The organism is Plantactinospora alkalitolerans (assembly GCF_015690345.1).
Taxonomy (GTDB): domain Bacteria; phylum Actinomycetota; class Actinomycetes; order Mycobacteriales; family Micromonosporaceae; genus Plantactinospora; species Plantactinospora alkalitolerans.
In genome coordinates this window covers 1-97,187 of record NZ_JADPUN010000144.1, presented here as the reverse complement: position 1 = coordinate 97,187, position 97,187 = coordinate 1, and the positions used below count along the sequence as shown (strand labels likewise).

Genomic DNA, 97,187 nt, shown 5'->3' with positions numbered 1-97,187 from the left:
CCCCCGGGACCGCGCCCCGGAGCCGCCCCGGCCCGGGGACCGGGCCGCGGCGCCCGGCCCGCCCGCCGTGTCGGCGGGCCGCAGAGTCGGCTCGGGGATCGGCGGGAGTTCCGGAGCCGACGCCCACGGAACCACTAGCCCCGCCACAGCCGGTGGCCGAGCACGTCGAGCCGCGGTCGTCGGCTCCAGCCGGCGCGGCGGCGATCCCTACGGACGGACGGCGTGCCGATGTCCAGACGATCGCGGAACGTGCTCCGACCGCCGACCCGCCGGCCGGCGTACCGCAAGCCCTGACCGAGGAAGCCGTGCCCGACGCGTACGTTTCACGTGAAACGCCGTCGCGTGACCAGGACGATCCCCCGTTGGCAATGGAGGCAATGCGCGCTGTGCAAATCCTGAACCCGAGCGGCGAGGTGACGATGCCGCGTCCGGACCGGCCACGGATCATGTGTGTTGCGAACCAGAAGGGAGGGGTCGGCAAGACCACCACGACGGTCAACCTGGCCGTGGCCCTGGCGCTGCACGGAAATCGTGTCCTCGTCGTGGACCTCGATCCGCAGGGGAACGCCTCCACCGGCCTGAACGTGCCCCATCATGCCGGTGTTCCGGACGTCTACGACTGCCTGATCGACAACGTCCCGCTGGCCGAGGTGGCGCAGGGCGTCGAGGGGATTCCTGACCTCTGGTGCGTACCCGCCACCATCGACCTGGCGGGCGCGGAGATCGAACTCGTGTCGGTGGTGGCGCGGGAGTCGCGGTTGGCCCGGGCCATCGCCGGCCATCCTGCCGAATTCGACTACGTGTTCATCGACTGCCCGCCGTCCCTCGGGCTGCTCACGGTCAACGCCCTCTGCGCCGCGCAGGAGGTACTGATCCCCATCCAGTGCGAGTACTACGCGCTGGAGGGTCTCAACCAGCTGATCAACAACATCAACCTGGTACGGCAGCACCTGAACCCCACGCTTGAGGTCTCGACCATCCTGCTCACTATGTACGACCGGCGCACCCGCCTGGCGGATGCGGTGGAGCAGGACGTCCGGAACCACTTCGGCGACAAGGTCCTGCAGTCCGTGATTCCGCGGAACGTGCGGGTATCGGAGGCTCCGAGCTACGGCCAGTCCGTCATGACCTACGATCCCGGATCGCGGGGCGCAACGAGTTACTTCGAGGCCGCCCAGGAGATCGCGATGCGAGGGGTCAAAGAGTCTGTTGGCCGCAATGTGTAGCTCGGTTGATTCGTCGGGAGGCGTGGCATGAAGAACCGTCCGCGGGGCGGGCTCGGTCGAGGTCTGGGCGCGCTGATCCCCACCACGGCGGAGCCAGTCTCTTCAGTGGTGACGGCCGAGCCGCCAACCGCCCGGCCGGAGCCTGCGGCGCCGCCGGCCGGTGAGAGCACCTGGGTGGCGCCGACGCCTGCGGCTCCGGCGCAGCCGTCGGGACCGGAACTCGCTCCCGTTCCGGGAGCTCGGTTCGCCGAGATCCCGCTGGACTCGATCGTGCCGAACCCCAAGCAGCCCCGGCAGATCTTCGACGAGGACGCCCTCGAGGAACTGAAGCTGTCGATCCAGGAGGTCGGATTCCTCCAACCGATCGTCGTACGACAGCTTCCGGACGACCAGTTCGAGCTTGTCATGGGCGAGCGGCGCTGGCGGGCGGCGCAGGCGGTCGGCCGGGAGTCGATTCCGGCCATCGTCCGGGACACCCGGGACGACGCGATGCTCCGGGACGCGCTGCTGGAGAACATCCACCGCGCCAACCTGAATCCACTGGAGGAGGCGGCGGCGTACCAGCAGCTCCTGGAGGAGTTCGGCGCGACGCACGACGAGCTGGCCCGACGGATCGGCCGGAGCCGCCCGCAGATCTCGAACACCATCCGGCTGCTGAATCTTCCGCCCGAGGTGCAGAAGCGGGTGGCCGCCGGGGTGCTCTCCGCCGGTCATGCCCGCGCCCTGTTGGGTTTGGAGGATTCGACGGCGCAGGAGGACCTGGCGCGCCGGATCGTGGCCGAAGGGCTCTCCGTACGGGCGACGGAGGAGGTCGTGAAGATGGCCGAGATCTCCCCCACCCGACCCAGTCCGGCGAAGCGGCGGGCCAAGGTGCACGCTCCGGGCCTGACCGATCTGGCGGATCGGCTGTCGGATCGGTTCGACACCAGAGTCAAGGTTGACATCGGTCGGAACAAAGGCAAGATCACGATCGAGTTCGCCACGGTCGACGACCTTGAGCGGATCGTCGGTGTCATCGGTATGGCGGAAGCCGACGCCCAGAACGACGACCTGGACTGATCACGGCGCCGTCGGTGCGACCGGGAGGGTCCTGACGGAACCCCTTCCCCGAGAGGGGGCCGGGTTCGCCAGGTTCCCGGAGCCGCCGGGCCGATGCCTTGGATGGCCACGATCTCCCACACACGGGATCGTGGCCATCCGTTTCTCCGGCCCGGCTGAGGTACACACCGTCCCGGGCCGAAGCCGCCGGCCCTCGTCCCCGCCGGCCCTCGTCCCTGCCGGGCGGGAGGCCCTGCCGGGCGGGCTGGCCCCGCCGGGCCCACGACGGGGCTGGGCGGTGTCCCGTTTCACGTGAAACCAGCGCGTCGAACCGGTGGGCCGGACGCTGCCGGTGTGCCGGACGGGTCCGGACGAGAACGTCGCCGGGAGCCGCTCGCGAGCATCGTGTCGATGGATCGTTCCGCCCTGCCGCGCGGCCCCGGTTTCCGATCCGCGGTAATCCACAGGCGTTGTCCACAGGCTGACCCCGTTTCACGTGAAACCGCGCGTGGAACGGGGTCCACGCCTGTGGACAACCGAGCCCAACTGACGCCGATCGTGCTGTTTCGGGACCGCGGACGCCCTCTCCGGCGCCGGTCGTGTCGCCAACTTCCGCCGTCCGACGAGGTCTCCGGAATCCCGATCGCCGGCAGCCGAAACAGGTAGGGACAGCGGTCTGAAACTCGGTTAGGGTCAGCCTCGTGTCCCACACCCCTCCTGCCGTACCGGACTTCACCAGGTGGCCCTCCTTTCCCTTCGAGGGCGACTTCCGGGTCAAGCAACTCGACGAGCCGGTCGCGGTCGAACCTCCGCGCAAAGGCGAAGGCTCCGGTGAGTGTCATTCCTGCAACGCTCCCGACGATGCCTACATCTGGGTCAGTGAGCGTTGGCGGGTGCGTGCCATGGACCGGCCCACCGGCCTGCCGATGGTGCTGATCCTCGAGTCCCGTTCTCATCTGGATCTGGGCGACCTGCCCAACCTTCTCGCCGCCGAACTCGGCGTGATGACGGTACGGCTGGAACGGGCGGTCCGCTCACTCGACGGGGTGGCCCGGGTGCACGTCAACCGTTGGGGTGACGGTGCCGAACACCTGCACCTGTGGTTTCTCGCCCGGCCGTACGGGCGGCTCCAGTTGCGGGGCACGTTCCTGTCCCTCTGGGACGACATCCTGCCGGCGATACCCGAGTCGCAGTGGCGGGAGAATCTGGCGATGGTCGCGGCCTGGCTCGCCGAGTTCGGTGGACGTCCACTGGCCGAGCCGCCCCGCATCCAGTGGCAGGCGCCGTCGAACCTGACCCAGCAGGCCGCCTCGGGGCGGGAGGCCGCGCTGTCAGGTGACGATCCCGCCGTGGCGCTCGCCGCGCAGTCGGCCGCGCCTCCGGCGGAGCCGCCGGAGGAACCGGCCCGGCCCGCCCCTGAACGCGAATCCTCCGGCGATCCGGCGACCCGGGCGTACTGAGAGGTACCCGGCGGGTCGTAGGAGCGTCAGCGGGTCCCTGAGCGGTAGGACGGCCCGGTGTGCCGCCAGGCCTTCGACGACGGGCCCCACCGAAGGTGTGTGGCAGCCGAGCGGACCGGGGGCAGCCACGGTCAGGACTGGCCGAGGCCCCGGCGCTGGGACGCGCGCGCCACCAGCGTGCGCAGCAGCTCGCCGAAGTCGAGTCCGGCGGCCGTGACGGCGAGCGGCAGCAGCGAGGTCTCCGTCATTCCGGGCGAGACGTTCACTTCCAGCACGTGGGGCCGTTCGGCCTCGTCGACGATCAGGTCTACCCGGGACAGGTCCCGGAGCCCGAGCGCGGAGTGGGCCGCGAGCGCGGTCTGGGCGACCCTGGCCGCCGCGACGTCCGACAGTCGCGCCGGGGCGTGCCAGGTGGTCAGGCCGGCGGTGTACCGGGCCGCGTAGTCGTACACCCCGTTCCGGGGAACGATCTCGACGGCCGGTAGCGCCTGTGGTCCGGTGCCCAGGTCCACCACCGAGACCGCCACGTCCATGCCGGGAACGTAGCGCTCGACGAGCGCCGTGCTGTCGTAGGCGAAGCAGCCCACCATTGCCGCCGGTAGCGCGGCCGGGTCCCGGACGACCGCGGCACCGAGGCCGGAGCCACCCTGGGTGGGCTTGATCATGAGGGGCAGTCCGAGCCGGTCGACGATCCGATCCAGTACGGCCACCGCCCCGAGTTCGGAGAACCGGTCGTGCGGCAGAGCCACCCAGTCGGGCGTCGGTATTCCCGCCTCCCGGAGCACCGCCTTCGCGGACGGCTTGTCCCAGGCCAGTCGGGACGAGCGGGCGTCGCAACCGACGTACGGCACGTCGCAGAGGTCGAGCACACCCCGGAGCGAGCCGTCCTCGCCGGTCGAGCCGTGCAGGGCGATCACGACCGCGTCCGGCGGGTCGTCTCGCAGGAGCGGAAGCAGGGCGACATCGGCGTCCCGCAGATCCGCCTCCACCCCCGCCGAACGGAGCGCGTCGAGTACCCGTCGACCGGACTTCAACGACACGTCCCGTTCGTACGACAGTCCTCCGGCGAGCACGAGGACACGCAGTTCGGCGGTTGCCTCCCGAGGTAGCGGAAGCGGCCAGTCTGCGGCGCGGGACGGATCGGCGGGGGAGTTCGTACCCATGCCGGAGATCATGCCAAGTCGGGACCCGGTACGTCCGCGCCGGCCTGCCCCCGACGGCTCCGGGTCGGCCCGACGACCGTGCCGAACACCTCGCGCATGGCGGTCTCCTGCTCCATCACCGTCGCCAACCGGCGGACACCCTCGCGGATCCGCTCCGGCGGAGGGAAGGAGAAGTTCAGCCGCATGTGCCCGGTGCCGGTGCCGTCGGCGTAGAAGCCGGTCCCGGGCACGTAGGCGACCCGGGCCGCGATGGCCCGCGGCACCATGGCCTTGGCGTCGAGGCCCTCCGGCAGCGTCGCCCAGACGAAGAGTCCGCCACCCGGCTCCGTCCAGCTGGTCCCGGCCGGCATGTAGTCGGCGAGCGCGGCGAGCAGCGCGTCGCGGCGCTCCCGGTACACCTCACGGTAGATCTTGAGTTGCTGGCGCCAGGGCATCGTGGACAGGTAGGTGGTGACAGCGGCCTGGGCGAAGGCACTCGGGCAGAGGATCTGCGCCTCGCTGGCGATGACCAGCTTGTCCCGTACGGCGTGCGGGGCCAGGATCCAGCCCACCCGCAGCCCCGGGGCGAAGGTCTTGGAGAAGGTGCTGAGGTAGAACACACCGTCCCGGCGGCGCGCCCGCAGCGGAGCCGGCGCCTCGTAGTCGAACCCGAGCTGGCCGTACGGGTCGTCCTCGACCACCAGCAGGCCGGCGCGTTCGCAGATGTCGAGTACCCGCTCCCGTCGCTCCTCGGTCAGCGTCACGCCGGCCGGGTTCTGGAAGGTCGGGATGGTGTAGAGGAACTTGGCCCGTCGACCCGACCGGGCGACCTCGGCGATGGCCAGTTCCAGCGCCTCGGGGATCAGGCCGTCGGCGTCCATCGGTACGTGCACCACCTGCGCCTGTGCGCTCTGGAAGACGCCGAGCGCGCCGACGTAGGTCGGCCCCTCGGCCAGGACGACGTCGCCGGGATCGAGGAACAGCCGGGCGATCAGGTCCAGCGCCTGCTGGCCGCCGACGGTGACCACCACGTCCTCGGGGGAGGCGCCGCAGCCGACGTCGATGCCGGAGAGCGCCATCACCTCGCAGATCCGTTCACGCAGTTCGAGCGTGCCCTGACCGATGCCGTACTGCAGGGTCGTGGTCCCCTGCTCGGCGGCGAGCTGGTTGAGCATCTCGCCGACCGCGTCGAGCGGCAGTGCGGCGATGTACGGTGCACCTCCGGCGAGCGAGACGACCTCCGGCCGGCTGGCCACGGCGAACAGCGCGCGAATCTCCGACGCTGTCATGCCGCGTACCCGCCGGGCATAGCGATCCGTGTAGTCGTCGAGCGTCGTGCCGGTCATGCCCTCTCCTCGCTGCGCTCGTCATTCTGACCTGCGACGCGGGGCCGGTCGATGCCTCCGGTCCGGTCGCCTCCATCGTGGTCATCTTGGCCGGGTCGGCTACCGGCCGCATCCCCGGCAGGGCGCGAACGGCACCTCGATCGCCGCATCCGCCACGTGTCCGCCCTCCGGAGCCCCGGTGTGCCGGGGACGGGTCGGGCGGCGGCCGGCAACTCCGCCGGTCGGCGCTCGTCGGTCGATCGTAATCCGATTGACCGTATCTGGCCCTCGCCCCAAGCGGTTGGTCCATATGTCGGACCGGTTGAGCTGCCCGTGGCGGCGTCTGACCGGGCGGTCCGGGCATCGCTGCCCCGATCCCCTCCCGAGTCGCAAGGTTCCGGCGTACGATCGCTCGTTGGGGGTAGGGACCGGAGATGGTGATGTTTGCGGCCTTTGGACCCCCGAGTAGGATTTTTTGGGGATGCGCCGATGTCGCGACGTCTGGTCAGTCTGACCCTGGACACACTTGAAGACCTGCCCCGGCCCTGCCGCCAGTGCGTGTACTGGGAGCTGGATCCGGTGGCGGCCGGGCGAGCCCGCGAGGCGGGTGATCCCGGCCTGGAGAAGGAGGCCTGGGTATCGCAGACCCTGCTCGAGTGGGGTTCCTGCGGAAAGCTGGCATACGTCGACGGTATGCCCGCCGGATTCGTGATGTATGCCCCGCCGGCCTACGTTCCTCGGTCGATGGCGTTTCCGACCTCACCGGTCTCCGCCGACGCCGCGCTGCTGACCACGGCCCACATCGTCACCGCCTTCGCGGGGGGCGGACTGGGCCGGATGCTCGTCCAGGGCGTCGCGCGGGACCTCACCAAGCGGGGGATCAAGGCGATCGAGGCCTTTGGCGACGCGAAGTTCGGTGACGCCGGTGAGGGGGCGGGCGGTTGTGTCGCCCCGGCCGACTACTTCCTTTCCGTCGGGTTCAAGACGGTACGTCCCCATCCGCGCTATCCCCGGCTGCGGCTGGAGCTGCGGACGGCGCTGTCCTGGAAGTCCGACGTCGAGTACGCGCTGGAGAAGCTGCTCGGCTCGATGAGCCCCGAGGGACTGCTCCGCCCCGTACGGCCGGCCACCCGTACGGCCGCCGGCTGACCCCGCCGGCCGGCATCGCGCTGGACGGAGGACGCCAGGTACCCGGTCAGTCGAGGGAGGCGCCGGCGGCGACCACCGCACGCAACTCGCTGACGTCGATCGAGCCGGTGGGCACGTCCTCCTCGACCGGGAAGTACATCCGCTGTACCGCCGCGACGACGGCGTCCACGACCCCGTCCCGGAACCGGGGGTCGGTCAGCCGGGCCAGATCGTCGGGCGAGGTGAGGTAGCCGACGTCGACCCGGACGGCCGGCATCCGGGTCAGCCGGAGCAGTTCCCAGGTCTTCGCGTGGATGTGGCAGTCGCGCAGGCCGGTCCGGGCCACGATCTCCCGCTGGACCAGGCCCGCGAGCCGTTCCCCGACGGTCGAGGTCACTCCGTTGGACGTGCCGTAGTGGTAGGTCGCGACGCCGTCCGCCTCCGGATTGGCGTGCCCGTCGATGTGCAGCGAGATCAGCAGGTCCCCGCCGAGTTCGTTCGCCAGGTCGGCCCGGGTCAGGTCGGTCAGCGGCGCGGCGGGGGCGGGGCCCCGGGTGAGGTGGACCCGCATTCCGGCGGCGGCGAGCCGGCCCTCGAGCCGGGCGGCGAGGTCGTAGGCGAGATCCGCCTCGGTCCAGCGCAGCGGACCGTCCTGGACGACGAATCCCGGGTCGAAGGGATCGTGTCCCGGGTCGATCACGATCACCTTGCCGACCAGGTTCGGGCCGGACTGCCGGAACGCGTCGGACTCGCGTAGCCACTGGGGGCGGCCACCAACCACCTTCCGCCCCAGGCGTCGCAGCGCGTTCATGGTCTGCGGCCCGCAGGCACCATCCGGCCCCAGGCCGACCTCGCGTTGGAACTGGGCGACCGCGCGGGACGTACGGGCGCCGTAGACGCCGTCCGCCCGCCCGACGTCGTATCCCATCTCCAGCAGGCGCTCCTGAAGCGTCCGGACGTCCTCGCCGATGAGCGGATCGGGAATCGCCTGGTAGAGCGTGCGGGCGCCGAGCCGCCAGCGGGCGGCGTCCAGGGCCCGCCAGGTCTCCGGGCCGACCTGCCCGTCGACACTGAGGCCACGGTCCTGTTGGAAGGTCCGGACCGCGCGTTCGGTCTCCGCCTCGAACTCGTCGGCCCCGGGCGGGCCACCGGCGGGAAGCAGGCTCAGACCGACCAGGACGGCGCGGATCTCGGTCACCGCGGGACCGCGGTCACCACGTCGGATCGGACGCACGGACGACCTCCCTCTGCGTGTCGGTGGCTGGTTGCCCGCCTAGGGGCAGGGCCGGGCCGATGCTGCCGACCGGTCCGGTAGACGGCTGGCGCTCCCCCGCCGGAATCGGCGGCCGGTCGACAAGGGGCTCGACCAATGCTGCCGATCACCCATCCGAGAAGGAACGCTTCCGGAGCGTACCGTGGCACCTTGTTCCCCGCCCGGCGTTGACCGTACGTGAGGCCGGCTACACCGTTGCCGAGCTGCGGAAATGCCCACCAGGGGAGCCGCCGGGAACGGAAGCGCCCGCATCCGAGGCTCGGATGCGGGCGCGGAACGTAGGCCGGTTCAGCGGCCTTACATCGCCGTTTCGATGAGCTTGATCAGGTCACCCTTGGGGCGGGCGCCGGCGACGGACTGGACCGGCTCGCCGCCCTTGAACATGGTGAGGGTCGGCACGGAGAGCACCCGGTAGGCCCGGGCGGTCTCGGGGTTCTCGTCGATGTTGAGCTTGACGATCCGGACCTTGTCCCCCAGCTCGCTGGCGATCTCCTCCAGCATCATGTCGACCTTGCGGCACGGTCCGCACCACTCGGCCCAGAAGTCCACCAGCACCGGCGTTTCGGACTGCAGCACGTCACTGGCGAAGTTGGCGTCGGTGACGGCGCTTGTTGCTCCCACTAGACCCTCCTCGGGTATTGCTCACTGCGGTGAGTTCAGTCTTCTTCCAACGTCGCGAGGAACCGCTCCGCGTCGAGCGCGGCGGCGCATCCGGTCCCCGCTGCGGTGATCGCCTGGCGGTAGGTGTGGTCGACGAGGTCACCGGCCGCGAAGACGCCCGGCACGTTCGTCCGGGTGGTCGGGGCCTCGACCTTCACATAGCCGTCCCCGTCCAGTTCCACCTGGCCCCGGAAGAGCTCGCTGCGCGGGTCGTGACCGATCGCCACGAACACCCCGGCGACGTCCAGCGTCTTGGCCTCGCCGGTGTGCGCGTTGCGCAGCCGAACCCCGGAGACCTTGCCGTCGTCGCCGAGCACCTCTTCGACAACGCTGTTCCACTCGACCTGGATCTTGTCGTTGGCCAGGGCGCGGTCGGCCATGATCTTGCTCGCCCGGAACTCGTCGCGGCGGTGGATGATCGTCACCTTGCTGGCGAACTTGGTGAGGAACGTCGCTTCCTCCATCGCCGAGTCGCCGCCGCCGACCACCACGATCTCCTGACCGCGGAAGAAGAACCCGTCACACGTCGCACAGGAGGACACACCGTGCCCGAGGTACTCCTGCTCGCCCGGCACGCCCAGCGGACGCCACGCGGAACCGGTGCTCAGGATGATCGCCTTCGCCCGGTACGCCGTCTCGCCGACGTACGCCGTGCTCACCGCGCCGGAGCCGGGAACGCCCGTGTCGGCCAGTTCGACCCGGGTGACGTCGTCGGTGAGGAACTCGGCCCCGAACCGCTCGGCCTGCTTGCGCATCGAGTCCATCAACTCCGGACCCATGATGCCGTCCGCGAAGCCGGGGAAGTTCTCCACCTCGGTGGTGGTCATCAGGGCACCGCCGGACTGCACGCCCTCGATGACCAGCGGTTTCAGGTTAGCGCGCGCGGCGTAGACCGCAGCCGTGTAGCCGGCCGGCCCAGAGCCGATGATGATCAGGTTGCGGACCTCGTCCACTGCCGTCTCCCGATGTATGTCTCTGCGCCACCGGCGCCTGGCGCCGACGGCGGTCCGAGCGCCGGCCATGAACCGCACCGGCACCTGCAAGCCTGAACGTCATCGTACGAACCGAGGATTCCCGAGCCGGTCATCCGGTGGGTCATGTCACTGCGTCGACGAAAGTGCCGATGAGGCGTTGTTTCAGCCTACCCGGGTCTGATATGCGACGTCGGCGCCAGAGGCCGACGTTCCGCAGTTCGGCCCGGTGGCCCAGGCCCAGCGGGCACCCGACCGGTCGGTGAAGACGACGACCAGAGCGGCCCGGCCCTGGAACGTGGCGTAGTCGACCAACTCGACCGCGATCGGTCCCTGCGCGTGTGTCGCCGCCACCGCGTCCAGACAGGCAGCCAGCACGGTCCGGTCGGCCAGTCGCTCCAGCCCCGAGACGTTCCGCGAGGTCGTGGGGGTCGCCGTCGCCCCGCCCATGAACGTTCCGGGCGATTCGGTGACCCGGTCGGGTACGTCGGCCCGTTGGCTCGAAGTGTTCTGCCTGGTCAGGGCGGAGGCGGTGTCCGGGAGCGAGGTGGGGGTGTAGTCGGTCCCCGTGGTCAGCACCCGCTCGGCGGACGGTTCGGTCACCGCCCGGGGCGGCCCGGAGCCGAGCGTCTGGACCTGCTCCGCGCCGCTGTCGGCCGAACTCGGCGCGGTACCCGCCGCGGAGTCCTCGGCGCTGCTGGTGACGAGACGACTGACCCCGAACCCGGCGAATCCGGCCACGACGGCGGCGATCAGGATCGGTCCCGCCATCCGTCGCACCCATTGCCTCCGCCGGCCGGGCCCTCGGGGCCCGTGGGACGGTGCGGTACCACCGGCCCGGCCCGGCCCGCCGGAGCGCCGGGGCCGGCGGACGAGGTGCCCGGTTGCGTCCACGTCCTCGGTTGCGTCCACGTCCTCGGTTGTGGCCGGGTCGTCGGTTGTGGCCGGGTCGTCGGTTGCGTCCGGATCGTCGGTGGAATCGGTCGAGGCGGCGGTCGCACCGGCCGGGGAATCGGGTACGGCGGCTGGTCCGGCGTCGTCGGACCGCGACGCCCGGGTGATCGCCGAGACGAGCCGTTCGGCCACCACGGGCGGCATCGAGACGGGCTCCGTGGCCCAGCCGGCCAGGTCGAGCCGTACCGCGTCGACGCCGACGGTCAGCGTCGCGTACGCGTCCGCCCACGCCTGGTCCTCGTCGATCAACCGGGCGAGTTCCGCCTCCTCCGGCGTGCCGTCCAGCGCGCCACCGACATAGTCGGCCAGCAGGTCGAGATCGACCTCGCCGAACGGGCCCCCGGTCACGATTCCTCCTGGTCCTGGTCGCGCAGGCCGTGGCTCTGGTCCTGCACCCGCCGCCTGTCCGCCCCGAGCCGGCTCGACCCTGATCGGACGCGGTTGCCGGGTCCGAGGTTCCCGCCGGTGACCGACGGCACCTCGGAGCCGGGCTGGGGACCGCCTCCCGACTCCGGGCTCCGGCCGGCTCCGTCCGAGCGCAGATGACCGAGGAGTACGGCGAGCCGGGCCCGGCCACGCGCGCAGCGACTCTTCACGGTGCCCTCGGCGACTCCGAGGATCTCCGCGACCTCGGCGACCGGATAGCCCTGCAGGTCTACCAGGACGAGGGCGGCCCGCTGTTCCATGGGCAGTTCCGCGAGCGCCTGCCGTACGACGAGAGTGGTGTCGTGATCGGTGGCCGGCGCGGCCGGTTCGACACCGCCGGTCCAGCGGCTGGTGCCGGTCGGCCGCGTGCTGTCCGGCAGTGGCACGGTGGGATGGGCCTGGCGCCGCCGGATCCGGTCCAGACAGGCGTTGACGACGATCCGGTGCAGCCAGGTGGTTACGGCGGCCTCGCCACGGAACCGCGCCGCCGCCCGGTGTGCGGAGAGCAGGGCGTCCTGGAGGGCGTCCGCGGCTTCCTCACGATCGGCGCTGGTGCGCAGTGCCACCGCCCAGAGCCGGTCCCGATGCCGGTGGAACAGGGTCGCGAACGCGTCCCGGTCACCGGCCACATGAGCCTGGAGCAGTTCGGCGTCACTGCGTTCCGCGTCGTCCGGCTGCGCGGCATCGGCGGGCTGCGCGGCATCGGACGGCTGCGCTGTGCCGGACGGCTGTGCCGCGCCGTCCGGATGTTTCGAACCGTCCGCCTGGATCGGCAGGTCGCGCGGCGGCGACGCCGGAAGGTCGTGCGGCGCGGGGATGCCGGGTCGGCCGGCCGGATCGGCGCCGTCGAGATTGTCGACGGCCTGACCTGCCGGCCGGACCGACTCGATCGACGGCCACGGATCGGCGGACGGCGAGCTGGTCGGGCCGGCGGCGTCGGAACCCAACGCACCGGTCATGGCCGCACGATAGCCGAACGGCGCACGCGCGGCCGGGGTGACCGCCCGGTCACCGACTCTGGACCGTGATCTCCTGCACGCCGACCCTGAACTGGCCGGGGTCGACCTCCGGCAGCTCGGTGATCCAGAGCAGCAGGTAGCGGTACGTCTGGTCCGGCTCGAACGAGCTGAACGTCATGGTGGACCCGGAACCGTCCGCCTCGATCGGGTTGCCGACCAGCTTGTACGCCGCGACGAGCTGCTTGTCGCCGGCGCTGGTCTTCGCAAAGTCCTGGGTTCCCGATCGCAGCTCGGCTGCGGCGCCACGGTCGGAGAGCTGGACCTGCACGCTGGTGACCGCCCGGGGCTCGCCGAGATCGATCAGGACCCCCATGCCGGCCTTGTTGTTACCGAACTTCGAGCTGCGCTTGTAGGACTCGGTCTCCCACGCCTCGTTGGGGTCGCCGTCGACCACCTTCTCCGCGCCGTCCAGCTCGCTGGGGGTGCCGTCCGGGTCGATGATCCGCACCTGGTCGGCCTTGATGGCGACCTTCTGCGGCTTCGTGGTCGGCGGATCCGGATCGCCTGCGGCGGCGGGCTGGGTGGTGGTGCCGGGGGTCGGGCTCGAGCCTGTCTGGTCGTCCGCCGGGTCTCCGCCGACCAGCGCGTTGATGCCGAGCAGCAGGCCGACCAGCGCGACCACCAGCAGCGCGGCCACGCCGATCAGCATCCTCCGGCCACCGGTCGCCGGCAGGTCGGGGCCGGCATCGTCGCCGGAGGTGAAGCGCAGCGGGCCGCTGTCGAGGTACTGCTCCCCGGCGGCGGCGTCCAGCCGGCTCAACTCGGCGGCCAGTACGTCGGAGGACGGCACCGGAAGCTGGGAGTCGAGCAGGTCCATGGTGAGGTCGTCGAGGTACGCGGGTACGCCGGCGCGGACCTGTCGGGGCGCCGCGATGGTGCCGCTGGCGTCGCGTACGGCGTCCGGCAGGGCGGTGCGGGCCCGTCGGCCGGATCCACTTGTCAGCGACGCCTCGGCGTGCGGCCAGTGGCCGGTGAGCGCGTAGTAGAGGACGCCGCCGACCGCGCGTACGTCGGTCTCGGGGGTGTCCGCGCCGTCGGTGCGGGCGTCGGCCAGTACCACCCGACCGTCGTCGCCGACCATCACGGTGCCGGGGTGCAGGTTGCCGTGCACCATCCCGGTGGCGTGGATGGCCGCGATCGCACCGGCGATGGCGTGGGCGATGCTGGTGGCCCGGGTCGGGTCGAGGACGCCGTCGGCGACCAGTTCGCGTAGCGAGTGTCCGTCCACCCACTCGCGGACGACGTACGCCCGGTCCTCCTCGTCGATCGCGTCGTAGACGCCGACGAGGTTGGGGTGGATCACCCGGCTGGCCGCCACGGCAGCCTGGAGCATCTCCTTCGCGGAGTCGCCGCCGGGATAGCGCAGTACGACGGCCACCGGCCGGCGCAGGATCACGTCCACGCCGCGCCACACCTGGCGGCCGGCGCTGTCGTCGTTGATGTGGTCCGCAAGTTCGTACCGCTCGGCCAGGATCTCACCGACGGCGGGCGCACCGAAGGTCATCACAGACGGAGCTACCTCGTCCGCCTCCTGACCTTCGCCGACCTGGGTCACCCGTCCTCCCTCGGTGATCGTGTCGATCGATGGACCCGTGCTGCTAGGCATCTGGCTTTCCCGCTCCGCCTTCGAAGGAATCGGACGGCCACCGGCTCTCCTAGCCTAGGCGCTAGCCGCACCCGTCAGGAGCGACCTTACCTGGGTCTGACTGATCCCCGACACGTCATCTTCCGGCCGTGGGCCGACCAGTTGCCGGAAGTGTCGGGAAGCGCGCCGGATCGCCCGCTGTGGTCCACCTGATGGCTCGTGCGTTTAGCAATCTATAGGTTGATTTCAACAGTTTGCTACCGGGTCGGTGTGCCGGCCCGCCGTCAGTTCCGGCACCCTTGTCGTCCGGAGTTCCGCCGTGCACCCGGCACCTTCCCCCGCGCGCCGGAAGTATGCCGGATCGAACGGACCGAGGGTATCCGGGCCTGTCGACAACAGGTTGACGCCGGGTGAGTCCATCCTGACCCCGCGTTATCCACAGGCGATTCACCTTGCTACGGCCCAGATAGGACGAGTTATCCACAACCGCTTCCCCAGGTACGCCCAACAGCCCGACCGACCCCTTTCAGCGGCCGAGTCGGCGCCGGACCATGGTGACCACGTCCGTTATCTCGCGGATCCGCAGCAGCAGCGCGAGCCCGAGGTACGTTCCCCCGATCACCACACCGCCGACCGCGATCTCCACGAACGCCAACCCCCGGTTCGACGCGGCCTCGCCCGGCAGCAACGCCACCACGAGCAGCCCGACCAGGGCCGCGCCGAGGGCGGCGATCACGACCCGGCCGAACGTCCGCAGGATCGAGGCGATTCCGATCTGGCCGATCCGGGGGCGCAGGAACCAGGCGGAGATCGCCGCCGCCGCGATGTACGAGACGGCGTTCCCGATCATCATCCCGGCGGCCAGGAACGAGGTGGAGAGGGCGGCGAAGACGATCACCTGGAGCAGCACCCGTACCGCCACCACCGGCACGTTGATCAGTGCCGGCATCCGGGTGTCGGGCATCGCCCAGAACGCGAAGGTGAAGAGTTGGCTGACCGCGAACGGGATCAGGGCCAGCGCGGCGACCAGCAGCACCGGCGCCGTTGAGCCGGACTCGCCCCGGGCGGCCCCGTAGTCGAACAGGGCCATCGCGATCGGGTCGGCGAGCACCGCGTAGCAGACCGCGATCGGTGCGAGCACCGCCGTCACGGTCCGGGTGCCCCGGCTGAGATCGGCTGCCATGTCCCCGTACCGGCCGTCGGCGGCGACGGCGCTCATTCTCGGCAGCAGCGCGGTGATGATCGAGACCGCGATGATGCCGTGCGCCATCATCAGCAGCAGGAAGACGTTGTTGTAGACCAGCGGCCCGGCGGACTTGCCCTTCACCTCGTTCAGCAGGTTGAAGAGCACGATCAGGCCGAACGAGTTGACCGCGACGTAGCAGAACATCCAGCCGCCGAGCCGGCCCAGTTCGCGCAGCCCGAGCGCCCGGAAGTCGAACCGCCAACGCCAGCGGAAGCCGACCTTGCGCAGGGCCGGCAGCAGCCCGGCGGTCTGGACCGCGATCCCGAGCAGGGTGCCCCCGCCGAGCACCAGGATCCGGCCGGCACTCATCTGTCCCGGCTGCACCAGGGTGGCGCCGTAGAGGGCGATGTAGAGGCCGCAGGTGGCGATCACCACCAGGTTGTTCAGGATCGGCGCCCACATCGGGGCGGCGAAGTGCCCCCGGGTGTTGAGGATCGCGGTGAGCAGGGCGCTGACCCCGGAGAAGAACAGGATCGGCAACAGCAGGTAGGACAGGCTGGTGACCAGGTCCTGGTAGTCGCTGTTCTGCCGGCCGGCGTAGATCACGGTCAGCCACGGTGCGGCGAGCAGCGCCAGCAGCACGGCGCCACCGAGGGTGAGCACCGCCAGGCTGAGCAGTCGTTGGGTGTACGCCTGACCACCGTCCGGATCGGCCTTGCGGCGGCGTACCAGCATCGGCACCAGCACGCTGGTCAGGATGCCGCCGAGCAGGAACTCGTAGACCATTCCGGGGATGATCTGCGCGGTGGTGTACGCGTTGCCGACCGCGAACGTACCCAGGGTCGCGGTGATCATCAGTTGCCGGAGGAAGCCCGTACCCCGGCTCACCAGGCTGCCGGCCGCCATGATCGCGCTGTTGCCCGCGGCGCTGCCGCCCGGCTCGGGCGGCGGGTTGGTGCCCTCGATGGCCGGGGTGGTCGAGATCAGCATCGCCCCGTCCGGGGGCGGCGGGACTCCCTCCGGCATGGCATTCGCGCTGCGGTACAGCCCGCCAGCCATGTCAGCCTCCCAAGGGGTACGGCGGGCAGGGCACCCGCCGGCACTGTTGGAACCTTAGTCAACCCGGTCACGGCGTCGCCGGGCCGCGTCGCTTCCGCCCGGTGTGCCCCCCGCCACCGGGCGGCGGCCGGCCCGCTACGCTGGCGATCCCATGTCCGAAACATCCGCCCCGAACGCTGACCGGTCCGCGCCGTCGCGCACCAGGTCGCCGGGTCCCGGCACGTCCGCTCCGACCGGTTCCCGGCACGGCGGACCGGAGTCGACCCCGCTGCCCGGTCCGGACGGCCCGGCGTCCACCGTTCCCGGGGTGGAGTCCCCAGGATCGGCGCCCCGAATGACCCGGTTGACCACCGCCCAGCGCAACGCCGTCGCCGAGCTGCTGCGGGTGTCCCCCGTCGCCGACGAGCTGGGCCGCAGGTTCGCCTCCGCCGGTCACGAACTGCATCTTGTCGGCGGTTCGGTCCGGGACGCGTTGCTCGGCCGGCTCGGCGAGGACCTTGACTTCGCTACCGACGCACATCCGGACGAGACGCTGCGGCTGCTGAAGGGTTGGGCCGAGGCGACCTGGGAGACCGGGCGCGAGTTCGGCACGATCGGCGCGCAGCGTGACGGACTGCGCCTGGAGGTCACGACCTACCGGGCCGAGTCGTACGACCAGGTGAGCCGGAACCCGGTCGTCGAGTACGGCACCAGCCTCGCCGACGACCTGCGGCGGCGGGACTTCACCATCAACGCGATGGCGGTCAGCCTGCCCGGTCACGAGTTCACCGACCCGCACGGCGGGCTCGACGACCTCGCCGACCGGGTGATCCGGACTCCGGGCACCCCCGAGCAGTCGTTCGGCGACGACCCGCTGCGGATGCTCCGGGCCGCCCGGTTCGCCGCGCAGCTCCGGTTCGCCGTGCATCCGCCGGTCCGGGCCGCGATGCGGGCCATGGCGACGGACCTGGACCGGATCACCGCCGAGCGGATCCGGGACGAGTTCACCAAGCTGCTCTGCGGCGCCGACCCGATCACCGGGTTGCGGTTGCTGGTCGACACCGGCCTGGCCGACCGGTTCCTGCCCGAGTTGTCCGGCCTGAAGCTGGAGATCGACGAGCACGCCCAGCACAAGGACGTCTACGAGCACACCCTGATCGTGGTGAGCAACGCCGTCGGGCTGGAGCAGGACGGCTGCGACTTCGTGCTGCGGATGGCGGCGCTCATGCACGACGTGGGCAAGCCGGCGACCAAGGCGGTCGGCCCGGACGGTCGGGTCAGCTTCCACCACCACGAGGTGGTCGGGGCCCGGCTCACCAAGCAGCGGATGAAGGCGCTGCGCTATCCCAAGGACGTGATCGGCCAGGTGGTCGGGCTGGTCGGGCTGCACCTGCGGTTCTACGGGTACGGCCGGGGCGAGTGGACCGACTCCGCGGTCCGGCGGTACGTGACCGACGCCGGTGACCTGCTGCCCCGGCTGCACAAGTTGACCCGGTCCGACTGCACCACCCGGAATCGCCGCAAGGCCGCCGCGCTGGCCGCCGACTACGGCGCTCTGGAGGACCGGATCACCCGGCTGGCGGCGGAGGAGGACCTGGCCCGGGTACGCCCCGACCTCGACGGCAACGCGATCATGGAACTGCTCGGCGTACCGCCGGGGCCGCTCGTCGGTCAGGCCTGGCGGCACCTGAAGGAGCAGCGCCTCGAACGTGGGCCGCTGACCCGGGACGAGGCCGAGGCCGAACTGTTGCGCTGGGCCCGCGACGAGGGCATCACCGGGTAACGATCACCCTGGATCTCCGCTACCGTTCCCGTTGGCGGGCAACGGCCGGGGAGGTGACCGTGACGGTCTCGGGTAGGCCGGGCAGCCGGTCCTTTCTGGTGCCGATGGTGGCGTTGGCGTCGACCCTGGTCGGGTTGGTCGTCGCGATCGTGGTCGTACTCGTGCTCCGCAACGGTGCGGACGGCGGCCCGGACGGCACCGGAGCGTCGCCGCCCACCGGATCGGGTCCCTCCACCGGCTCGTCCACCGCGACCGTGGCCGCCGGGCCGGGCGGTGCCGACTGTCTGGTCGGCACCTGGCGGGTGACCACCCACACCGAGCAGGTGGACGTACCCGGCGTCGGCCGGTTGAGCTTCACCGGCGGGGCCGGCTCCGGGCTCGCCCTCGGCGCCGGGGGGACCGGGATCGCCGACTACGGCACCGGCACGGTCTACCGGAGCGACTACGCGGGGCAGGACGTCGTCCTGGAACTGCGGGGTACGGTCAGCTACCGCTACGTACTCGCCGGGGACCGGATCGAGCTGCGGGACGTACGGTCCGATGCCGACGTCCGGCTCCGGGTCGGCGACGGTACCCCGGGACCGTGGCAGGATTTCACCGCCTCCACCGAACCGTCCAGCTACGCCTGTGCCGGTAACTCGTTGACGCAGAAGTCTCTGGTCTACACCACGTCGTACGTCCGGTCAGGCTGAGCAGAAGACCGCCCGTCAGGAGAACCGAACGACGTGCTGACCACCCCACCACCGCCGACGGATCTGCTGGCCCGCTTTCCCGGGCTGGAGAAGCTCGGCCGGACCACCACCCGGCTGCATCCCCGACCGGCGTCGGTCGACGCGTCGCAGAGCCACGTCGGCGGGCCACTGCGCTGGCCGGCGGACGAGCCCTGGCCGACCTGCGAGGTTCCTCCCCAGGCCCGGGAGGAGGTGCCGATTCCACTCGATCTGCTGGACCGGCTCCGGGCGGCCGAGACCCGGCGCACCCGGCAGAACGAACTGACCGAGGAGGAGGCGGAGCTGTACGACGAGATCGCGCGCCTGGTCGGGCCCGGGTACACCGGCTGGGGGTCGATGAACAACGGACCGGTGGTCGGCTACCGGTACCGCCCCCGGCCCCATCCCCGGCCCAACCCGATGGTCGCGCTGGCGCAGTTGCGGGCCGAGGACGTTCCGGACCTGCCCCGGCCCGGCGGCGCGGATCTGTTGCAGGTGCTGTGGTGTCCGTTCGACCACGCGCAGGACGGGCTGTGGGGCCCGACCGTGCGGCTGTACTGGCGCAGGGAGGCGGAGGTCAGCGAACTTCTCGCCGATCCGCCCCGGGGCGACGCCGGTCGGAAGGGCTACCTGCCGAAGCCGTGCCGGCTGCATCCGGAGCAGGTCGTCGAGTATCCGTACCCCGAGGAGTTGCCGGCCGACCTGGTCGAGCGGGTGGACGCCTGGGAGGGCGACGACGACGGCGACGACGGCGGCGGCGGCGACGGCGACGATGACGACGAAGGTCCCGACTATGTCGGCACATTCATGGTGCCCGGCTGGAAGGTCGGCGGATACGCCAACTGGAGCGTCACCGACCTCGCGCCGACCCCCTGCCCGCAGTGCGCCGGTCCCACCACCCTCGCCCTGGTCATCGACTCGACGGAGGGCGACGCCCACAACCGGGACCGGTGGCAGCCGGTCGAGGAGCGGCAGTCCGACGAGGCGTCGTCGCGGGCGCTCCGGCAGGAGTCGACCGGGGTGAGCGTCGGACGCTGGGGGGCGCTGCGCATCTTCGTCTGTGAACGCTGCCCCGACGTGCCGTTCCGGTTGAACCTCCAGTAACGAGGCGCTCCGGTTCGAGCTGAACGAGCGGCGGCCCGGCACCCGGACTACGAATCCGGTACCAGGCCGCCGCAGAGGTCGGAAGGGCGGTCAGTTCTTCGGTTCGACCGACTTGCCGCCGTTGGTCAGCGTGCCGTCGACGACCTGCTCGTCGCCGATCCGCGCCGCGCCGAGCCGGGCGAGCCGGCCGGTGAGGTCGACACCGGTCAGGTCGCTGCCGAGCTGCAGGCCCTGGGCGACGTTGGACGCGACCGACTTGGTCAGCGACGAGGCGCCGTCGGTGGAGATCACCGTGATCTTGTCGATCGCGCTCACCGGTGCGCTCGCCGCCTCGACCACCTTCGGCAGTACCTTGACCAGCAGGTCGAGCACGGCCGCCTCGCCGTACGTCGCGAACGCCTCGGCCTTGCGGGACATCGCCTCGGCCTCGGCCTGACCCTTGGCCAGGATCGCCGCGGCCTCGGCCTGACCCTCCCGCTCGACGGCGTCGGCGATGGCGGTACGACGCCGCTGCTCCGCCTCACCCTCCTTGGCACCCTCGATCGCGTTGGCCTCGGCCAGCGCCGCCCGGCGGGCCCGCTCGCCCTCACCGGTCAGCCGGGACTGCTCGGCGACGGCCTGGGCGGCGGCGATGGTCGACTGCCGCTGGGCGTCGGCGTGCAGCACCGCCGCGTTGCGGGCCGCCTCGGCCTCCTGCTCCACCTTGTACCGCGCGGCGTCCGCCGGCTTGCGGACCTCCGTGTCGAGCTGCCGCTGCTTGAGTTCGGCGTTGCGCTCGGCGACCTTCTGCTGCTCGGAGAGGATCGCCTGGTCCCGCTCGGCCTGCGCGAGCGGGCCGGCGGCGGCCGACTTGGCCTTCGCCGCGTCGATCTCGGCCTGGATGCCGGCCTGCTTCAACGCCAGGTTCCGGTTCGCCTCGGCGATGGCCTCCTCGGCCAGCAGCCGCTCCGTCTCGGCCCCCTGGCGGGCCCGCGCCTCGGCGATGGCCGCGTCCTTGAGGACCCGGGCCGCCTCCGGCCGACCCAGGTCCTGGAGGTAGGAGCCCTCGGCCAGGATGTCCTGTAGCTGGAAGGTGTCGAGCACCAGACCCTGGTTGGTCATGGAGTGCTCGGCCTCCTCGGCGACCGCGCTGGCGAACGCCGCCCGGTCCCGGATGATCTCCTCGACGGTCAGCCGGCCGACGATCGAGCGCAGCGCACCGGCCAGCACCTCGCGGGTGAAACTCTCGATCTCGTTCTGCTGGTGCAGGAACCGCTGCGCGGCGGCCCGGATCGCGTCCTCGGTCCCGCCGACCTTGACGATCGCGACGCCGTGCAGTTCGGCCCGGATGCCCTGCTTGCTGACGGCGCCCTTGATGCTGACGTCGATGCGCCGGCTGGACAGGTCGAGCGACTGCAACTTCTGCACCACCGGCAGCACGAAGACCGACGCCCCGAGCACGACCTTCTGCCCCGACATGTCGGTGGACCGGGTGCCGTCGGCCGTCTGCGTGGTACGCCCCTTGCGGCCGGTGACGATGAACGCCTCGTTCGGACCGGCGACCTTGATCCGGGACAGCACGAACATGATGAGGATGAGAACGAAGAGCACTGCTCCGCCGATGGCGACGAGAATCAGCATGACACCGTCCATTTCGGATCTGGGGTGGGCGTGGTGACGGAGGTGGAACGGCGGGGACCGGTAGGGGTCAGTAGGTCTCGACCAGGACGCTGGTCTCGCTCAACGCCTCGACGACGAAGATCTGGGCGCCGATCGCGATCGGGCGCTCCGCCTTGGCGTTGAGCTTCACCGGCTGGCCGCCGACGCGTACCCGCACCTCGCCGTAGCCGCCGTTCGGGATGGGGCTGACCACCACCCCCAGCGACCCGACCAGGTCGTTGCGGGTGGGGGTGGCGTCGGTGTGCATGTTGCGGGCGGCCCGGGACAGCCTCGTCGCGAGCCAGCCGGCGGGCACCGCCGCCAACGCGCCGATCCCACCGGCCGCGGCGAGCTGACCGAAGCTACGGGCGTCCAGCAGTTCACAGGCGATGGCCCCGCCGAAGCCGAGAACGGCGGCGAATCCGGCGATCGCCTCCAGGCTGACGGGACCGTCGATGTCCGGGTTGCCGATGTGGGCGAGTTCCGTGCCGAGCAGGGCGAGCAGGAGCAGCGCAACGCCGGAAGCGCCGATGATGAGGAAGATCAGAGTCCCCGTTGCCACGACCTGAAAGGTAGCTGACAGTGGCAACTCCACGAGGGAAGCTCGGACGCCGGCCGGTGGGTAGCGGATCGGGGCCTGGTCACCGCACACCCACCCCGGCCGGACGTCCGTGCGACAGTAACCGCTCGCGATACCGAATGGGTAGAAAACTTAAAGGTCCGACGGTGTACGTACCGGATCGTTACGTGCCAATCACCGTGGTGCGACCAGGATGTCGGTTCCCGCGAGTTCCCCCGGCAGGACGGCCCGATCGACCTCGGTGCCCTTGGGATCGACCAGCACCGCCACGACATCGCGCGAACTTCCGGGGTTGAGAACCCGGTCCAGATAGAGCAGCCGGTCGCTGCTGATCCAGGTGACGTCGGCCGACGGCATCTCGTCTACGACCGTCCCCTTGGCGACAACGACGAGCTGCGCCGACTTCTGCCCCTTGACCACCACCATACGACCGTCCGGGGACCAGGCCGACGGTCCGGAGACGTCGCCTCGGACGGGCACGAACCGGGTGGGCGTGCCGTCGAGGGCGGAGAAGAGTTGCAACCCTCGCCGTAGGTGCGGTGCGGACTCCGAGCGGGGAGCGGTCGGATCGGTCATCGGCAACACCACCTCCTTGCCGTTCGGCCCCCAGGTGAAGCGGCACAGGTCCGTGCACATGTACTTGTCGGACCGCACCGGATACCTGTGGAACGAGTCGTCGGCGACGGTCAGCACACCGAACGAGAAGGTCCCGGTGTCCTTCTCCATCAGGGTCATCAACAGCCTGGTGCCGTCCGTCGACCACTGTGGAGTGAGGATCTGGTCGCCGGTTCGGATCCACCGGACCCTGCCGGTGGGGATGTCGAGCAGTCCGGTCTCGTCGGGCCGGCTTTCCTGACGTACCGCCGCCAGCCTGCCCCGTGGCGCGGCCCAGACCGAGGAGAAGTCCTTGGCGGTGTCGACGTAGCGGCCACGGGCGCGGTCGTACGCCCAGTTGCTGACCGGGCTGCCGGTGGTGGTCGCACCGACCACGATCCATCCGCCGGGCAGCTCCAGCGGAGCCGCCTCCCAGTTCCGCCACTGCGTCGACTCAGGCACCGGGCTCGCGGTCGGGACCGGATCGGCGGTGACGGTAGCCGCCGGCTGGCCGCCGATCGGGTACGCCGGAGGTTCCGGGTCGGGCCGCAGCAGGACGTACGGCGCCGCGATCGCCGCGACGGCGACGAACGCGGCGGCGACCGCGCCCGCCTGACGGCGTCGGCGAATTCGCCGACCCCGGCTCACCGCGACCGTAACCAGGTCCGGCGGCTGGTGCGGGTCGCCCGCCAGATCGTGTACGGCCCCACGCAGCAGCCCCTCCGCGCTGTTCCTGTTCATCGGACCGCCTCCTCCCGGTCGGTCAGCTCGGCGAACTCCGGCACCAACTCGCGCAGCTTCGTCAACGCCCGCGACGCCTGGCTCGCCACCGTGCCCGGCCGGCAACCCAGCGCGGTTGCGGTCTGCTCCACCGTCTGGTCCTCCAGATATCGGAGCACCAGTACGGCCCGTTGCCGGGGCGGCAGCATCAGCAACGCGTCCCGGAGCATCATCCGGACCGCCGTCTCGTGGTCGTGCTGGGTGCCGGCGGCCGGTGGCTCCGGCACCTCGGCGTGTGGCACCTCCGGGCGCCGACCGCGTCGCCGCCAGGCCGAGACCTGGTCGTGGTAGAGGATCTGCCGGACGTACGGCTCGGCGTCGCCCCGGATCCGTGGCCACCGGGCGTACGCCTTGGCGAGGGCGCTCTGGAGCAGGTCTTCGGCGGCGTACCGGTCACCGGCGAGCGCCTGGGCGACGCGCAACAGCACATCGCCCCGTTCATGGACAAACGCGGTGAACTCCCGCTCGGACGTCCCACCCACACCACACCTCCCCACCAACAGACGCCACAGCCCGCGCAAAGTTTGCCTCAGGTGTAAGGAAGGGCCCCCGCTTATCGTTTGCTGTAGAGGAAGGGCCCCTTCTTAACACCTCGGGCTTAACACCTCGGGGTCGTGCGAGCGGAGGGAGCGGGATGCGTCGGGAGTTCGCCGACCAGGAGCGGTTGGCGGCCGTCGTACGGGCCGGATTCGGCTCCAGCCGGCGGATCGACACCGTGGCACGCCTGCGGGGCGGTACGAAGAAGGGCGTCTACCGGCTGACCCTCGACGACCGGTCAACGGTGGTCGCCTACGTCTGGAGCCCCGAGGAGAACTTCTGGCCGGCGGGGCGCCGCACCGACGTCGACCCGCTCGATGACCCGTTCTCGGACGCCTCGGGCATCGAGTTGTTCGAAGCCGCCAGGACCGCGCTCTCCGCCGCCGGGGTGCGTACCCCGGAAGTGGTGTTGCTCGACCGGAGCCGGACCTGGTACCCGGCGGACGTCGCGTTGGTCGAGGATCTTCCGGGGCCGAACCTGGAACAGCGGCTGGCGGCCGAGCCGATGACCGCCGCACGTACGGTCGCCCGGCTGGGCGAGGTCCTCGCCGCAATGCACCAGCAGCGGGAAACCCGGCTCGGCAAGGTCGGCGCCGTCGCACGGCTTTCCGATCCGGCGCCCGAACAGCGTTCACCGGTACGGCTGGTGCTGGACCGGGCGTTGTCCGATCTCGCCGAGGCGGCCGGCCGCGACGAGCGCATCGCACGCGACCGGGACCGACTGACCGGGATCGCTCAGCAGTTGGCGGGAACGATCGCTCCGCGCCCGACGTACGGGTTGATCCACGGTGAACTCGGACCCGATCACGTACTGGTGGACGGCGACGGGGAACCGGTGCTCATCGACATCGAGGGCACGATGTTCTTCGACGTCGAGTGGGAGCACGTGTTCCTGCGGATGCGCTTCGGCGAGCACTACGGCCTGCTCCACCCCGCCGACGAACTCGACGAGCGGCGGATGCGGTTCTACCAGCTCGCCCAGCACCTGTCGCTGATCGCCGGCCCGCTGCGCCTGCTCGACGGCGACTTTCCCGACAGCGCCTTCATGCTGGAGATCGCGGCGCACCACACCGAACGCGCGCTGAGGATGTAAGGAAGGGCCCCTTCTTATCGTTTTCTGTAGAAGAAGGGCCCCCTCCTAACACCTCACCCTCAGTGCGCGCCGCGGTCGAGCGCGGCGACGTCGCGTACGGCCTTGGCGATGGCCGGGAAGTCCTTCTTCAGGATCGCGTCGTGGTTGCTGCCGACCTTCGCGCTGATTCTGATGTTCGGGTTGCGGGCGGCCACCGCGTCGAGGCTGGCGCGGATGCGTTCCTGCTCGTCGCCCTTGCTTCCGAGGGACGTCCCCGACGCGACCACGTACCGCGCCGGGACGGTGATGTTGTCCAGCACGGGGCCCAACTCGCGCTCGCGGGCGAGCATGCCGAGCTCGATGTTGCTGTTCGCCATCTGTTCGGCATTCATCCGTGGGGTCAGGCCCGTCGGGCGCAGCAGCGGCATGAACCAGTTCATCCGCTTGAACGTCTTCCGGATCCGCTGCTCCATGGCCTCGTCGAGCCAGTCGTACGGCTGCGCGCCGTCGACCAGGACCGCGCCCACGGTACGGTCCGGATTCCGGCTGGCCCAGTGGGCCGCGACGAACGCTCCGTAGGACCAGCCCACCACCAGTGCCCGGTCCACCCCCCTGGCGGCGAGAACGGCATCGACATCCCGGACGGCGGCCTCGAAGGAATAGTCCGTCGAGCGCTTGGATTTGCCGCGAGCACGCTCGTCGTAGGTGATGTGCCGCCACCCCGTCCCCAGCTCAGCGATGACCCGCCGCCAGTACCCCTGGGTGGCGAACTGGCCGTTGAGGTAGACCACGGGGGTACCGGGACCGCCGGTGTCGGTGAGAGCCAGGGCCGTGTCGTCAACCGGCACCATGCCGGTCCACGTCGAATCGGTCGGGGACATGCTTTTCCTCGTCATGTGGTCCTCCTGGTCGGGGGGTGGCCGCCGCGAGCGGGCCGGCGACCACCAGCACGTGAGACGTTCTGTACGACTTCTCCAGGCGCCGCACGTGGAGCGCCGGCCCCTGGGCCTGACTCGCTGTCGTCCGGTTCTCTACAGGCTGCGGGCGGTGATGTCGCCGTAGTCGGTGGTCGCCTGGATGTTCAGGCCGGCCGCGGCGCCTTCGGTGTTCATCAGCGTGTTGTGGATCCGGCCGTGGCTGGTGCCGGCGTCCAGGGAGGCGGAGACTCCGTGGGCCGCGCCGACCGTCACGTCGCCCATCTGGGTACGCAGGACGACCGTGCCGGAGGCGGCCTCGGTGATGTTGATGTTGCCCTTCTGGGTACTGATCTCCGCGGGGCCGGTAAGGCGGCCGATCGCGACGTCACCGTAGGCGGTCATGCGTACGCTCGCGGCCTCGTCGATCTTGACCGCACCGTACGCGCCCTCGCAGGCGACGTCGCCGAGCCGTCCGACGCCCCGGAACTCGGCGGCGGCCGCCTTCACGTCGATTCCGGAACCGGTGGGCAGTTGGACGGTCACCTCGATGGATCCGGACGCGCCGAGGATCTGGCTCTTCCCGTCCGGTGTCTTGATCCGCAGGACGCCGTCGCTGAACTCGACCTTGGTCTGCTCGGCCGCCTTCACGTCGCGGCCCTTGCCAGCGTCGGCCGGCAGGACCTCGACGGTGGTGTCGGCCCGATCGGCGGCGATGACCTGGATGCGGCCGGCGGGGATCTCCAGGACGGCGGAGATCGTGGTGGGGGTGTCGAACTTCTGCATCATGTTCTCCTCGTGTGCTCATTGTTTCTGACATGAGAAACGCTACGTTGCGTTCGAGGATTCAGCAACGACATCGTTGCGCCCAACTGCTAGTTATGCAGGTCAAGCTAAGGTTTTCGTTGCAACGAGCATGGAGCTAACGCAATGACCAAGGGTTTGCCCGTTGCATTGGCTGTGGGTGAACGCTACGCTGGCGGCACCAGGAAAGCGCGAAGGGAGTTCTCGGTGCCGGGAGGCAGACTCATCCAGCAGGAACGTCAGCAGATCGCGCTGGGACTGGCCGACGGCCTTGCCTACGCGGAGATCGCCCGACGTCTCGACCGCCCCACCTCGACGATCACGCGTGAGGTGATGCGCAACGGGGGCCCCACCGCCTACCGCGCCGACCTGGCCCACCGCGCCACCGAACGCCGCGCCCACCGGCGCAGGCACAGCGCGCCCCGAGGGCAGGGGGCGCCGACCCACGGCCGGGGGCGCGACGACGAGGCCATGCGCGAGTACGAGGAGGCGTTCACCACCCTCCTGATGCAACAGGGCCTGCCCAAGATGATGGCTCGGGTGCTGACCTGCCTCTTCACCGCCGACGCGGGCAGCCTCACCGCGTCCGAACTCGTCCAGCACCTCCAGGTCAGCCCGGCGTCCGTCTCCAAGGCGATCGCGTTCCTCGAAGTTCAGGGCCTCATCCGCCGGGAACGCGACGAACGCCGTCGCGAGCGCTACTTCGTCGACGACGACGTCTGGTACCAGTCGACGATCGCCAGCGCCCGTGGCATCGCCCAGGTCGCCGAGATCGCGCGGCAGGGAGTGACCGTCCTCGGCCGCGACAGTCCGGCCGCCACCCGTCTGGAGAACATCGCCCGGTTCAGCGGCTTCATCAGCGACAGCATCCTCCGGGCCGCGGAACAGGCGCGCGAGGTCCTCTACACGAAGTCCGAAGCAAGCTCGGGTGGCACCGCCGCGCCAGGTGCGTAACCTCCGGCAACCCGCTCAGAACCGACCGTCGACGCCGGTGTCGCGTGGCGGTTTGGCCTCAGGGTCGGCAGGATCGGGGCATGACCTCCGAACCGTACCTGCGGGCGATCGGCTCACTGCGGGCCGTGACGCTGGACGCCCCGGACATCGACCTCCTGGCCACGTTCTACGAGCAGCTCGCCGGTTGGCGGCGCGAGCCCCACGGCGCCGACGACGACTGGATCGCGCTCAACTCCGGTGACGGCTGGCGGATCGGCCTGCAACAGGCCACCGACCACATAGCGCCGCACTGGCCGGACCAGGACCGTCCGCAGCAGGCCCACCTCGACTTCCGGGTACCGGACATCGATGCGGCGGCGGAACACGCCCAGCAGCTCGGCGCCACCCTGCTTCGCCGCAACGAACGGTGGCACACGCTGGCCGACCCGGCCGGCCACCCGTTCGACCTGTGCGTCAACCCGGACGATCCGCGAACCACCCTGATGGCCGTCATGCTCGACTGCCCCGACGCGAAGGCGTTGAGCCACTTCTACGCGGAGCTGCTCGGCAAGCCCGTGACGTACGAGGCGGACGGGATCGCCATGATCGGCGAGGACGGCGCGCAGCCGGTGATGTTCCAGCAGGTGGAGCAGTACACCGCGCCACGCTGGCCGGATCCGGCGTACCCGCAGCAGATCCACCTCGACGTGATCGTCCAGGACGTGGACGTGGACGCGGCGGAGCGGGCCGCTCTCGACATCGGTGCCACCCGACTGGACGGCGCCGGCCCGGACTGGCGCGTCTACGCCGATCCGGCCGGCAAGCCGTTCTGTCTGATCTGGACGGTCTGATCAGGGCTGCTCTGCCAGCTCCGATGCGTAGGTGTCCGTCGCATCGATATCGACTACCGCCTGCCGGGCAGCAGACTGGTCGCCTCGCTCGCGGAGCAGGCGCACGAGCATGTACAGGGCGTACCTGTCTCCGTGCCGGGCGCGGTGCCGCAGGTCGCCGTCGCGGTCCTGCTCGTAGAGGAACCGATCCAGCCGGCGTCGCGCGTGGACGTCCGTTGTACCCCGCGCGGCCAGCTCTTCGAGCCGACCCGCCCTCGCGAGCAGGTCCATGTGCCGCAGATGCGCGTCGTGCCGCAGATAGTCGTGGCTGTAGCACTCCGCGAACTCGCTGACCGCCGAGATTTCGGCATCCCACTCCCCGATCCCCTCCGCCGTGCGCGCGGCGTCCCCGCCAGCCACGCGGTCGGCGCCGCGATCGCCGGAGGGCCGGGTCGCGCTCAAGCGGTCGGCGTGAGGCCGTCGTGCTTGAGCGCGGTGAGGAAGCTGGTCCAGCCGGGGCCAGCATAGACGAGTACGGCGCCATCGCGGTCCTTGCTGTCCCGGACGGCGACCCGACCACTGCCGTCCAGCACCGGCCCGGCCTCCACACAGTTTCCGTCGCCGTTGCCGCTTCTGCTGCTGACGTTCCAGGCCACCTCGGACAGCGCGACGGCCCGCGCTGCGTCGTGTTGCGCCATGTTTGCTCACTCCAGACGCGCTTCCATATCGGCTAGGAACGCGAGTGTGGCCTTCTCCTGCAGTGCCACGCCGCGCAACCGATCGTACTTCTGGAGCAGCGCCTCGGCCTTGTCACCTTCCACCACGAGAGTTCCGGCGGGGGTGGAGATGCAGCCCGCGAACGGGTAAGGCGGACGCATCCGGAACACGTCGAAGGCACCATTCGGGCTGGCATGCGCGCCCGCGTCAGCGGGCAGAACCAGGATCTCGACGTGTCGATGGCGGGCGACTTCGCGTAGGTGGGCGAGCTGCGCCAGCATCACCTCAGGGCCGCCGACCAGCCGCCGCAGGGCGCCCTCTTCGATGATGGCGCATAGCCGGACCGGATCATCCCCGTCCAGCCGCTGCTGTCGGGTCATCCGCAGCTCGACGAAGCGGGCGATCTGCTCTTCACCCACGTCGACGTGCGCTGCGCGGATGAGCGCCTCCGCGTAGTCGCGGGTCTGCAAGAGGCCGGGCAGCACGCCGACCTGGAACGAGTAGATCTCGGCCGCCCGGCTCTCCAGCCAGATCCAGTCGATCAGCGAGGCGGCGACGTCGGAACTGAAGCCGTCCCACCAGCCCTTCTGCCACGCGTCCTCGGACATCGTCTTGAGGTCGTCGCGACGCTTCCGGTCGTCGACTCCGCAGATGTCGAGGTACGCCAGCACCTCGGGCACCCGAGCCGGGAGCATGCCGGACTCGATACGGCTGACCGTCGACGGGTTGCGCTTGACGAAGTCGCCGACCTCCTTGAGCGTCAGCTTCGCCGTCTCACGCATCTCACGGAGTTGCTGGCCAAGCCACTGCGCCCGCAGCGTGAAGGCCTGCTCGTTCGGCATGACGAACTCCCTCGATCCTGATTAGACCGACAATCAGCATGACGCAAGAAAAGCGTCGATGCAAGATTGCACAATGAGCAATTGCTGTGCATGCTGTCTGTGTGACTGTCGTCACCTGAGGTGATCGGCGGGAGTGGAAGATCCGGATCGGGGTGGTCGGTTTGGCAGCCAGTGCCCACCCCGATCCGGCAACGAGTCGAGAGGGAGCAATCGCGATGGACCACGTCCCGGGGAACGACTCCCCGTCTGTGTACCACGCGTCCGTCGACGACGGTGTTCACGCCACCCGGTGTGGCGTACCCCGTCCGGCCTGGCTCCCGATCGGCCCGGACCCGGTGCCGCGCTGACCCGAACGGCGCGGCATCGGCACCAGCCGGGTGGGCACCCGGTCGCCGACGGCACGGCCCGCTGAACCCGTACTTCCTTCCCCCGAGGGAGTGGCGGGCTGCTGCGGCCGGGTGCCCACCCTCGTCGCGGAGGGCAGCCGATGACCATCTACCAGTCCAGGACGACCTACCAGTCCAGGACGAGCGCCGACGCCGACGCCGAGGCGGCACACGCGACGCTCGCCGCGCACGTACCCGATCGGGACAGCGGAATCTGTCCGGCCTGCCGGACCAGCGGGCCGTGCCCGCCCGCGAACGCGGCGGCCAATCGGCTGGTCGACCTGGGTCTGCCGGTGTTGGCGCCGATCCCGGCGCGGCGGGTGCCGGCGATGCTGGTCCGGATCACGCCACTACTTACCTATGCCTGGCAGCGCCGACTCGGACTGTTGCCGACCACCGGAGGCGGCTGATGAGGTTGCCGTTCGACCCGGATGATCCACCCGCCGAGCCGCCGCCGGGCTGCCCGCTGCCGACGATCTGGCGATTGGCGTACGCCCTGCACGAGCGACACCGGCCGGCGGACGACGGAATCTGCGCCTGTGGCGTCCGCTACCCGTGCGCGAGCCGGCGGGCGAGCCTTCGGGCGTTCCTCGAAGCCTGTGGCGTGCCGGTCCGGGTGCCGCCCAGCGACCTGTTCGATCTCTGGCACGGAATCCTCCTGGTCGATCCGGCCACCCGTCCAGACGGACCGTCCGCGTCCCCGCACGGCGCCGGGCCGCAGAACCTGGATGGATAGCCTGCGGGTCAGGTTCGCTGTGGCCGCCGAGAGCCCTCTCCCCGCTCAGCCCGCCCGGAGCCGTCCGGCGCGTTTCAGGGTCAGTACGGCACCCACTGTCGCGTAGCCGCGCCATTCCAGCGTCGCGGCCGGCGAGCTGCTGGCGAAGTCGACCGTCCAGCCCCCGTCGTCCTGCTGCTGTGTGGCCAGCCTGTCCAGCTCGGCGTCGATCACGCCGTCACCCAGCAGCGCACTCGCCGGGCTACCGGGCACCGGCGCGAAACTGAGCGCCCGCATCGTCTCGCCTTCGCTGCCGCCCTGGACCGGAACGAGTCCGGTGTCCGGCACGAACTGGGCGAGTCGCGCCAGTAGCGGCGCCGCCGCCGGATACCGCTCGTACGCGGTGTCCAGGAAGCGGACCGCGAACGCCAACGCGATCGCGTGTGGCGCCGAGTCCAGCGCCCCGATGGCATCGAAGCAGTACTGGGTGGCGCGGGCCAGCCAGGGGTGCGCCGTGACGGCGGGGTCGTGTGCGGCGACCCGTAGTGCGGCCCCTGCCGCAAAGGCGGTGCTCTGCAGCGCCGAGACGGTGTGGTCGGCCTCGGCCCAGAAAGGCGCGCAGGCGCTGGCGTCGACTACCGGCAGTGCGAACGGCAGGCCGCCGTCGGGCAGCGTCACCGAGTCCAACCAGTCGCACAACTCGATCGCGCGCGACGTGGTCGCGGGTGCGATGTCCTCGAAGACCTCGAAGGCATGCAACGCGCCACCGGGCTGACTCTCCGGCGCGCGCAGGTCGGGTTCGAGTCCCCAGCCGTAACCGCCGTCACCATTTCGGTAGCCATCCAGCGCGGCGAGCACGGCGTCCGGCTTCGTTTCTCCCAGGAGCAACTCGAAGCGGCGTCGGTCGAGCAGCCGGCCATGGCCGGCGAGGAAGGATGCGGCACGCGACAGGTCAACGCTCATGGGTCTCAAGGATGGCAAGTCTCGCGGAGCGGGTCTTGAACAAATCGGACCTCCGCCGAACCGGACAACCCCCGCACCGTCCTGCGGTGCGAGGGTTGTCCGGCGTTCTGCGTTGAGGGAGCTTTTGGTGGCGATCTCGGCCAGACCTGGTCAGACCTGGTCAGACCCCGGCGGGTACCCGCTCGGTCGCCGCGTCCGGCTCGGTCGCCAGGTGCTGGCGCAGCCGCTCGCCCTCGATGTCCACGTTGGGCAGGATCTTCGACAACCAGCCGGGCAGCCACCACGCGCTCCGGCCCAGCAGTGAGATGACCGCCGGGACGATCGTCATCCGGACCACGAACGCGTCGATCGCCACTCCGACGGCGAGGGCGAAGCCCATTGACTTGATCACCGGATCGTCGAGCAGGATGAAGCCGGCGAAGACCGAGGTCATGATGAGCGCGGCGGCGGTCACCACCCGGCCACCATGGCCCATGCCGTTGATGGTGGCCTGGGTCGGGGTGTCGCCGTGTACGAAGTCCTCGCGCATCCGCGACACCAGGAAGACCTCGTAGTCCATCGCCAGCCCGAACAGGATGCCGATCAGCAGGATCGGCAGGAAGCTGACCAGCGGACCCGGGGTGTCCAGCCCGACCAGGCTGCTCAGATGGCCCTGCTGGAACACCAGCACGGTGAGCCCGAACGTGGCGCCGACGGTGAGCAGGAAGCCCAGCGCCGCCTTCAGCGGCACCAGCAGGGACCGGAAGACCAGCATCAGCAGCAGTACCGACAGGCCGACGACGAGCAGCAGGTACCACGGCATCGCGTCGGAGAGCTTCTCGGACACGTCGATGCCGACCGCCGTCTGACCGGTGAGGGCGACGTCGGCGCCGTCCGTACCGTCGACGGGTCCGACCTTCTTCCGGATCTCGTGCACCAGGGTCTCGGTCGCCGGATCGGTCGGGCCGGTCGTCGGGATGACCGCCAGCAGGGCGGTCAACCGGTCGCGGCTCAGGTTCGGCGGGCTGACCGCGAGCAGGTTCTCGGTGCCCTGCAGCGCCGCCGTGACCTCCTGGGCGGCGGACGCGGTCCGCGCCGCCGAGTCGCTCGACACCACCAGCGCGAGGCGGTTGTTGAACCCGGGCCCGAAGCCGGCGGTGATCAGGTCGGCCGCCTCACGTTCCGGGGAGCCCTTCGGGCTGCTGCCGGCGTCCGGCAGCGCCACCCGCATGTCGGCGGCCGGGATGGCGAGGGCGCCGAGGCCGAGCACGGCGACCAGGATCAGCGGTACGCGCAACCGGATGACGATCCGGGCCCACCGGAACCCGAAGCTCTCGGTCCGGCCCGGCCCGGCCACGGCTGCGGTCGCGGCGGCGTTCCCCTCGGTGCCGGATTCGGTGGCCGTCCCGGCGCCGGTTTCGGCACTGCGGAGCCGGCGCGGCAGGATGCGCCGGCCGGCGAAGCCGAGCAGCGCGGGAAGCAGCGTCAACGCGACGAGTACGGCGACCGCGACGGTTCCGGCGGCGGCCAGTCCCATGATGGTCAGGAACGGGATGTTGACCACGGCCAGTCCGGCCAGCGCGATGACGACGGTGACCCCGGCGAACAGTACTGCCGAACCGGCGGTGCCGATCGCCCGCCCGGCCGCCTCCTCGGGCGCCAGCCCCTCCAGCAGGTTCTGCCGGTACCGCGAGGTGATGAAGAGCGAGTAGTCGATTCCGACCGCCAGGCCGAGCATGAGCGCGAGTACCGGTGCGGTGCTGGTCAGCTCGATGGTGTTGCTCAGTGCGTACAGCCCGGCCATTCCGGCGCCGACCCCGATCAGCGCGTTGAGCATCGTCATTCCGGCCGCGACCAGTGATCCCAGCGTCACGACCAGCACGACCAGGGCGATCACCACGCCGATGCCCTCGGTGCCGCCGATCTCGGGGGGAACGCTGGACATCACCTCGCCGCCGTGCTCCACCCGTAGGCCCGCCGCCGTCGCGGCCGAGCCGCTCTCCCCGTACGCGTGCCGCTGCGCCTCGGTGATCTCGTCGGCCTGGTCGGCGAACTGCACCTGGATCAGCGCGTACCGGCGGTCCTGCGACACGGCCCCGGTGGTGAACGGGTCGAGCGCACCCACCGCGCCGGGCAGTGCCGACGCCTCGCGTACGAGGTCGGCCACTGCCGCCTGCCGTTCCGGCGCGGTGAGCTGCTGGCCCTCGGGCGCGGCCACAAGGATGGTGCCGGTGGCGCCGCTCGCCTCGGGGAACTCCCGCTTCAGTGCGTCGATCGCGTGCTGGGACTCGGTGCCGGGGATCGAGAAGTTGGTCGACGTCGGGCCCATGAAGGCCACGGCCGCCCCGCCGAGCGCGGCCAGCAGGACGAGCCAGAGGACCACCACGAGCCGGCGGCGCCGGAACGAGGCCCGGCCAAGTCGGTAGAGGAGGGTCGCCATTGTCGTTTCCTTCGGTCGAGGGGTGAGGCGTTCCAGGCTTTTCAGGGGTGGTGGAGCGGTGTCAGGAGGTCATGGATCGGAGGTCACGGGTGGAGGTGTCGGGAGCGGCGTCGGGCAGGAGTGCGCGTCGGGCCACCCGGACCAGGGCCGGGCGGAGTTCCGTGGCGTCGTCCTCGGTGTGGTCGATGGCGATCGCGGCGATCCCGCCGAGCATCACCTCGGCGGCGATCCGGGCCGCCGGATCCGTCGACCGCCCGGCGAAGTTGTCGATCAGCCGCGCGGTGACGGGTTGCAGGCTCGCGAAGGCGGGCTGTTCGAGCAGGTGTGGAAGATCGTCGTAGATGAGCGCGATCTCCCGCCGGTAGGCGAGCACCAGCTCGACGAAGCCCTCGATGGCGGCCTCCTGGGCGGCGGCGGCGTCGAGCCCGTCGATCCTGGTGTCGAGGTCGACCAGGTCCCCCGCGGCGGGCGCGACCAGGGCCAGCAGGATGGCTTCCTTGCTGTCGAAGTGGTACAGCAGCGTGGCCTTCGAGCAGCCCACCTCGACCGCGATGTCGTGCAGGGACGTGCCCTTGAAGCCGACCCGGGCGAACTGCCGGGCCGCGACAGCCAGGATCTCGGCACGGGTTCTGCTGCGGGCCATGTGCTCACCTCCGCAACCCAGCGTGCCTTGACCGATCGGTCAGCAACTAACCGATCGGTCAGAATGTGAGCTGGATTACTGAGTACCTGACGGCGTCGGGCCCGACCGCTGGTCCGAGGCGGAAGTCTCGTTTCGCGAGCTGACCAAGCAGTGATTCAGATCCAACTGTCAATATCTGTAGATATCTATTGATTGGCTGATTGGATGATCTGCTCTCGGAGGATCGGCCCTACGGTGATCTTGCCTGCCTCACGGTCGAGGCGCACCGATACCACGGCACGGGGGAGTCCGATGGGTAGAGGATTTGTCGGCCGCGTCAGCGTCTGCCTGGCATTGATCCTGGCCACACAACTGGTGCCGGGGCTGCCCGAACCCTTGGTGGGCGCGCGGCCCGCGGCGGCGAGCGCAGTGCCCCCGACGCCGCCACCGGCCGCCGTGGATCCGGCGCCGTACCTGTCGGTGGTGGACCGGCCCGGACCCACCGAGGTGGCCCGGTACGACATCTCGACGGACACGGTGTGGGGCCCACAGGGCTCGCCCTACATCATCCGGTCGATGGTGGAGATCGCCGAGGGGGCCAGTCTGACGCTGCTGCCCGGTACCGTGGTCAAGCTCGACAAGTCCGGTGTGCTGCAGGCGTACGGTCAGATCCTGTCCCTCGGCACTCCGCGCCAGCGAGTGATCTTCACATCGCTGCGGGACGACACGGTGCTCGGCGACACCAACGGCGACGGTGACGCCACCCGGCCCGCCTCCGAGGACTGGAACTACATCGCCGTCGTCGGCGGCGACATCTCGGTGGCGAACTACCGGCGACCGGTGAGCTTCTTCGACCACACCGACTTCAAATACGGTGGCCAGGAGGTCACCAGTTGTTCGGCCGCAGCGCTCGAACTCGGCTGGGCCGGCAGCCGGGCGGTGATCTCCAACTCGACCTTCGTGGCCACGACGGCCGGCGTTCGCTCGAGGGTGGGTGATCGGGGTTTCGCCGGCATCTACAACTCGTACTTCGAGTCCGGCAGTTGCGGGATCACGATGAGCCAGAGCAGTGCCGAGATCGTGGGCAACACCTTCGGCGCCGGGCTGACGACCGCCCTCACCGCTGATCAACCGAAGAAGTTGCGGTTCTGGTACAACACCGCCGAACAGAAAGTCGGGGTCTACAGCAGATACTCCGGCGCTCCGCCGCCGTCCCGGCCCGACGTGGACGTACGGTACAACGCCCTGCTGACCGGCTACACCACGTTCCCCTACGGATTCTTCAACCTGACCGACTGGTCCGGCAACTGGTTCGGTCGGGACGCCAACGCCGCGCTGCCCACCTGCATGGACCCGGCGCTGGCCGCAGCCGCGAATCCACCGGTGAAGACCACGCCGTCGACGAGTTGTCCCACGGGCCAGGCCGCCGTGGTGGGTTACCTGGATGGCGTACTACCGGCGCTGTCCGGCTCGCCCCAGGTGCTCCCGACCGCGATCCGGGAGGCTTCCGCACCCCGTCTCGGGCCGGTCAACCTGCACAGCGGAGCGCTGACCTATCAGACCGAGGACCTGGCCGTGCAGGACGCGGGCAAACAGCTCACCGCGACCCGTACCTACCGGTCGGACCGGCTTTCCGGCGGTGACGCGGGTAAGGGCTGGACGAGCGCGTACTCGGAGGCGTTGTCGACCGTCGGTGCGCAGACCACGCTGAACCTCCCCGACGGCACCGCGCTGGGCTTCGCTACCGATCCCGGGGCCGGATACACCCCCGCCCCCGGTGTGTCGGCCTCGTACGTGACCGGCGCGACGGGCAGCACGGTCACCACGCCGGAACAGACGAGCTACCGGTTCAACCCGGCCGGTGAACTCACCGGCCTGACCCTCGGTGACCCCGGCCACGAGGTGGACGTTCAGCGGTCCGGCGGTCAGGTCAGCCGGGTCACCGGGGTGTCGGGACGTCACCTGGCGTACACCCGAAGTGGCGGGCGGCTCGACGCGATCGCCGACCAGACCGGCCGTGGCGTGGCCCTGTCGTACACCGGGGAACGGCTGACCGGCGCCAGGGGGGTCGACGGGTACACCGAGACCTACGAGTACGACGGCAGCGGCCGACTGACCAAGGTGGTCACCCCGGAGGGCCGGGTGAAGCTCGCCGCCGGATACCGCGCGGACGGCCGGGTGGACTGGGTCGAGGATCAGGGAACCGGCCGGACGGCCATCGGCTACGACGACGCCAACGGGCGTCGCACCGTCACCCGGGCCGACGGGACCGTGCTCACCCAGACATACGACTGGGCCGGTCGCCTGGTCACAGAACGGGCCGGCAGCACCGGCGTGCACATGATCTACGACGGCGAGGGGCGCCTGGTATCCCGGATCACCGGCGTGCCGGCGGTGCCGATGAAGGGCTACGGACCGTCGGCACCGGCCACCCTCTACGACGGCAAGGGCGATCCGGTCATGTCGGTCGACGAGTACGGCGCCGATACCGCGACCACCTTCGACGCCAAGCACCGCCCGTTGCTGACCACCCTGTACGACCGGAGCACCATCAGCCGCAGCTATGACGCCGATGGGCGGCTGGACCAGATGACCGACCAGTTCGGAAAGGTGTGGGAGTACGACTTCAACGGCCGTGGGCAGCCCACCGTGCAGACCGATCCGTTGCGTCGGACCCGGAAACTCGGCTACGAGGCCGACGGCGATCTGGCCTCGGTGACCGACGAGTCCAATGCGACCACCGTGTTCGGCAACGACACGCTCGGCCGGCGGACGTCGGTCACCGATCCGCTCCAGAAGCGTACGACCCTGGCCTACACGACCTGGGACGAGCTGATCGAGACGGAGAAACCGCGGGGCGGCAGGACCACTGTCACCTTCGACCGGGACCGGCACCCGACGTCGGTGACCGATCCCGCCCAGGTCGCCACCTCTTTCCGATACGACACCAGCGGGCGGCTGGAGACCATCGTCGACGCGGCAGAGAACACGACGGTGCTGGGGTACGACGCGGCGGGTCGGATCAGCACGGTGACCGACCCCCGAGAGTTCGTGACGCAGCGGGGCTACACGCCCGAGGGCTGGGTGCGTGACATCACCGACTCCCGGCAGAAGGTCACGAGCTTCACCTACGATCCGATGGGTCGGCTGATGCGCAGCACCGACCCGCTGAACCAGGTGACGCAGCTCCAGTACGACCGGTCGAGCAGGGTCACCAAGGAGTGGACCGCGGACGGCGCGATCTGGGCGAGTGGCTACAACGCCATGGGTCGGCAAACCTCGGTGACCACGCCCCGGAAACACACGTGGGCGATGGAGTACGACCTCGCCGGCAAGCCGACCAAGGTCACCGACCCGTTGGCCGCCACCTCGCTGACCTCGTACGACGACGTCGGTCGGGTGAAGACCACCACCGACCAGGAGAACATCGCCACCACCTACACCTACGACGACGCCGCGCGCACCGTGACGGTGACCGACGTCCTCGGCACGGTGGGTGTGCACCGGTCCGACGCCGCCGGCCGGCCGAGGTCGTACACCGACGGCTCCGGGCTCACCACGAGCTGGGGGTACGACGACGACGGCAACCGCAGCTCGACGACCGACCCGGCGGGCACCAGCCGTACCGAGTACAACCTGGCGGGTCAGGTCACCGCCGAGGTCGACGCCACCCTCCGGCGCACGGGCAGCACCTACGACGCGGTCGGGCGACTGGACACCGTCACCCACCCCGGTGGGGCGGCCGAGTCGTTCGACTACGACCCGGTCGGCAACCTGACCACCCACACGGACCGGACGGGAGCGGTCTGGAGCTGGACCTACCAGGCGGCGAACCTGATGGACACGGCCACCGACCCGCTCCAGAAGGTCACCCGGTACACCTACGACGACCTCGGGCGGCAGTCGTCGATCACCGACCCCACCGGCGTGGTCACGAACACCGCGTACGACCCGGTGGGCCGGCCGGCGGTCCGCTGGGACGCCCGTGGCGCCTCCTGGGTGACCCGTTACGACCTCAACGGCGACATCAGCGAGGAGGTCGACCCGGCCGGCGTCGAGCGCAACTATGAGTACGACAAGCTCGGCCGGCGCGAGTGGATGGGGTTCGCGAACACGTCGTACTACTACGACTACGACAAGACGAGCCGGATGATCAGCGGTGACGTGCCGTACCGGCAGACCTGGGACCACGACGCCCGGGGCCGGGTCACCGAGGTCGGTGACGCGTACGGCAAGAAGACGACCTACGGCTACGACGGTGCCGGCCGGCAGACCACGGAACGGCTACCCGGTGGGCGTGAAACCACCCGGACCTACGACGCGGCCGGTCGCCTCGACACCGCGCTCGACGGGCTGCGGAACGCGACCGACTACGACTACGACGCCGCCGGCCGGCTCACCACGCTCACACTGCCCCGGGGCGGGCACTTCGACTACACCTACGACGCCGCGGGCCTGCTCGACACCGAGACCGATCCGGCCCGGCAGACCACCAGCTACGACTACGACCAGGCGGGCCGGTGGAAGGGCACCACGTACCCGTCGGGTCGCGTCGTCACCGCCGAGTACGACCCGGCAGGGCGGCAGAAGTTCGTCAAGGCGGGCGCGGAGACCCGCAGCTTCGGTTACGACGACGCCGGTCGGATCGCCTCGGCCGCCACCGCCGGCCACCAGACCACCCTGACCTACGACGACCGGGGCCTGCTCAAGAGCACCACCGACGCGTTCGGTACCACCGGCTACGACTACGACCTGGCACACCGGCTGGCCACCCGGACGCCACCCAGCGGTGCCGCCACGACGTTCGAGTACCACTCGCTCAGTGGACGCATGACGGCGCTGCGCGGACCGATCAGTGCCGACTACGCGTACGACAGGGGTGGCCAGATCGAGAGCATCAGCGGCCGGCTGCCCACCGCGACCACGTACGACCGGCGGAAGTACGACGACAACGGCCGGCTCTCCACCGTCGTGACGCCCTTCGACACCTACGGCGTCACCTATACGCCCGACGGTCAGGTCAAGTCGACGACGGGGCCGACCCCCGGCAGCGGTACGCCGACGACCACCACCTACAGCTACGACGATGCCGGCCGGCTCGACACCGCGGTCGCCGGTCAGGGCAGCACGGTGGTGTCCAGCACCGACTACGACTGGGACGCCGACGGCAACCGCACCTCCGTGGAGGTCTCCGGCCAGCCCACGGTCACCGCCTCCTACGACCTGGCGGACCGGATCACGTCGACCTCCACGGCGGGGGAACACACCTACGACCTGGACGGCCGGCTGAAATCGACCGCCGACGGACAGAGCTACTCGTACGACCCGTACGGGCAACTGACCGGCGCGACCACCTCGGACGGCACGGTCGCGTACAGCCGGGACGCGTTCGGTCGGGTCGCCGGGCGGACCGTCGGGGGCGTCGAGCAGTCGTTCTCGTACGAGGCGACCTCGGCCGCGGTCTCGGGCAGCAGGACCGGGTCCGGTCCATCGACCGAGGTGGTCCGGGATCCCTCGGGGGACCTGCTCGGTCAGCGGACGGTCGGCGGCACCAGCGTGCGGGCCCTGTTCAACCCGCACGGTGACGTGACCCGCTTCGTCGACACCACGAACGGGCGGGTCTCCTGGTCGGCGGAGTACGACCCGTTCGGAACGACCTTCGGCGTGTCCGGTACGGCACCACCGGTGCCGTTCGGGTTCCAGGCCATGTACAGCGATCCGCTCACCGGACTCGTCGACATGGCGGCGCGGCACTACGACTCCGGCACCGGACGGTTCACCCAGCCCGACACGGTCATCGGGGACCTGGGCAGTCCGATCAGCCTCAACCGTTACCTCTACGCCAATGCTGATCCGCTCAGCATGTTCGACCCGGACGGTCACTGGCCGCGCTGGCTCAACGGACTGGCGAACGCCATCCGGGGCGCCGTCGACCAGATCGGCGACTCGATCTCCCACACCTGGAAGCGGGTGGAGGGCAGCGCCTCGGTCTCGTCGATGAAACGCTCTCTGGAGCGCTCGGGTCGGAACCTGGCCGCCGAGATCGCCAGCGGCACCGCCCGATTCTGGGATGACCACCAGGACCGGATCGGCAAGGCCCTTGTCGGGGTCACGGTCGGCGCGGCGATCATCGGTGGGTGCACGGCACTCGGGGTGGCGACGGCCGGTATCGGCGGCGCGGTCTGCTTCGGGGCCGCCATCGGCGCCGTGGCCGGCGGTGCGTTCTGCGACTCCGACCGCAACGCCCTCGCCTGCGCGGGGACGGGCGCGGCGGCCGGTGGCGTGGCGGGCCTGACCGGTGGTCTGGTCGGGGGAGCCGGTGGCAGCGCGTTCGCCGTGGGGGCGGTGTCCGGCTTCACCGGTGACGCCACCGAGCAGGTGCTCAGCACCGGAACCATCGACGCGCGGCGGTTGGCCGGCGCCACCTTCGGCGGAGCGATCCTCGGCAGGATCAGCGGGCGGCTGCTGGCCGGCAGGACCGGTACGGCGACACGTCCCTGGGGTGCGGGTCCGCTGGCCCTGCCGCCTGGCCCGCTCGCCGGCCGGGGGCGGGTGGCACTACCGGGCGCGTCGAGCGTGGAACGTGCCGCCGGTGAGCGGGCGGTTCCGCTGTTGCGGGTGCGTGGCATGGGGGTCGGGCCGAGGTATCCGATGAACATGGGTTCGGTACGGCACATCGCGGCCAAGTACGGCGTCGACATCTCGGGCATCCGTTTCGACATCAACAAGAGTCTTGCGAACAGGTTCGGAATGACGCGGCCGAACTGCACGGTGCAACTCTGTCGGGATGCCTTCCGCAGTGAGGAGGACCTGGCTCGTACCCTGGCGCACGAGAAGGTCCACGTCGACGAGTTGCGAGGTGGGCGGCCCTATCCCAAGGATGACGCGGAGGCCGAGCTCTGGGAGGACCGGGCGTACAAATTCGAGGCCGACTGGTGGGCGCAGCATCCGGTACGGCCGGACGGGGTGGGCTGATGGAGGAACGGATCGATGGCTAGCTGGGACGAGTGGAGCGATCGGTACGAGGTGGCGTTCGTCGCGGTGCCGGGCGACCCGCACCAGCCGTGCCCGGAGTGTGGCCACGACGCCCTACGGCTGGTCTTCACGGGCGATCTCGAAACGGCGGTCGGTTATGCCTCCTTCTGGTGCGACCACTGTCTCAACGGCATCTCGATTTCGCGGGTCCCCATTCCCCCGGGCGCCGTCGTGCGTTCGATCCACGACGCGCCGGAGGACCGACGGCCTGTCATACCCAACTTCCGACTGGTCATCTGAACCGCCGTCGTGATCCGTTGCGCGGATCCCGGCCGCTGACACGGCCCTGCCCCGGCGTCGATCGGATCTCGACGGCCGGGTCCGGGGGACGATCGCCGTGGCGGGAAGCGGCCGGAACGGAGGAGGATGGCACCATGCGCTGGACCGTGCTCGAATCCCCGATCGACGAGCTCTCCGTCGGGGTCGACGACGTCGGAGTCTGTGGCGTGCGTTTCGGACCGGTGGAGGTGGCGGTTCCGGCCACGGCCCTGGTCGAGCCGTCCGGTCCCGACACCGCCGGGCTGGCGGCGGCGGTCGCGCAGCTTCGGGCGTTCTTCGCGGGGGAGCTGACCGAATTCACCGTTCCGCTGCACGTGCGGCGGGGCTCGGAGTTCGAGCGCGCGGTCTGGGCCGAGATGTCGAAGATCCCGTACGGCGAGACCCGCACCTACGGCGAGGTGGCGGCGGCGGTCGGCGACCCGGGGGCGGCCCGCGCGGTCGGGGTGGCCTGCAACCGGAACCCCATCCCGGTGATCGTGCCCTGCCACCGGATCGTCGGGGCCGGCGGCAAGCTGGTCGGCTTCGGCGGCGGCCTGTCGCGCAAGCGCCACCTGCTGGAGCTGGAGGCCGGCGTCGCCTTCCAGCGCGCCTGGACCTGATCCTCGACGGGGCCGGCGGGTCAGCCGGGCGGTGTCGGGGCCAGTCGGACCCGGCGGAGCAGTTGGGCGTTGAGCGCCACCACGATGGTGGAGCCGGACATCAGCACCGCGCCGAGGGCGGGGCTGAGCGCGACTCCGGCCCCGGCGAGCACTCCGGCGGCGAGCGGGATCGCGACGACGTTGTACCCGGCCGCCCAGGCGAGGTTCTGGATCATCTTCCGGTACGACGCTCGGGACAGCCGGATCACTCCGGTCACGCCGCGCGGGTCGGAGGAGGCGAGTACCACCCCGGCAGACTCGATCGCCACGTCGGTGCCGGCGCCGATCGCGATCCCGACGTTCGCCCGAGCCAGCGCGGGCGCGTCGTTCACCCCGTCGCCGACCATCGCCACGATCAGCCCTCGACGCTGGAGGTCGGTCACCTTGTCGTCCTTGTCCGCCGGCAGGACCTCGGCGAACACCTCGTCCACCCCGGCCCGGAAACCCAGCTTCGCGGCGACCGCCTCGGCGACCGGGCGGGCGTCACCGGTGATCATGGCGATCGTGCGTACGCCCTGTGCCCGCAGGTCGGCGATCGCCTCCCGGGCCTCCGGCCGTACCTCGTCCTCCAGGGCGAACGCGCCGAGCACCCGCGGACCGCCGCCGTCGAGGCGTACCAGGTAGAGCACCGCGGCTCCGCGCGCCGACCACTCCTCGCCGACCCGACGAAGGTCGTCGGAGGGTCGGGCGGCCAGTTCGCGCAGTAGGGCCGGCCCGCCGACGGCGTGGTCCCGGCCCTCGACGTGGGCCCGGACGCCCCGGCCGGACAGTGCCCGGAATCCGGTCGCCGTCGCCCTCGCCGTCCCGGTCCGCTTGTCGGCAGCGGCGACGATGGCTCGGGCGAGCGGATGTTCGCTGTCGGCCTCGACCCCGGCGGCCAGCCGCAGCACCTCGTCCTCCGCACCCGCGACCTCGGCGGCGACCGCGGTGACGGTGTGCGCGCCCCGGGTCAGCGTGCCGGTCTTGTCGAACAGCACCGCGTCGACCGTGCGCATCCGCTCCAACGCCAACCGGTCCTTGACCAGGATTCCGGCCCTGGCGGCCACGGCGGTGGAGAGCGCGATGACCAACGGGATCGCCAGGCCGAGGGCGTGCGGGCAGGCGATCACCAGAACCGTCACGGTACGCACCACGGCCTCGTCGACGCTGCCGAGCGCCGACCAGACGACGAAGGTGAGCACGGCGGTGGCGGTGGCGATGTAGAACAGCCAGGCGGCGAAGCGGTCGGCGAGCAGTTGCGCCCGACCGCTGGACTGCTGGGCCTGGGCCACCAGGCGTTGGATGCCGGCCAGCGCGGTGTCGTCGCCGAGGGCGTCGACCTGGACCCGGATCGCGGAATCGGTCGCCACGGTGCCGGCCACGACCCGGGCCCCGACACCACGGGAAACCGGCCGGGACTCACCGGTGATCATCGACTCGTCCAGTTCGGCGGTGCCGTCGACGATCCGGCCGTCGGCCGGTACCCGTGCGCCGGGGCGGACCAGCACCACGTCGTCGACCCGCAGGTCGGCCAGGGGAACCCGCTGTACGCCGCCGCCGGAGTCGATCCGCTCGGCGTCGTCGGGCAGCAGTGCCGCCAACGCCGCCAGGGCGCCCCGGGCCTGGCCGATCGCCTTCATCTCCTGCCAGTGCCCGAGCAGCATGATGGTGACCAGTGCGGCGAGTTCCCACCAGAAGTCCAGGTCGAACGCGCCGAAACTGGTGGCCAGCGAGGCGACGTAACCGACCGTGATCGCCATCGAGATCAGCAGCATCATGCCGGGGGTGCGGTCGCGCAGTTCTCCGAGGCCGCCGACCAGGAAGGGCCAGCCGCCGTAGAGGAAGACGATCGTGCCCAGCACCGGCCCGACCAGGGACATGCCCGGAAAATCGAACGCGTAGCCGAACCAGTCCATCACCATGTGGCTGGTGACCACGATCGGCACCGTGAGCGCCAGGCTCAGCCAGAACTTCCGGCGGAACGCCTCCGGATCGTGCCCGGCGTGCCGGTCGTGCCCCTGACGGTGCCCGTCGTCGTGTTCCTGGTGCTCGTCGTGTCCGTGCTGCCCGTCGCGCATCGTCGATCACCCCTCGAAGGCAAATATACCCCTGGGGGGTACCTTGGCAAGGGGTACGTCGGTAAGGGGTACGTCGACAAGGGGTTGTCGTAACTCCAGAGACAGGAGCGGGGCCGGACCGTCTTCGGTCCGGCCCCGTCTGCCCTACCTCACACTCAGCGCTCGATCGTGCCGGCGATGAAGTCCTCGACGGCCTGGTGGGCGTCGTGGTCCGCGTACTGGGTGGGTGGGGACTTCATGAAGTAGCTCGACGCCGAGAGGATCGGGCCGCCGATGCCCCGGTCGAGGGCGATCTTCGCGGCCCGGACCGCGTCGATGATGACGCCGGCCGAGTTCGGCGAGTCCCAGACCTCGAGCTTCAGCTCGGCGTTGAGCGGGACGTCGCCGAACGAGCGACCCTCCAGCCGGATGTACGCCCACTTGCGGTCGTCCAACCACGGCACGTGGTCCGACGGCCCGATGTGCACGTCGCCCTTGGTCATCTCGTGCGGGATCTGGGAGGTGACCGACTGGGTCTTGGAGATCTTCTTGGAGACCAGTCGGGTGCGCTCCAACATGTTCATGAAGTCCATGTTGCCGCCGAAGTTGAGCTGGTACGTGCGCAGCAGCTCGACGCCCCGGTCCTCGAAGAGCTTGGCCAGCGCACGGTGCACGATGGTCGCGCCCACCTGGCTCTTGATGTCGTCGCCGACGATCGGCAGCCCGGCGTCGGTGAACTTCTGCGCCCACTCCGGGTCCGACGCGATGAAGACCGGCAGCGCGTTCACGAAGGCGCAACCGGCCTCGATCGCCGCCGTCGCGTAGAACTTCGCCGCCTGCTCGGAGCCGACCGGCAGGTAGCAGACGACCACGTCGACGTCGGCCTCGCGCAGCGCCGCCACGACATCGGCCGGCTGGCGGTCGGACTCCTCGACGATCTCCCGGTAGTACTGGCCCAACCCGTCCAGGGTCGGCCCACGCTGCACGAGTACGCCGGTCGGCGCCACGTCGCACAGCTTGATGGTGTTGTTCTCGCTGGCGACGATCGCTTCTGCGAGGTCCATGCCCACCTTTTTGGCGTCGACATCGAACGCCGCGACGAACTCCACGTCCGAGACGTGGTAATCGCCGAAGGTGACGTGCATGAGACCCGGGACGCGGTCGTTGGGGTCGGCATTGCGGTAGTACTCGACGCCCTGGACCAGGGACGAGGCGCAGTTACCCACACCGACGATGGCGACGCGGACGGAGCCCATCGCGTTTGCCTCCTTTGTGTTCATCACGGCCGCTCCGGTCTCAATTCCTGGACCTGCCCAGGCGGAGGCGGGATGTGTTCTTCTGACTGTCCCTGGGCGGTGCCCGGGGTGTCCGGGACGGTGCCCGGGGTGGACCCCGACGGGGTCCGGCCGGAGCGCTCGTTGGCGATGAGCTCCTCCAACCAGCGGACTTCGCGCTCGCAGGCGTCCAGGCCATGGCGCTGCAGTTCGAGGGTGTAGGCGTCGAGGCGGACGGCTGCCCGGCTCAACACGTCGCGCAGACCCTCGCGACGCTCCTCGACCTTGCGCCGGCGGCCCTCGAGGATCCGGAGCCGGGTCGCCCGGTCGGTACGGGAGAAGAACGCGAAGTGCACACCGAACCCGGCGTCCTCGTAGGTCTCCGGACCGGTCTGGGCGATCAGCTCGGCGAACCGTTCCTTGCCCTCGGCGGTGATTTTGTAGACGACTCGGCCGCGACGGCTGGTCAGGGCCGGGATCTCCTCGGCGGTGGCCGGGGTCTCGGCCGCCTCGGTGATCCAGCCGGCCGCCTGTAGCCGACGCAGGGTCGGATAGAGCGAGCCGTAACTGATCGCCGCCCGGATCGCCCCGAGCTTGGCGGTGAGCTCCTTGCGGAGTTCGTAGCCGTGCATCGGGGACTCCTGCAGAAGGCCGAGGATGGCGAGCTCGAACATTGAGCACCCCTCTCCGCGTCTCCGTCAGGACCGGTGTGGCTTCCCTGTCAGGAGCCAGTCGCCGACCCGATGTATCGGGCCGATACATCGCACCGTAGACCCTCGCGCCCGGCGTGGCAAACCGTCGCAGGGCACGGATTCCACTACAGTCAGTGACGGTGGTCGCCTCGTCCGGCCGGACCGCGTACTCTTCTGCGCATGCGTTCGCAGCGCCAGGTCGTCGACTACTCGCTACAGAAGCGAGCGGTGCTGCGTGAGGTGCATTCGGGTCGGGTGGGCACCTACGAGGTGTGCGACGCCTCGCCCTACCTCAAGAACGCCGCCAAGTTCCACGGCGAGCCGACCGAGGCACTCTGCCCGGTCTGCCGGCGCGAAAATCTGACCCACGTCCACTACATTTACGGCGATGAACTCAAGCAGTCGGCCGGACAGGCACGCACCCGAGCGGAGCTGTCGGTGTTGGCGATGACCCTGCGTGAGTTCCAGGTCTACGTGGTGGAGGTGTGCCGCGGTTGCGACTGGAACCATCTCGTCGAGCAGTACCTGCTCGGCCGGGATGGCGTGTCCGGCGACGACGCCGCCAGCACCGCGTCGTCCGGCGGCGCGGCGGTGGCCGCGACGGCGACCGCGAACGGCACCGCGGTCAGACGAAGGCGCGAGGCGCGGCGGTGATCGTGACTCGTCTTCCCGATTCGGGGATCTTCCGACATTGGCGGGGCGAGTATCACTCAGCAAACCGGATAAGTCCGGTTATTTCCCATGTTGCGGCATCTGTAGCTCGGCGGGTCCGACTCTGGATGCGGCGTGTTCCAGCTCACGGCAACCCGGTGGTGGCGCGAACGCCCATCACCGCGACCGGCAGGGTGTGACGAATGAACTCGTACGGCGATCCTAGTTCCGCGCGTGGTCGGGCGCATTATCCCGGCACGAACGGCGACCACGGACCAGCGGACGATCCATACCGCCGCACGTCCCGTGACGACCGGGCCGATGCTGATCGGCGTTCGGCGGAGGGCGACCGGGGCGGCTGGCCCGCCAACGGCCGGGCCGACGGTGCGTCGGCCCGGGCCAGTGTGAGCGGGCGTGCCCCGTCCGGCCGGGCCACACCACCGGGTCAGCCCCCCGCCGGAGGCGGCTGGGCCGCACCGGTCTCACCGGCCTCCGGTTCCGCCTCCGTCGGATCGGCCTCGCCGGGTCGGGCCCGGGTCGGCCGGGCCGGAGTCGGCAGCGCGGCGGTTCCCGACGCACCCGGCTCGGGTGGCGGATACGGCGCGGCCCGACCGGCCGGTCGGGCCGCGCCGTATCCGCCACCCGAGCCGGGTGCGTCGGGAACCGCCGCGCTGCCGACTCCGGCCCGGCCGACCCGGGCCCGACCCGGCGAGGCCGATCCGACGGAGGCGGAACCGGAGGCCGGTGAGACCGGTGCGGCCCAGCCGCCTCCGGCGGGGGGCTGACCCGGTGGTGTGGCCCGGCCGGACGGGGCACGCCCGCTCACACTGGCCCGGGCCGACGCACCGTCGGCCCGGCCGTTGGCGGGCCAGCCGCCCCGGTCGCCCTCCGCCGAACGCCGATCAGCATCGGCCCGGTCGTCACGGGACGTGCGGCGGTATGGATCGTCCGCTGGTCCGTGGTCGCCGTTCGTGCCGGGATAATGCGCCCGACCACGCGCGGAACTAGGATCGCCGTACGAGTTCATTCGTCACACCCTGCCGGTCGCGGTGATGGGCGTTCGCGCCACCACCGGGTTGCCGTGAGCTGGAACACGCCGCATCCAGAGTCGGACCCGCCGAGCTACAGATGCCGCAACATGGGAAATAACCGGACTTATCCGGTTTGCTGAGTGATACTCGCCCCGCCAATGTCGGAAGATCCCCGAATCGGGAAGACGAGTCACGATCACCGCCGCGCCTCGCGCCTTCGTCTGACCGCGGTGCCGTTCGCGGTCGCCGTCGCGGCCACCGCCGCGCCGCCGGACGACGCGGTGCTGGCGGCGTCGTCGCCGGACACGCCATCCCGGCCGAGCAGGTACTGCTCGACGAGATGGTTCCAGTCGCAACCGCGGCACACCTCCACCACGTAGACCTGGAACTCACGCAGGGTCATCGCCAACACCGACAGCTCCGCTCGGGTGCGTGCCTGTCCGGCCGACTGCTTGAGTTCATCGCCGTAAATGTAGTGGACGTGGGTCAGATTTTCGCGCCGGCAGACCGGGCAGAGTGCCTCGGTCGGCTCGCCGTGGAACTTGGCGGCGTTCTTGAGGTAGGGCGAGGCGTCGCACACCTCGTAGGTGCCCACCCGACCCGAATGCACCTCACGCAGCACCGCTCGCTTCTGTAGCGAGTAGTCGACGACCTGGCGCTGCGAACGCATGCGCAGAAGAGTACGCGGTCCGGCCGGACGAGGCGACCACCGTCACTGACTGTAGTGGAATCCGTGCCCTGCGACGGTTTGCCACGCCGGGCGCGAGGGTCTACGGTGCGATGTATCGGCCCGATACATCGGGTCGGCGACTGGCTCCTGACAGGGAAGCCACACCGGTCCTGACGGAGACGCGGAGAGGGGTGCTCAATGTTCGAGCTCGCCATCCTCGGCCTTCTGCAGGAGTCCCCGATGCACGGCTACGAACTCCGCAAGGAGCTCACCGCCAAGCTCGGGGCGATCCGGGCGGCGATCAGTTACGGCTCGCTCTATCCGACCCTGCGTCGGCTACAGGCGGCCGGCTGGATCACCGAGGCGGCCGAGACCCCGGCCACCGCCGAGGAGATCCCGGCCCTGACCAGCCGTCGCGGCCGAGTCGTCTACAAAATCACCGCCGAGGGCAAGGAACGGTTCGCCGAGCTGATCGCCCAGACCGGTCCGGAGACCTACGAGGACGCCGGGTTCGGTGTGCACTTCGCGTTCTTCTCCCGTACCGACCGGGCGACCCGGCTCCGGATCCTCGAGGGCCGCCGGCGCAAGGTCGAGGAGCGTCGCGAGGGTCTGCGCGACGTGTTGAGCCGGGCAGCCGTCCGCCTCGACGCCTACACCCTCGAACTGCAGCGCCATGGCCTGGACGCCTGCGAGCGCGAAGTCCGCTGGTTGGAGGAGCTCATCGCCAACGAGCGCTCCGGCCGGACCCCGTCGGGGTCCACCCCGGGCACCGTCCCGGACACCCCGGGCACCGCCCAGGGACAGTCAGAAGAACACATCCCGCCTCCGCCTGGGCAGGTCCAGGAATTGAGACCGGAGCGGCCGTGATGAACACAAAGGAGGCAAACGCGATGGGCTCCGTCCGCGTCGCCATCGTCGGTGTGGGTAACTGCGCCTCGTCCCTGGTCCAGGGCGTCGAGTACTACCGCAATGCCGACCCCAACGACCGCGTCCCGGGTCTCATGCACGTCACCTTCGGCGATTACCACGTCTCGGACGTGGAGTTCGTCGCGGCGTTCGATGTCGACGCCAAAAAGGTGGGCATGGACCTCGCAGAAGCGATCGTCGCCAGCGAGAACAACACCATCAAGCTGTGCGACGTGGCGCCGACCGGCGTACTCGTGCAGCGTGGGCCGACCCTGGACGGGTTGGGCCAGTACTACCGGGAGATCGTCGAGGAGTCCGACCGCCAGCCGGCCGATGTCGTGGCGGCGCTGCGCGAGGCCGACGTCGACGTGGTCGTCTGCTACCTGCCGGTCGGCTCCGAGCAGGCGGCGAAGTTCTACGCGACGGCGGCGATCGAGGCCGGTTGCGCCTTCGTGAACGCGCTGCCGGTCTTCATCGCGTCGGACCCGGAGTGGGCGCAGAAGTTCACCGACGCCGGGCTGCCGATCGTCGGCGACGACATCAAGAGCCAGGTGGGCGCGACCATCGTGCACCGTGCGCTGGCCAAGCTCTTCGAGGACCGGGGCGTCGAGCTGCTGCGCACGTACCAGCTCAACTTCGGCGGCAACATGGACTTCATGAACATGTTGGAGCGCACCCGACTGGTCTCCAAGAAGATCTCCAAGACCCAGTCGGTCACCTCCCAGATCCCGCACGAGATGACCAAGGGCGACGTGCACATCGGGCCGTCGGACCACGTGCCGTGGTTGGACGACCGCAAGTGGGCGTACATCCGGCTGGAGGGTCGCTCGTTCGGCGACGTCCCGCTCAACGCCGAGCTGAAGCTCGAGGTCTGGGACTCGCCGAACTCGGCCGGCGTCATCATCGACGCGGTCCGGGCCGCGAAGATCGCCCTCGACCGGGGCATCGGCGGCCCGATCCTCTCGGCGTCGAGCTACTTCATGAAGTCCCCACCCACCCAGTACGCGGACCACGACGCCCACCAGGCCGTCGAGGACTTCATCGCCGGCACGATCGAGCGCTGAGTGTGAGGTAGGGCAGACGGGGCCGGACCGAAGACGGTCCGGCCCCGCTCCTGTCTCTGGAGTTACGACAACCCCTTGTCGACGTACCCCTTACCGACGTACCCCTTGCCAAGGTACCCCCCAGGGGTATATTTGCCTTCGAGGGGTGATCGACGATGCGCGACGGGCAGCACGGACACGACGAGCACCAGGAACACGACGACGGGCACCGTCAGGGGCACGACCGGCACGCCGGGCACGATCCGGAGGCGTTCCGCCGGAAGTTCTGGCTGAGCCTGGCGCTCACGGTGCCGATCGTGGTCACCAGCCACATGGTGATGGACTGGTTCGGCTACGCGTTCGATTTTCCGGGCATGTCCCTGGTCGGGCCGGTGCTGGGCACGATCGTCTTCCTCTACGGCGGCTGGCCCTTCCTGGTCGGCGGCCTCGGAGAACTGCGCGACCGCACCCCCGGCATGATGCTGCTGATCTCGATGGCGATCACGGTCGGTTACGTCGCCTCGCTGGCCACCAGTTTCGGCGCGTTCGACCTGGACTTCTGGTGGGAACTCGCCGCACTGGTCACCATCATGCTGCTCGGGCACTGGCAGGAGATGAAGGCGATCGGCCAGGCCCGGGGCGCCCTGGCGGCGTTGGCGGCACTGCTGCCCGACGACGCCGAGCGGATCGACTCCGGCGGCGGCGTACAGCGGGTTCCCCTGGCCGACCTGCGGGTCGACGACGTGGTGCTGGTCCGCCCCGGCGCACGGGTACCGGCCGACGGCCGGATCGTCGACGGCACCGCCGAACTGGACGAGTCGATGATCACCGGTGAGTCCCGGCCGGTTTCCCGTGGTGTCGGGGCCCGGGTCGTGGCCGGCACCGTGGCGACCGATTCCGCGATCCGGGTCCAGGTCGACGCCCTCGGCGACGACACCGCGCTGGCCGGCATCCAACGCCTGGTGGCCCAGGCCCAGCAGTCCAGCGGTCGGGCGCAACTGCTCGCCGACCGCTTCGCCGCCTGGCTGTTCTACATCGCCACCGCCACCGCCGTGCTCACCTTCGTCGTCTGGTCGGCGCTCGGCAGCGTCGACGAGGCCGTGGTGCGTACCGTGACGGTTCTGGTGATCGCCTGCCCGCACGCCCTCGGCCTGGCGATCCCGTTGGTCATCGCGCTCTCCACCGCCGTGGCCGCCAGGGCCGGAATCCTGGTCAAGGACCGGTTGGCGTTGGAGCGGATGCGCACGGTCGACGCGGTGCTGTTCGACAAGACCGGCACGCTGACCCGGGGCGCGCACACCGTCACCGCGGTCGCCGCCGAGGTCGCGGGTGCGGAGGACGAGGTGCTGCGGCTGGCCGCCGGGGTCGAGGCCGACAGCGAACATCCGCTCGCCCGAGCCATCGTCGCCGCTGCCGACAAGCGGACCGGGACGGCGAGGGCGACGGCGACCGGATTCCGGGCACTGTCCGGCCGGGGCGTCCGGGCCCACGTCGAGGGCCGGGACCACGCCGTCGGCGGGCCGGCCCTACTGCGCGAACTGGCCGCCCGACCCTCCGACGACCTTCGTCGGGTCGGCGAGGAGTGGTCGGCGCGCGGAGCCGCGGTGCTCTACCTGGTACGCCTCGACGGCGGCGGTCCGCGGGTGCTCGGCGCGTTCGCCCTGGAGGACGAGGTACGGCCGGAGGCCCGGGAGGCGATCGCCGACCTGCGGGCACAGGGCGTACGCACGATCGCCATGATCACCGGTGACGCCCGCCCGGTCGCCGAGGCGGTCGCCGCGAAGCTGGGTTTCCGGGCCGGGGTGGACGAGGTGTTCGCCGAGGTCCTGCCGGCGGACAAGGACGACAAGGTGACCGACCTCCAGCGTCGAGGGCTGATCGTGGCGATGGTCGGCGACGGGGTGAACGACGCGCCCGCGCTGGCTCGGGCGAACGTCGGGATCGCGATCGGCGCCGGCACCGACGTGGCGATCGAGTCTGCCGGGGTGGTACTCGCCTCCTCCGACCCGCGCGGCGTGACCGGAGTGATCCGGCTGTCCCGAGCGTCGTACCGGAAGATGATCCAGAACCTCGCCTGGGCGGCCGGGTACAACGTCGTCGCGATCCCGCTCGCCGCCGGAGTGCTCGCCGGGGCCGGAGTCGCGCTCAGCCCCGCCCTCGGCGCGGTGCTGATGTCCGGCTCCACCATCGTGGTGGCGCTCAACGCCCAACTGCTCCGCCGGGTCCGACTGGCCCCGACACCGCCCGGCTGACCCGCCGGCCCCGTCGAGGATCAGGTCCAGGCGCGCTGGAAGGCGACGCCGGCCTCCAGCTCCAGCAGGTGGCGCTTGCGCGACAGGCCGCCGCCGAAGCCGACCAGCTTGCCGCCGGCCCCGACGATCCGGTGGCAGGGCACGATCACCGGGATGGGGTTCCGGTTGCAGGCCACCCCGACCGCGCGGGCCGCCCCCGGGTCGCCGACCGCCGCCGCCACCTCGCCGTAGGTGCGGGTCTCGCCGTACGGGATCTTCGACATCTCGGCCCAGACCGCGCGCTCGAACTCCGAGCCCCGCCGCACGTGCAGCGGAACGGTGAATTCGGTCAGCTCCCCCGCGAAGAACGCCCGAAGCTGCGCGACCGCCGCCGCCAGCCCGGCGGTGTCGGGACCGGACGGCTCGACCAGGGCCGTGGCCGGAACCGCCACCTCCACCGGTCCGAAACGCACGCCACAGACTCCGACGTCGTCGACCCCGACGGAGAGCTCGTCGATCGGGGATTCGAGCACGGTCCAGCGCATGGTGCCATCCTCCTCCGTTCCGGCCGCTTCCCGCCACGGCGATCGTCCCCCGGACCCGGCCGTCGAGATCCGATCGACGCCGGGGCAGGGCCGTGTCAGCGGCCGGGATCCGCGCAACGGATCACGACGGCGGTTCAGATGACCAGTCGGAAGTTGGGTATGACAGGCCGTCGGTCCTCCGGCGCGTCGTGGATCGAACGCACGACGGCGCCCGGGGGAATGGGGACCCGCGAAATCGAGATGCCGTTGAGACAGTGGTCGCACCAGAAGGAGGCATAACCGACCGCCGTTTCGAGATCGCCCGTGAAGACCAGCCGTAGGGCGTCGTGGCCACACTCCGGGCACGGCTGGTGCGGGTCGCCCGGCACCGCGACGAACGCCACCTCGTACCGATCGCTCCACTCGTCCCAGCTAGCCATCGATCCGTTCCTCCATCAGCCCACCCCGTCCGGCCGTACCGGATGCTGCGCCCACCAGTCGGCCTCGAATTTGTACGCCCGGTCCTCCCAGAGCTCGGCCTCCGCGTCATCCTTGGGATAGGGCCGCCCACCTCGCAACTCGTCGACGTGGACCTTCTCGTGCGCCAGGGTACGAGCCAGGTCCTCCTCACTGCGGAAGGCATCCCGACAGAGTTGCACCGTGCAGTTCGGCCGCGTCATTCCGAACCTGTTCGCAAGACTCTTGTTGATGTCGAAACGGATGCCCGAGATGTCGACGCCGTACTTGGCCGCGATGTGCCGTACCGAACCCATGTTCATCGGATACCTCGGCCCGACCCCCATGCCACGCACCCGCAACAGCGGAACCGCCCGCTCACCGGCGGCACGTTCCACGCTCGACGCGCCCGGTAGTGCCACCCGCCCCCGGCCGGCGAGCGGGCCAGGCGGCAGGGCCAGCGGACCCGCACCCCAGGGACGTGTCGCCGTACCGGTCCTGCCGGCCAGCAGCCGCCCGCTGATCCTGCCGAGGATCGCTCCGCCGAAGGTGGCGCCGGCCAACCGCCGCGCGTCGATGGTTCCGGTGCTGAGCACCTGCTCGGTGGCGTCACCGGTGAAGCCGGACACCGCCCCCACGGCGAACGCGCTGCCACCGGCTCCCCCGACCAGACCACCGGTCAGGCCCGCCACGCCACCGGCCGCCGCGCCCGTCCCCGCGCAGGCGAGGGCGTTGCGGTCGGAGTCGCAGAACGCACCGCCGGCCACGGCGCCGATGGCGGCCCCGAAGCAGACCGCGCCGCCGATACCGGCCGTCGCCACCCCGAGTGCCGTGCACCCACCGATGATCGCCGCGCCGACCGTGACCCCGACAAGGGCCTTGCCGATCCGGTCCTGGTGGTCATCCCAGAATCGGGCGGTGCCGCTGGCGATCTCGGCGGCCAGGTTCCGACCCGAGCGCTCCAGAGAGCGTTTCATCGACGAGACCGAGGCGCTGCCCTCCACCCGCTTCCAGGTGTGGGAGATCGAGTCGCCGATCTGGTCGACGGCGCCCCGGATGGCGTTCGCCAGTCCGTTGAGCCAGCGCGGCCAGTGACCGTCCGGGTCGAACATGCTGAGCGGATCAGCATTGGCGTAGAGGTAACGGTTGAGGCTGATCGGACTGCCCAGGTCCCCGATGACCGTGTCGGGCTGGGTGAACCGTCCGGTGCCGGAGTCGTAGTGCCGCGCCGCCATGTCGACGAGTCCGGTGAGCGGATCGCTGTACATGGCCTGGAACCCGAACGGCACCGGTGGTGCCGTACCGGACACGCCGAAGGTCGTTCCGAACGGGTCGTACTCCGCCGACCAGGAGACCCGCCCGTTCGTGGTGTCGACGAAGCGGGTCACGTCACCGTGCGGGTTGAACAGGGCCCGCACGCTGGTGCCGCCGACCGTCCGCTGACCGAGCAGGTCCCCCGAGGGATCCCGGACCACCTCGGTCGATGGACCGGACCCGGTCCTGCTGCCCGAGACCGCGGCCGAGGTCGCCTCGTACGAGAACGACTGCTCGACGCCCCCGACGGTCCGCCCGGCGACCCGACCGAACGCGTCCCGGCTGTACGCGACCGTGCCGTCCGAGGTGGTCGCGCCGGTCAGTTGCCCGTACGGGTCGTACGAGTAGCTCTGTCCGTCGGCGGTCGATTTCAGCCGGCCGTCCAGGTCGTAGGTGTGTTCCCCCGCCGTGGAGGTCGACGTGATCCGGTCCGCCAGGTCGTAGGAGGCGGTGACCGTGGGCTGGCCGGAGACCTCCACGGAGGTGCGGTTGCCGTCGGCGTCCCAGTCGTAGTCGGTGCTGGACACCACCGTGCTGCCCTGACCGGCGACCGCGGTGTCGAGCCGGCCGGCATCGTCGTAGCTGTAGGTGGTGGTCGTCGGCGTACCGCTGCCGGGGGTCGGCCCCGTCGTCGACTTGACCTGACCGTCGGGCGTATAGGTGACGCCGTAGGTGTCGAAGGGCGTCACGACGGTGGAGAGCCGGCCGTTGTCGTCGTACTTCCGCCGGTCGTACGTGGTCGCGGTGGGCAGCCGGCCGCTGATGCTCTCGATCTGGCCACCCCTGTCGTACGCGTAGTCGGCACTGATCGGTCCGCGCAGCGCCGTCATGCGTCCACTGAGCGAGTGGTACTCGAACGTCGTGGCGGCACCGCTGGGTGGCGTCCGGGTGGCCAGCCGGTGTGCCAGGTCGTAGTCGTAGCCGGTGGTACCGAACGCGTCGGTGGTGCTCTTGAGCAGGCCCCGGTCGTCGTAGGTCAGGGTGGTCTGGTGGCCGGCGGTGGCGGCCGAGGCGATCCGACCGGCGTCGTCGTAACCGAAGCTGCGGGTCTCCGCGCCCGCCTTGACGAACTTCTGCCGCCCTGCCGGGTCGTACTCGGCGGTGACGACGCGACCCGACGGGTACGTGGTGCCCTTCCACCGGCCCGCCTGGTCGTAGTCGTAGCTGGTGGTCTGCCGGGCCGGATCGGTCTCGGTGTCGAGCAGGCCCGCGGCGTCGTAGGTGTAGTCGAAGTGCCCGCCCCGGGGCAGTGTGAGCGTGGTGAGCCGGCCGGCGGCGTCGTAGTCGTAGTCGGTCGCGTTCCGCAGCCCGTCGAGCGCGGTGTCGAGGCGACCGGCCGCGTCGTAGGTCCGGGTGGTTTCACGCCCACCGGGTAGCCGTTCCGTGGTCTGCCGGCCGGCACCGTCGTAGCCGTAGGTCGTCTTCTTGCCGTACGCGTCACCGACCTCGGTGACCCGGCCCCGGGCGTCGTGGTCCCAGGTCTGCCGGTACGGCACGTCACCGCTGATCATCCGGCTCGTCTTGTCGTAGTCGTAGTAGTACGACGTGTTCGCGAACCCCATCCACTCGCGCCGGCCGAGCTTGTCGTACTCATAGTTGCGCTCGACGCCGGCCGGGTCGACCTCCTCGCTGATGTCGCCGTTGAGGTCGTAACGGGTCACCCAGGAGGCGCCACGGGCGTCCCAGCGGACCGCCGGCCGGCCCACCGGGTCGTACGCGGTGTTCGTGACCACGCCGGTGGGGTCGGTGATCGACGACTGCCGCCCGAGGTCGTCGTAGGTGTACCGGGTGACCTTCTGGAGCGGGTCGGTGGCCGTGTCCATCAGGTTCGCCGCCTGGTAGGTCCAGCTCCAGACCGCTCCCGTCCGGTCCGTGTGGGTGGTCAGGTTGCCGACCGGGTCGTAGTCGAACGACTCGGCCGCCCCACCGGGGTGGGTGACGGTGTCCAGTCGCCCGACCGCGTCGTAGGTGCTGCCCGTGCGCCGGAGGGTGGCGTCGACCTCGGCGGTGACCTGACCCGCCAGGTTGTACTCGGTACGGCTGGTGCCCGCCGGGTCGGTCGTCGAGCTGCGGTTGCCGTCGTCGTCGTACCCCCAGCTCGTGGTGAGCCCGGAGCCGTCGGTGTACGACCTCGGCCGGCCGGCGGCGTCGGACCGGTGCACACCCACCGTGCCGAGGACGTCGGTCACCGTCACGGTGCGCGCGGCGTCGTCGTAGGTGTAGGTGGTGGCGATGTTCTCCTGGTCGGTGGTGGTCTTCACCCGACCGACGTCGTCGTACGAGGTCAGCGAGGTGGCGGCCAACGGGTCGGTGACCTTGGTCGGCTTGCCGGCGAGGTCGTACTCCATCGCCCACGTGTGTTTCCGGGGCGTGGTCACCGAGGTTTGCCGACCCATGGCGTTGTAGCCACTCGCCCAGATCGCGCCGTCCGCGGTCCACTCCTTGGTGACCCTGCTCGACCGGTCGTACTGGAGCTGCGTCACCTGGTTCAGCGGGTCGGTGCTGCGCATCAGCCGACCCATCGGATCGTAGGTGAAGCTCGTGACCTTCTGCCGGGAGTCGGTGATGTCACGCACCCAGCCCTCGGGCGTGTAGCCCCGCTGCGTCACGAACTCTCGGGGGTCGGTCACCGTGCTGATCCGACCCGCCGCGTCGTACCCCAGCACCGTCGTGTTCTCTGCCGCGTCGACGATGGTCTCCAGCCGCCCGCTGGTGTCGTATCGGAAAGAGGTGGCGACCTGGGCGGGATCGGTCACCGACGTCGGGTGCCGGTCCCGGTCGAAGGTGACAGTGGTCCTGCCGCCCCGCGGTTTCTCCGTCTCGATCAGCTCGTCCCAGGTCGTGTAGGCCAGGGTCGTACGCTTCTGGAGCGGATCGGTGACCGACGTCCGCCGGCCGAGCGTGTCGTTGCCGAACACGGTGGTCGCATTGGACTCGTCGGTCACCGAGGCCAGATCGCCGTCGGCCTCGTAGCCGAGTTTCCGGGTCCGACGCAACGGATCGGTCTGCACGGTGGGCTGCCCACGGCCGTTGAAGTCGTACTCCCACACCTTTCCGAACTGGTCGGTCATCTGGTCCAGCCGCCCATCGGCGTCATAGCTGCGGCTGATGGTGCTCCGGTCGTACAGGGTGGTCAGCAACGGGCGGTGCTTGGCGTCGAAGGTGGTCGCGGTATCGGCGCCGTACTCGTCGACCGACATGACCGGATCGCCCTTGCCGTCGTAGAGGGTGGCCGGTGCCGACGGTCCGTAGCCCTTCATCGGCACCGCCGGCACGCCGGTGATCCGGGATACCAGGCGCCCCTCGCCGTCGTAGATCATGTGCACGCCGGTGCTGCCGGCCCGTTCTGTGACCAGGCGACCGGCCCAGTCGTATGTCTGGGTGAGCACGGTCCCGTCGGCCCGGGTGACGGTGCGACGCCCGTTGGCGTCGTCGTAGCCGATGGCCGTCCGGCCGGTTCCCTGATCCTCGACCCAGTCCACCCGGCCGTCCGCGCGGTATCCGGCGGCGAGCTTCACCCGGCCCTCCGGGGTGACCACCTTGGTCAGTCGGCCGCTGCCGTCGTACTCGTAGGTCTCGGTGTACCCGTCGACCCCCCTGGCGCCGGTCAGCCGTTCCCCGGTGTACGACAGGGCCACGCCACGGCCGGTCTGGTCGGCGATCGCGTCGAGCCGCCCGCCACTTCGGGTGTACGCCAGGTGACGTCCCGACACCCCGGTGACCCGGCTGACCTGACCGCCGGACCGCTGAACGTCCACCTCGTGGCCGGGGTCACCGAGGGTCAGGCCGGTGAGTTCACCGGCCGGGTTGAACCGGTAGCTCGTCTGTTCCGGCGTGGTGACCGTGCTGCCCGTCGCGCCGGTCACGTACGAGGCCGACACACCGGGGGCGGGGGTGTATCCGGCCCCGGGATCGGTAGCGAAGCCCAGCGCGGTGCCGTCGGGGAGGTTCAGCGTGGTCTGCGCACCGACGGTCGACAACGCCTCCGAGTACGCGCTCGTCCAGCCCTTACCCGCGTCACCGCCGGAAAGCCGGTCCGACCGGTAGGTACGGGTCGCGGTGAGCTGTTTGCCCGCGTCCTGCACGGCCAGGTCCTCGGTCTGATAGGTCAGCGCTCCGCTGTGCAGGTTGACCGGCCCGAGACGGGGTGCGGAAGCCTCCCGGATCGCGGTCGGGAGCACCTGGGGCGAGCCGGACAGCGCCGGTAGTACGCCATCCAGGTAACCCACCACGGCGGCCTGGCCCGTGGGACAACTCGTCGACGGCGTGGTCTTCACCGGTGGATTCGCGGCTGCGGCCAGCGCCGGGTCCATGCAGGTGGGCAGCGCGGCGTTGGCGTCCCGACCGAACCAGTTGCCGGACCAGTCGGTCAGGTTGAAGAATCCGTAGGGGAACGTGGTGTAGCCGGTCAGCAGGGCGTTGTACCGTACGTCCACGTCGGGCCGGGACGGCGGCGGAGCGCCGGAGTATCTGCTGTAGACCCCGACTTTCTGTTCGGCGGTGTTGTACCAGAACCGCAACTTCTTCGGTTGATCAGCGGTGAGGGCGGTCGTCAGCCCGGCGCCGAAGGTGTTGCCCACGATCTCGGCACTGCTCTGGCTCATCGTGATCCCGCAACTGCCGGACTCGAAGTACGAGTTGTAGATGCCGGCGAAACCCCGATCACCCACCCTCGAGCGAACGCCGGCCGTCGTGGCCACGAAGGTCGAGTTGGAGATCACCGCCCGGCTGCCGGCCCAGCCGAGTTCGAGCGCTGCGGCCGAACAACTGGTGACCTCCTGGCCACCGTATTTGAAGTCGGTGTGGTCGAAGAAGCTCACCGGTCGCCGGTAGTTCGCCACCGAGATGTCGCCGCCGACGACGGCGATGTAGTTCCAGTCCTCGGAGGCGGGCCGGGTGGCGTCACCGTCGCCGTTGGTGTCGCCGAGCACCGTGTCGTCCCGCAGCGATGTGAAGATCACTCGCTGGCGCGGAGTGCCGAGGGACAGGATCTGACCGTACGCCTGCAGCACACCGGACTTGTCGAGCTTGACCACGGTACCGGGCAGCAGCGTCAGACTGGCCCCCTCGGCGATCTCCACCATCGACCGGATGATGTAGGGCGAGCCCTGTGGGCCCCACACCGTGTCCGTCGAGATGTCGTACCGGGCCACCTCGGTGGGTCCGGGCCGGTCCACCACCGACAGGTACGGCGCCGGATCCACGGCGGCCGGTGGCGGCGTCGGGGGCACTGCGCTCGCCGCCGCGGGCCGCGCGCCCACCAAGGGTTCGGGCAGCCCCGGCACCAGTTGTGTGGCCAGGATCAATGCCAGGCAGACGCTGACGCGGCCGACAAATCCTCTACCCATCGGACTCCCCCGTGCCGTGGTATCGGTGCGCCTCGACCGTGAGGCAGGCAAGATCACCGTAGGGCCGATCCTCCGAGAGCAGATCATCCAATCAGCCAATCAATAGATATCTACAGATATTGACAGTTGGATCTGAATCACTGCTTGGTCAGCTCGCGAAACGAGACTTCCGCCTCGGACCAGCGGTCGGGCCCGACGCCGTCAGGTACTCAGTAATCCAGCTCACATTCTGACCGATCGGTTAGTTGCTGACCGATCGGTCAAGGCACGCTGGGTTGCGGAGGTGAGCACATGGCCCGCAGCAGAACCCGTGCCGAGATCCTGGCTGTCGCGGCCCGGCAGTTCGCCCGGGTCGGCTTCAAGGGCACGTCCCTGCACGACATCGCGGTCGAGGTGGGCTGCTCGAAGGCCACGCTGCTGTACCACTTCGACAGCAAGGAAGCCATCCTGCTGGCCCTGGTCGCGCCCGCCGCGGGGGACCTGGTCGACCTCGACACCAGGATCGACGGGCTCGACGCCGCCGCCGCCCAGGAGGCCGCCATCGAGGGCTTCGTCGAGCTGGTGCTCGCCTACCGGCGGGAGATCGCGCTCATCTACGACGATCTTCCACACCTGCTCGAACAGCCCGCCTTCGCGAGCCTGCAACCCGTCACCGCGCGGCTGATCGACAACTTCGCCGGGCGGTCGACGGATCCGGCGGCCCGGATCGCCGCCGAGGTGATGCTCGGCGGGATCGCCGCGATCGCCATCGACCACACCGAGGACGACGCCACGGAACTCCGCCCGGCCCTGGTCCGGGTGGCCCGACGCGCACTCCTGCCCGACGCCGCTCCCGACACCTCCACCCGTGACCTCCGATCCATGACCTCCTGACACCGCTCCACCACCCCTGAAAAGCCTGGAACGCCTCACCCCTCGACCGAAGGAAACGACAATGGCGACCCTCCTCTACCGACTTGGCCGGGCCTCGTTCCGGCGCCGCCGGCTCGTGGTGGTCCTCTGGCTCGTCCTGCTGGCCGCGCTCGGCGGGGCGGCCGTGGCCTTCATGGGCCCGACGTCGACCAACTTCTCGATCCCCGGCACCGAGTCCCAGCACGCGATCGACGCACTGAAGCGGGAGTTCCCCGAGGCGAGCGGCGCCACCGGCACCATCCTTGTGGCCGCGCCCGAGGGCCAGCAGCTCACCGCGCCGGAACGGCAGGCGGCAGTGGCCGACCTCGTACGCGAGGCGTCGGCACTGCCCGGCGCGGTGGGTGCGCTCGACCCGTTCACCACCGGGGCCGTGTCGCAGGACCGCCGGTACGCGCTGATCCAGGTGCAGTTCGCCGACCAGGCCGACGAGATCACCGAGGCGCAGCGGCACGCGTACGGGGAGAGCGGCTCGGCCGCGACGGCGGCGGGCCTACGGGTGGAGCACGGCGGCGAGGTGATGTCCAGCGTTCCCCCCGAGATCGGCGGCACCGAGGGCATCGGCGTGGTGATCGCCCTGGTCGTGCTGGTCGTGACGCTGGGATCACTGGTCGCGGCCGGAATGACGATGCTCAACGCGCTGATCGGGGTCGGCGCCGGAATGGCCGGGCTGTACGCACTGAGCAACACCATCGAGCTGACCAGCACCGCACCGGTACTCGCGCTCATGCTCGGCCTGGCGGTCGGAATCGACTACTCGCTCTTCATCACCTCGCGGTACCGGCAGAACCTGCTGGAGGGGCTGGCGCCCGAGGAGGCGGCCGGGCGGGCGATCGGCACCGCCGGTTCGGCAGTACTGTTCGCCGGGGTCACCGTCGTCATCGCGCTGGCCGGACTGGCCGTGGTCAACATCCCGTTCCTGACCATCATGGGACTGGCCGCCGCCGGAACCGTCGCGGTCGCCGTACTCGTCGCGTTGACGCTGCTTCCCGCGCTGCTCGGCTTCGCCGGCCGGCGCATCCTGCCGCGCCGGCTCCGCAGTGCCGAAACCGGCGCCGGGACGGCCACCGAATCCGGCACCGAGGGGAACGCCGCCGCGACCGCAGCCGTGGCCGGGCCGGGCCGGACCGAGAGCTTCGGGTTCCGGTGGGCCCGGATCGTCATCCGGTTGCGCGTACCGCTGATCCTGGTCGCCGTGCTCGGCCTCGGCGCCCTCGCCATCCCGGCCGCCGACATGCGGGTGGCGCTGCCGGACGCCGGCAGCAGCCCGAAGGGCTCCCCGGAACGTGAGGCGGCCGACCTGATCACCGCCGGCTTCGGGCCCGGGTTCAACAACCGCCTCGCGCTGGTGGTGTCGAGCGACTCGGCGGCGCGGACCGCGTCCGCCGCCCAGGAGGTCACGGCGGCGCTGCAGGGCACCGAGAACCTGCTCGCGGTCAGCCCGCCGAACCTGAGCCGCGACCGGTTGACCGCCCTGCTGGCGGTCATCCCGACGACCGGCCCGACCGATCCGGCGACCGAGACCCTGGTGCACGAGATCCGGAAGAAGGTCGGACCCGTCGACGGTACGGACGGCGCCGACGTCGCCCTCACCGGTCAGACGGCGGTCGGCATCGACGTGTCCGAGAAGCTCTCCGACGCGATGCCGTGGTACCTGCTGCTCGTCGTCGGCCTGTCGGTACTGCTGCTGATGCTGGTCTTCCGGTCCCTGCTGGTGCCGCTGAAGGCGGCGCTGGGCTTCCTGCTCACCGTCGGCGCCACGTTCGGGCTCACCGTGCTGGTGTTCCAGCAGGGCCATCTGAGCAGCCTGGTCGGGCTGGACACCCCGGGTCCGCTGGTCAGCTTCCTGCCGATCCTGCTGATCGGCATCCTGTTCGGGCTGGCGATGGACTACGAGGTCTTCCTGGTGTCGCGGATGCGCGAGGACTTCGTACACGGCGACACCCCGACCCAGGCCACCATCAACGGCATGGGCCATGGTGGCCGGGTGGTGACCGCCGCCGCGCTCATCATGACCTCGGTCTTCGCCGGCTTCATCCTGCTCGACGATCCGGTGATCAAGTCAATGGGCTTCGCCCTCGCCGTCGGAGTGGCGATCGACGCGTTCGTGGTCCGGATGACGATCGTCCCGGCGGTCATCTCACTGCTGGGCCGGAGCGCGTGGTGGCTGCCCGGCTGGTTGTCGAAGATCCTGCCCAACGTGGACATCGAGGGCGAGCGGCTGCGCCAGCACCTGGCGACCGAGCCGGACGCGGCGACCGAGCGGGTACCCGCCGGGGTCTGACCAGGTCTGACCAGGTCTGGCCGAGATCGCCACCAAAAGCTCCCTCAACGCAGAACGCCGGACAACCCTCGCACCGCAGGACGGTGCGGGGGTTGTCCGGTTCGGCGGAGGTCCGATTTGTTCAAGACCCGCTCCGCGAGACTTGCCATCCTTGAGACCCATGAGCGTTGACCTGTCGCGTGCCGCATCCTTCCTCGCCGGCCATGGCCGGCTGCTCGACCGACGCCGCTTCGAGTTGCTCCTGGGAGAAACGAAGCCGGACGCCGTGCTCGCCGCGCTGGATGGCTACCGAAATGGTGACGGCGGTTACGGCTGGGGACTCGAACCCGACCTGCGCGCGCCGGAGAGTCAGCCCGGTGGCGCGTTGCATGCCTTCGAGGTCTTCGAGGACATCGCACCCGCGACCACGTCGCGCGCGATCGAGTTGTGCGACTGGTTGGACTCGGTGACGCTGCCCGACGGCGGCCTGCCGTTCGCACTGCCGGTAGTCGACGCCAGCGCCTGCGCGCCTTTCTGGGCCGAGGCCGACCACACCGTCTCGGCGCTGCAGAGCACCGCCTTTGCGGCAGGGGCCGCACTACGGGTCGCCGCACACGACCCCGCCGTCACGGCGCACCCCTGGCTGGCCCGCGCCACCCAGTACTGCTTCGATGCCATCGGGGCGCTGGACTCGGCGCCACACGCGATCGCGTTGGCGTTCGCGGTCCGCTTCCTGGACACCGCGTACGAGCGGTATCCGGCGGCGGCGCCGCTACTGGCGCGACTCGCCCAGTTCGTGCCGGACACCGGACTCGTTCCGGTCCAGGGCGGCAGCGAAGGCGAGACGATGCGGGCGCTCAGTTTCGCGCCGGTGCCCGGTAGCCCGGCGAGTGCGCTGCTGGGTGACGGCGTGATCGACGCCGAGCTGGACAGGCTGGCCACACAGCAGCAGGACGACGGGGGCTGGACGGTCGACTTCGCCAGCAGCTCGCCGGCCGCGACGCTGGAATGGCGCGGCTACGCGACAGTGGGTGCCGTACTGACCCTGAAACGCGCCGGACGGCTCCGGGCGGGCTGAGCGGGGAGAGGGCTCTCGGCGGCCACAGCGAACCTGACCCGCAGGCTATCCATCCAGGTTCTGCGGCCCGGCGCCGTGCGGGGACGCGGACGGTCCGTCTGGACGGGTGGCCGGATCGACCAGGAGGATTCCGTGCCAGAGATCGAACAGGTCGCTGGGCGGCACCCGGACCGGCACGCCACAGGCTTCGAGGAACGCCCGAAGGCTCGCCCGCCGGCTCGCGCACGGGTAGCGGACGCCACAGGCGCAGATTCCGTCGTCCGCCGGCCGGTGTCGCTCGTGCAGGGCGTACGCCAATCGCCAGATCGTCGGCAGCGGGCAGCCCGGCGGCGGCTCGGCGGGTGGATCATCCGGGTCGAACGGCAACCTCATCAGCCGCCTCCGGTGGTCGGCAACAGTCCGAGTCGGCGCTGCCAGGCATAGGTAAGTAGTGGCGTGATCCGGACCAGCATCGCCGGCACCCGCCGCGCCGGGATCGGCGCCAACACCGGCAGACCCAGGTCGACCAGCCGATTGGCCGCCGCGTTCGCGGGCGGGCACGGCCCGCTGGTCCGGCAGGCCGGACAGATTCCGCTGTCCCGATCGGGTACGTGCGCGGCGAGCGTCGCGTGTGCCGCCTCGGCGTCGGCGTCGGCGCTCGTCCTGGACTGGTAGGTCGTCCTGGACTGGTAGATGGTCATCGGCTGCCCTCCGCGACGAGGGTGGGCACCCGGCCGCAGCAGCCCGCCACTCCCTCGGGGGAAGGAAGTACGGGTTCAGCGGGCCGTGCCGTCGGCGACCGGGTGCCCACCCGGCTGGTGCCGATGCCGCGCCGTTCGGGTCAGCGCGGCACCGGGTCCGGGCCGATCGGGAGCCAGGCCGGACGGGGTACGCCACACCGGGTGGCGTGAACACCGTCGTCGACGGACGCGTGGTACACAGACGGGGAGTCGTTCCCCGGGACGTGGTCCATCGCGATTGCTCCCTCTCGACTCGTTGCCGGATCGGGGTGGGCACTGGCTGCCAAACCGACCACCCCGATCCGGATCTTCCACTCCCGCCGATCACCTCAGGTGACGACAGTCACACAGACAGCATGCACAGCAATTGCTCATTGTGCAATCTTGCATCGACGCTTTTCTTGCGTCATGCTGATTGTCGGTCTAATCAGGATCGAGGGAGTTCGTCATGCCGAACGAGCAGGCCTTCACGCTGCGGGCGCAGTGGCTTGGCCAGCAACTCCGTGAGATGCGTGAGACGGCGAAGCTGACGCTCAAGGAGGTCGGCGACTTCGTCAAGCGCAACCCGTCGACGGTCAGCCGTATCGAGTCCGGCATGCTCCCGGCTCGGGTGCCCGAGGTGCTGGCGTACCTCGACATCTGCGGAGTCGACGACCGGAAGCGTCGCGACGACCTCAAGACGATGTCCGAGGACGCGTGGCAGAAGGGCTGGTGGGACGGCTTCAGTTCCGACGTCGCCGCCTCGCTGATCGACTGGATCTGGCTGGAGAGCCGGGCGGCCGAGATCTACTCGTTCCAGGTCGGCGTGCTGCCCGGCCTCTTGCAGACCCGCGACTACGCGGAGGCGCTCATCCGCGCAGCGCACGTCGACGTGGGTGAAGAGCAGATCGCCCGCTTCGTCGAGCTGCGGATGACCCGACAGCAGCGGCTGGACGGGGATGATCCGGTCCGGCTATGCGCCATCATCGAAGAGGGCGCCCTGCGGCGGCTGGTCGGCGGCCCTGAGGTGATGCTGGCGCAGCTCGCCCACCTACGCGAAGTCGCCCGCCATCGACACGTCGAGATCCTGGTTCTGCCCGCTGACGCGGGCGCGCATGCCAGCCCGAATGGTGCCTTCGACGTGTTCCGGATGCGTCCGCCTTACCCGTTCGCGGGCTGCATCTCCACCCCCGCCGGAACTCTCGTGGTGGAAGGTGACAAGGCCGAGGCGCTGCTCCAGAAGTACGATCGGTTGCGCGGCGTGGCACTGCAGGAGAAGGCCACACTCGCGTTCCTAGCCGATATGGAAGCGCGTCTGGAGTGAGCAAACATGGCGCAACACGACGCAGCGCGGGCCGTCGCGCTGTCCGAGGTGGCCTGGAACGTCAGCAGCAGAAGCGGCAACGGCGACGGAAACTGTGTGGAGGCCGGGCCGGTGCTGGACGGCAGTGGTCGGGTCGCCGTCCGGGACAGCAAGGACCGCGATGGCGCCGTACTCGTCTATGCTGGCCCCGGCTGGACCAGCTTCCTCACCGCGCTCAAGCACGACGGCCTCACGCCGACCGCTTGAGCGCGACCCGGCCCTCCGGCGATCGCGGCGCCGACCGCGTGGCTGGCGGGGACGCCGCGCGCACGGCGGAGGGGATCGGGGAGTGGGATGCCGAAATCTCGGCGGTCAGCGAGTTCGCGGAGTGCTACAGCCACGACTATCTGCGGCACGACGCGCATCTGCGGCACATGGACCTGCTCGCGAGGGCGGGTCGGCTCGAAGAGCTGGCCGCGCGGGGTACAACGGACGTCCACGCGCGACGCCGGCTGGATCGGTTCCTCTACGAGCAGGACCGCGACGGCGACCTGCGGCACCGCGCCCGGCACGGAGACAGGTACGCCCTGTACATGCTCGTGCGCCTGCTCCGCGAGCGAGGCGACCAGTCTGCTGCCCGGCAGGCGGTAGTCGATATCGATGCGACGGACACCTACGCATCGGAGCTGGCAGAGCAGCCCTGATCAGACCGTCCAGATCAGACAGAACGGCTTGCCGGCCGGATCGGCGTAGACGCGCCAGTCCGGGCCGGCGCCGTCCAGTCGGGTGGCACCGATGTCGAGAGCGGCCCGCTCCGCCGCGTCCACGTCCACGTCCTGGACGATCACGTCGAGGTGGATCTGCTGCGGGTACGCCGGATCCGGCCAGCGTGGCGCGGTGTACTGCTCCACCTGCTGGAACATCACCGGCTGCGCGCCGTCCTCGCCGATCATGGCGATCCCGTCCGCCTCGTACGTCACGGGCTTGCCGAGCAGCTCCGCGTAGAAGTGGCTCAACGCCTTCGCGTCGGGGCAGTCGAGCATGACGGCCATCAGGGTGGTTCGCGGATCGTCCGGGTTGACGCACAGGTCGAACGGGTGGCCGGCCGGGTCGGCCAGCGTGTGCCACCGTTCGTTGCGGCGAAGCAGGGTGGCGCCGAGCTGCTGGGCGTGTTCCGCCGCCGCATCGATGTCCGGTACCCGGAAGTCGAGGTGGGCCTGCTGCGGACGGTCCTGGTCCGGCCAGTGCGGCGCTATGTGGTCGGTGGCCTGTTGCAGGCCGATCCGCCAGCCGTCACCGGAGTTGAGCGCGATCCAGTCGTCGTCGGCGCCGTGGGGCTCGCGCCGCCAACCGGCGAGCTGCTCGTAGAACGTGGCCAGGAGGTCGATGTCCGGGGCGTCCAGCGTCACGGCCCGCAGTGAGCCGATCGCCCGCAGGTACGGTTCGGAGGTCATGCCCCGATCCTGCCGACCCTGAGGCCAAACCGCCACGCGACACCGGCGTCGACGGTCGGTTCTGAGCGGGTTGCCGGAGGTTACGCACCTGGCGCGGCGGTGCCACCCGAGCTTGCTTCGGACTTCGTGTAGAGGACCTCGCGCGCCTGTTCCGCGGCCCGGAGGATGCTGTCGCTGATGAAGCCGCTGAACCGGGCGATGTTCTCCAGACGGGTGGCGGCCGGACTGTCGCGGCCGAGGACGGTCACTCCCTGCCGCGCGATCTCGGCGACCTGGGCGATGCCACGGGCGCTGGCGATCGTCGACTGGTACCAGACGTCGTCGTCGACGAAGTAGCGCTCGCGACGGCGTTCGTCGCGTTCCCGGCGGATGAGGCCCTGAACTTCGAGGAACGCGATCGCCTTGGAGACGGACGCCGGGCTGACCTGGAGGTGCTGGACGAGTTCGGACGCGGTGAGGCTGCCCGCGTCGGCGGTGAAGAGGCAGGTCAGCACCCGAGCCATCATCTTGGGCAGGCCCTGTTGCATCAGGAGGGTGGTGAACGCCTCCTCGTACTCGCGCATGGCCTCGTCGTCGCGCCCCCGGCCGTGGGTCGGCGCCCCCTGCCCTCGGGGCGCGCTGTGCCTGCGCCGGTGGGCGCGGCGTTCGGTGGCGCGGTGGGCCAGGTCGGCGCGGTAGGCGGTGGGGCCCCCGTTGCGCATCACCTCACGCGTGATCGTCGAGGTGGGGCGGTCGAGACGTCGGGCGATCTCCGCGTAGGCAAGGCCGTCGGCCAGTCCCAGCGCGATCTGCTGACGTTCCTGCTGGATGAGTCTGCCTCCCGGCACCGAGAACTCCCTTCGCGCTTTCCTGGTGCCGCCAGCGTAGCGTTCACCCACAGCCAATGCAACGGGCAAACCCTTGGTCATTGCGTTAGCTCCATGCTCGTTGCAACGAAAACCTTAGCTTGACCTGCATAACTAGCAGTTGGGCGCAACGATGTCGTTGCTGAATCCTCGAACGCAACGTAGCGTTTCTCATGTCAGAAACAATGAGCACACGAGGAGAACATGATGCAGAAGTTCGACACCCCCACCACGATCTCCGCCGTCCTGGAGATCCCCGCCGGCCGCATCCAGGTCATCGCCGCCGATCGGGCCGACACCACCGTCGAGGTCCTGCCGGCCGACGCTGGCAAGGGCCGCGACGTGAAGGCGGCCGAGCAGACCAAGGTCGAGTTCAGCGACGGCGTCCTGCGGATCAAGACACCGGACGGGAAGAGCCAGATCCTCGGCGCGTCCGGATCCATCGAGGTGACCGTCCAACTGCCCACCGGTTCCGGAATCGACGTGAAGGCGGCCGCCGCCGAGTTCCGGGGCGTCGGACGGCTCGGCGACGTCGCCTGCGAGGGCGCGTACGGTGCGGTCAAGATCGACGAGGCCGCGAGCGTACGCATGACCGCCTACGGTGACGTCGCGATCGGCCGCCTTACCGGCCCCGCGGAGATCAGTACCCAGAAGGGCAACATCAACATCACCGAGGCCGCCTCCGGCACGGTCGTCCTGCGTACCCAGATGGGCGACGTGACGGTCGGCGCGGCCCACGGAGTCTCCGCCTCCCTGGACGCCGGCACCAGCCACGGCCGGATCCACAACACGCTGATGAACACCGAAGGCGCCGCGGCCGGCCTGAACATCCAGGCGACCACCGACTACGGCGACATCACCGCCCGCAGCCTGTAGAGAACCGGACGACAGCGAGTCAGGCCCAGGGGCCGGCGCTCCACGTGCGGCGCCTGGAGAAGTCGTACAGAACGTCTCACGTGCTGGTGGTCGCCGGCCCGCTCGCGGCGGCCACCCCCCGACCAGGAGGACCACATGACGAGGAAAAGCATGTCCCCGACCGATTCGACGTGGACCGGCATGGTGCCGGTTGACGACACGGCCCTGGCTCTCACCGACACCGGCGGTCCCGGTACCCCCGTGGTCTACCTCAACGGCCAGTTCGCCACCCAGGGGTACTGGCGGCGGGTCATCGCTGAGCTGGGGACGGGGTGGCGGCACATCACCTACGACGAGCGTGCTCGCGGCAAATCCAAGCGCTCGACGGACTATTCCTTCGAGGCCGCCGTCCGGGATGTCGATGCCGTTCTCGCCGCCAGGGGGGTGGACCGGGCACTGGTGGTGGGCTGGTCCTACGGAGCGTTCGTCGCGGCCCACTGGGCCAGCCGGAATCCGGACCGTACCGTGGGCGCGGTCCTGGTCGACGGCGCGCAGCCGTACGACTGGCTCGACGAGGCCATGGAGCAGCGGATCCGGAAGACGTTCAAGCGGATGAACTGGTTCATGCCGCTGCTGCGCCCGACGGGCCTGACCCCACGGATGAATGCCGAACAGATGGCGAACAGCAACATCGAGCTCGGCATGCTCGCCCGCGAGCGCGAGTTGGGCCCCGTGCTGGACAACATCACCGTCCCGGCGCGGTACGTGGTCGCGTCGGGGACGTCCCTCGGAAGCAAGGGCGACGAGCAGGAACGCATCCGCGCCAGCCTCGACGCGGTGGCCGCCCGCAACCCGAACATCAGAATCAGCGCGAAGGTCGGCAGCAACCACGACGCGATCCTGAAGAAGGACTTCCCGGCCATCGCCAAGGCCGTACGCGACGTCGCCGCGCTCGACCGCGGCGCGCACTGAGGGTGAGGTGTTAGGAGGGGGCCCTTCTTCTACAGAAAACGATAAGAAGGGGCCCTTCCTTACATCCTCAGCGCGCGTTCGGTGTGGTGCGCCGCGATCTCCAGCATGAAGGCGCTGTCGGGAAAGTCGCCGTCGAGCAGGCGCAGCGGGCCGGCGATCAGCGACAGGTGCTGGGCGAGCTGGTAGAACCGCATCCGCCGCTCGTCGAGTTCGTCGGCGGGGTGGAGCAGGCCGTAGTGCTCGCCGAAGCGCATCCGCAGGAACACGTGCTCCCACTCGACGTCGAAGAACATCGTGCCCTCGATGTCGATGAGCACCGGTTCCCCGTCGCCGTCCACCAGTACGTGATCGGGTCCGAGTTCACCGTGGATCAACCCGTACGTCGGGCGCGGAGCGATCGTTCCCGCCAACTGCTGAGCGATCCCGGTCAGTCGGTCCCGGTCGCGTGCGATGCGCTCGTCGCGGCCGGCCGCCTCGGCGAGATCGGACAACGCCCGGTCCAGCACCAGCCGTACCGGTGAACGCTGTTCGGGCGCCGGATCGGAAAGCCGTGCGACGGCGCCGACCTTGCCGAGCCGGGTTTCCCGCTGCTGGTGCATTGCGGCGAGGACCTCGCCCAGCCGGGCGACCGTACGTGCGGCGGTCATCGGCTCGGCCGCCAGCCGCTGTTCCAGGTTCGGCCCCGGAAGATCCTCGACCAACGCGACGTCCGCCGGGTACCAGGTCCGGCTCCGGTCGAGCAACACCACTTCCGGGGTACGCACCCCGGCGGCGGAGAGCGCGGTCCTGGCGGCTTCGAACAACTCGATGCCCGAGGCGTCCGAGAACGGGTCATCGAGCGGGTCGACGTCGGTGCGGCGCCCCGCCGGCCAGAAGTTCTCCTCGGGGCTCCAGACGTAGGCGACCACCGTTGACCGGTCGTCGAGGGTCAGCCGGTAGACGCCCTTCTTCGTACCGCCCCGCAGGCGTGCCACGGTGTCGATCCGCCGGCTGGAGCCGAATCCGGCCCGTACGACGGCCGCCAACCGCTCCTGGTCGGCGAACTCCCGACGCATCCCGCTCCCTCCGCTCGCACGACCCCGAGGTGTTAAGCCCGAGGTGTTAAGAAGGGGCCCTTCCTCTACAGCAAACGATAAGCGGGGGCCCTTCCTTACACCTGAGGCAAACTTTGCGCGGGCTGTGGCGTCTGTTGGTGGGGAGGTGTGGTGTGGGTGGGACGTCCGAGCGGGAGTTCACCGCGTTTGTCCATGAACGGGGCGATGTGCTGTTGCGCGTCGCCCAGGCGCTCGCCGGTGACCGGTACGCCGCCGAAGACCTGCTCCAGAGCGCCCTCGCCAAGGCGTACGCCCGGTGGCCACGGATCCGGGGCGACGCCGAGCCGTACGTCCGGCAGATCCTCTACCACGACCAGGTCTCGGCCTGGCGGCGACGCGGTCGGCGCCCGGAGGTGCCACACGCCGAGGTGCCGGAGCCACCGGCCGCCGGCACCCAGCACGACCACGAGACGGCGGTCCGGATGATGCTCCGGGACGCGTTGCTGATGCTGCCGCCCCGGCAACGGGCCGTACTGGTGCTCCGATATCTGGAGGACCAGACGGTGGAGCAGACCGCAACCGCGCTGGGTTGCCGGCCGGGCACGGTGGCGAGCCAGGCGTCGCGGGCGTTGACGAAGCTGCGCGAGTTGGTGCCGGAGTTCGCCGAGCTGACCGACCGGGAGGAGGCGGTCCGATGAACAGGAACAGCGCGGAGGGGCTGCTGCGTGGGGCCGTACACGATCTGGCGGGCGACCCGCACCAGCCGCCGGACCTGGTTACGGTCGCGGTGAGCCGGGGTCGGCGAATTCGCCGACGCCGTCAGGCGGGCGCGGTCGCCGCCGCGTTCGTCGCCGTCGCGGCGATCGCGGCGCCGTACGTCCTGCTGCGGCCCGACCCGGAACCTCCGGCGTACCCGATCGGCGGCCAGCCGGCGGCTACCGTCACCGCCGATCCGGTCCCGACCGCGAGCCCGGTGCCTGAGTCGACGCAGTGGCGGAACTGGGAGGCGGCTCCGCTGGAGCTGCCCGGCGGATGGATCGTGGTCGGTGCGACCACCACCGGCAGCCCGGTCAGCAACTGGGCGTACGACCGCGCCCGTGGCCGCTACGTCGACACCGCCAAGGACTTCTCCTCGGTCTGGGCCGCGCCACGGGGCAGGCTGGCGGCGGTACGTCAGGAAAGCCGGCCCGACGAGACCGGACTGCTCGACATCCCCACCGGCAGGGTCCGGTGGATCCGAACCGGCGACCAGATCCTCACTCCACAGTGGTCGACGGACGGCACCAGGCTGTTGATGACCCTGATGGAGAAGGACACCGGGACCTTCTCGTTCGGTGTGCTGACCGTCGCCGACGACTCGTTCCACAGGTATCCGGTGCGGTCCGACAAGTACATGTGCACGGACCTGTGCCGCTTCACCTGGGGGCCGAACGGCAAGGAGGTGGTGTTGCCGATGACCGATCCGACCGCTCCCCGCTCGGAGTCCGCACCGCACCTACGGCGAGGGTTGCAACTCTTCTCCGCCCTCGACGGCACGCCCACCCGGTTCGTGCCCGTCCGAGGCGACGTCTCCGGACCGTCGGCCTGGTCCCCGGACGGTCGTATGGTGGTGGTCAAGGGGCAGAAGTCGGCGCAGCTCGTCGTTGTCGCCAAGGGGACGGTCGTAGACGAGATGCCGTCGGCCGACGTCACCTGGATCAGCAGCGACCGGCTGCTCTATGGGGACCGGGTTCTCAACCCCGGAAGTTCGCGCGATGTCGTGGCGGTGCTGGTCGATCCCAAGGGCACCGAGGTCGATCGGGCCGTCCTGCCGGGGGAACTCGCGGGAACCGACATCCTGGTCGCACCACGGTGATTGGCACGTAACGATCCGGTACGTACACCGTCGGACCTTTAAGTTTTCTACCCATTCGGTATCGCGAGCGGTTACTGTCGCACGGACGTCCGGCCGGGGTGGGTGTGCGGTGACCAGGCCCCGATCCGCTACCCACCGGCCGGCGTCCGAGCTTCCCTCGTGGAGTTGCCACTGTCAGCTACCTTTCAGGTCGTGGCAACGGGGACTCTGATCTTCCTCATCATCGGCGCTTCCGGCGTTGCGCTGCTCCTGCTCGCCCTGCTCGGCACGGAACTCGCCCACATCGGCAACCCGGACATCGACGGTCCCGTCAGCCTGGAGGCGATCGCCGGATTCGCCGCCGTTCTCGGCTTCGGCGGGGCCATCGCCTGTGAACTGCTGGACGCCCGTAGCTTCGGTCAGCTCGCCGCGGCCGGTGGGATCGGCGCGTTGGCGGCGGTGCCCGCCGGCTGGCTCGCGACGAGGCTGTCCCGGGCCGCCCGCAACATGCACACCGACGCCACCCCCACCCGCAACGACCTGGTCGGGTCGCTGGGGGTGGTGGTCAGCCCCATCCCGAACGGCGGCTACGGCGAGGTGCGGGTACGCGTCGGCGGCCAGCCGGTGAAGCTCAACGCCAAGGCGGAGCGCCCGATCGCGATCGGCGCCCAGATCTTCGTCGTCGAGGCGTTGAGCGAGACCAGCGTCCTGGTCGAGACCTACTGACCCCTACCGGTCCCCGCCGTTCCACCTCCGTCACCACGCCCACCCCAGATCCGAAATGGACGGTGTCATGCTGATTCTCGTCGCCATCGGCGGAGCAGTGCTCTTCGTTCTCATCCTCATCATGTTCGTGCTGTCCCGGATCAAGGTCGCCGGTCCGAACGAGGCGTTCATCGTCACCGGCCGCAAGGGGCGTACCACGCAGACGGCCGACGGCACCCGGTCCACCGACATGTCGGGGCAGAAGGTCGTGCTCGGGGCGTCGGTCTTCGTGCTGCCGGTGGTGCAGAAGTTGCAGTCGCTCGACCTGTCCAGCCGGCGCATCGACGTCAGCATCAAGGGCGCCGTCAGCAAGCAGGGCATCCGGGCCGAACTGCACGGCGTCGCGATCGTCAAGGTCGGCGGGACCGAGGACGCGATCCGGGCCGCCGCGCAGCGGTTCCTGCACCAGCAGAACGAGATCGAGAGTTTCACCCGCGAGGTGCTGGCCGGTGCGCTGCGCTCGATCGTCGGCCGGCTGACCGTCGAGGAGATCATCCGGGACCGGGCGGCGTTCGCCAGCGCGGTCGCCGAGGAGGCCGAGCACTCCATGACCAACCAGGGTCTGGTGCTCGACACCTTCCAGCTACAGGACATCCTGGCCGAGGGCTCCTACCTCCAGGACCTGGGTCGGCCGGAGGCGGCCCGGGTCCTCAAGGACGCGGCCATCGCCGAGGCGCGGGCCCGCCAGGGGGCCGAGACGGAGCGGCTGCTGGCCGAGGAGGCCATCGCCGAGGCGAACCGGAACCTGGCGTTGAAGCAGGCCGGCATCCAGGCCGAGATCGACGCGGCGAAGGCCAAGTCGGCCGCCGCCGGCCCGCTCGCGCAGGCCGAGCGGGACCAGGCGATCCTCTCCGAGCAGCAGAAGGTCGCCGAGCGCAACGCCGAACTCAAGCAGCGGCAGCTCGACACGGAGGTCCGCAAGCCGGCGGACGCCGCGCGGTACAAGGTGGAGCAGGAGGCCGAGGCGGCCCGCAACGCGGCGGTGCTGCACGCCGACGCCCAGCGGCAGTCGACCATCGCCGCCGCCCAGGCCGTCGCCGAGCAGTCCCGGCTGACCGGTGAGGGCGAGCGGGCCCGCCGGGCGGCGCTGGCCGAGGCCAACGCGATCGAGGGTGCCAAGGAGGGTGAGGCGGAGCAGCGGCGTCGTACCGCCATCGCCGACGCCGTCGAGCGGGAGGGTCAGGCCGAGGCCGCGGCGATCCTGGCCAAGGGTCAGGCCGAGGCCGAGGCGATGTCCCGCAAGGCCGAGGCGTTCGCGACGTACGGCGAGGCGGCCGTGCTCGACCTGCTGGTCAAGGTACTGCCGAAGGTGGTCGAGGCGGCGAGCGCACCGGTGAGCGCGATCGACAAGATCACGGTGATCTCCACCGACGGCGCCTCGTCGCTGACCAAGTCGGTCGCGTCCAACGTCGCCCAGGGCCTGCAGCTCGGCAGCGACCTGACCGGTGTCGACCTCACCGGCCGGCTCGCCCGGCTCGGCGCGGCGCGGATCGGCGACGAGCAGGTCGTCGACGGCACGCTGACCAACGGCGGCAAGTCGGTCGAACCGAAGAACTGACCGCCCTTCCGACCTCTGCGGCGGCCTGGTACCGGATTCGTAGTCCGGGTGCCGGGCCGCCGCTCGTTCAGCTCGAACCGGAGCGCCTCGTTACTGGAGGTTCAACCGGAACGGCACGTCGGGGCAGCGTTCACAGACGAAGATGCGCAGCGCCCCCCAGCGTCCGACGCTCACCCCGGTCGACTCCTGCCGGAGCGCCCGCGACGACGCCTCGTCGGACTGCCGCTCCTCGACCGGCTGCCACCGGTCCCGGTTGTGGGCGTCGCCCTCCGTCGAGTCGATGACCAGGGCGAGGGTGGTGGGACCGGCGCACTGCGGGCAGGGGGTCGGCGCGAGGTCGGTGACGCTCCAGTTGGCGTATCCGCCGACCTTCCAGCCGGGCACCATGAATGTGCCGACATAGTCGGGACCTTCGTCGTCATCGTCGCCGTCGCCGCCGCCGCCGTCGTCGCCGTCGTCGTCGCCCTCCCAGGCGTCCACCCGCTCGACCAGGTCGGCCGGCAACTCCTCGGGGTACGGATACTCGACGACCTGCTCCGGATGCAGCCGGCACGGCTTCGGCAGGTAGCCCTTCCGACCGGCGTCGCCCCGGGGCGGATCGGCGAGAAGTTCGCTGACCTCCGCCTCCCTGCGCCAGTACAGCCGCACGGTCGGGCCCCACAGCCCGTCCTGCGCGTGGTCGAACGGACACCACAGCACCTGCAACAGATCCGCGCCGCCGGGCCGGGGCAGGTCCGGAACGTCCTCGGCCCGCAACTGCGCCAGCGCGACCATCGGGTTGGGCCGGGGATGGGGCCGGGGGCGGTACCGGTAGCCGACCACCGGTCCGTTGTTCATCGACCCCCAGCCGGTGTACCCGGGCCCGACCAGGCGCGCGATCTCGTCGTACAGCTCCGCCTCCTCCTCGGTCAGTTCGTTCTGCCGGGTGCGCCGGGTCTCGGCCGCCCGGAGCCGGTCCAGCAGATCGAGTGGAATCGGCACCTCCTCCCGGGCCTGGGGAGGAACCTCGCAGGTCGGCCAGGGCTCGTCCGCCGGCCAGCGCAGTGGCCCGCCGACGTGGCTCTGCGACGCGTCGACCGACGCCGGTCGGGGATGCAGCCGGGTGGTGGTCCGGCCGAGCTTCTCCAGCCCGGGAAAGCGGGCCAGCAGATCCGTCGGCGGTGGTGGGGTGGTCAGCACGTCGTTCGGTTCTCCTGACGGGCGGTCTTCTGCTCAGCCTGACCGGACGTACGACGTGGTGTAGACCAGAGACTTCTGCGTCAACGAGTTACCGGCACAGGCGTAGCTGGACGGTTCGGTGGAGGCGGTGAAATCCTGCCACGGTCCCGGGGTACCGTCGCCGACCCGGAGCCGGACGTCGGCATCGGACCGTACGTCCCGCAGCTCGATCCGGTCCCCGGCGAGTACGTAGCGGTAGCTGACCGTACCCCGCAGTTCCAGGACGACGTCCTGCCCCGCGTAGTCGCTCCGGTAGACCGTGCCGGTGCCGTAGTCGGCGATCCCGGTCCCCCCGGCGCCGAGGGCGAGCCCGGAGCCGGCCCCGCCGGTGAAGCTCAACCGGCCGACGCCGGGTACGTCCACCTGCTCGGTGTGGGTGGTCACCCGCCAGGTGCCGACCAGACAGTCGGCACCGCCCGGCCCGGCGGCCACGGTCGCGGTGGACGAGCCGGTGGAGGGACCCGATCCGGTGGGCGGCGACGCTCCGGTGCCGTCCGGGCCGCCGTCCGCACCGTTGCGGAGCACGAGTACGACCACGATCGCGACGACCAACCCGACCAGGGTCGACGCCAACGCCACCATCGGCACCAGAAAGGACCGGCTGCCCGGCCTACCCGAGACCGTCACGGTCACCTCCCCGGCCGTTGCCCGCCAACGGGAACGGTAGCGGAGATCCAGGGTGATCGTTACCCGGTGATGCCCTCGTCGCGGGCCCAGCGCAACAGTTCGGCCTCGGCCTCGTCCCGGGTCAGCGGCCCACGTTCGAGGCGCTGCTCCTTCAGGTGCCGCCAGGCCTGACCGACGAGCGGCCCCGGCGGTACGCCGAGCAGTTCCATGATCGCGTTGCCGTCGAGGTCGGGGCGTACCCGGGCCAGGTCCTCCTCCGCCGCCAGCCGGGTGATCCGGTCCTCCAGAGCGCCGTAGTCGGCGGCCAGCGCGGCGGCCTTGCGGCGATTCCGGGTGGTGCAGTCGGACCGGGTCAACTTGTGCAGCCGGGGCAGCAGGTCACCGGCGTCGGTCACGTACCGCCGGACCGCGGAGTCGGTCCACTCGCCCCGGCCGTACCCGTAGAACCGCAGGTGCAGCCCGACCAGCCCGACCACCTGGCCGATCACGTCCTTGGGATAGCGCAGCGCCTTCATCCGCTGCTTGGTGAGCCGGGCCCCGACCACCTCGTGGTGGTGGAAGCTGACCCGACCGTCCGGGCCGACCGCCTTGGTCGCCGGCTTGCCCACGTCGTGCATGAGCGCCGCCATCCGCAGCACGAAGTCGCAGCCGTCCTGCTCCAGCCCGACGGCGTTGCTCACCACGATCAGGGTGTGCTCGTAGACGTCCTTGTGCTGGGCGTGCTCGTCGATCTCCAGCTTCAGGCCGGACAACTCGGGCAGGAACCGGTCGGCCAGGCCGGTGTCGACCAGCAACCGCAACCCGGTGATCGGGTCGGCGCCGCAGAGCAGCTTGGTGAACTCGTCCCGGATCCGCTCGGCGGTGATCCGGTCCAGGTCCGTCGCCATGGCCCGCATCGCGGCCCGGACCGGCGGATGCACGGCGAACCGGAGCTGCGCGGCGAACCGGGCGGCCCGGAGCATCCGCAGCGGGTCGTCGCCGAACGACTGCTCGGGGGTGCCCGGAGTCCGGATCACCCGGTCGGCGAGGTCGTCGAGCCCGCCGTGCGGGTCGGTGAACTCGTGACCGGGCAGGCTGACCGCCATCGCGTTGATGGTGAAGTCCCGCCGCCGCAGGTCGTCGGCGAGGCTGGTGCCGTACTCGACGACCGGGTTCCGGCTCACCTGGTCGTACGACTCGGCCCGGTAGGTCGTGACCTCCAGGCGCAGTCCGTCACGCTGCGCGCCGATCGTGCCGAACTCGCGCCCGGTCTCCCAGGTCGCCTCGGCCCAACCCTTCAGCAGCCGCAGCGTCTCGTCCGGATGTGCGTCGGTAGCGAAGTCAAGGTCCTCGCCGAGCCGGCCGAGCAACGCGTCCCGGACCGAACCGCCGACAAGATGCAGTTCGTGACCGGCGGAGGCGAACCTGCGGCCCAGCTCGTCGGCGACGGGGGACACCCGCAGCAGCTCGGCGACGGCGTTGCGCTGGGCGGTGGTCAACCGGGTCATTCGGGGCGCCGATCCTGGGGACTCCACCCCGGGAACGGTGGACGCCGGGCCGTCCGGACCGGGCAGCGGGGTCGACTCCGGTCCGCCGTGCCGGGAACCGGTCGGAGCGGACGTGCCGGGACCCGGCGACCTGGTGCGCGACGGCGCGGACCGGTCAGCGTTCGGGGCGGATGTTTCGGACATGGGATCGCCAGCGTAGCGGGCCGGCCGCCGCCCGGTGGCGGGGGGCACACCGGGCGGAAGCGACGCGGCCCGGCGACGCCGTGACCGGGTTGACTAAGGTTCCAACAGTGCCGGCGGGTGCCCTGCCCGCCGTACCCCTTGGGAGGCTGACATGGCTGGCGGGCTGTACCGCAGCGCGAATGCCATGCCGGAGGGAGTCCCGCCGCCCCCGGACGGGGCGATGCTGATCTCGACCACCCCGGCCATCGAGGGCACCAACCCGCCGCCCGAGCCGGGCGGCAGCGCCGCGGGCAACAGCGCGATCATGGCGGCCGGCAGCCTGGTGAGCCGGGGTACGGGCTTCCTCCGGCAACTGATGATCACCGCGACCCTGGGTACGTTCGCGGTCGGCAACGCGTACACCACCGCGCAGATCATCCCCGGAATGGTCTACGAGTTCCTGCTCGGCGGCATCCTGACCAGCGTGCTGGTGCCGATGCTGGTACGCCGCCGCAAGGCCGATCCGGACGGTGGTCAGGCGTACACCCAACGACTGCTCAGCCTGGCGGTGCTCACCCTCGGTGGCGCCGTGCTGCTGGCGCTGCTCGCCGCACCGTGGCTGACCGTGATCTACGCCGGCCGGCAGAACAGCGACTACCAGGACCTGGTCACCAGCCTGTCCTACCTGCTGTTGCCGATCCTGTTCTTCTCCGGGGTCAGCGCCCTGCTCACCGCGATCCTCAACACCCGGGGGCACTTCGCCGCCCCGATGTGGGCGCCGATCCTGAACAACCTGGTGGTGATCGCCACCTGCGGCCTCTACATCGCCCTCTACGGCGCCACCCTGGTGCAGCCGGGACAGATGAGTGCCGGCCGGATCCTGGTGCTCGGCGGGGGCACCCTGCTCGGGATCGCGGTCCAGACCGCCGGGCTGCTGCCGGCCCTGCGCAAGGTCGGCTTCCGCTGGCGTTGGCGGTTCGACTTCCGGGCGCTCGGGCTGCGCGAACTGGGCCGGCTCGGCGGCTGGATGTTCTGCTACGTCGCGGTCAACTCGTTCGGCCTGATCGTGCTCTTCAACCTGCTGAACGAGGTGAAGGGCAAGTCCGCCGGGCCGCTGGTCTACAACAACGTCTTCCTGCTGCTGATGATGGCGCACGGCATCATCGCGGTCTCGATCATCACCGCGCTGCTGCCGAGAATGAGCGCCGTCGCCGCCGACGGCCGGTACGGGGACATGGCAGCCGATCTCAGCCGGGGCACCCGGACCGTGACGGCGGTGCTCGCACCGATCGCGGTCTGCTACGCGGTGCTCGCCGACCCGATCGCGATGGCCCTGTTCGACTACGGGGCCGCCCGGGGCGAGTCCGGCTCAACGGCGCCGGTGCTGCTGGTCGCCGCGCTGGCCCTGATCCCGTTCGCGGTCAGCCAACTCTTCACCTTCGCGTTCTGGGCGATGCCCGACACCCGGATGCCGGCACTGATCAACGTGCCGGTGGTGGCGGTACGGGTGCTGCTCCAGGTGATCGTCTTCGCCGCCCTCTCCACCTCGTTCCTGGCCGCCGGGATGATGATCGGGAACGCCGTCTCGTACATCGCGGCGGCGGCGATCTCCGCCTGGTTCCTGCGCCCCCGGATCGGCCAGATCGGAATCGCCTCGATCCTGCGGACGTTCGGCCGGGTCGTGATCGCCGCCCTCGGCGCGGCCCTGGTCGGGCTGCTCGTGGTGGCGTTGCTGCCGGGCGAGGCCGCGTCGAACCGGGGGTTGGCGTTCGTGGAGATCGCGGTCGGCGGTGTGGTGATCGGGGGAACGTACCTCGGGCTCGCGCTGCTGCTGCGGATCCGCGAGATAACGGACGTGGTCACCATGGTCCGGCGCCGACTCGGCCGCTGAAAGGGGTCGGTCGGGCTGTTGGGCGTACCTGGGGAAGCGGTTGTGGATAACTCGTCCTATCTGGGCCGTAGCAAGGTGAATCGCCTGTGGATAACGCGGGGTCAGGATGGACTCACCCGGCGTCAACCTGTTGTCGACAGGCCCGGATACCCTCGGTCCGTTCGATCCGGCATACTTCCGGCGCGCGGGGGAAGGTGCCGGGTGCACGGCGGAACTCCGGACGACAAGGGTGCCGGAACTGACGGCGGGCCGGCACACCGACCCGGTAGCAAACTGTTGAAATCAACCTATAGATTGCTAAACGCACGAGCCATCAGGTGGACCACAGCGGGCGATCCGGCGCGCTTCCCGACACTTCCGGCAACTGGTCGGCCCACGGCCGGAAGATGACGTGTCGGGGATCAGTCAGACCCAGGTAAGGTCGCTCCTGACGGGTGCGGCTAGCGCCTAGGCTAGGAGAGCCGGTGGCCGTCCGATTCCTTCGAAGGCGGAGCGGGAAAGCCAGATGCCTAGCAGCACGGGTCCATCGATCGACACGATCACCGAGGGAGGACGGGTGACCCAGGTCGGCGAAGGTCAGGAGGCGGACGAGGTAGCTCCGTCTGTGATGACCTTCGGTGCGCCCGCCGTCGGTGAGATCCTGGCCGAGCGGTACGAACTTGCGGACCACATCAACGACGACAGCGCCGGCCGCCAGGTGTGGCGCGGCGTGGACGTGATCCTGCGCCGGCCGGTGGCCGTCGTACTGCGCTATCCCGGCGGCGACTCCGCGAAGGAGATGCTCCAGGCTGCCGTGGCGGCCAGCCGGGTGATCCACCCCAACCTCGTCGGCGTCTACGACGCGATCGACGAGGAGGACCGGGCGTACGTCGTCCGCGAGTGGGTGGACGGACACTCGCTACGCGAACTGGTCGCCGACGGCGTCCTCGACCCGACCCGGGCCACCAGCATCGCCCACGCCATCGCCGGTGCGATCGCGGCCATCCACGCCACCGGGATGGTGCACGGCAACCTGCACCCCGGCACCGTGATGGTCGGCGACGACGGTCGGGTGGTACTGGCCGACGCCCGCACCGACGGCGCGGACACCCCCGAGACCGACGTACGCGCGGTCGGCGGCGTCCTCTACTACGCGCTCACCGGCCACTGGCCGCACGCCGAGGCGTCGCTGACAAGTGGATCCGGCCGACGGGCCCGCACCGCCCTGCCGGACGCCGTACGCGACGCCAGCGGCACCATCGCGGCGCCCCGACAGGTCCGCGCCGGCGTACCCGCGTACCTCGACGACCTCACCATGGACCTGCTCGACTCCCAGCTTCCGGTGCCGTCCTCCGACGTACTGGCCGCCGAGTTGAGCCGGCTGGACGCCGCCGCCGGGGAGCAGTACCTCGACAGCGGCCCGCTGCGCTTCACCTCCGGCGACGATGCCGGCCCCGACCTGCCGGCGACCGGTGGCCGGAGGATGCTGATCGGCGTGGCCGCGCTGCTGGTGGTCGCGCTGGTCGGCCTGCTGCTCGGCATCAACGCGCTGGTCGGCGGAGACCCGGCGGACGACCAGACAGGCTCGAGCCCGACCCCCGGCACCACCACCCAGCCCGCCGCCGCAGGCGATCCGGATCCGCCGACCACGAAGCCGCAGAAGGTCGCCATCAAGGCCGACCAGGTGCGGATCATCGACCCGGACGGCACCCCCAGCGAGCTGGACGGCGCGGAGAAGGTGGTCGACGGCGACCCCAACGAGGCGTGGGAGACCGAGTCCTACAAGCGCAGCTCGAAGTTCGGTAACAACAAGGCCGGCATGGGGGTCCTGATCGATCTCGGCGAGCCCCGGGCGGTCACCAGCGTGCAGGTCCAGCTCTCCGACCGTGGCGCCGCAGCCGAGCTGCGATCGGGAACCCAGGACTTTGCGAAGACCAGCGCCGGCGACAAGCAGCTCGTCGCGGCGTACAAGCTGGTCGGCAACCCGATCGAGGCGGACGGTTCCGGGTCCACCATGACGTTCAGCTCGTTCGAGCCGGACCAGACGTACCGCTACCTGCTGCTCTGGATCACCGAGCTGCCGGAGGTCGACCCCGGCCAGTTCAGGGTCGGCGTGCAGGAGATCACGGTCCAGAGTCGGTGACCGGGCGGTCACCCCGGCCGCGCGTGCGCCGTTCGGCTATCGTGCGGCCATGACCGGTGCGTTGGGTTCCGACGCCGCCGGCCCGACCAGCTCGCCGTCCGCCGATCCGTGGCCGTCGATCGAGTCGGTCCGGCCGGCAGGTCAGGCCGTCGACAATCTCGACGGCGCCGATCCGGCCGGCCGACCCGGCATCCCCGCGCCGCACGACCTTCCGGCGTCGCCGCCGCGCGACCTGCCGATCCAGGCGGACGGTTCGAAACATCCGGACGGCGCGGCACAGCCGTCCGGCACAGCGCAGCCGTCCGATGCCGCGCAGCCCGCCGATGCCGCGCAGCCGGACGACGCGGAACGCAGTGACGCCGAACTGCTCCAGGCTCATGTGGCCGGTGACCGGGACGCGTTCGCGACCCTGTTCCACCGGCATCGGGACCGGCTCTGGGCGGTGGCACTGCGCACCAGCGCCGATCGTGAGGAAGCCGCGGACGCCCTCCAGGACGCCCTGCTCTCCGCACACCGGGCGGCGGCGCGGTTCCGTGGCGAGGCCGCCGTAACCACCTGGCTGCACCGGATCGTCGTCAACGCCTGTCTGGACCGGATCCGGCGGCGCCAGGCCCATCCCACCGTGCCACTGCCGGACAGCACGCGGCCGACCGGCACCAGCCGCTGGACCGGCGGTGTCGAACCGGCCGCGCCGGCCACCGATCACGACACCACTCTCGTCGTACGGCAGGCGCTCGCGGAACTGCCCATGGAACAGCGGGCCGCCCTCGTCCTGGTAGACCTGCAGGGCTATCCGGTCGCCGAGGTCGCGGAGATCCTCGGAGTCGCCGAGGGCACCGTGAAGAGTCGCTGCGCGCGTGGCCGGGCCCGGCTCGCCGTACTCCTCGGTCATCTGCGCTCGGACGGAGCCGGCCGGAGCCCGGAGTCGGGAGGCGGTCCCCAGCCCGGCTCCGAGGTGCCGTCGGTCACCGGCGGGAACCTCGGACCCGGCAACCGCGTCCGATCAGGGTCGAGCCGGCTCGGGGCGGACAGGCGGCGGGTGCAGGACCAGAGCCACGGCCTGCGCGACCAGGACCAGGAGGAATCGTGACCGGGGGCCCGTTCGGCGAGGTCGATCTCGACCTGCTGGCCGACTATGTCGGTGGCGCGCTGGACGGCACGCCGGAGGAGGCGGAACTCGCCCGGTTGATCGACGAGGACCAGGCGTGGGCGGACGCGTACGCGACGCTGACCGTCGGCGTCGACGCGGTACGGCTCGACCTGGCCGGCTGGGCCACGGAGCCCGTCTCGATGCCGCCCGTGGTGGCCGAACGGCTCGTCTCGGCGATCACCCGGGCGTCGCGGTCCGACGACGCCGGACCAGCCGCCGTACCCGATTCCCCGGCCGGTGCGACCGCCGCCTCGACCGATTCCACCGACGATCCGGACGCAACCGACGACCCGGCCACAACCGACGACCCGGCCACAACCGAGGACGTGGACGCAACCGAGGACGTGGACGCAACCGGGCACCTCGTCCGCCGGCCCCGGCGCTCCGGCGGGCCGGGCCGGGCCGGTGGTACCGCACCGTCCCACGGGCCCCGAGGGCCCGGCCGGCGGAGGCAATGGGTGCGACGGATGGCGGGACCGATCCTGATCGCCGCCGTCGTGGCCGGATTCGCCGGGTTCGGGGTCAGTCGTCTCGTCACCAGCAGCGCCGAGGACTCCGCGGCGGGTACCGCGCCGAGTTCGGCCGACAGCGGCGCGGAGCAGGTCCAGACGCTCGGCTCCGGGCCGCCCCGGGCGGTGACCGAACCGTCCGCCGAGCGGGTGCTGACCACGGGGACCGACTACACCCCCACCTCGCTCCCGGACACCGCCTCCGCCCTGACCAGGCAGAACACTTCGAGCCAACGGGCCGACGTACCCGACCGGGTCACCGAATCGCCCGGAACGTTCATGGGCGGGGCGACGGCGACCCCCACGACCTCGCGGAACGTCTCGGGGCTGGAGCGACTGGCCGACCGGACCGTGCTGGCTGCCTGTCTGGACGCGGTGGCGGCGACACACGCGCAGGGACCGATCGCGGTCGAGTTGGTCGACTACGCCACGTTCCAGGGCCGGGCCGCTCTGGTCGTCGTCTTCACCGACCGGTCGGGTGCCCGCTGGGCCTGGGCCACCGGGCCGAACTGCGGAACGTCGGCCTCTGGCGCCGACGTCGCATATCAGACCCGGGTAGGCTGAAACAACGCCTCATCGGCACTTTCGTCGACGCAGTGACATGACCCACCGGATGACCGGCTCGGGAATCCTCGGTTCGTACGATGACGTTCAGGCTTGCAGGTGCCGGTGCGGTTCATGGCCGGCGCTCGGACCGCCGTCGGCGCCAGGCGCCGGTGGCGCAGAGACATACATCGGGAGACGGCAGTGGACGAGGTCCGCAACCTGATCATCATCGGCTCTGGGCCGGCCGGCTACACGGCTGCGGTCTACGCCGCGCGCGCTAACCTGAAACCGCTGGTCATCGAGGGCGTGCAGTCCGGCGGTGCCCTGATGACCACCACCGAGGTGGAGAACTTCCCCGGCTTCGCGGACGGCATCATGGGTCCGGAGTTGATGGACTCGATGCGCAAGCAGGCCGAGCGGTTCGGGGCCGAGTTCCTCACCGACGACGTCACCCGGGTCGAACTGGCCGACACGGGCGTTCCCGGCTCCGGCGCGGTGAGCACGGCGTACGTCGGCGAGACGGCGTACCGGGCGAAGGCGATCATCCTGAGCACCGGTTCCGCGTGGCGTCCGCTGGGCGTGCCGGGCGAGCAGGAGTACCTCGGGCACGGTGTGTCCTCCTGTGCGACGTGTGACGGGTTCTTCTTCCGCGGTCAGGAGATCGTGGTGGTCGGCGGCGGCGACTCGGCGATGGAGGAAGCGACGTTCCTCACCAAGTTCGCCAGCAAGGTGACGATCATCCACCGCCGCGACGAGTTCCGGGCGAGCAAGATCATGGCCGACCGCGCCCTGGCCAACGACAAGATCCAGGTCGAGTGGAACAGCGTTGTCGAAGAGGTGCTCGGCGACGACGGCAAGGTCTCCGGGGTTCGGCTGCGCAACGCGCACACCGGCGAGGCCAAGACGCTGGACGTCGCCGGGGTGTTCGTGGCGATCGGTCACGACCCGCGCAGCGAGCTCTTCCGGGGCCAGGTGGAACTGGACGGGGACGGCTATGTGAAGGTCGAGGCCCCGACCACCCGGACGAACGTGCCGGGCGTCTTCGCGGCCGGTGACCTCGTCGACCACACCTACCGCCAGGCGATCACCGCAGCGGGGACCGGATGCGCCGCCGCGCTCGACGCGGAGCGGTTCCTCGCGACGTTGGAAGAAGACTGAACTCACCGCAGTGAGCAATACCCGAGGAGGGTCTAGTGGGAGCAACAAGCGCCGTCACCGACGCCAACTTCGCCAGTGACGTGCTGCAGTCCGAAACGCCGGTGCTGGTGGACTTCTGGGCCGAGTGGTGCGGACCGTGCCGCAAGGTCGACATGATGCTGGAGGAGATCGCCAGCGAGCTGGGGGACAAGGTCCGGATCGTCAAGCTCAACATCGACGAGAACCCCGAGACCGCCCGGGCCTACCGGGTGCTCTCCGTGCCGACCCTCACCATGTTCAAGGGCGGCGAGCCGGTCCAGTCCGTCGCCGGCGCCCGCCCCAAGGGTGACCTGATCAAGCTCATCGAAACGGCGATGTAAGGCCGCTGAACCGGCCTACGTTCCGCGCCCGCATCCGAGCCTCGGATGCGGGCGCTTCCGTTCCCGGCGGCTCCCCTGGTGGGCATTTCCGCAGCTCGGCAACGGTGTAGCCGGCCTCACGTACGGTCAACGCCGGGCGGGGAACAAGGTGCCACGGTACGCTCCGGAAGCGTTCCTTCTCGGATGGGTGATCGGCAGCATTGGTCGAGCCCCTTGTCGACCGGCCGCCGATTCCGGCGGGGGAGCGCCAGCCGTCTACCGGACCGGTCGGCAGCATCGGCCCGGCCCTGCCCCTAGGCGGGCAACCAGCCACCGACACGCAGAGGGAGGTCGTCCGTGCGTCCGATCCGACGTGGTGACCGCGGTCCCGCGGTGACCGAGATCCGCGCCGTCCTGGTCGGTCTGAGCCTGCTTCCCGCCGGTGGCCCGCCCGGGGCCGACGAGTTCGAGGCGGAGACCGAACGCGCGGTCCGGACCTTCCAACAGGACCGTGGCCTCAGTGTCGACGGGCAGGTCGGCCCGGAGACCTGGCGGGCCCTGGACGCCGCCCGCTGGCGGCTCGGCGCCCGCACGCTCTACCAGGCGATTCCCGATCCGCTCATCGGCGAGGACGTCCGGACGCTTCAGGAGCGCCTGCTGGAGATGGGATACGACGTCGGGCGGGCGGACGGCGTCTACGGCGCCCGTACGTCCCGCGCGGTCGCCCAGTTCCAACGCGAGGTCGGCCTGGGGCCGGATGGTGCCTGCGGGCCGCAGACCATGAACGCGCTGCGACGCCTGGGGCGGAAGGTGGTTGGTGGCCGCCCCCAGTGGCTACGCGAGTCCGACGCGTTCCGGCAGTCCGGCCCGAACCTGGTCGGCAAGGTGATCGTGATCGACCCGGGACACGATCCCTTCGACCCGGGATTCGTCGTCCAGGACGGTCCGCTGCGCTGGACCGAGGCGGATCTCGCCTACGACCTCGCCGCCCGGCTCGAGGGCCGGCTCGCCGCCGCCGGAATGCGGGTCCACCTCACCCGGGGCCCCGCCCCCGCCGCGCCGCTGACCGACCTGACCCGGGCCGACCTGGCGAACGAACTCGGCGGGGACCTGCTGATCTCGCTGCACATCGACGGGCACGCCAATCCGGAGGCGGACGGCGTCGCGACCTACCACTACGGCACGTCCAACGGAGTGACCTCGACCGTCGGGGAACGGCTCGCGGGCCTGGTCCAGCGGGAGATCGTGGCCCGGACCGGCCTGCGCGACTGCCACATCCACGCGAAGACCTGGGAACTGCTCCGGCTGACCCGGATGCCGGCCGTCCGGGTCGACGTCGGCTACCTCACCTCGCCCGACGATCTGGCCCGGCTGACCGACCCCCGGTTCCGGGACGGGGTCGTGGACGCCGTCGTCGCGGCGGTACAGCGGATGTACTTCCCGGTCGAGGAGGACGTGCCCACCGGCTCGATCGACGTCAGCGAGTTGCGTGCGGTGGTCGCCGCCGGCGCCTCCCTCGACTGACCGGGTACCTGGCGTCCTCCGTCCAGCGCGATGCCGGCCGGCGGGGTCAGCCGGCGGCCGTACGGGTGGCCGGCCGTACGGGGCGGAGCAGTCCCTCGGGGCTCATCGAGCCGAGCAGCTTCTCCAGCGCGTACTCGACGTCGGACTTCCAGGACAGCGCCGTCCGCAGCTCCAGCCGCAGCCGGGGATAGCGCGGATGGGGACGTACCGTCTTGAACCCGACGGAAAGGAAGTAGTCGGCCGGGGCGACACAACCGCCCGCCCCCTCACCGGCGTCACCGAACTTCGCGTCGCCAAAGGCCTCGATCGCCTTGATCCCCCGCTTGGTGAGGTCCCGCGCGACGCCCTGGACGAGCATCCGGCCCAGTCCGCCCCCCGCGAAGGCGGTGACGATGTGGGCCGTGGTCAGCAGCGCGGCGTCGGCGGAGACCGGTGAGGTCGGAAACGCCATCGACCGAGGAACGTAGGCCGGCGGGGCATACATCACGAATCCGGCGGGCATACCGTCGACGTATGCCAGCTTTCCGCAGGAACCCCACTCGAGCAGGGTCTGCGATACCCAGGCCTCCTTCTCCAGGCCGGGATCACCCGCCTCGCGGGCTCGCCCGGCCGCCACCGGATCCAGCTCCCAGTACACGCACTGGCGGCAGGGCCGGGGCAGGTCTTCAAGTGTGTCCAGGGTCAGACTGACCAGACGTCGCGACATCGGCGCATCCCCAAAAAATCCTACTCGGGGGTCCAAAGGCCGCAAACATCACCATCTCCGGTCCCTACCCCCAACGAGCGATCGTACGCCGGAACCTTGCGACTCGGGAGGGGATCGGGGCAGCGATGCCCGGACCGCCCGGTCAGACGCCGCCACGGGCAGCTCAACCGGTCCGACATATGGACCAACCGCTTGGGGCGAGGGCCAGATACGGTCAATCGGATTACGATCGACCGACGAGCGCCGACCGGCGGAGTTGCCGGCCGCCGCCCGACCCGTCCCCGGCACACCGGGGCTCCGGAGGGCGGACACGTGGCGGATGCGGCGATCGAGGTGCCGTTCGCGCCCTGCCGGGGATGCGGCCGGTAGCCGACCCGGCCAAGATGACCACGATGGAGGCGACCGGACCGGAGGCATCGACCGGCCCCGCGTCGCAGGTCAGAATGACGAGCGCAGCGAGGAGAGGGCATGACCGGCACGACGCTCGACGACTACACGGATCGCTATGCCCGGCGGGTACGCGGCATGACAGCGTCGGAGATTCGCGCGCTGTTCGCCGTGGCCAGCCGGCCGGAGGTCGTCTCGCTCGCCGGAGGTGCACCGTACATCGCCGCACTGCCGCTCGACGCGGTCGGCGAGATGCTCAACCAGCTCGCCGCCGAGCAGGGGACCACGACCCTGCAGTACGGCATCGGTCAGGGCACGCTCGAACTGCGTGAACGGATCTGCGAGGTGATGGCGCTCTCCGGCATCGACGTCGGCTGCGGCGCCTCCCCCGAGGACGTGGTGGTCACCGTCGGCGGCCAGCAGGCGCTGGACCTGATCGCCCGGCTGTTCCTCGATCCCGGCGACGTCGTCCTGGCCGAGGGGCCGACCTACGTCGGCGCGCTCGGCGTCTTCCAGAGCGCACAGGCGCAGGTGGTGCACGTACCGATGGACGCCGACGGCCTGATCCCCGAGGCGCTGGAACTGGCCATCGCCGAGGTCGCCCGGTCGGGTCGACGGGCCAAGTTCCTCTACACCATCCCGACCTTCCAGAACCCGGCCGGCGTGACGCTGACCGAGGAGCGACGGGAGCGGGTACTCGACATCTGCGAACGCGCCGGCCTGCTGGTGGTCGAGGACGACCCGTACGGCCAGCTCGGGTTCGACTACGAGGCGCCGGCTCCGCTGCGGGCGCGCCGCCGGGACGGTGTGTTCTACCTCAGCACCTTCTCCAAGACCTTCGCCCCGGGGCTGCGGGTGGGCTGGATCCTGGCCCCGCACGCCGTACGGGACAAGCTGGTCATCGCCAGCGAGGCGCAGATCCTCTGCCCGAGTGCCTTCGCCCAGGCCGCTGTCACCACCTACCTGTCCACGATGCCCTGGCGCCAGCAACTCAAGATCTACCGTGAGGTGTACCGGGAGCGCCGCGACGCGCTGCTCGCCGCGCTCGCCGACTACATGCCGGCCGGGACCAGCTGGACGGAGCCGGGTGGCGGACTCTTCGTCTGGGCGACGCTGCCGGAGGGCCTCGACGCCAAGGCCATGGTGCCGCGGGCCATCGCGGCCCGGGTCGCCTACGTGCCCGGGACCGGCTTCTACGCCGACGGCACCGGCACCGGGCACATGCGGCTGAACTTCTCCTTCCCTCCGCCGGAGCGGATCCGCGAGGGTGTCCGCCGGTTGGCGACGGTGATGGAGCAGGAGACCGCCATGCGCGAGGTGTTCGGCACGGTCGTCGGGCCGACCCGGAGCCGTCGGGGGCAGGCCGGCGCGGACGTACCGGGTCCCGACTTGGCATGATCTCCGGCATGGGTACGAACTCCCCCGCCGATCCGTCCCGCGCCGCAGACTGGCCGCTTCCGCTACCTCGGGAGGCAACCGCCGAACTGCGTGTCCTCGTGCTCGCCGGAGGACTGTCGTACGAACGGGACGTGTCGTTGAAGTCCGGTCGACGGGTACTCGACGCGCTCCGTTCGGCGGGGGTGGAGGCGGATCTGCGGGACGCCGATGTCGCCCTGCTTCCGCTCCTGCGAGACGACCCGCCGGACGCGGTCGTGATCGCCCTGCACGGCTCGACCGGCGAGGACGGCTCGCTCCGGGGTGTGCTCGACCTCTGCGACGTGCCGTACGTCGGTTGCGACGCCCGCTCGTCCCGACTGGCCTGGGACAAGCCGTCCGCGAAGGCGGTGCTCCGGGAGGCGGGAATACCGACGCCCGACTGGGTGGCTCTGCCGCACGACCGGTTCTCCGAACTCGGGGCGGTGGCCGTACTGGATCGGATCGTCGACCGGCTCGGACTGCCCCTCATGATCAAGCCCACCCAGGGTGGCTCCGGCCTCGGTGCCGCGGTCGTCCGGGACCCGGCCGCGCTACCGGCGGCAATGGTGGGCTGCTTCGCCTACGACAGCACGGCGCTCGTCGAGCGCTACGTTCCCGGCATGGACGTGGCGGTCTCGGTGGTGGACCTGGGCACCGGACCACAGGCGCTACCGGCCGTCGAGATCGTTCCCCGGAACGGGGTGTACGACTACGCGGCCCGGTACACCGCCGGCCTGACCACCTGGCACGCCCCGGCGCGACTGTCGGACGTCGCGGCGGCCAGGGTCGCCCAGACCGCGCTCGCGGCCCACTCCGCGCTCGGGCTCCGGGACCTGTCCCGGGTAGACCTGATCGTCGACGAGGCCGAACGGCCCCACGTGCTGGAAGTGAACGTCTCGCCCGGAATGACGGAGACCTCGCTGCTGCCGCTCGCCGTCACGGCCGCCGGACTCGACTTCGGCGAGCTGCTGCGCACGCTGGTGGCGCGCGCGTCCCAGCGCCGGGGCCTCGGCCAGTCCTGACCGTGGCTGCCCCCGGTCCGCTCGGCTGCCACACACCTTCGGTGGGGCCCGTCGTCGAAGGCCTGGCGGCACACCGGGCCGTCCTACCGCTCAGGGACCCGCTGACGCTCCTACGACCCGCCGGGTACCTCTCAGTACGCCCGGGTCGCCGGATCGCCGGAGGATTCGCGTTCAGGGGCGGGCCGGGCCGGTTCCTCCGGCGGCTCCGCCGGAGGCGCGGCCGACTGCGCGGCGAGCGCCACGGCGGGATCGTCACCTGACAGCGCGGCCTCCCGCCCCGAGGCGGCCTGCTGGGTCAGGTTCGACGGCGCCTGCCACTGGATGCGGGGCGGCTCGGCCAGTGGACGTCCACCGAACTCGGCGAGCCAGGCCGCGACCATCGCCAGATTCTCCCGCCACTGCGACTCGGGTATCGCCGGCAGGATGTCGTCCCAGAGGGACAGGAACGTGCCCCGCAACTGGAGCCGCCCGTACGGCCGGGCGAGAAACCACAGGTGCAGGTGTTCGGCACCGTCACCCCAACGGTTGACGTGCACCCGGGCCACCCCGTCGAGTGAGCGGACCGCCCGTTCCAGCCGTACCGTCATCACGCCGAGTTCGGCGGCGAGAAGGTTGGGCAGGTCGCCCAGATCCAGATGAGAACGGGACTCGAGGATCAGCACCATCGGCAGGCCGGTGGGCCGGTCCATGGCACGCACCCGCCAACGCTCACTGACCCAGATGTAGGCATCGTCGGGAGCGTTGCAGGAATGACACTCACCGGAGCCTTCGCCTTTGCGCGGAGGTTCGACCGCGACCGGCTCGTCGAGTTGCTTGACCCGGAAGTCGCCCTCGAAGGGAAAGGAGGGCCACCTGGTGAAGTCCGGTACGGCAGGAGGGGTGTGGGACACGAGGCTGACCCTAACCGAGTTTCAGACCGCTGTCCCTACCTGTTTCGGCTGCCGGCGATCGGGATTCCGGAGACCTCGTCGGACGGCGGAAGTTGGCGACACGACCGGCGCCGGAGAGGGCGTCCGCGGTCCCGAAACAGCACGATCGGCGTCAGTTGGGCTCGGTTGTCCACAGGCGTGGACCCCGTTCCACGCGCGGTTTCACGTGAAACGGGGTCAGCCTGTGGACAACGCCTGTGGATTACCGCGGATCGGAAACCGGGGCCGCGCGGCAGGGCGGAACGATCCATCGACACGATGCTCGCGAGCGGCTCCCGGCGACGTTCTCGTCCGGACCCGTCCGGCACACCGGCAGCGTCCGGCCCACCGGTTCGACGCGCTGGTTTCACGTGAAACGGGACACCGCCCAGCCCCGTCGTGGGCCCGGCGGGGCCAGCCCGCCCGGCAGGGCCTCCCGCCCGGCAGGGACGAGGGCCGGCGGGGACGAGGGCCGGCGGCTTCGGCCCGGGACGGTGTGTACCTCAGCCGGGCCGGAGAAACGGATGGCCACGATCCCGTGTGTGGGAGATCGTGGCCATCCAAGGCATCGGCCCGGCGGCTCCGGGAACCTGGCGAACCCGGCCCCCTCTCGGGGAAGGGGTTCCGTCAGGACCCTCCCGGTCGCACCGACGGCGCCGTGATCAGTCCAGGTCGTCGTTCTGGGCGTCGGCTTCCGCCATACCGATGACACCGACGATCCGCTCAAGGTCGTCGACCGTGGCGAACTCGATCGTGATCTTGCCTTTGTTCCGACCGATGTCAACCTTGACTCTGGTGTCGAACCGATCCGACAGCCGATCCGCCAGATCGGTCAGGCCCGGAGCGTGCACCTTGGCCCGCCGCTTCGCCGGACTGGGTCGGGTGGGGGAGATCTCGGCCATCTTCACGACCTCCTCCGTCGCCCGTACGGAGAGCCCTTCGGCCACGATCCGGCGCGCCAGGTCCTCCTGCGCCGTCGAATCCTCCAAACCCAACAGGGCGCGGGCATGACCGGCGGAGAGCACCCCGGCGGCCACCCGCTTCTGCACCTCGGGCGGAAGATTCAGCAGCCGGATGGTGTTCGAGATCTGCGGGCGGCTCCGGCCGATCCGTCGGGCCAGCTCGTCGTGCGTCGCGCCGAACTCCTCCAGGAGCTGCTGGTACGCCGCCGCCTCCTCCAGTGGATTCAGGTTGGCGCGGTGGATGTTCTCCAGCAGCGCGTCCCGGAGCATCGCGTCGTCCCGGGTGTCCCGGACGATGGCCGGAATCGACTCCCGGCCGACCGCCTGCGCCGCCCGCCAGCGCCGCTCGCCCATGACAAGCTCGAACTGGTCGTCCGGAAGCTGTCGTACGACGATCGGTTGGAGGAATCCGACCTCCTGGATCGACAGCTTCAGTTCCTCGAGGGCGTCCTCGTCGAAGATCTGCCGGGGCTGCTTGGGGTTCGGCACGATCGAGTCCAGCGGGATCTCGGCGAACCGAGCTCCCGGAACGGGAGCGAGTTCCGGTCCCGACGGCTGCGCCGGAGCCGCAGGCGTCGGCGCCACCCAGGTGCTCTCACCGGCCGGCGGCGCCGCAGGCTCCGGCCGGGCGGTTGGCGGCTCGGCCGTCACCACTGAAGAGACTGGCTCCGCCGTGGTGGGGATCAGCGCGCCCAGACCTCGACCGAGCCCGCCCCGCGGACGGTTCTTCATGCCACGCCTCCCGACGAATCAACCGAGCTACACATTGCGGCCAACAGACTCTTTGACCCCTCGCATCGCGATCTCCTGGGCGGCCTCGAAGTAACTCGTTGCGCCCCGCGATCCGGGATCGTAGGTCATGACGGACTGGCCGTAGCTCGGAGCCTCCGATACCCGCACGTTCCGCGGAATCACGGACTGCAGGACCTTGTCGCCGAAGTGGTTCCGGACGTCCTGCTCCACCGCATCCGCCAGGCGGGTGCGCCGGTCGTACATAGTGAGCAGGATGGTCGAGACCTCAAGCGTGGGGTTCAGGTGCTGCCGTACCAGGTTGATGTTGTTGATCAGCTGGTTGAGACCCTCCAGCGCGTAGTACTCGCACTGGATGGGGATCAGTACCTCCTGCGCGGCGCAGAGGGCGTTGACCGTGAGCAGCCCGAGGGACGGCGGGCAGTCGATGAACACGTAGTCGAATTCGGCAGGATGGCCGGCGATGGCCCGGGCCAACCGCGACTCCCGCGCCACCACCGACACGAGTTCGATCTCCGCGCCCGCCAGGTCGATGGTGGCGGGTACGCACCAGAGGTCAGGAATCCCCTCGACGCCCTGCGCCACCTCGGCCAGCGGGACGTTGTCGATCAGGCAGTCGTAGACGTCCGGAACACCGGCATGATGGGGCACGTTCAGGCCGGTGGAGGCGTTCCCCTGCGGATCGAGGTCCACGACGAGGACACGATTTCCGTGCAGCGCCAGGGCCACGGCCAGGTTGACCGTCGTGGTGGTCTTGCCGACCCCTCCCTTCTGGTTCGCAACACACATGATCCGTGGCCGGTCCGGACGCGGCATCGTCACCTCGCCGCTCGGGTTCAGGATTTGCACAGCGCGCATTGCCTCCATTGCCAACGGGGGATCGTCCTGGTCACGCGACGGCGTTTCACGTGAAACGTACGCGTCGGGCACGGCTTCCTCGGTCAGGGCTTGCGGTACGCCGGCCGGCGGGTCGGCGGTCGGAGCACGTTCCGCGATCGTCTGGACATCGGCACGCCGTCCGTCCGTAGGGATCGCCGCCGCGCCGGCTGGAGCCGACGACCGCGGCTCGACGTGCTCGGCCACCGGCTGTGGCGGGGCTAGTGGTTCCGTGGGCGTCGGCTCCGGAACTCCCGCCGATCCCCGAGCCGACTCTGCGGCCCGCCGACGCGGCGGACGCGGCGGCTCCGGGGCTCGGTCCCCGGGCCGGGGCGGCTCCGGGGCGCGGTCCCGGGGG

Annotated in this window: 81 protein-coding genes; 41 read left to right on the top strand and 40 right to left on the bottom strand. The window is 70.4% G+C overall.

Going from position 1 to position 97,187, the window contains the following annotated elements:
* Positions 1–290: 290 nt before the first annotated feature.
* From I0C86_RS14200 to I0C86_RS14190, 3 genes are all read left to right on the top strand, one after another.
* Positions 291–1,226, top strand: coding sequence for a ParA family protein (locus I0C86_RS14200; protein ID WP_456319957.1), 936 nt, complete (start codon positions 291–293; stop codon positions 1,224–1,226).
* A 27-nt stretch (positions 1,227–1,253) separates the two neighbouring features.
* Positions 1,254–2,285: a ParB/RepB/Spo0J family partition protein gene (locus tag I0C86_RS14195; protein ID WP_196201643.1), complete on the top strand. Its 1,032-nt coding sequence runs from the start codon at positions 1,254–1,256 to the stop codon at positions 2,283–2,285.
* Between the two features lie 680 nt (positions 2,286–2,965).
* Positions 2,966–3,724, top strand: a complete 759-nt coding sequence (locus I0C86_RS14190; RefSeq protein WP_196201644.1) for a hypothetical protein — start codon at positions 2,966–2,968, stop codon at positions 3,722–3,724.
* Positions 3,725–3,855: 131 nt separating this feature from the next.
* Here I0C86_RS14190 and I0C86_RS14185 read toward each other — a convergent pair whose 3' ends face one another.
* Together I0C86_RS14185 and I0C86_RS14180 are read right to left on the bottom strand one after the other, a co-directional pair.
* Positions 3,856–4,887, bottom strand: coding sequence for a D-alanine--D-alanine ligase family protein (locus I0C86_RS14185; RefSeq protein WP_196201645.1), 1,032 nt, complete (start codon positions 4,885–4,887; stop codon positions 3,856–3,858).
* An 8-nt stretch (positions 4,888–4,895) separates the two neighbouring features.
* Positions 4,896–6,212 (bottom strand): aminotransferase-like domain-containing protein, encoded by a 1,317-nt coding sequence (locus I0C86_RS14180; protein ID WP_196201646.1) that lies wholly within the window; start codon positions 6,210–6,212, stop codon positions 4,896–4,898.
* Between the two features lie 468 nt (positions 6,213–6,680).
* Between I0C86_RS14180 and I0C86_RS14175 the strand changes: the two genes are divergently transcribed.
* The gene (locus tag I0C86_RS14175) at positions 6,681–7,340 is read left to right on the top strand and encodes a GNAT family N-acetyltransferase (RefSeq protein WP_196201647.1); all 660 of its coding nucleotides are present in this window, start codon (positions 6,681–6,683) and stop codon (positions 7,338–7,340) included.
* 46 nt (positions 7,341–7,386) lie between these two features.
* Here I0C86_RS14175 and I0C86_RS14170 read toward each other — a convergent pair whose 3' ends face one another.
* From I0C86_RS14170 to murJ (I0C86_RS14140), 7 genes are all read right to left on the bottom strand, one after another.
* Positions 7,387–8,553 (bottom strand): N-acetylmuramoyl-L-alanine amidase, encoded by a 1,167-nt coding sequence (locus tag I0C86_RS14170; protein WP_196201648.1) that lies wholly within the window; start codon positions 8,551–8,553, stop codon positions 7,387–7,389.
* Positions 8,554–8,889: 336 nt separating this feature from the next.
* A complete protein-coding gene (trxA, locus tag I0C86_RS14165; RefSeq protein WP_196201649.1) occupies positions 8,890–9,213 on the bottom strand; it encodes a thioredoxin in 324 nt (107 codons plus the stop codon).
* Between the two features lie 35 nt (positions 9,214–9,248).
* A complete protein-coding gene (trxB, locus tag I0C86_RS14160) occupies positions 9,249–10,205 on the bottom strand; it encodes a thioredoxin-disulfide reductase (protein WP_196201650.1) in 957 nt (318 codons plus the stop codon).
* 183 nt (positions 10,206–10,388) lie between these two features.
* Entirely contained in the window at positions 10,389–11,525 is a 1,137-nt protein-coding gene (locus tag I0C86_RS14155) for a hypothetical protein (protein ID WP_196201651.1), read from the bottom strand.
* Positions 11,522–12,373, bottom strand: a complete 852-nt coding sequence (gene sigM, locus I0C86_RS14150; RefSeq protein WP_196201682.1) for an RNA polymerase sigma factor SigM — start codon at positions 12,371–12,373, stop codon at positions 11,522–11,524. The genes I0C86_RS14155 and sigM (I0C86_RS14150) overlap by 4 nt, the downstream gene beginning before the upstream one ends.
* 238 nt (positions 12,374–12,611) lie before the next feature.
* Positions 12,612–14,228: a protein kinase family protein gene (locus I0C86_RS14145; RefSeq protein WP_196201652.1), complete on the bottom strand. Its 1,617-nt coding sequence runs from the start codon at positions 14,226–14,228 to the stop codon at positions 12,612–12,614.
* A 505-nt stretch (positions 14,229–14,733) separates the two neighbouring features.
* On the bottom strand, positions 14,734–16,452 hold the full coding sequence (gene murJ / locus I0C86_RS14140) for a murein biosynthesis integral membrane protein MurJ (protein ID WP_196201653.1): 1,719 nt from the start codon (positions 16,450–16,452) through the stop codon (positions 14,734–14,736).
* Between the two features lie 334 nt (positions 16,453–16,786).
* On the opposite strand from murJ (I0C86_RS14140), the gene I0C86_RS14135 reads away from it, so the two are divergent.
* Genes I0C86_RS14135 through I0C86_RS14125 form a run of 3 tightly spaced genes read left to right on the top strand, consistent with a single transcriptional unit; the run spans position 16,787 to position 20,028 of the window.
* Positions 16,787–18,214, top strand: coding sequence for a CCA tRNA nucleotidyltransferase (locus tag I0C86_RS14135; protein ID WP_196201654.1), 1,428 nt, complete (start codon positions 16,787–16,789; stop codon positions 18,212–18,214).
* A gap of 59 nt (positions 18,215–18,273) precedes the next feature.
* Entirely contained in the window at positions 18,274–18,906 is a 633-nt protein-coding gene (locus I0C86_RS14130) for a hypothetical protein (protein ID WP_196201655.1), read from the top strand.
* A 33-nt stretch (positions 18,907–18,939) separates the two neighbouring features.
* The gene (locus I0C86_RS14125; protein WP_196201656.1) at positions 18,940–20,028 is read left to right on the top strand and encodes a hypothetical protein; all 1,089 of its coding nucleotides are present in this window, start codon (positions 18,940–18,942) and stop codon (positions 20,026–20,028) included.
* Between the two features lie 90 nt (positions 20,029–20,118).
* Here the strand turns inward: I0C86_RS14125 and I0C86_RS14120 are convergent, their stop codons facing one another.
* The 4 genes from I0C86_RS14120 to I0C86_RS14105 all read right to left on the bottom strand — a co-directional run bounded on the left by I0C86_RS14120 (position 20,119) and on the right by I0C86_RS14105 (position 24,102).
* Positions 20,119–21,648, bottom strand: coding sequence for a flotillin family protein (locus I0C86_RS14120; RefSeq protein ID WP_196201657.1), 1,530 nt, complete (start codon positions 21,646–21,648; stop codon positions 20,119–20,121).
* Between the two features lie 67 nt (positions 21,649–21,715).
* Positions 21,716–22,228, bottom strand: a complete 513-nt coding sequence (locus I0C86_RS14115) for a hypothetical protein (protein ID WP_323373632.1) — start codon at positions 22,226–22,228, stop codon at positions 21,716–21,718.
* A gap of 192 nt (positions 22,229–22,420) precedes the next feature.
* Entirely contained in the window at positions 22,421–23,581 is a 1,161-nt protein-coding gene (locus tag I0C86_RS14110) for a hypothetical protein (protein ID WP_196201680.1), read from the bottom strand.
* Positions 23,578–24,102 carry a SigE family RNA polymerase sigma factor gene (locus I0C86_RS14105; protein ID WP_196201660.1) on the bottom strand — a complete coding sequence of 175 codons (525 nt, stop codon included), beginning with the start codon at positions 24,100–24,102 and terminating at the stop codon, positions 23,578–23,580. Before I0C86_RS14105 ends, I0C86_RS14110 begins: the two co-directional genes overlap by 4 nt.
* 152 nt (positions 24,103–24,254) lie before the next feature.
* On the opposite strand from I0C86_RS14105, the gene I0C86_RS14100 reads away from it, so the two are divergent.
* Complete coding sequence (locus I0C86_RS14100) at positions 24,255–25,250, top strand: phosphotransferase family protein (RefSeq protein ID WP_196201661.1); 996 nt, start codon at positions 24,255–24,257, stop codon at positions 25,248–25,250.
* 59 nt (positions 25,251–25,309) lie between these two features.
* Here the strand turns inward: I0C86_RS14100 and I0C86_RS14095 are convergent, their stop codons facing one another.
* Together I0C86_RS14095 and I0C86_RS14090 are read right to left on the bottom strand one after the other, a co-directional pair.
* Positions 25,310–26,125 carry an alpha/beta fold hydrolase gene (locus I0C86_RS14095; RefSeq protein WP_196201662.1) on the bottom strand — a complete coding sequence of 272 codons (816 nt, stop codon included), beginning with the start codon at positions 26,123–26,125 and terminating at the stop codon, positions 25,310–25,312.
* 135 nt (positions 26,126–26,260) lie between these two features.
* Entirely contained in the window at positions 26,261–26,932 is a 672-nt protein-coding gene (locus I0C86_RS14090; protein WP_323373633.1) for a DUF4097 family beta strand repeat-containing protein, read from the bottom strand.
* A gap of 222 nt (positions 26,933–27,154) precedes the next feature.
* Between I0C86_RS14090 and I0C86_RS14085 the strand changes: the two genes are divergently transcribed.
* Both I0C86_RS14085 and I0C86_RS14080 read left to right on the top strand, forming a co-directional pair.
* Complete coding sequence (locus I0C86_RS14085) at positions 27,155–27,901, top strand: helix-turn-helix domain-containing protein (protein WP_196201663.1); 747 nt, start codon at positions 27,155–27,157, stop codon at positions 27,899–27,901.
* An 80-nt stretch (positions 27,902–27,981) separates the two neighbouring features.
* Positions 27,982–28,731 carry a VOC family protein gene (locus I0C86_RS14080; protein ID WP_196201664.1) on the top strand — a complete coding sequence of 250 codons (750 nt, stop codon included), beginning with the start codon at positions 27,982–27,984 and terminating at the stop codon, positions 28,729–28,731.
* Here the strand turns inward: I0C86_RS14080 and I0C86_RS14075 are convergent, their stop codons facing one another.
* From I0C86_RS14075 to I0C86_RS14065, 3 genes are read right to left on the bottom strand one after another with little or no spacing between them, the layout of a single operon-like run.
* The gene (locus I0C86_RS14075; protein WP_196201665.1) at positions 28,732–29,172 is read right to left on the bottom strand and encodes a hypothetical protein; all 441 of its coding nucleotides are present in this window, start codon (positions 29,170–29,172) and stop codon (positions 28,732–28,734) included. It lies immediately after the preceding gene.
* On the bottom strand, positions 29,169–29,408 hold the full coding sequence (locus tag I0C86_RS14070) for a DUF397 domain-containing protein (protein ID WP_196201666.1): 240 nt from the start codon (positions 29,406–29,408) through the stop codon (positions 29,169–29,171). Before I0C86_RS14070 ends, I0C86_RS14075 begins: the two co-directional genes overlap by 4 nt.
* A 6-nt stretch (positions 29,409–29,414) precedes the next feature.
* Entirely contained in the window at positions 29,415–30,269 is an 855-nt protein-coding gene (locus I0C86_RS14065) for a helix-turn-helix domain-containing protein (RefSeq protein WP_196201667.1), read from the bottom strand.
* A gap of 487 nt (positions 30,270–30,756) precedes the next feature.
* On the opposite strand from I0C86_RS14065, the gene I0C86_RS14060 reads away from it, so the two are divergent.
* A complete protein-coding gene (locus I0C86_RS14060) occupies positions 30,757–31,065 on the top strand; it encodes a hypothetical protein (protein ID WP_196201668.1) in 309 nt (102 codons plus the stop codon).
* A complete protein-coding gene (locus I0C86_RS43360) occupies positions 31,065–31,391 on the top strand; it encodes a hypothetical protein (RefSeq protein ID WP_230394130.1) in 327 nt (108 codons plus the stop codon). Before I0C86_RS14060 ends, I0C86_RS43360 begins: the two co-directional genes overlap by 1 nt.
* Before the next feature lie 45 nt (positions 31,392–31,436).
* Here I0C86_RS43360 and I0C86_RS14050 read toward each other — a convergent pair whose 3' ends face one another.
* The 3 genes from I0C86_RS14050 to I0C86_RS14040 form a co-directional block, all read right to left on the bottom strand.
* A complete protein-coding gene (locus I0C86_RS14050; RefSeq protein ID WP_196201669.1) occupies positions 31,437–32,333 on the bottom strand; it encodes a hypothetical protein in 897 nt (298 codons plus the stop codon).
* 160 nt (positions 32,334–32,493) lie between these two features.
* Positions 32,494–34,752: an MMPL family transporter gene (locus I0C86_RS14045; RefSeq protein ID WP_196201670.1), complete on the bottom strand. Its 2,259-nt coding sequence runs from the start codon at positions 34,750–34,752 to the stop codon at positions 32,494–32,496.
* A gap of 61 nt (positions 34,753–34,813) precedes the next feature.
* A complete protein-coding gene (locus I0C86_RS14040; protein ID WP_196201671.1) occupies positions 34,814–35,395 on the bottom strand; it encodes a TetR/AcrR family transcriptional regulator in 582 nt (193 codons plus the stop codon).
* Between the two features lie 291 nt (positions 35,396–35,686).
* Here I0C86_RS14040 and I0C86_RS14035 point away from each other — a divergent pair, with 291 nt between their 5' ends.
* From I0C86_RS14035 to I0C86_RS14025, 3 genes are all read left to right on the top strand, one after another.
* Positions 35,687–42,349: an RHS repeat-associated core domain-containing protein gene (locus I0C86_RS14035; protein ID WP_196201672.1), complete on the top strand. Its 6,663-nt coding sequence runs from the start codon at positions 35,687–35,689 to the stop codon at positions 42,347–42,349.
* 15 nt (positions 42,350–42,364) lie between these two features.
* Positions 42,365–42,649 (top strand): hypothetical protein, encoded by a 285-nt coding sequence (locus tag I0C86_RS14030; RefSeq protein WP_196201673.1) that lies wholly within the window; start codon positions 42,365–42,367, stop codon positions 42,647–42,649.
* 134 nt (positions 42,650–42,783) lie between these two features.
* Entirely contained in the window at positions 42,784–43,287 is a 504-nt protein-coding gene (locus tag I0C86_RS14025; protein ID WP_196201674.1) for a methylated-DNA--[protein]-cysteine S-methyltransferase, read from the top strand.
* A gap of 20 nt (positions 43,288–43,307) precedes the next feature.
* Here the strand turns inward: I0C86_RS14025 and I0C86_RS14020 are convergent, their stop codons facing one another.
* From I0C86_RS14020 to I0C86_RS14010, 3 genes are all read right to left on the bottom strand, one after another.
* A complete protein-coding gene (locus tag I0C86_RS14020; RefSeq protein WP_196201675.1) occupies positions 43,308–45,383 on the bottom strand; it encodes a heavy metal translocating P-type ATPase in 2,076 nt (691 codons plus the stop codon).
* A 155-nt stretch (positions 45,384–45,538) separates the two neighbouring features.
* On the bottom strand, positions 45,539–46,618 hold the full coding sequence (locus tag I0C86_RS14015) for an inositol-3-phosphate synthase (protein ID WP_196201676.1): 1,080 nt from the start codon (positions 46,616–46,618) through the stop codon (positions 45,539–45,541).
* A 23-nt stretch (positions 46,619–46,641) separates the two neighbouring features.
* Positions 46,642–47,310: a PadR family transcriptional regulator gene (locus tag I0C86_RS14010; protein WP_196201677.1), complete on the bottom strand. Its 669-nt coding sequence runs from the start codon at positions 47,308–47,310 to the stop codon at positions 46,642–46,644.
* Positions 47,311–47,508: 198 nt separating this feature from the next.
* Between I0C86_RS14010 and I0C86_RS14005 the strand changes: the two genes are divergently transcribed.
* Together I0C86_RS14005 and I0C86_RS14000 are read left to right on the top strand one after the other, a co-directional pair.
* Positions 47,509–47,982: a DUF5318 domain-containing protein gene (locus tag I0C86_RS14005; RefSeq protein ID WP_196201678.1), complete on the top strand. Its 474-nt coding sequence runs from the start codon at positions 47,509–47,511 to the stop codon at positions 47,980–47,982.
* A gap of 200 nt (positions 47,983–48,182) precedes the next feature.
* Entirely contained in the window at positions 48,183–48,764 is a 582-nt protein-coding gene (locus tag I0C86_RS14000; RefSeq protein WP_196201679.1) for a hypothetical protein, read from the top strand.
* 442 nt (positions 48,765–49,206) lie between these two features.
* On the opposite strand, the gene I0C86_RS13995 is transcribed toward I0C86_RS14000, so the two are convergent.
* A complete protein-coding gene (locus I0C86_RS13995) occupies positions 49,207–49,680 on the bottom strand; it encodes a DUF5318 domain-containing protein (RefSeq protein WP_196201678.1) in 474 nt (157 codons plus the stop codon).
* 198 nt (positions 49,681–49,878) lie between these two features.
* Between I0C86_RS13995 and I0C86_RS13990 the strand changes: the two genes are divergently transcribed.
* From I0C86_RS13990 to I0C86_RS13980, 3 genes are all read left to right on the top strand, one after another.
* Complete coding sequence (locus tag I0C86_RS13990; RefSeq protein WP_196201677.1) at positions 49,879–50,547, top strand: PadR family transcriptional regulator; 669 nt, start codon at positions 49,879–49,881, stop codon at positions 50,545–50,547.
* Positions 50,548–50,570: 23 nt separating this feature from the next.
* On the top strand, positions 50,571–51,650 hold the full coding sequence (locus I0C86_RS13985; protein WP_196201676.1) for an inositol-3-phosphate synthase: 1,080 nt from the start codon (positions 50,571–50,573) through the stop codon (positions 51,648–51,650).
* A 155-nt stretch (positions 51,651–51,805) separates the two neighbouring features.
* Entirely contained in the window at positions 51,806–53,881 is a 2,076-nt protein-coding gene (locus tag I0C86_RS13980) for a heavy metal translocating P-type ATPase (protein ID WP_196201675.1), read from the top strand.
* A gap of 20 nt (positions 53,882–53,901) precedes the next feature.
* Here I0C86_RS13980 and I0C86_RS13975 read toward each other — a convergent pair whose 3' ends face one another.
* The 3 genes from I0C86_RS13975 to I0C86_RS13965 form a co-directional block, all read right to left on the bottom strand.
* The gene (locus I0C86_RS13975; protein ID WP_196201674.1) at positions 53,902–54,405 is read right to left on the bottom strand and encodes a methylated-DNA--[protein]-cysteine S-methyltransferase; all 504 of its coding nucleotides are present in this window, start codon (positions 54,403–54,405) and stop codon (positions 53,902–53,904) included.
* Between the two features lie 134 nt (positions 54,406–54,539).
* Entirely contained in the window at positions 54,540–54,824 is a 285-nt protein-coding gene (locus tag I0C86_RS13970; protein WP_196201673.1) for a hypothetical protein, read from the bottom strand.
* A gap of 15 nt (positions 54,825–54,839) precedes the next feature.
* The gene (locus I0C86_RS13965) at positions 54,840–61,502 is read right to left on the bottom strand and encodes an RHS repeat-associated core domain-containing protein (protein ID WP_196201672.1); all 6,663 of its coding nucleotides are present in this window, start codon (positions 61,500–61,502) and stop codon (positions 54,840–54,842) included.
* Positions 61,503–61,793: 291 nt separating this feature from the next.
* Here I0C86_RS13965 and I0C86_RS13960 point away from each other — a divergent pair, with 291 nt between their 5' ends.
* The 3 genes from I0C86_RS13960 (at position 61,794) to I0C86_RS13950 (ending at position 65,752) form a co-directional block, all read left to right on the top strand.
* Positions 61,794–62,375, top strand: coding sequence for a TetR/AcrR family transcriptional regulator (locus tag I0C86_RS13960; RefSeq protein WP_196201671.1), 582 nt, complete (start codon positions 61,794–61,796; stop codon positions 62,373–62,375).
* A gap of 61 nt (positions 62,376–62,436) precedes the next feature.
* Positions 62,437–64,695, top strand: a complete 2,259-nt coding sequence (locus tag I0C86_RS13955) for an MMPL family transporter (RefSeq protein WP_196201670.1) — start codon at positions 62,437–62,439, stop codon at positions 64,693–64,695.
* A gap of 160 nt (positions 64,696–64,855) precedes the next feature.
* Positions 64,856–65,752 (top strand): hypothetical protein, encoded by an 897-nt coding sequence (locus I0C86_RS13950; RefSeq protein WP_196201669.1) that lies wholly within the window; start codon positions 64,856–64,858, stop codon positions 65,750–65,752.
* 45 nt (positions 65,753–65,797) lie between these two features.
* On the opposite strand, the gene I0C86_RS43355 is transcribed toward I0C86_RS13950, so the two are convergent.
* Together I0C86_RS43355 and I0C86_RS13940 are read right to left on the bottom strand one after the other, a co-directional pair.
* The gene (locus I0C86_RS43355; RefSeq protein WP_230394130.1) at positions 65,798–66,124 is read right to left on the bottom strand and encodes a hypothetical protein; all 327 of its coding nucleotides are present in this window, start codon (positions 66,122–66,124) and stop codon (positions 65,798–65,800) included.
* Entirely contained in the window at positions 66,124–66,432 is a 309-nt protein-coding gene (locus tag I0C86_RS13940; protein WP_196201668.1) for a hypothetical protein, read from the bottom strand. The genes I0C86_RS43355 and I0C86_RS13940 overlap by 1 nt, the downstream gene beginning before the upstream one ends.
* Before the next feature lie 487 nt (positions 66,433–66,919).
* Here I0C86_RS13940 and I0C86_RS13935 point away from each other — a divergent pair, with 487 nt between their 5' ends.
* From I0C86_RS13935 to I0C86_RS13925, 3 genes are read left to right on the top strand one after another with little or no spacing between them, the layout of a single operon-like run.
* The gene (locus tag I0C86_RS13935) at positions 66,920–67,774 is read left to right on the top strand and encodes a helix-turn-helix domain-containing protein (RefSeq protein WP_196201667.1); all 855 of its coding nucleotides are present in this window, start codon (positions 66,920–66,922) and stop codon (positions 67,772–67,774) included.
* A gap of 6 nt (positions 67,775–67,780) precedes the next feature.
* Positions 67,781–68,020 (top strand): DUF397 domain-containing protein, encoded by a 240-nt coding sequence (locus I0C86_RS13930; protein ID WP_196201666.1) that lies wholly within the window; start codon positions 67,781–67,783, stop codon positions 68,018–68,020.
* Complete coding sequence (locus I0C86_RS13925) at positions 68,017–68,457, top strand: hypothetical protein (RefSeq protein ID WP_196201665.1); 441 nt, start codon at positions 68,017–68,019, stop codon at positions 68,455–68,457. The genes I0C86_RS13930 and I0C86_RS13925 overlap by 4 nt, the downstream gene beginning before the upstream one ends.
* Here the strand turns inward: I0C86_RS13925 and I0C86_RS13920 are convergent, their stop codons facing one another.
* Both I0C86_RS13920 and I0C86_RS13915 read right to left on the bottom strand, forming a co-directional pair.
* Positions 68,458–69,207, bottom strand: a complete 750-nt coding sequence (locus I0C86_RS13920) for a VOC family protein (protein WP_196201664.1) — start codon at positions 69,205–69,207, stop codon at positions 68,458–68,460. It lies immediately after the preceding gene.
* A gap of 80 nt (positions 69,208–69,287) precedes the next feature.
* Positions 69,288–70,034 carry a helix-turn-helix domain-containing protein gene (locus I0C86_RS13915; RefSeq protein ID WP_196201663.1) on the bottom strand — a complete coding sequence of 249 codons (747 nt, stop codon included), beginning with the start codon at positions 70,032–70,034 and terminating at the stop codon, positions 69,288–69,290.
* Positions 70,035–70,256: 222 nt separating this feature from the next.
* On the opposite strand from I0C86_RS13915, the gene I0C86_RS13910 reads away from it, so the two are divergent.
* Together I0C86_RS13910 and I0C86_RS13905 are read left to right on the top strand one after the other, a co-directional pair.
* Positions 70,257–70,928 (top strand): DUF4097 family beta strand repeat-containing protein, encoded by a 672-nt coding sequence (locus tag I0C86_RS13910; RefSeq protein ID WP_323373633.1) that lies wholly within the window; start codon positions 70,257–70,259, stop codon positions 70,926–70,928.
* A gap of 135 nt (positions 70,929–71,063) precedes the next feature.
* Positions 71,064–71,879 carry an alpha/beta fold hydrolase gene (locus I0C86_RS13905; RefSeq protein WP_196201662.1) on the top strand — a complete coding sequence of 272 codons (816 nt, stop codon included), beginning with the start codon at positions 71,064–71,066 and terminating at the stop codon, positions 71,877–71,879.
* 59 nt (positions 71,880–71,938) lie between these two features.
* Here I0C86_RS13905 and I0C86_RS13900 read toward each other — a convergent pair whose 3' ends face one another.
* A complete protein-coding gene (locus I0C86_RS13900; protein ID WP_196201661.1) occupies positions 71,939–72,934 on the bottom strand; it encodes a phosphotransferase family protein in 996 nt (331 codons plus the stop codon).
* Between the two features lie 152 nt (positions 72,935–73,086).
* Here I0C86_RS13900 and I0C86_RS13895 point away from each other — a divergent pair, with 152 nt between their 5' ends.
* The 4 genes from I0C86_RS13895 to I0C86_RS13880 all read left to right on the top strand — a co-directional run bounded on the left by I0C86_RS13895 (position 73,087) and on the right by I0C86_RS13880 (position 77,070).
* On the top strand, positions 73,087–73,611 hold the full coding sequence (locus I0C86_RS13895; RefSeq protein WP_196201660.1) for a SigE family RNA polymerase sigma factor: 525 nt from the start codon (positions 73,087–73,089) through the stop codon (positions 73,609–73,611).
* Positions 73,608–74,768: a hypothetical protein gene (locus I0C86_RS13890; RefSeq protein ID WP_196201659.1), complete on the top strand. Its 1,161-nt coding sequence runs from the start codon at positions 73,608–73,610 to the stop codon at positions 74,766–74,768. The genes I0C86_RS13895 and I0C86_RS13890 overlap by 4 nt, the downstream gene beginning before the upstream one ends.
* Before the next feature lie 192 nt (positions 74,769–74,960).
* Positions 74,961–75,473, top strand: coding sequence for a hypothetical protein (locus I0C86_RS13885; protein ID WP_323373632.1), 513 nt, complete (start codon positions 74,961–74,963; stop codon positions 75,471–75,473).
* Between the two features lie 67 nt (positions 75,474–75,540).
* A complete protein-coding gene (locus I0C86_RS13880) occupies positions 75,541–77,070 on the top strand; it encodes a flotillin family protein (RefSeq protein ID WP_196201657.1) in 1,530 nt (509 codons plus the stop codon).
* Between the two features lie 90 nt (positions 77,071–77,160).
* On the opposite strand, the gene I0C86_RS13875 is transcribed toward I0C86_RS13880, so the two are convergent.
* Genes I0C86_RS13875 through I0C86_RS13865 form a run of 3 tightly spaced genes read right to left on the bottom strand, consistent with a single transcriptional unit; the run spans position 77,161 to position 80,402 of the window.
* Positions 77,161–78,249, bottom strand: a complete 1,089-nt coding sequence (locus I0C86_RS13875; protein WP_196201656.1) for a hypothetical protein — start codon at positions 78,247–78,249, stop codon at positions 77,161–77,163.
* A 33-nt stretch (positions 78,250–78,282) separates the two neighbouring features.
* Positions 78,283–78,915, bottom strand: a complete 633-nt coding sequence (locus I0C86_RS13870) for a hypothetical protein (RefSeq protein WP_196201655.1) — start codon at positions 78,913–78,915, stop codon at positions 78,283–78,285.
* 59 nt (positions 78,916–78,974) lie between these two features.
* A complete protein-coding gene (locus I0C86_RS13865; RefSeq protein WP_196201654.1) occupies positions 78,975–80,402 on the bottom strand; it encodes a CCA tRNA nucleotidyltransferase in 1,428 nt (475 codons plus the stop codon).
* A gap of 334 nt (positions 80,403–80,736) precedes the next feature.
* Here I0C86_RS13865 and murJ (I0C86_RS13860) point away from each other — a divergent pair, with 334 nt between their 5' ends.
* The 7 genes from murJ (I0C86_RS13860) to I0C86_RS13830 all read left to right on the top strand — a co-directional run bounded on the left by murJ (I0C86_RS13860) (position 80,737) and on the right by I0C86_RS13830 (position 89,802).
* Positions 80,737–82,455, top strand: coding sequence for a murein biosynthesis integral membrane protein MurJ (gene murJ / locus I0C86_RS13860; protein WP_196201653.1), 1,719 nt, complete (start codon positions 80,737–80,739; stop codon positions 82,453–82,455).
* A gap of 505 nt (positions 82,456–82,960) precedes the next feature.
* Complete coding sequence (locus I0C86_RS13855; protein WP_196201652.1) at positions 82,961–84,577, top strand: protein kinase family protein; 1,617 nt, start codon at positions 82,961–82,963, stop codon at positions 84,575–84,577.
* 238 nt (positions 84,578–84,815) lie between these two features.
* Complete coding sequence (gene sigM / locus I0C86_RS13850) at positions 84,816–85,667, top strand: RNA polymerase sigma factor SigM (protein WP_196201682.1); 852 nt, start codon at positions 84,816–84,818, stop codon at positions 85,665–85,667.
* Positions 85,664–86,800 carry a hypothetical protein gene (locus tag I0C86_RS13845; protein ID WP_196201651.1) on the top strand — a complete coding sequence of 379 codons (1,137 nt, stop codon included), beginning with the start codon at positions 85,664–85,666 and terminating at the stop codon, positions 86,798–86,800. The genes sigM (I0C86_RS13850) and I0C86_RS13845 overlap by 4 nt, the downstream gene beginning before the upstream one ends.
* 183 nt (positions 86,801–86,983) lie before the next feature.
* Complete coding sequence (gene trxB, locus I0C86_RS13840; protein WP_196201650.1) at positions 86,984–87,940, top strand: thioredoxin-disulfide reductase; 957 nt, start codon at positions 86,984–86,986, stop codon at positions 87,938–87,940.
* 35 nt (positions 87,941–87,975) lie between these two features.
* A complete protein-coding gene (trxA, locus tag I0C86_RS13835) occupies positions 87,976–88,299 on the top strand; it encodes a thioredoxin (protein ID WP_196201649.1) in 324 nt (107 codons plus the stop codon).
* Between the two features lie 336 nt (positions 88,300–88,635).
* Positions 88,636–89,802: an N-acetylmuramoyl-L-alanine amidase gene (locus I0C86_RS13830; protein WP_196201648.1), complete on the top strand. Its 1,167-nt coding sequence runs from the start codon at positions 88,636–88,638 to the stop codon at positions 89,800–89,802.
* Between the two features lie 46 nt (positions 89,803–89,848).
* On the opposite strand, the gene I0C86_RS13825 is transcribed toward I0C86_RS13830, so the two are convergent.
* Positions 89,849–90,508 carry a GNAT family N-acetyltransferase gene (locus I0C86_RS13825; RefSeq protein ID WP_196201647.1) on the bottom strand — a complete coding sequence of 220 codons (660 nt, stop codon included), beginning with the start codon at positions 90,506–90,508 and terminating at the stop codon, positions 89,849–89,851.
* 468 nt (positions 90,509–90,976) lie between these two features.
* Between I0C86_RS13825 and I0C86_RS13820 the strand changes: the two genes are divergently transcribed.
* Positions 90,977–92,293 carry an aminotransferase-like domain-containing protein gene (locus I0C86_RS13820; protein ID WP_196201646.1) on the top strand — a complete coding sequence of 439 codons (1,317 nt, stop codon included), beginning with the start codon at positions 90,977–90,979 and terminating at the stop codon, positions 92,291–92,293.
* 8 nt (positions 92,294–92,301) lie between these two features.
* Positions 92,302–93,333 carry a D-alanine--D-alanine ligase family protein gene (locus I0C86_RS13815; protein ID WP_196201645.1) on the top strand — a complete coding sequence of 344 codons (1,032 nt, stop codon included), beginning with the start codon at positions 92,302–92,304 and terminating at the stop codon, positions 93,331–93,333.
* Positions 93,334–93,464: 131 nt separating this feature from the next.
* Here I0C86_RS13815 and I0C86_RS13810 read toward each other — a convergent pair whose 3' ends face one another.
* The 3 genes from I0C86_RS13810 to I0C86_RS13800 all read right to left on the bottom strand — a co-directional run bounded on the left by I0C86_RS13810 (position 93,465) and on the right by I0C86_RS13800 (position 96,985).
* Positions 93,465–94,223, bottom strand: coding sequence for a hypothetical protein (locus I0C86_RS13810; RefSeq protein WP_196201644.1), 759 nt, complete (start codon positions 94,221–94,223; stop codon positions 93,465–93,467).
* Positions 94,224–94,903: 680 nt separating this feature from the next.
* Positions 94,904–95,935, bottom strand: a complete 1,032-nt coding sequence (locus I0C86_RS13805; protein WP_196201643.1) for a ParB/RepB/Spo0J family partition protein — start codon at positions 95,933–95,935, stop codon at positions 94,904–94,906.
* A gap of 27 nt (positions 95,936–95,962) precedes the next feature.
* Entirely contained in the window at positions 95,963–96,985 is a 1,023-nt protein-coding gene (locus tag I0C86_RS13800; protein ID WP_456319956.1) for a ParA family protein, read from the bottom strand.
* Positions 96,986–97,187: the final 202 nt, after the last annotated feature.

Bases quoted from the DNA above. Each gene is read 5' to 3' on its own strand.
- I0C86_RS13970 (WP_196201673.1), bottom strand. From the start codon at position 54,824: ATGGCTAGCTGGGACGAGTGGAGCGATCGGTACGAGGTGGCGTTCGTC.
- I0C86_RS14090 (WP_323373633.1), bottom strand. From the start codon at position 26,932: ATGATGCAGAAGTTCGACACCCCCACCACGATCTCCGCCGTCCTGGAG.
- I0C86_RS13900 (WP_196201661.1), bottom strand. From the start codon at position 72,934: ATGCGTCGGGAGTTCGCCGACCAGGAGCGGTTGGCGGCCGTCGTACGG.
- I0C86_RS13855 (WP_196201652.1), top strand. From the start codon at position 82,961: ATGCCTAGCAGCACGGGTCCATCGATCGACACGATCACCGAGGGAGGA.
- I0C86_RS14020 (WP_196201675.1), bottom strand. From the start codon at position 45,383: ATGCGCGACGGGCAGCACGGACACGACGAGCACCAGGAACACGACGAC.
- I0C86_RS13825 (WP_196201647.1), bottom strand. From the start codon at position 90,508: ATGTCGCGACGTCTGGTCAGTCTGACCCTGGACACACTTGAAGACCTG.
- murJ (WP_196201653.1), top strand. From the start codon at position 80,737: ATGGCTGGCGGGCTGTACCGCAGCGCGAATGCCATGCCGGAGGGAGTC.
- I0C86_RS14010 (WP_196201677.1), bottom strand. From the start codon at position 47,310: ATGTTCGAGCTCGCCATCCTCGGCCTTCTGCAGGAGTCCCCGATGCAC.
- I0C86_RS14015 (WP_196201676.1), bottom strand. From the start codon at position 46,618: ATGGGCTCCGTCCGCGTCGCCATCGTCGGTGTGGGTAACTGCGCCTCG.
- I0C86_RS13950 (WP_196201669.1), top strand. From the start codon at position 64,856: ATGAGCGTTGACCTGTCGCGTGCCGCATCCTTCCTCGCCGGCCATGGC.
- I0C86_RS14100 (WP_196201661.1), top strand. From the start codon at position 24,255: ATGCGTCGGGAGTTCGCCGACCAGGAGCGGTTGGCGGCCGTCGTACGG.
- I0C86_RS13865 (WP_196201654.1), bottom strand. From the start codon at position 80,402: ATGACCCGGTTGACCACCGCCCAGCGCAACGCCGTCGCCGAGCTGCTG.
- I0C86_RS14000 (WP_196201679.1), top strand. From the start codon at position 48,183: ATGAACTCGTACGGCGATCCTAGTTCCGCGCGTGGTCGGGCGCATTAT.
- I0C86_RS43355 (WP_230394130.1), bottom strand. From the start codon at position 66,124: ATGAGGTTGCCGTTCGACCCGGATGATCCACCCGCCGAGCCGCCGCCG.
- I0C86_RS14180 (WP_196201646.1), bottom strand. From the start codon at position 6,212: ATGACCGGCACGACGCTCGACGACTACACGGATCGCTATGCCCGGCGG.
- I0C86_RS13985 (WP_196201676.1), top strand. From the start codon at position 50,571: ATGGGCTCCGTCCGCGTCGCCATCGTCGGTGTGGGTAACTGCGCCTCG.
- I0C86_RS14035 (WP_196201672.1), top strand. From the start codon at position 35,687: ATGGGTAGAGGATTTGTCGGCCGCGTCAGCGTCTGCCTGGCATTGATC.
- murJ (WP_196201653.1), bottom strand. From the start codon at position 16,452: ATGGCTGGCGGGCTGTACCGCAGCGCGAATGCCATGCCGGAGGGAGTC.
- I0C86_RS13910 (WP_323373633.1), top strand. From the start codon at position 70,257: ATGATGCAGAAGTTCGACACCCCCACCACGATCTCCGCCGTCCTGGAG.
- I0C86_RS13935 (WP_196201667.1), top strand. From the start codon at position 66,920: ATGCCGAACGAGCAGGCCTTCACGCTGCGGGCGCAGTGGCTTGGCCAG.
- I0C86_RS14005 (WP_196201678.1), top strand. From the start codon at position 47,509: ATGCGTTCGCAGCGCCAGGTCGTCGACTACTCGCTACAGAAGCGAGCG.
- I0C86_RS13965 (WP_196201672.1), bottom strand. From the start codon at position 61,502: ATGGGTAGAGGATTTGTCGGCCGCGTCAGCGTCTGCCTGGCATTGATC.
- I0C86_RS14095 (WP_196201662.1), bottom strand. From the start codon at position 26,125: ATGACGAGGAAAAGCATGTCCCCGACCGATTCGACGTGGACCGGCATG.
- I0C86_RS13960 (WP_196201671.1), top strand. From the start codon at position 61,794: ATGGCCCGCAGCAGAACCCGTGCCGAGATCCTGGCTGTCGCGGCCCGG.
- I0C86_RS14135 (WP_196201654.1), top strand. From the start codon at position 16,787: ATGACCCGGTTGACCACCGCCCAGCGCAACGCCGTCGCCGAGCTGCTG.
- I0C86_RS14185 (WP_196201645.1), bottom strand. From the start codon at position 4,887: ATGGGTACGAACTCCCCCGCCGATCCGTCCCGCGCCGCAGACTGGCCG.
- I0C86_RS14030 (WP_196201673.1), top strand. From the start codon at position 42,365: ATGGCTAGCTGGGACGAGTGGAGCGATCGGTACGAGGTGGCGTTCGTC.
- I0C86_RS14145 (WP_196201652.1), bottom strand. From the start codon at position 14,228: ATGCCTAGCAGCACGGGTCCATCGATCGACACGATCACCGAGGGAGGA.
- I0C86_RS13920 (WP_196201664.1), bottom strand. From the start codon at position 69,207: ATGACCTCCGAACCGTACCTGCGGGCGATCGGCTCACTGCGGGCCGTG.
- I0C86_RS13890 (WP_196201659.1), top strand. From the start codon at position 73,608: ATGAACAGGAACAGCGCGGAGGGGCTGCTGCGTGGGGCCGTACACGAT.
- I0C86_RS14110 (WP_196201680.1), bottom strand. From the start codon at position 23,581: ATGAACAGGAACAGCGCGGAGGGGCTGCTGCGTGGGGCCGTACACGAT.
- I0C86_RS13815 (WP_196201645.1), top strand. From the start codon at position 92,302: ATGGGTACGAACTCCCCCGCCGATCCGTCCCGCGCCGCAGACTGGCCG.
- I0C86_RS13820 (WP_196201646.1), top strand. From the start codon at position 90,977: ATGACCGGCACGACGCTCGACGACTACACGGATCGCTATGCCCGGCGG.
- I0C86_RS13995 (WP_196201678.1), bottom strand. From the start codon at position 49,680: ATGCGTTCGCAGCGCCAGGTCGTCGACTACTCGCTACAGAAGCGAGCG.
- I0C86_RS14040 (WP_196201671.1), bottom strand. From the start codon at position 35,395: ATGGCCCGCAGCAGAACCCGTGCCGAGATCCTGGCTGTCGCGGCCCGG.
- I0C86_RS14050 (WP_196201669.1), bottom strand. From the start codon at position 32,333: ATGAGCGTTGACCTGTCGCGTGCCGCATCCTTCCTCGCCGGCCATGGC.
- I0C86_RS13975 (WP_196201674.1), bottom strand. From the start codon at position 54,405: ATGCGCTGGACCGTGCTCGAATCCCCGATCGACGAGCTCTCCGTCGGG.
- I0C86_RS14195 (WP_196201643.1), top strand. From the start codon at position 1,254: ATGAAGAACCGTCCGCGGGGCGGGCTCGGTCGAGGTCTGGGCGCGCTG.
- I0C86_RS13905 (WP_196201662.1), top strand. From the start codon at position 71,064: ATGACGAGGAAAAGCATGTCCCCGACCGATTCGACGTGGACCGGCATG.
- I0C86_RS13980 (WP_196201675.1), top strand. From the start codon at position 51,806: ATGCGCGACGGGCAGCACGGACACGACGAGCACCAGGAACACGACGAC.
- I0C86_RS13930 (WP_196201666.1), top strand. From the start codon at position 67,781: ATGGCGCAACACGACGCAGCGCGGGCCGTCGCGCTGTCCGAGGTGGCC.
- I0C86_RS14080 (WP_196201664.1), top strand. From the start codon at position 27,982: ATGACCTCCGAACCGTACCTGCGGGCGATCGGCTCACTGCGGGCCGTG.
- I0C86_RS14065 (WP_196201667.1), bottom strand. From the start codon at position 30,269: ATGCCGAACGAGCAGGCCTTCACGCTGCGGGCGCAGTGGCTTGGCCAG.
- I0C86_RS14120 (WP_196201657.1), bottom strand. From the start codon at position 21,648: ATGCTGATTCTCGTCGCCATCGGCGGAGCAGTGCTCTTCGTTCTCATC.
- I0C86_RS14175 (WP_196201647.1), top strand. From the start codon at position 6,681: ATGTCGCGACGTCTGGTCAGTCTGACCCTGGACACACTTGAAGACCTG.
- I0C86_RS14060 (WP_196201668.1), top strand. From the start codon at position 30,757: ATGACCATCTACCAGTCCAGGACGACCTACCAGTCCAGGACGAGCGCC.
- I0C86_RS14025 (WP_196201674.1), top strand. From the start codon at position 42,784: ATGCGCTGGACCGTGCTCGAATCCCCGATCGACGAGCTCTCCGTCGGG.
- I0C86_RS43360 (WP_230394130.1), top strand. From the start codon at position 31,065: ATGAGGTTGCCGTTCGACCCGGATGATCCACCCGCCGAGCCGCCGCCG.
- I0C86_RS13805 (WP_196201643.1), bottom strand. From the start codon at position 95,935: ATGAAGAACCGTCCGCGGGGCGGGCTCGGTCGAGGTCTGGGCGCGCTG.
- I0C86_RS14070 (WP_196201666.1), bottom strand. From the start codon at position 29,408: ATGGCGCAACACGACGCAGCGCGGGCCGTCGCGCTGTCCGAGGTGGCC.
- I0C86_RS13940 (WP_196201668.1), bottom strand. From the start codon at position 66,432: ATGACCATCTACCAGTCCAGGACGACCTACCAGTCCAGGACGAGCGCC.
- I0C86_RS14045 (WP_196201670.1), bottom strand. From the start codon at position 34,752: ATGGCGACCCTCCTCTACCGACTTGGCCGGGCCTCGTTCCGGCGCCGC.
- I0C86_RS13955 (WP_196201670.1), top strand. From the start codon at position 62,437: ATGGCGACCCTCCTCTACCGACTTGGCCGGGCCTCGTTCCGGCGCCGC.
- I0C86_RS13880 (WP_196201657.1), top strand. From the start codon at position 75,541: ATGCTGATTCTCGTCGCCATCGGCGGAGCAGTGCTCTTCGTTCTCATC.
- I0C86_RS13990 (WP_196201677.1), top strand. From the start codon at position 49,879: ATGTTCGAGCTCGCCATCCTCGGCCTTCTGCAGGAGTCCCCGATGCAC.